This is a genomic window from Micromonospora sp. WMMD964, assembly GCF_029581455.1.
Taxonomy (GTDB): Bacteria; Actinomycetota; Actinomycetes; order Mycobacteriales; family Micromonosporaceae; genus Micromonospora.
This window is the reverse complement of the sequence record NZ_CP120860.1, coordinates 6,352,086-6,465,168: the sequence shown is the minus strand read 5'-3', so window position 1 is coordinate 6,465,168 and position 113,083 is coordinate 6,352,086. Positions and strand designations below refer to the sequence as shown.

Genomic DNA, 113,083 nt, shown 5'->3' with positions numbered 1-113,083 from the left:
GAGGCGGTGCCGAAGCACGTGGCGGTGGTGATGGACGGCAACGGTCGGTGGGCCAAGGAGCGCGGGCTGCCCCGCACCAAGGGGCACGAGGCGGGGGAGCACAGCCTCTTCGACACCATCGAGGGTGCCATCGAGATGGGCATCCCGTACCTGTCGGCGTACGCCTTCTCCACCGAGAACTGGCGGCGCTCGCCGGACGAGGTCCGGTTCCTGATGGGGTTCAACCGGGATGTCATCCGCCGCCGTCGCGACCAGTTGGTCGACCTCGGCGTCCGGGTGGTCTGGTCGGGTCGCCCCGGGCGGTTGTGGAAGAGCGTCATCTCCGAGTTGCAGACCGCCGAGGAGATGTCCCAGGGCAACTCGACGCTGACCCTGCAGTTCTGCGTCAACTACGGCGGGCAGGCCGAGATCGGTGACGCCGCCGCCGCGATCGCCCGGGACGTGGCGGCCGGTCGACTGGACCCGGCGAAGGTCACCGAGAAGACCGTCGCGAAGTACCTCTACCACCCGGAGATCCCCGAGGTGGACCTGTTCCTGCGCCCCTCCGGGGAGGAACGGATCTCCAACTTCCTGCTCTGGCAGACCGCGTACGCCGAGTTGGTCTTCCTGGACACCCTCTGGCCCGACTTCGACCGCCGCCACCTCTGGTACGCGTGCGAGCTGTTCGCGCAGCGGGACCGGCGCTTCGGCGGGGCGCTGCCCAACCCGGTCGCCCCGGTTCTGAGCTGACGCGCTTACCCGCACGTCACACTGGGTATCAGTGACGTCAGAAGCCACTGACGGAGGTGAACCCACATGATCCAGAAGCGCATTGCCCAGTGGGCGGTGATGGCGATCGCGGTGCCGGTAGCCGCGGCCGGCGCCCGTCGACTCAGCCACACCCTGGAGGCCCGACGTGGTCCCTCCGGGGCGACCCGGCTGCTGACCAAGGGCGCCGACCTGCTCCGCCCCCAGAAGGCCAAGCGCCGCCGCTTCTTCTGACCAATCTCACCTGCCCCCGGCGCCGCCCGCACCCGAGTGCGGGCGGCGCCGCGCTGTGCTGTGCTCGGGTGGGCGTGCGGCGCCGGGGCTTGTCTGCGGTCGGCGCCTTGATCCACTCCAGGTCGGCGATCTGGCGGCGTTGCCTCGCCGGGATGCCCCCACATCGCCGACGTTGTGTCGATCTTGGGCTGCTGCGCGGTTCCGGGGTGCCGGGTATGGGCGGCGGGTAGGGTCCGAAGGTGGCGGGACAGTGGCGCTCGGAGGTGAACATGCGGGATCTCCGGTTCAAGATGATCATGGCGTTGAACGCGGCCGATCTGGGTGACCCGATCTGCGAGCAGGTGGCCGACATCTGTGCCGAGATCGCCGAGCAGCACTGCGCCGAGTTCGGCCACACGCCGCAGCTGCGTACCGGCGAGATCGCCGAACTGGCCACCGGAGAGCCCGCCCTGACCTGGGCGCCGTCGATCCCCGACGCCGGGCAGCGTGCCTGGTGACCGCACCGGCCCCCGCGGTCGACGTCCGTCGCGCCGACGACCGCTTCGCCACCCGGATCTCCTGGTTGGACTCCAAGCACTCGTTCTCGTTCTCCCGGCACTACGACCCGGCCAACACCCACCATGGTCTGCTGCTGGTCAACAACGACGACGTGGTACGCCCGGGTGCCGGTTTCGAGACCCACCCCCACCAGGACATGGAGATCGTCACCTGGGTGCTGCGCGGCTCCCTGGTGCACCAGGACTCCACCGGGCACTCCGGCGTCATCTACCCGGGGCTGGCCCAGCGGATGAGCGCCGGAACCGGCATCCTGCACTCGGAGAAGAACGACGCCTGGCGGCTCGACAACCAGGAGCCGCACAGCGACCCGGTGCACTTCGTGCAGATGTGGGTGCTCCCCGACGAGCAGGGCGTCGACCCCGGCTACGAGCAGCTGGAGATCGAGGACGAGCTGCTGCGCGGTGGCCTCGTGCCGATCGCCTCCGGGATGGACCGTTACGACGGCGCGTCCGCGATCCGGATCCGCAACCGGTACGCGACGCTGCACGCCGCCCGACTCACCCCCGGCGACGAGGTCACCATCCCCGACGCGCCCTTCGTGCACCTGTACGTGCCCGACGGCTCAGTGACGCTGGAGGGCAGCGGGCCGCTCAACACCGGCGACGCCGCCCGGCTGACCATGACCGGCGGCCGACGGGTCACCGCCGACGAACCGGCCGAGATCCTCGTCTGGGAGATGCACGCCACGATCAACTGACCGGTGCTGCCCGCACAGCCGACGTCTCCCGTGGTCGGTGGTCTCCCGCGATCGGGGCGCCCTCCACGGCGCGGTCGTCTCCCGCGATCCGCGGCCAGCATGATCGTGCCCGAACATTGATGTAGTGGCCTCCCTGCGTCGCGGAGGCCACTACATCAAGGATCGAGCGATCTTGCCGTGGGCCGTGGGCCGTGGTTTGTCTTACGCTGGCGACTCGGTGCGGTCGGCGGCCCACGTGGTGTGGAACGAGCCGTCCCGGTCCACCCGCTGGTAGGTGTGCGCGCCGAAGTTGTCCCGCAGGCCCTGGATCAGCGCGGCGGGAAGCCGCTCGGCGCGTAGCGCGTCGAAGTACGCCAGCGACGACGAGAACGCGGGCGTCGGCACACCGGCCCGGGTCGCGTCGCCCACCACCCGTCGCCAGCTCGGCACACCGGCCGCGACCGCATCGGCGAAGTACGGCGCCACCAGCAGCGTCGGCAGGTCGGGCTGCTGGTCGTACGCCTCACGGATGCGGTCGAGGAAGCGGGCCCGGATGATGCAGCCGCCCCGCCAGATGGTCGCCGTGCCGCCGAGGTCGATGTCCCAGTCGTACTCCTGGCTGCCGGCCCGGATGTGGTCGAAGCCCTGCGCGTACGCGACGATCTTGGAAGCGAGCAGCGCCCGGCGGACGTCCTCGACGAACGCGTCCCGGTCGGTGACCTGCCACTTGTCACCCGCGTCGGGGAACGCGCGGCGGGCGGCCTCCCGCTGGTCGACGTGCCCGGACAGTGAGCGGGCGAAGGTCGCCTCGGCGATCCCGGTGATCGGGATGCCCAGGTCCAGGGCGCTCTGCACGGTCCACCGGCCGGTGCCCTTCTGCTCGGCCCGGTCCTGCACGATGTCCACGAACGGCCGGCCGGTCTCCGCGTCGGTGTGCGCGAGCACATCGGCGGTGATCTCGATGAGGAACGACCCCAGCTCGCCGTCGTTCCAGTCGCGGAAGATCTCCGCGATCTCCGCCGGCTTGGCGTCCAGACCGGAGCGGAGCAGGTCGTACGCCTCGGCGATGAGCTGCATGTCGGCGTACTCGATGCCGTTGTGGACCATCTTGACGAAGTGCCCGGCGCCGTCCGGCCCGACGTGCATGCAGCACGGCACACCGTCCACCTGCGCGGCGATCTTCTCGAACATCGGCCCGAGCTTGGCGTACGACTCGGCGGAGCCGCCCGGCATGATGCTCGGACCGAGCAGCGCGCCCTCCTCACCGCCGGAGACGCCGGTGCCGCTGAAGTGCAGCCCCTGCGCGCGCAGCGCCTCCTCGCGGCGGCGGGTGTCGGCGAAGTGGGCGTTGCCGCAGTCGACGATGATGTCGCCCTCTTCCAGCAGAGGCACCAACTCGTCGATCACCGCGTCGGTGGGCGCACCGGCCTTGACCATGACGATGACTGCGCGCGGCCGTTCCAGTGACGCCACGAAGTCGGCCATCGTCTCGCCGGGCACGAACGTGCCCTCGTCGCCGTGCTCCGCGACGAGGCTGCGGGTGCGCTCCGGCGAGCGGTTGTGCACTGCCACCGTGAAGCCGTTGCGGGCCAGGTTGCGGGCCACGTTGCGACCCATCACCGCCAACCCGGTCACACCGATTTGTGCCCTCGCCTGCTCAGCCATCCGTGCCGCCACCTCTCGTCACCACTATTGGCGTTCCGAACCTATCGTGATGTGGGCTGATCCGGGACCAGTGATCCACCCTCTGATACTCGGGGTGGTGGCGAGGCTGCTGTTGGTGGCGGCGAGGCTGTTGTTGGTGGCGGCGGTCGGCGCCACGGGGTACACCGTGCGGGACCGGTCAACCCTCGGCGAGGCGGGCTTCGATCCGGGCGACCTTTCCGGTGAGCGCGTCGGTCACCCCTGGGCGGACGTCGGCCTTGAGCACCACGCTCACCCGGGGTGCCCGGGCGGCGACCACGTCGACCGCGCGCTTCACCACCGCCATCACCTCGTCCCACTCGCCCTCGACGGTGGTGAACATGGCATCGGTCCGGTTGGGTAGGCCGGATGCCCGGACCACCCGTACCGCCTCGGCGACCAGGTCACCCACGGAGTCGTCACCGCCGAGCGGGGTGATCGAGAACGCGATCAGCATGTGCCGATCGTGCCAGTAAATCGGGTGCGCGTCCGCTCGGAGGGCGGTTAGGGTACGGCCATGCGTTACTGACGCCCCACCTTCCGAGCCGGCCCGCCGCCCCGCGTCGCGGTCCGTGCGCTCGCGGGCGTCCCGCATGTCCTCCCGCCGTTCGGCGGCGCTGGCTGTGTCCGACCCCGGCGAGCAGTTCCTTCCCTGTTCGACCGTCGCGTCGCGCGGCGGCCACCAGCCGATCCGACCGACCGCCGACGCGCGGGACCGGCCAGTCGGTCGGCACCGAAGGAGGCCCGGATGCCTGCCAGGCGCAATCCGAAGAAGTCCCGTAGAACCCCACTCGGCACCGACCAGACGGCCGCCCACGGCCGATCCCGCCCCGACCTCGCGATCGAGCAGGCGGTGCCGGTCGAGCGCACGGTGCCGGCTGAGTCGGCGTTGCCGCCGGTCCTGGTGGAGTCGGCGGTGCCGGCCGAGCCGGCGGTGCCGGTGTCGCTGTCCGAGCCGGCGGTGCCGGCGGTGCGGGTCGAGTCGACGGTGCCGGTGTCGCTGCCCGAGCCGGTGCTGCCAGCGGTGCGGGTCGAGTCGGCGGCGGTGCTCGGTGAGCTGACGCCGTCGATCGACGTGCCCGCGGCGGTCGACGCTCCGGCGGTGGCAGACCTGCCGAAGTCTGCCGGGCGACCGGCGGCACCGACGGCCGGACCGCCCCAGGGTGGCGGCGGTCGCTCGGGCGGCGGCCGTAGCCGACAGGCCGGCCAGACCCGCCGCTACGCCTTCCGCCGCAGCTGACCGGACGTCCTGGCGTCCTCGCCACGCGGGGGTGCTGGGACATGACAGCAATATCAGGGATGTAGTGGCCTCCTCCACCAACGAGGCCACTACATCCCTGTTGTTGTGCGGATCTTGGCGGCGGGCGGCCAGCGGCGGGCGGCCGACGGCGCGCGACCAGCGGGGGGTGACGAGCGCCGCAGCTCTCGGGGCGGGAGCGGCGGAAGGGCCGAGTCAGCCGATCAGTGGGCGGAAGGTGCCGAGGAGGACGCTCGTGGTCAGGGCCGCTCCGGCCAGGAGTGCCGCGCCGACGACGAGAAGCCCGTCGGCGGGGGTGAAGTGCTGGCGGCGGGCCACGGTCCGGGGCGTACCGGCGTCGAAGCCTCGCGCGTCCATCGCCACGGCCAGCCGGGTGCCTCGACGGATCGCACCGACCAGCAGCGCGAACGCGGTGGAGGCGAACAGTCTCAGCTTGGCCAGCGGGTTGCGTCCCGCGTCGACGCCCCGCGCCCGACGCGCCATGCTTATCATCTGCCACTCCTGTCCGAGGAGCGGCACCAGCCGGAACGCGGCCAGCGCCCCGATGGCGAACCGGGCCGGAGCCTTCGCATTCTGGATCAACGAGTCGGCCAGGTCGGTGGGGTCGGTGGTCGCGAAGACGATGACACCGGGCAGCGCCACCGCGAAGACCCGCAGCACCAGGCCGAGCGCGGTGAGCAGCACGCCGGTACTGACGAACACCGGCCCCGCGTCCAGCAGGACCCGGCCGGACCGGTCGGCGGCGAAGAGCACCAGGGTGACCAGGATGCCGGCGGCGCTGAGGAGCAGTGGCCAGGCCCGCCGCGCCAGCACCCGGTAGCGGATGCCGAACAGCGGCAGCACGGCGAGTTCGAGCGCGATGGCGATCGCCGGGGCCACCGGGTCCAGGGTGGCCAGCAGGGTGAACGAGAAGACCAGCGCGGCGGCGACCTTCGCCACCGGGTTGCGGCGGGCCAGTGGCGCACCGGGCGCGGCGACCGGCTCGATGCTGATCATCGGTCGTCACCGGAGGTCGGCCGCAGGGTGACGCTGCGGTCGGCGAGCGCGGCGACGAAATCCGCGTCGTGGGTGACCGCGACCACGCCGTGTCCGGCGTCGCGCAGGTCGGCGAAGAGGTCGACCAGCTCCCGCCAGGTCCGCCGGTCCTGCCCGAAGGTGGGTTCGTCGCAGATCAACAGGCGGGGCGCGGTGGCCAGGGCGGTCGCCACGCTCAGCCGCCGCGCCTCACCACCCGAGAGGGTGTACGGGTTGGCGGCGGCGAGTCGGGCCAGCCGCAACCGTTCCAGCAGTTCGGCCACGGTCTGCTTGACGGCTGACTCGGGTTGACCGGTCCGGCGCGGGCCGAGCGCCAGCTCGTCGAAGACGGTGCTGGTGACGAACTGGTGCTCCGGGTCCTGGAAGACCGACCCGATCCGCCGGGCCAGGGCGGGGGCGCGCCAGCGGTGCGGGGGAGTGCGGTGGTCCGCACCGGCCAACCCGGGGGAGGCGGTGACCCGCCCGCTGCCCGGCCGGAGCAGCCCGCCGAGCAGCAACGCCAGGGTGGACTTGCCGACGCCGTTGGGTCCGCGTACGGCGAGCGCCTCGCCGGCGCGTACCGCAAGGTCGGTGGAGGCCAGCCGGGGTGGCAGGCCGAGCCGGTCGGCGGTGAGCAACAGTTCCCCGGGCGCGGCGGTGGCCGGGCGGGGCGCGATGGGGTGACCCGGCACCCACACCCCCTCGGCGGCCAGGGCGGCACCGTGGGCGGCGAAGACGGCCTCGGGGGTGCCGTCCGCGCGGACGCCGCCGCCGGGTTCCAGGACGACCACCCGGTCGACAAGCGGCAGCGCCTCGGCGACCCGGTGCTCGACCAGGATCAGCGTGGTGTCGTCGTCCAGCGCGCCGGCCACCGCCCGCCGGATCAGCTCGGCCCCGGCCGGGTCGAGGTTGGCTGTGGGCTCGTCGAGCAGCAGCAGGTCGGGGCGGAGGGCGAGCGCGCCGGCCAGGGCGAGGCGTTGCTGCTCGCCGCCGGAGAGCGCGGCCGTGTTGCGGTTCCGGGGGTACGGGAAGCCGACCCGGTGCAGCGCCTCGTCCACCCGGGGCCAGATCTCGCCGGTCGGCACTCCCCGGTTCTCCAGCCCGAAGGCGACGTCGTCGCCGCAGCGTGCCATCACCAGTTGGGTTTCCGGGTCCTGGAAGACGATGCCGACGCGTTCCCGTCCCTTGCGGGGGTCGAGCCCGTCGATCTCGACGATGCCCTCCTGCTCGCCGGAGTCTTCGGGGAGCAGCCCGGCCAGCGCGCTGAGCAAGGTGCTCTTCCCGGCTCCCGAGGGCCCGAGCAGCAGAACCCGTTCTCCGACCTCGACCCGCAGGTCGACGCCGCGCAGAGCCCACGCGCGCCGCCCGGCGTGCCGCCACCCGAACCCCCGCAGAACGACCGCGCCCACCGAACCCCCTTCCGCACGGCTTCTCGTTGTTGATCAAGAGGTTTGCGTCAGGATTCCGCCTCCGGTTGACGCAAACCTCTTGATCAACGCATCCGGGCCCGGGATCAGATCAGGGCTCGGTCCCGGCCCGCCGGGAACCGGTCCAGGACGCCGGTGTTGGCCAGTGCCTTGGTCAGCAGCCAGCCTCCGGCACCGGCGATCACGGTGGCGCTGACGATGGTGATCAGCGCGTACGGGATGCGGTAGTCGGTCAGTTCGGTCTCGACGTTCCAGATGAAGAAGTCGAACAACGCGGCGCTGAGACCGGTCAGCGCGCCGGCCAGGACGGCGGTCGGCAGCCGGAAGGACCGGTACCGGAAGGCGGCGAACGCCAACTCCGCGCCGATGCCCTGCACGATGCCCTGCGGGATCACCGTGCCGGCCCACTGGCTGCCCAGCAGCGCGGAGAGGACCGCGGCGACCGTCTCGCAGTAGAGCGCGGCACCGGGCTTGCGGATGACCAGGCCGCCGATCACGGCCGGCATCAACCAGACGCCGTAGAGCAGCGTCTGCGCCGGTGGGAAGAAGGCGAACGCGCCCTCGGTGGCGCTCCACACCAGGCCCCACGCCCAGAAGATGACGCCGAAGGCGACCGCGATCACCGAGGCGACCACGATGTCGATGGTCCGCCAACGGTGGGTGTCGGTGGTGGATTTCATGTGTTGCTCCCAGTTCGTGAGTGCGAACCAGGAGAAGACGCACGCCGCGTCCGGTGGCACCGGACGACGGCGCGGCTGGAGGTCGACCGAACTCCCTGCGCTGGCATTACCCAGATCAGGTTCGAGGGTCTGCGGGCATGCCCGCACTCTCAGCGCTGTGCGCTCCCCTGTCGGATGTGAAGTTGTCTCGCTGACGCTAACACCGACCGGGGGCGTGGGCCCAGCAGGGCATCAGCCTGACCTGTGGGAGCGACCGGCCGACCCCCGGCTGGGTACGCTTCCGATCATGCGGGTCGACGCACGAGGCTTCACGTTCGAGGTAACCGTCGATGGTCCGCCGGACGGCGTACCCGTTCTGCTGCTGCACGGATTTCCGCAGCACAGCGGTGAGTGGGACGACGTCGTGCCGACACTGCACGCCGCCGGGCTGCGCACGTACGCGCTGGACCAGCGGGGTTACTCGCCGGGCGCGCGGCCCACGGCGGTGGCCGACTACCGGATCCCGGAGCTGGTCGCCGACGTGGTGGCGGTGCTCGACGCCCTCGGTCTGGACGCCGTCCACCTGGTCGGGCACGACTGGGGTGCGGTCGTGGCCTGGGCGGTCGCCGCCCGGCACGCCGAGCGGGTCCGCACCCTGACCGCGGTGTCCGTGCCTCACCCGGCGGCCATGGCGCACGCGCTGGCCGACGACAGTCGACAGAGGGCCCGGTCGTCGTACATCGCGCTGTTCCGTAAGCCGGGCAAGGCGGAGAAGGTGCTGCTGGCGTGGCACGCCACCGCGCTGCGCAAACTGCTCGGTGGGGTCGGTGACCGGCCCCGGGTGGACCGCTACGCCGACCCGATGCGCGAGCCCGGGGCGCTCACCGCGGCGCTGAACTGGTACCGGGCGATGTCCCGCGCCGACCTGGCCGCGGTCGGCCCGGTCGCGGTACCCAGCACGTACGTGTGGAGTGACCAGGACGTCGCCATCGGCCGGACCGCCGCCGACGCGTGTGCGGCGAACGTGACCGCGGACTACCGCTTCGTGCAGCTGACCGGCGTCAGCCACTGGATCCCGGACGAGGCACCGGGTCCGCTCGCCGAGGCGATCCTGGCCCGAGCCGGCGGAACAGCCTGAGCTGCTGGAACGCGGGGCACCCTGGTCGACCCGCTCGACTCGGGCACGGTTGACTAGATGGCCCGCAATCGGACGACGGAGGACGCATGACGGTGAGTGCCGAGGACTACCTGGCCGTGGTGACCGAGACGATCGGCCGGGTGGCCGCCAGCCAGCGGGAGGCGGTGGGCCGGGCCGCGGACCTGATCGCCGAGGCCGTACGCGCCGACGGTGTGGTGCACGCGTTCGGCACGGGGCACTCGGAGGCCCTGGCGATGGAGATCGCGGGACGGGCGGGTGGTCTGGTGCCGACCAACCGGATCGCGTTGCGTGACCTGGTGCTGCTCGGCGGTGAACCCGCCGACCGGCTCGGTCCGCTGCTGGAGCGCGATCCCGCTGTGGCGCACCGCCTCTACGAGCTGGCCCCGGTACGGCCCACCGACGTCTTCGTGCTCGCCTCCAACTCGGGGGTCAACGGCGCGATGGTGGAGTTCGCCACAGTGGTCAAGGAGCGCGGCCACGGGCTGGTGGCGATCACCTCGGCGCAGCACTCCGGCCGGATGACCTCCCGGCACCCGTCCGGGCGCAAGCTGGGTGATCTGGCCGACGTGGTGCTCGACAACGGCGCTCCGTACGGCGACGCGACCCTGCCCCTTCCCGGCGGTGGCGCGGTCGGCGCGGTCTCCTCGATCACCGCCGCCCTGCTGGCCCAGCAGGTCACCGTGGAGGTGGTGGCGCGGTTGCTGGCGGCGGGGGAGCGGCCCCCGGTCTACCTGTCGGCGAACATCCCGGACGGCGACGCGCACAACACGGAGTTGGAGGCGCGCTACGCGGGTCGGATCCGGCGCGGCTCCTGAGGCTGCCGGCGGTGGCTCGGCTGGTGCTTGTGGCCGACCTGCGTCCCCGAAGTGAACGGGAGATGTCGTGAACCTGTTTCGCGCTCGGCCGGGTGGGGCATTGGCGTTGCTGCCGGCGGCCGGGACCGCCGGCAGTAGCGTCGCACCGGAGGTAGCGCGTGTCCAAGGAGACCGAGAAGCAGCGTTGGCAGCGTAACTTCGCCGACCTGCTCCAGGAGTTGCGGGTCGCGCAGACCGGCGTGCAGATCCTCTTCGCCTTCCTGCTCACCCTGCCGTTCAGTAACGGCTTCACCCGGACCAGCGAGTTCCAGCGGGACGTCTACATCGTCGCGCTGCTCGCGGCGGCCGCCGCCACCGCGCTGATCATCTCGCCGGTGGCGTTCCACCGGGCGTTGTTCCGGCAGGGCCGCAAGCCGGAACTGGTGCGGTTCGCCCACCGGATGGCCACCGGTGGTCTCGCCTTCATGCTGATCGCCATGGTCAGCGCCGTACTGTTGATCACCGACTTCGTGCTGGACCGGCCGATCGCCTTCCTGCTCAGCGCCCTGACCGGCATCTGGTTCCTCGTGTTCTGGGTGATCCTGCCGTTCGTCCGCCGCAACTGGGGTGAGGACGACATCGACGACGATGACGACGACCCGGAGACTCTCAGCGTCGGCTGACCACACCGAGTTTCACGCAGCGCTACCCCTGGGTAACAACCGGGGGTAGCGTTGCGTTTGCGCGCACGTCGACGCAGCCGCACCGAGGTTCGAGGGGGCAGCCGTGACCACGACGCAGAACGGCCGACCGGCGCCGGACGGCCCTGATTCCGAGACCACCACCGGAGCCGCCGCGCCGTTGCCGGCGGAGGCCGGGCAGGTCTCCGAGAAGGAGGCCCGGCAGGTCGCCGAGGCCGCCCGCGAGTCCACCTGGGACCGACCCAGCTTCGGCAAGGAGTTGTTCCTGGGTCGGTTCCGGCTCGACCTGATCGACCCGTGGCCCCGGTCCGACCCGGGCGACGTGGCACGTGCCGAGGAGTTCCTCGGTCGGTTCCGCGCCTTCCTGACCTCCGAGGTGGACGGCGCGGCCATCGAACGTGACGGCTCCATTCCGGACTCGGTGTTCCACGGCCTGGCCGACCTCGGCGCGTTCGGCATGAAGATCGACCGGAAGTACGGCGGGCTCGGCCTGAGCAACCTGCACTACTGCCGGGCGCTGATGCTGGCCGGCTCGGTCAGCCCCGCCATCGGCGCGCTGCTCTCGGCGCACCAGTCGATCGGTGTGCCGCAGCCGCTGAAGATGTTCGGCACCGCCGAGCAGAAGCAGCGCTTCCTGCCCCGCCTCTCCGCCGGTGAGGTGTCCGCGTTCCTGCTCACCGAGCCCGACGTCGGCTCCGACCCGGCCCGGCTGGCCACCACCGCCGAGCCGACCGAGGACGGCACCGGCTACCGGCTCAACGGGGTGAAGCTGTGGGCCACCAACGGCATCGTGGCCACCCTGCTGGTGGTGATGGCCCGGGTGCCGGCCGGCGAGGGGCGTCGGGGCGGGATCACCGCGTTCGTGGTGGAGGGTGACAGCGAGGGCATCACCGTCGAGCGGCGCAACGAGTTCATCGGCCTGCGCGGCCTGGAGAACAGCCTCACCCGGTTCCACGACGTGTTCGTGCCCGCCGAGAACGTCATCGGCGGCGAGGGCAAGGGGCTGAAGATCGCCCTGACCACGCTGAACACCGGTCGGCTCTCGCTGCCGGCCATGTGCGTGGGCGCCGGCAAGTGGGCGCTGAACGTGGCCCGGGGCTGGGCCGCCGACCGGGTCCAGTGGGGTCGGCCGGTGGGCGAGCACGAGGCGGTCGCGCAGAAGCTCTCCTTCATCGCCGCCACCACGTACGGCATGGAGACAATGCTCGACCTCTGCTGCCTGCTCGCCGACGACGACCGTAACGACATCCGGATCGAGGCGGCGCTGGTCAAGCTGTACGCCAGCGAGATGGCCTGGAAGATCGCCGACGAGCTGATCCAGATCCGGGGCGGGCGGGGCTACGAGACGGCCGACTCGCTGGCCGCCCGGGGCGAACGCCCGGCCGCCGTCGAGCAGATGATGCGCGACCTGCGGATCAACCGGATCTTCGAGGGCTCCACCGAGATCATGCACCTGCTGATCGCCCGGGAGGCGGTCGACGCCCACCTGTCGGTGGCCGGCGACATCATCGACCCGGACGCGGGGTTGGGCCGCAAGGCCAGAGCGGGCGCCCGCGCGGGGGCCTTCTACGCGAAGTGGTTGCCGACGCTCGCCGTGGGCCGGGGGCAGAGCCCTTCGGCGTACGCCGAGTTCGGGCCACTCGCCGTACACCTGCGGCAGGTGGAGCGGTCGTCCCGCAAGCTGGCCCGGTCGACGTTCTACGCGATGTCGCGCTGGCAGGGAAAGATGGAGCGCAAGCAGGCGTTCCTCGGCCGTGTGGTGGACATCGGCGCCGAACTGTTCGCGATGTCCGCGGTCTGCGTCCGGGCCGCCGCCGAACGGGACACCCGACCGGAGAACGTCGAGCTGGCCGACCTGTTCTGCCGGCAGGCGCGGGTGCGGGTGGACGCCCTGTTCGCCGCACTGTGGGACAACACCGACTCGGTCGACACCGCCGCCGCTAAGCGCATCCTCGCCGGCCGCTACGCGGGCCTGGAGGAGGGTGTGATCACCCCGTCCGAGGAGTTGCCCTGGGTGGCCCGCTGGACGCCCGGCCCGTCCACCGCCGAGGACGTCCGCCGCCGCATCCCACCGAAGCCGTAACCCCGCCGCCTCGCACGCCGTCTGGCTTGATCGACTGCACATCCGCGAGGTGGTGGCATTCCCCGCCTCGATGCCCCTACGTCGCCGACCTGGAGTTGATCAACCGGCGTGCAGTGCAGGGGGCGGCGCGGCAGCGACGGTCAGCGGGCCACCGCCCAGGCCAGCACGCCTGCCAGGATCAGGCCGTTGAGCCCGGCCAGGGCCAGGTACGCCGCAGGCGGGATCTTCCTGCCCCGCCGCAGGAAGGAGACCAGGACGGCGGCGTAGCCGAGCAGCAGGACGGCGATGACGACGAGGAAGTAGAACACCCGAAGACCTTAGCGGCCCCAGCCGCGACGGCCCGACTCGGCGCGGCGAACGCGCACCACGGACCACCAGTGCTTCCCCTTGATCAAGTGATGAGAAGTAGCTCCCCACGCTGTCTCCGAGCTACTTCTCATCACTTGATCAAGATGGGCACGGCTGCCCGAGGCGGGCCGGGGTGGCGGCCCGAGGCTGGGCGCGGTCGCGGTTCGAGGCAGGGGCGGTGGACATGAGGTGGGCCGGTGGCGGCCCCATGGTGGGGGCGCGGTCGTGGCCGGTGTGCGCGAGACCTCAGCGGCCCCGGCCGCGGAGGCCGAGTTGGCGCAGCTCCAACGTGGCCAGGGCGTCGACTGTGGCGTCGTCGCCGCGCCGCCACGCCTCGGCGACGTCCGGCGCGATCCGGGTCAGCCGACCGAGCGGCTGGGTGGCCAGCGCGCGCAGCGCGAGCAGGTCCCGACCGGCCGGCCCGGCGGCCAGTTTCGCGGCCGACCCGGCCCGGCGCATCCAGCGCACCCGCAACGGCAGCCAACCGAAGAGCACCAGGCCGAGCGGGAAGATCAGCACGGCGACGGCGAGGGCGAGCGCGAGCTGGTCGACCAGGTGCTGCTGGTCCCGGCCCGCGTCGGCGAGCCCTCGGGCGGCGTCGGCGGCCTGCCGGAAGGGCGCGGTCAGCTCGTCACCGACCAGTGGGACCCGGCGCACCTTGCCGCCGGCGTCGGCGAGGTTGTCGGCGAGGCCACTGCCGGCGCCCTCCAGTTTCTGCCCCGGTACGGCGAGCTTCTGCACCAGGTCGTGCAGCCACAGCGCGCCCCGGATCGCCGCGTACACCCAGGCGACGACGAGCAGGTCGGTGAGCAACTGACGGGCGGCGGTCGGAAACCGATCGGCATAGATCTTCACGCCGGACAGCGTGCCACGAACGCCCCGGTTCTCACAGGTGCGGATTCACTGCGCGGGGCTGGTCAGCGTACGCAGGTCGGGCAGGTGCCGAAGATCTCCAGGGTGTGGCTGACGTCGGCGTAGCCGTGTTGCGCGGCGACCCGGTCGGCCCAGCTCTCCACCGCCGGCCCGGCCACCTCGACGGTGCGCCCGCAGGCTCGGCAGACCAGGTGGTGGTGGTGCCCCTCGCTGCACCGGCGGTAGAGGTGCTCACCCCCCGGCGGGCGCATCACGTCGATCTCGCCGGCGTCGGCGAGCCCTTGCAGGGTGCGGTAGACGGTGGTCAGGCCGACCCGCTCGCCGCGCTGCCGCAGCATGGCGTGCAGGTCCTGGGCGCTGTGGAAGCCCTCCATCTCACCCAGCAGCGCGCTCACCGCCGAGCGCTGCCGGGTGTTGCGCACCGCGGTGCTGCCCTCGCTCATGATCCCTCCCCGGCGTGGCTGACCGCGTCCGCCACGATGTGCGCGACGTGCTCGTCCACGAGGCTGTAGGCGATCTCCCGGCCACGGCGGGAGCCGCGGACCACTCCCGCGCCGCGCAGCACCCGCAGGTGCTGGGAGACCAACGGCTGCGCGGCGCCGAGCTTCTCCACCAGTTCGTGGACGCATCGTTCACCATCGGCCAGCTCGCTGACGATGGCCAGCCGGATCGGCGCGGACAGGGCGCGGAGCAACTCGCTGGCTCCGTCGAAACCCTCGTAACCCGTCGCGCTGGTCATCTTGCAACGGTAACCAATACCACCGACGCCCTGCTGATGAGGATCAACTCAGTACGACCTCGTGCGGTTCCGGTGCCGGTGCGGCGGCCGGTGTCGCCCGGCGGCGCAGCGCCCGCCAGACGCCGCCGGCCACGGCCACCACCAGGAACGACGCGATCGCCACCAGCACCACCGAGGCGCCCGGAGCGGTGTCCGCCGTAGCCGCCACCCAGACACCGGAGCCGGCGGCGAAGAACCCGAGCGCCATCGCGGCGGCCATCGTGCCGCGGAACCCCCGGGTGACCTGCTGGGCGGTGGCGACCGGGACCACCATCAGCGCGCTGATCAGGAGCACGCCGACGGCCCGCATCGCGATGGTCACGGTGACCGCGGTGGCGACGGCGATCAGCAGGTTGAGCGTGCGTACCGGGAGGCCGGAGACCCGGGCGTACTCCTCGTCGTGGCTGACCGCGAAGAGCGCCGGGCGCAGCGCGATCATGGTGACCAGGATCGCCGCGCCGAGCACCCCGATGGTGACCAGGTCGGCGGTCGAGATGGTGGTCAGCGACCCGAACAGGTAGGCGTTGAGGTTCGCGCTGGTCGCGTCCGAGAGGCCGACCAGCAGTACACCGCCCGCGATGCCGCCGTAGAAGAGCAGGGCCAGGGCAAGGTCACCGGAGGTACGCCCACGGGCGCGTACCACCTCGATGGCGACCGCGCCGATGGTGGCGGCGATCACGGCGACCAGCACCGGTGAGCGATTGAGCAGGAGACCGGCCCCGACGCCGGTCAACGCCACGTGCCCGACACCGTCACCGATCAACGCCAGCCGGCGCTGCACCAGGTAGATGCCGAGCGCCGGGGCGGCCAGGCCGATCACCAGAGCGCCGATCAGGGCGCGCTGCATGTAGGGGTACTGGAAGAGTTCCATGGGTCAGTTGCTCCACAGCCCGGCGGGCTCGTCGTAACAGTGCGGGTGCACGTGGTCGTGGTCGGGCGCCGCGTGGTGCCCGGCCGGGTCCGGCACCGCACCGTCGTGCGCGATGCGACCCTCGTGGACGACGACCGCCCGGCTGATCACCGGCCGCAGCGGGCCCAGCTCGTGCGCGACCAGCAGCACCGTTCCGCCGTCGCCCACGAAGTCGCGCAACGCGCCGGCGAACGCCTCCTGGCTGGCGGCGTCCACCCCGGCGGTGGGCTCGTCGAGGACCAGCAGCTCCGGCTTGCCGGCCAGGGCGCGGGCGATCAGGGTGCGCTGCTGCTGGCCACCGGAGAGCGTGGCGACCGGGTCACCGGCCCGGTAGGCGAGCCCGACCGCGAGCAGCGCGGCGTCGACGGCGGCGCGGTCGGCTCGACCGGGTGGGCGGAGCACCCCCCGGCGGGCCAGTCGGCCGGAGGCCACCACCTCGCGGACGGTGGCCGGTACGCCACCGCCGGCGCCCAGGCGCTGCGGGACGTACCCGATGCGGGCCCACTGTCGGAACCGGCGCAACGGCCGGTCGAAGAGGGTGACCGAGCCGGAGCTGAGCGGCACCAGGCCGAGCACGGCGCGGATCAGGGTGGACTTGCCGGAGCCGTTGGCGCCGAGCACCGCGACGACCTCTCCGGCGGTCACCGTGAACGAGATGTCGCGGAGCACGGGGCGGCCGTCGTAGCCGACCACCCCGTGCTCCACGGTGATGACAGGTGCGGTCACGAGCAGCCCAAGGCTGTCTGCAGGGTCCGCAGGTTGGTACGCATCACCGAAAGGTAGTCCCCGTCGCTGCCGGCGGCGAGCCCCTCGATCGGGTCCAGCACCGCGGTCTTCGCGCCGACCTGGCCGGCGATGGTCTCGGCGACCTTCGGGCTGACCAGGGTCTCGAAGAAGATCGTGGTGGCCTGGTGCTCCTTCGCCTCCTCGATCACGTGCGCGAGCCGCTGCGGGGAGGGCTCGACGTCCGGGCTCAGCCCGGTGATACCGACCTGGTCGAGCTGGTAGCGGTCGGCGAGGTAACCGAACGCGGCGTGACTGGTCACGATCTCCCGTCGCTGGCAGGTCGCCAGACCGGTCTTGAACTCGCTGTCCAGGGCCGTCAGGTCGGAGCGAAGCGTCGCGGCGCGGGCGGTGTAGTCGGCCGCGTGGTTCGGGTCGGCAGTGCCGAGTCGCTGCGCGAGTTGGTCGCCGATGCCGGCCAGCCGGGTCGGGTCGAGCCAGACATGCGGGTCCTTGCCACCGCTCTCCTCGGCGTGCCCCTCCTCGCCCTCGTGGTCGTGCCCGCCGGCCGAGGCGTCCAGCAGCGGCTGCACGCTCGTCACGTCGAAGGCCCGGTCGCCGCCGTTCTGGGCGACGGCGTCGTCCACGGCCGGCTGGAACCCCTTGAGGTAGACGATCAACTCCGCATCGCTGACCTGGCCGACCTGGCTCGGGTTGAGCTCCAGGTCGTGCGGTTCGGCACCGGGCTTGGCCAGGTTGGTCACCCGGGCCGCGTCGCCGCCGATCCGCTCGGCGAGGAACTGGAGGGGGTAGAACGCGGCCACCACGTCGACTCTCTTCGGGTCGGCGCCGGCGGAGTCACCGGTGGAGCAGCCGGCCCCGGCGCCCAGGGCGAGCAGGGCGGTCGCGGCGGCCAGGACACGGTACGTGGCGCGGTTGGTCATGTCGTCAACTGTCCGTGGCAACGATAATGATTGTCAAAAACGCATGATTGCATGTCAGAGCAGCTTCGCGAGGCCCACCGTCACGAGCAGGGTCAGCATCAGCAGCCGAATCAGGCGGGTCTGCGGTGCCTGAACCGCCCAGGTCGTCGCCAACAGGGCGATCAGACCCGCGGCGAGCGCCAGCGTCAGCAGCCCGCCGACCACCCCGGGCGTGAAGAACGCCACCAGCACCACCACCAGGGTGAGCAGGAACACCGACGTCGGGTTCGCCCCGGCCAACCGGGCGAGCAGAGGGCGCTGCGTACGCTGCATCCCACAGACTCTACGAGGAGGGACCCCCGTTGCTGGTGACCAACCGGTTCGTGGTCGACGTCGATGCCGCCGACGACTTCACCGAACGGGCGCACGCCGCCCTCACCGCCCTGGCCGCCCGCCCCGGCTACCTGCGCGGTCAACTGGTCCGGGCCCTCGACGACCCCCGGTACTGGTCGCTGGTCACCGAATGGGAGTCGGTCGGGACGTACCGGCGGGCGCTGGGCGCCTTCGACGTCAAGGTCAGCGCCGTGCCGCTGCTCGCCGAGTCGGTCGACGAGCCCTCCGCGTACGAGGCACTGGCCATCGCTGCGCCCGGCGGGGCGGTGGTCATCGCCGAGAGTGATCGGGCTGCGGGTCCTTACCGCTGAGCCCGCGGACACTACGCTGCTCCTATGACCGCACCCGCCCCGCCACCCGGACCAGGGGTGGCTCCGCCGTTCGCCGCGCCGCCCACCGAGGGCCGCCGCACACGGCTCTGGCTCGGCCTCGGCGTCGGCGCGCTCGCCGTGGTGCTCTGCTGTGGCGGAGGCGGCAGCGCCGTCGTCGGCCTGGCCGTCAGCGGCGTGCAGGCGATCCGCGAGCAGGCCCGCACCGTGACCGGCGACTACTACCAGGCGCTTGTCGAGCGGGACTACGGGCGGGCGTACGACCAGCTCTGCGACGACGCGCAACGGCGTGAGTCGCGGCCCGAGTTCGAGCGGCGTGCCGCCGCCGAGCCACAGGTCGCGGCGTTCCGGGTGGGTGAGGTGGACACCACCAGCCTGACCGTGCCGGTCGACGTGACGCTCGCCGGTGGCGACCGGGAGCAGCAGCAGGTCAGCCTCGGCCAGGACGGGCAGACCGGGGGCGTGGAGGTCTGCGGGGTCAGCTGACCCGCCCCCGGTATTCTGCTGGGCTCAGGGCTGCGGTTCTCGTACCGTGGTCCCGAACTGACCGTTCCATCCACATCTCGCCCCCGCCGACCGCCAGCCGGCGTAGGAGGAAACATGCCAGCCGACCGTATCGACGCCGTCGTCAGCCTCGCCAAGCGCCGAGGCTTCGTCTTCCCCTCCAGCGAGATCTACGGGGGCACCCGATCGGCGTGGGACTACGGTCCGCTCGGCGTGGAGCTCAAGGAGAACGTCCGCCGGCAGTGGTGGAAGACCATGGTCCAGCAGCGCGACGACGTGGTCGGCCTCGACTCCGCCGTCATCCTGGCCCGCAAGGTGTGGGAGGCGTCCGGCCACATCGCCGAGTTCGTCGACCCGCTCACCGAGTGCCAGTTCTGCCACAAGCGCTTCCGGGCGGACCACCTGGAGGAGGCGTACGCCGAGAAGCACGGCAAGCCGCTGACCTCCCTCGCCGAGCTGAACTGCCCCAACTGCGGCAACAAGGGCACCTTCACCGAGCCGAAGATGTTCAACGGCCTGATGAAGACCTACCTGGGCCCGGTGGAGAGCGACGAGGGTCTGCACTACCTGCGCCCGGAGACCGCGCAGGGCATCTTCGTCAACTACAAGAACGTCGAGACGGTCGCCCGCAAGAAGCCGCCGTTCGGCATCGCGCAGACCGGCAAGTCGTTCCGCAACGAGATCACCCCGGGCAACTTCATCTTCCGGACCCGCGAGTTCGAGCAGATGGAGATGGAGTTCTTCGTCGAGCCGGGCACCGACGAGCAGTGGCACGAGTACTGGCTCCAGGAGCGCTGGAACTGGTACCTCGACCTCGGTCTGTCGGCGGACAACCTGCGCCTCTACGAGCACCCCAAGGAGAAGCTCTCGCACTACTCGAAGCGGACGGTGGACATCGAGTACCGCTTCCAGTTCGGCGGCAGCGAGTTCGCCGAGCTGGAGGGTGTGGCCAACCGCACCGACTTCGACCTCTCCACGCACAGCAAGCACTCGGGCGTCGACCTGTCGTACTTCGACCAGACCAAGAGTGAGCGCTGGATGCCGTACGTCATCGAACCGGCCGCGGGTCTGACCCGCGCCGTGCTGGCGTTCCTGTTGGAGGCGTACGACGAGGACGAGGCCCCGAACACCAAGGGCGGCGTGGACAAGCGCACCGTGATGCGGTTCGACCCGCGGCTCGCCCCGGTCAAGGTGGCGGTGCTGCCGCTGTCCCGCAACGAGGCACTGTCGCCGAAGGCCAAGGACCTCGCGACGCTGCTGCGCAAGCGCTGGGTGGTGGAGTTCGACGACTCGCAGGCGATCGGCCGCCGTTACCGCCGGCAGGACGAGATCGGCACCCCGTTCTGCGTGACGGTCGACTTCGACACCCTGGACGACGACGCTGTGACGGTGCGCAACCGGGACACCATGGCTCAGGAGCGGGTCTCCCTGGACCAGGTCGAGCGCTACCTGATCGAGCGGCTTCCGGGCTGCTGAGACGCTGCGCACGGGGCCTCGGCCGACGCGATGAGCGCCGGTCGCGGCCCCGTACACTTGTGCGGTGACTGCCTCGACCATGCCCGTGCTGCGGCCGTTGACTCTCGGGCCGTACCAGGTGTGGCCGCCCGTGGTGCTCGCCCCGATGGCCGGGATCACCAACGTCGGGTTCCGCCGGCTGTGCCGGGAGCAGGGCGGCGGCATCTACGTCTGCGAGATGATCACCACTCGGGCGCTGGTCGAGCGCAACCCGAAGACGCTGCGCATGATCGCTTTCGGTGACGACGAGAAACCGCGCAGCCTCCAGCTCTACGGCACCGATCCGGAGATCACAGCGGCCGCCGTGCGGATCGTCGTCGAGCGCGACCTGGCCGATCACATCGACCTCAACTTCGGCTGCCCGGTCCCCAAGGTCACCCGGCGTGGTGGCGGCGCGGCCCTGCCGTGGCGGCGCCGGCTCTTCGCCCGCCTGGTGAAGGCTGCCGTCGACGCCGCGTCACCCTCCGGGGTGCCGGTCACGGTCAAGATGCGCAAGGGCATCGACGACGACCATCTGACGTACGTCGAAGCAGGGCTGGCCGCCCAGGAGGCCGGCGTGGCCGCGGTGGCCCTGCACGGGCGGACCGCGTCGCAGCGTTACTCGGGCACCGCCGACTGGGACGCGATCGCCACCCTGAAGCAGGCCCTCGACGTGCCGGTGCTCGGCAACGGCGACATCTGGGAGGCCGACGACGCGCTGCGGATGGTCGCGCACACCGGCGTGGACGGCGTGGTCGTCGGCCGCGGGTGCCTGGGCCGGCCGTGGCTCTTCGCCGACCTGGAGGCCGCCTTCAACGGCCGGTCGGAACGGCGACTGCCCAGCCTCGGCGAGGTGGCGGCGACCATGCGCCGGCACGCCGAGCTGCTGGTGGACCAGTTCGTCGCCGGTGCCCGCAACCCGGCCCGAGGTGAACGCGACGGCTGCACCGACTTCCGCAAGCACGTCGCCTGGTACCTCAAGGGTTTCCCGGTCGGCGGCGAACTGCGCCGCTCACTGGCGATGATCGAGAGCCTGGCCCAGCTCGACGATCTGCTCGGCAAGCTCGATGCGACGGAGCCGTTCCCGGTGGCCACGCTGGGCCAACCGCGTGGGCGCACCAACTCGCCGGGCAAGGTCGCCCTGCCGGACGGTTGGCTGGCCAGCCGGGACGACGACACCGTCCCCGAGGGCGCCGAGATGGACGACTCCGGCGGCTGAGCCCGTGGTCCGCGACGGGACGCCGTCGGCGGGTTCGTCTCTGCCCGGATGCCGACCCGGTTCCGCCGGGCGCAGGGGTCGGACGTGGGGGTGCGGCAGGCTGTCGAGCTGATGTCGTAAACGAGTCAAGACGTCAGCTCGGAATGCGCTACCCGCCGCTGCCACCGCGCGGCGCTGCCACCATGCGCTGCCACCAGGCGGGGCTGCCATCCTGCAGGGCTCTGGCGTCGTGCGGGGCTGCCATCGTGCAGGGCTGGCGTCGTGCGGGGCTCTGGCGTCGTGCGGGGCTCTGGCGTCGTGCGGGGCTCTGGCGTCGTGCGGGGCTCTGGCGTGGTGCGGGGCTGGCGTCGTGCGGGGCTCTGGCATCGTGCGGGGCCTGGCATCGTGCGGGGCTCTGGCGTGGTGCGGGGCTGGCGTCGTGCGGCGCGGCGGGTGCCGTTGCGACGCTGATTCGTCTGCGACATCAGCTCCAAAGGACCCGTGACACAACCGACGGGCCGCGCCCGGTGCGCGTCGCAAGATTCGCGCAACATCGGGGATGTTGCTGTGTCCCGCGTGTCTGAGGCAGCAACATCCCCGATGTTGTGAGGATCTTGGCGCGGGGCGCGGGGCGCGGGGCGCGGGGCGCGGGGCGCGGGGCGCGGGGCGCGGGGCGCGGGGCGCGGGGCGCGGGGCGCGGGGCGCGGGGCGCGGGGCGCGGGGCGCGGGGCGCGGGGCGCGGGGCGCGGGGCGCGGGGCGCGGGGCGCGGGGCGCGGGGCGCGGGGCGCGGGGCGCGGGGCGCGGGGCGCGGGGCGCGGGGCTCACAGGGCGGCAGTGGGACTGGACCTGGACATGCTGAAGGCCGGGCCCCGTGGTGGGGTCCGGCCCTTCAGCGTCGGGTGGTGCTCAGCTGGCGGCGTAGCCGCGGGTGGCGATCCAGTCGGCGAGGTGCTCGACGGTGACCTCGTACGAGGCGGTGTTCGGGTCGGCGGAGTCGGCGATGGTGACGATGTCGCCGTTGTCGCGGTAGCCGACCACGCTGATGTAGTGCCCACCCTCGAAGGAGTGGATGCCACCGTCGGTGTCAGTGGTGGTGCCGGCGATGTTGGCGACCACGGCCCGGCCGTCGTCGACGGTGCGGACGATGTCGGCGCGCAGCTTGTCGGTCTGCTTGTCGTCGGCCTTCGGGGTGCTGATCTCGACGGAGTGGTAGGCGTCGTTCTTGCCGGTCTCCTTGTTCAGCACCGGGGTGATGTCGTTGATGGAGTTGGTGCCGGCCTCGGTGGTGCCCATCTCCTTGGCCATGGCGTCCACGCTGATGTCCTTGCCCTGCACGCTCAGGGCGTTACGGGCGGCGGCGGGGCCGCAGTAGTAGAAGTTCGGCTGGGCCTCGTAGCGCACGCCCAGCTGACGCTCACCGTGACCCTTGCGGTCGGTCTGCGCCTGCGACGTCGGCTTGCTGGTGTTCGGGGCGGCGAAGGCGGTGGTGACGGGTCCGGCGATGGCGCCACCGGTGAACGCGAGACCGGCGGCGGTCAGGGCGGTCTTACGAATCAGATCGGTACGCATGATGGCGTGCTCCTCTGCTTCATCGGGGGATACCGCACGACGCACGGGGGACGGCCATGCGGGGGAAGTTCAGTGCCCGGCGGCCCGTGGGCCGGCGTCGGGACAGATCACAACGGTCCGGGGTGGCGGATCATTCCGCCGGGCTCCTCGGCCCGTGCTGCTCGGCTGTGCGGGGGATGTAACCGGGGTGGCCCGGCCGGTGTTCCCGGCGGCTACCCCGCGCCGACGACTCGACAGTCGCGGTGGCGTGCCAGGTATAACGACCCCGCCGGGGCCACGATTCCGCGATCCGGGTGGGCCCGATCACGGGACGATGCGGCTGATAACGGACATTCGGGGATGGTGGTCTCCGACGGATCGGCGATGTGGGGGTTCCCCTGGCTGGCGGACGCCCCACTATCGGCGATCTGGAGTCGATCACCGGATCGGGGCTTACGCCGGGTTGGCGCCCTCCCGGGTCGAGTCGCGCTGGGTGGGGATCGTGGGTCCGCTCGGCCAGGGGATCTCGGGCGCGCGGTGGAAGGCGATCTCGGCGGCGTCCCAGCGTGGGCCGTGGGCGGCCAGGCGGTCACGGAAGCCTGCCCAGTCGTGGGTCTCCCGGCGCGACCAGCCCAGCTCGGCGATGGCGGGGAGCCGGGGCAGGAGTAGGAACTCGATGTCGGTCAGCGAGGTGACCGACTCGGTCCAGAGCGGGGCCTCCACACCGATGACGGCCGTGGAGGGCACCCCGGCGACGTGCGTGGCCGGATCCCAGTCGTACGCCCGTCGCACGTCGATCAGACCGGCCCAGTCGTGCCCGATCGGGGTGTCCGGGGCGTACTTCATGTCCAGGTAGGCGTGGTTGCCGGGGGAGACGATCACTCGGGCGCCCCGGCGTACGGCCTCGACCGTGGTGGGGTCTTCGCCGTTCGTGCCCCACCACTGCAGGACCCGCCCGTCGACGTGGGCGGCCGGTGCGAGCTGGTGCCAGCCGACGACGGTCTTGCCCAGGCCGGCGACGATGCGTTGGACCCGCTCGACGAAACCGGTGTAGACCTCGCCCTTCACCTTGAACGCCTCGTCACCGCCGATGTGCAGCCACGGCCCGGGTGTGAGCGCGGCCAGTTCGCCCAGGACGTCGGCGATGAAGTCGTACGTCCGGTCGTCGGCCGGGTCGACGTAGCTGAAACCCACCTCGGTGCCGGTGTACGGCTGCGGCGCGGTCTTGTCCGGTGCCAGTTCGGGGTACGCGACGAGCGCCGAGTTGGTGTGCCCGGGGAGGTCGATCTCCGGGACGACGGTGATGTGCCGGGCGGCCGCGTAGGAGACGATCCGCGTGTAGTCGGCCTTGGTGTAGAACCCGCCGGGGCCGCCACCGACCTCGGTCGCCCCGCCGACGGTGGTCAGCTTCGGCCAGGAGTCGACGGCGATCCGCCAGCCCTGGTCGTCGGTGAGGTGCAGGTGCAGGTGATTGAGCTTGTAGCGGGCCAGGTGGTCGACCACCCGCAGGACGTCCTCGACGGTGAAGAAGTGTCGGGCGACGTCGAGCATCGCTCCCCGGTACGGGAACCGGGGTACGTCGGTGATGGTGCCCCCGGGCAGCGTCCACCGGTCGGTGACCGGGGTCCGGCTCTCGATCGTCGCCGGCAACAGTTGGCGCAGCGTCTGGACACCGTGGAAGAGGCCGGCGGCGGTGACGGCGGTGACGCGTACCCCGTTGGTGGTGACGTCGAGCCGGTAGCCCTCCGCGCCCAGGTCGGCGGCGGTCTCGTCGAGCATCAGCGCGATGCCGTCGACAGGTGCCGGCGCGGTGGCGTCGGTGACCGGCAGCGGGTAGCCGGTGGCCGGGCGCAGCAGGCCGGCGAGCTGCTCGGCGACCGCCAGCGCCGCCGGGTCGGAGCTGGCCACGATGACCGCTTCGGCGCTCAGTGTCCAGTCTTCGGCCGGGTCCGGCTGGACCTGCTGGGGGGCGGGAACGACATCGGCCAACCGGTGCGGGGCCGCCGGGGCGAGCAAGCTGCGGGCGGCCTGCTCGGCCGTGCGGGCCAGCGTTGCCGCGCCCGGCTCCTCCGCCGACAGCGGGGCGGGGGTGGCGGCGGGGCCGGGGGCGGGGGCGGTCGACACGGTGGCGACTCCGGGGTGTATTCGCGTCGGTTATGGCAAAAGTGAGGTTCACCGGCTGGCGTGTCATCCAGCGTACGACGCTCGGCCGGGGTGCGTGTTGGTGCGCATGGAAGCGTTCCCAGAAAACGGTACGAACACGGATAGTCGTGATGGCTGTGCCAATTGTCACCGAACGGTCCCAGGTCGCTCGATGTTCGCTTAACCTTCGCGCACCGATCGCGTCGACCCCGGGATTACCGGTGGTCCGCCTCGGGGTACAGAAAACTGAACCTTCGTTAAGTGTCAATCCGGCGCGTGTGTTGTGGAGGCTCTGGTGGCAGCGCAAGAGACCGTCGATCACAAGTACGTCTACGACTTCTCCGAGGGCAACAAGGATCTCAAGGACCTGCTCGGGGGCAAGGGCGCCAACCTCGCCGAGATGACGAACCTCGGCCTGCCCGTCCCGCCGGGCTTCACCATCACCACCGAGGCCTGCCAGGCGTACCTGGCGACGGGACGGGAGCCGGACGGGCTCGCCGGGCAGATCGAGGCGCACCTGGAGTCGCTGGAACGCGCGATGGGCAAGCGCCTCGGCGACCCGCAGGACCCCCTGCTGGTGTCGGTACGCTCCGGCGCCAAGTTCTCGATGCCCGGCATGATGGAGACCGTCCTCAACGTCGGTCTCAACGACCAGAGCGTGGTCGGCCTCTCCGCCCAGGCCGGACAGAACGACAGGTTCGCCTGGGACTCCTACCGCCGCCTCATCCAGATGTTCGGCAAGACCGTGTGCGAGGTGCCGGGCGAGGAGTTCGAGCACGCGCTGGACGAGGCCAAGAACGCCAAGGGCACCCACGACGACCTGGACCTGGACGCCGACGACCTGCGGAGGCTGGTCGACGCGTACAAGAAGATCTTTTTGAAGCACACCGGTCGGGAGTTCCCGCAGCAACCGCGTGAACAGCTCGACCTGGCCATCCGGGCGGTGTTCGAGTCGTGGAACGCCGAGCGCGCCGTGCTCTACCGCCGCCAGGAGCGGATCCCGGCCGATCTCGGCACCGCTGTCAACGTGGTGACGATGGTCTTCGGCAACCTCGGCCCGGACTCCGGCACCGGGGTCGCGTTCACCCGGGACCCGGCCAGTGGCGCGCAGGGCATCTACGGCGACTACCTGGCCAACGCCCAGGGTGAGGACGTCGTGGCGGGCATCCGCAACACCGTGCCGCTGAACGAGCTGGAGCGGCTGGACAAGAAGTCCTACGACGAGCTGCTCGGGTACATGGCTCGGCTGGAGGAGCACTACCGGGACCTCTGCGACATCGAGTTCACCATCGAGCGCGGCAAGCTGTGGATGTTGCAGACCCGGGTCGGCAAGCGCACCGCCGCCGCCGCGTTCGTCATCGCCGGGCAGCTCGTCGACGAGGGCCTGATCGACCTGGACGAGGCGTTGCACCGGGTCAACGGCGCGCAGCTCGCCCAGCTGATGTTCCCCCGCTTCCAGCTCGACCACGAGTTCGAGGCGGTCGCCAAGGGCATCGGCGCGTCACCGGGCGCGGCGTCCGGCACTGTCGTCTTCACCTCCGCGCGGGCCGTCGAACTGGCCGCCGAGGGGGAATCGGTGATCCTGGTCCGCCGGGAGACCAACCCGGACGACCTGAACGGCATGATCGCCGCGAAGGGCATCCTCACCTCGCGGGGCGGCAAGACCAGCCACGCCGCGGTGGTGGCCCGGGGCATGGGCAAGACCTGTGTCTCCGGCGCCGACGAGATCGACGTGAACGTCCCGGCGAAGCGGTTCGTCGTGGCCGGGCAGACCGTCAACGAGGGCGACGTGGTGTCCATCGACGGCACCACGGGCAAGGTCTACCTGGGCGAGGTCCCGGTCATGCCGTCGGAGGTGGTGCAGTACTTCGAGGGCAGCCTCGACGCCGAGCACGTCGACAACGCCCTGGTCCGGGCCGTACACCGGATCATGACGCACGCCGACGGCAGGCGGCGGCTCGCGGTCCGGACGAACGCCGACACCGGCGCGGACGCCGCCCGGGCCCGGCGCTTCGGCGCCGAGGGCATCGGCCTGTGCCGCACCGAGCACATGTTCCTCGGCGACCGTCGGGAGCTGGTCGAGCGGCTGATCCTGGCCCGTGCCGAGGGTGAACGGGACGAGGCGCTGGCGGCGCTACTGCCGTTGCAGCGGGCCGACTTCGAGGAGATCTTCCGCGAGATGGACGGGCTGCCGGTCACCGTCCGGCTGATCGACCCGCCGCTGCACGAGTTCCTGCCGCCGCTGGAGCAGCTCGCGGTGAACGTGGCGGTCGCCCAGGAGCGTGGCGAGGACGTCGCGAAGGAGGAGGCGCTGCTCGCCGCCGTCCGGCGGATGCACGAGGAGAACCCGATGCTCGGCCTGCGGGGCGTCCGCCTGGGCCTGGTCATCCCGGGCCTGTTCGCGATGCAGGTCCGGGCCATCGCCGAGGCCGCCGTCGCGGTCACCCGCGCGGGCGGCACCGCCTGCCCGGAGATCATGGTTCCGCTGGTCGGGGCCGTGCAGGAGTTGGAGACGGTACGCGCCGAGGCCGAAAAGATCATCGCGGAGGTGGTGGGTGACAGCGGCGTCGAGGTGCTGATCGGCACCATGATCGAGGTGCCCCGGGCGGCGCTGACCGCCGGGCAGATCGCCGAGGCCGCCGAGTTCTTCTCCTTCGGCACCAACGACCTCACCCAGATGGGCTGGGGCTTCTCCCGCGACGACGTCGAGGGTGCGTTCTTCTGGCGGTACCTGGAGCTGGGCATCTTCGGCATCTCGCCGTTCGAGTCGATCGACCGCGACGGTGTCGGTCGGCTGGTGCGCATCGCCGCCGAGGAGGGCCGGGTCGCCCGGCCCGGCCTGAAACTCGGCGTCTGCGGTGAGCACGGCGGCGACCCGGACTCGGTGCACTTCTTCCACGAGGTCGGCCTGGACTACGTGTCCTGCTCACCGTTCCGGGTGCCGGTGGCCCGGTTGGAGGCCGGCCGGGCGGTGGTGGAGACCGGCGGGTCGGACAGTCGTTGACGCCTGTCGGCGGCGGACCGGACGGCCGGTCCGCCGCCGACGCTCAGATCGGCGGGCGACGCCAGGTGGGCCGGGACGAGCGGCGCAACTGCGCCGGCAGGGTCGCCATCGGGGTACGCACGGCCAGCGGCCCGTGTGCCTCCGGCACGGCGGTGCCGCCGACGCCTCCGCCGCGCCGGTCGACGACGGTGCCCGCTCGACGGGCCACCGCTCGGGCCTCCTCGTGCAGCGCCTCCAGATCCGCCGCGGGCGACACGGTGACCAGGGTCAGCAGGGCGGTGCGCCCGGCCGGGTAGGTCACCACGCACCCGCTGGTCGTGCGGACCACCGACTCCCGGAACTCGCCACATCGGACCGTGTCGGCCACCCGGTGGCCGAGCCCGAAGCTGGCCGCGGCGAGGGCGGCGAGATGGGTGGCGTCGGTGCTGGGTAGGTCGCTGGAGATGAGTAGCCCGTCGGTGCCGGCCAGGACCGTGCCGGCGATCTCGGGTCGACGGCGGCGTAGCCCGCGTAGTTCCGTTCCCACCACCGGGTCTGCGTGCACGAGATTCTCCCCTTACCGGTCGGGATCCGCGTGTCGATCGGCTGGTCACGTTCCGCGCCGGGAACGCTACCGGCTGCCACCTCCGCCCGCGAGCCCATAACCCTCGGCGATCGGACGGCAACTGCGGACCGATCGGCGGTTGTGGGCCCATCGTCGATGCGTCGGGGGCGGGCCGAGAAGCTGCGGCGGGCGTAATCTTGGCTCGCTCGCACACGGCCGATTGTGGAGGCCGTCGAACGGGAAGGGTGACTGCATGACCAGTGTCTGGGAGAGCCTCACCGTCGATGCCCGCGATCCGGCTCGGCTGGCCCGCTGGTGGGCCGAGGCGCTCGGCTACCAGGTGATCGCCGAGAAGATGGACGAGGTGGAGATCCGGCAGTCCCCCGACCGGTTGCCCGGCCTGGTCTTCGTGCCGGTGGCCGACGGCAAGGAGCGCAAGAACCGACTGCACCTCGACCTGCGCCCCGCCGACCAGGAGGCCGAGGTCGAGCGGCTGGTCGACATGGGCGCCCGGCACGTCGACATCGGCCAGGGCGACGTCGAGTGGACGGTGCTCGCCGACCCGGAGGGCAACGAGTTCTGCGTCCTCCGTGAGCGCGAGGAGTGAGCCGGTTTTGCGAGCCCCGCAGTCGCGAACAACGGCGGCTGCGTGGGAAGTGAGCTTGCGGCGGCGGAGGCCCGGCTGGTCGAGGAGTCGCCCAAGGACACCGGACACCGCCGCTCACCGTACGAGCGTGACCGTGCCCGGGTGCTGCACTCCGCGGCGTTCCGACGGCTGGCCACCAAGACCCAGGTGCACACCGCCGGCACCGACGACTTCCTGCGTACGCGGCTGACCCACTCGCTGGAGGTGGCCCAGATCGCCCGGGAGATGGGTGCCCGGCTGGGGTGCGACCCGGACGTGGTGGACGTGGCCGGGCTGGCCCACGACCTCGGGCACCCGCCGTTCGGGCACAACGGTGAGGCGGCCCTGGACCTGCTGGCCACGCCGTGCGGCGGCTTCGAGGGCAACGCGCAGACCCTGCGGGTGTTGACCCGCCTGGAGGCGAAGGTGCTCGCCCCGGACGGCTCGTCCGCCGGGCTCAACCTGACCAGGGCGTCGCTCGACGCGATCGGCAAGTACCCCTGGCCGCGCCGCCCCGGCGAGCGCAAGTTCGGGGTGTACGCCGACGACGCGGTGGTCTTCGACTGGATCCGGGACGGTGCGCCGGGCGACCGCCGCTGCCTGGAGGCGCAGGTGATGGACTGGGCCGACGACGTCGCGTACTCGGTGCACGACGTGGAGGACGGCATCCACGGCGGGTACGTGACGCTGCGCCCGCTGCTGGCCGACGCCGACGAACGGGCGGCGCTCTGTGCCGACGTGGCCGGCGCGTACTCGGTGGAGTCCGCCGCAGACCTGGCCGAGGTGCTGGTCGAGTTGCTGGCCGACCCGCTGCTCGCCCCGCTGGCCGGGTACGACGGCAGTCATCGCGCGCAGGTCGCGTTGAAGGCGACCACCAGTGGGGTGACCGGGCGCTTCGTGTCCGCCGCGGTGGCCGCCACGGAGGAGCGGTTCGGGCCCGGGCCGCACCGCCGTTACGCCGCCGACCTGGTGGTGCCCCGGCTGGTGCGGGCGCAGTGCGCCCTGCTCAAGGGGATCGCGCTGCGGTACGTGATGCGTCGGTCCGGCTTCCGGGGCCGCTACGAGCGGCAGCGGACGATCCTGGCGGAGTTGGTCGCCGCGCTGGTCCGGCGGGCGCCGGACGGGCTCGACCCGACCTTCGCCGCGCTGTGGCGGGACGCCCCGGACGACGCGGCCCGCCTGCGGGTGGTCGTCGACCAGGTCGCCTCGCTCACCGACCCGGCGGCCGTGACCTGGCACACCCGTCTGGCGGGTGGGAGCGCACCGCCGACTCACCACGGGGCAGCTTAGGCTAGCCTAACCGGCATGACGGAACGCCCCAGGAACGTCACCTCGGCCCGGGTGCTGCGCACCGAGCGGCCCACCCCGCACCTGATCCGGCTCGTCCTCGGCGGGGACGAGCTGGCCGGTCTGCCGGTGGGCGAGTTCACCGACCACTACATCAAGGTGGTGTTCCCGCAGCCCGGCGTCGCGTACCCCGAGCCGTTGGACCTCGCCGCGATCCGCCGGGACCTGCCCCGGGAGCAGTGGCCCCGGCTGCGCGCGTACACGGTGCGGCGGTGGGACCCGCTGGCGCAGGAGTTGACCGTCGACGTCGTGTACCACGGCGACGAGGGGTTGGCCGGTCCCTGGGCCGCCGCGCTGCGCCCGGGTGACCCCGTGCACTTCGTCGGCCCCGGTGGGGCGTACGCCCCGAGCCCGGAGGCGGACTGGCACCTGCTGGTCGGCGACGAGAGCGCCCTGCCGGCGATCGCCGCCGCGTTGGAGCGGCTGCCAGTGGGTGCCCCGGCCCACGTCTTCGTGGAGATCGCCGACCCGGAGGAGGAGCAGAAGCTGCTCAGCCCGGGAGCGGTCGAGGTGACCTGGTTGCACCGCGGCGAACGCCCGGTGGGCGAGGCGCTTGTCGCGGCGGTGCGGGCGTTGGAGTTCCCGGCCGGTCAGGTGCACGCCTTCGTGCACGGCGAGGCGGCCTTCGTCCGGCACCTGCGCCGGCTGCTGCGCGGCGAGCGGGGTGTGCCGCTCGACCGGCTCTCCATCTCCGGTTACTGGCGGCGTGGCATGGACGACGAGGGTTGGCGGTCCACCAAGGCCGACTGGAACCGGCAGGTGGCGGCCGAGGAAAAGACCACCGTCGAGGCGGCCCGGGCCGCCTGAGGGCCGCTCATCCCTCGGGCGTGCGGTCGGCCTGGCCGGCTCGGGCGAGTCGACGGCTGAGCAGCACCGCGTACCCGACGACCGCGAGCGCGAGCAGCCACAGCATCAGCCTCGGCTGGTGCACCGTGGCGGTGATCAGGGAGACGGACACCACCCCGTAGGCGGCGATCGCCAACCGGGCGGCGCTCGGCCGGGTCCACAGCCAGTACAGCGCCAGACCGCAGAGCGTCCAGACCACCATCGACGCGCCCAGCAACAGCCGCAGCTCCAGTGGCAGGTGGTTCGCGTTGTCGTCGACCAGCCGGACCACCTGCCCCAGCGCCCATCCGAGCAGCAGCAGCGCCCCGCCGAGCGGGATGTGCAGATAGCTGTACGCCTGCCCGCCACGTAGCCGCCGCTGCAGCAGGCGGGTGGTGACGAACGTGGTGTACACCCACCAGACGGCCGCCGGGATCAGGAACGCCAGCGCGGCGGTGAGGATCATGTGCGGCGGGGGGTGGTCCGGCACGGCGAAGAGCAGGCTGGCCAGCGCGCTACCGAGCACGATGATGGTGAACTGCCCGATCCGTTCCGGCAGGTGCCTGTTGTCCACCGGCCAGTTGTTGAGCCAGCGCAGACCCACCCACGGCGTCGACAGTTCGATGACCATCGCGACGACCCACAGGACCGGGCGCAGCTCGCTGGGCGCCGCCAGCGACGCCAACCAGATCAGCCAGCCCGACCCGAAGCCGATCAGGTAGACGGTCGTCACCGTGCGGGCCATCGGACCGGTCGGGCGGGCCCGCAGGTACAGCAGCAGCAGCACTCCCCGCACGATCAGGTACCCGACCGGCAGGAGCACGCTCTCCGGAACCTCGTCGACGCCGAGCGTCATCGCGCCCGCGCCGATCAACGCGACGAGCACCAGCAGCCGGTGCGGCGCGTCGTCCGGATCGAACCGGGTGTCGTAGTAGACCTGCCCCATCCAGGCCCACTGGATCACCACGAAGAGCCCGATCACGGCCAGCACGGCCGTCGGCGACGGGCTCGGCTCGTCGCCCAGTCGGCGCACCACGGCCGCCAGCGCGTACACGAAGATGAGGTCGAGGAAGAGTTCCAGCCAGGTGGCGTGGCGGTGCCCGGCCTCGTCCGCCTGCGGGGCCCGTCCGCCCAACCCCATCCACGCGGCCACCCATCCGGGCAGGTGGGGGGCGGTCCTCCGTACCCTGCGCATCTGGTCATGGTCCCCGGCGGACCCGGCCTGCGGGCCGGAACCGCCCAGCCGGCAGCGGCGGTCGCCACACCGGCGTCCCCCGGGCGGCGTGTCGACGGTCGGGCAGGGCAGGATGTACGGCGAGGGGGTGGCGCATGGCTGGGCGGATCCGGGACGAGGACATCGCGCTGGTCCGGGAACGCACCTCGATCGCGGATGTGATCTCCGAGACCGTCACCCTGAAGTCCGCCGGCGGCGGCAACCTCAAGGGTCTGTGCCCGTTCCACGACGAGAAGAGCCCGTCGTTCAACGTCTCACCGGCCCGCAACGTGTGGTACTGCTTCGGCTGCGGGGCCGGCGGCGACGCGATCAAGTTCCTGATGGACGCCGACCACCTCAGCTTCGTGGAGTCCGTCGAACGGCTGGCCGGACGCGCCGGCATCCAACTGCGCTACGTCGAGGACGACCGGAGCACCCCGCGCCCCCGACCGCAGCAGGGCCAGCGTCAGCGCCTCGTCGCCGCGCACGCCGCGGCCGTCGAGTTCTACCGGGCGCAGCTCGGCACGGCGGGCGCCCGACCGGCACGGGAGTTCCTGGCCAAGCGGGGGTTCGACCGGGCCGCCGCCGAGCGCTACGGCTGCGGCTTCGCGCCGGACGGCTGGGACCTGCTCACCAAGCACCTGCGCCAGCAGGGTTTCACCCACCAGGAGCTGGTCACCGCCGGGCTGTCCCGGGAGGCCCGCTCCGGCAGCCTGATCGACAGGTTCCGCCGCCGGCTGCTCTGGCCGATCCGCGACCTGGCCGGTGACGTGATCGGCTTCGGCGCGCGCAAACTCTTCGACGACGACGACGGCCCGAAGTACCTGAACACCCCCGAGACGCCGATCTACAAGAAGTCGCAGGTGCTCTACGGCATCGACCAGGCCAAACGGGAGATCGCCAAGCAGGGTCGGGCGGTGATCGTCGAGGGGTACACCGACGTGATGGCCTGCCACCTGGCCGGGGTGACCACCGCTGTGGCGACCTGCGGCACCGCGTTCGCCGCGGACCACATCGCGGTTCTGCGCCGCCTCCTGTTCGACAGCGACGAGGTGGCCGGTGAGATCATCTTCACCTTCGACGGCGACGCCGCCGGTCAGAAGGCCGCGCTGCGCGCCTTCGAGGACGACCAACGGTTCGTCGGGCGCACGTTCATCGCCGTCAGCCCGGACAACATGGACCCGTGCGACCTGCGGCTGGCCAAGGGCGACCTGGCGGTACGGGACCTGGTCGCGCGCCGCGAGCCGCTCGTCGACTTCGCGCTGCGGCACGTGATCGGCCGCTTCGACCTGGACACCGTCGACGGCCGGGTCGAGGCCATGCGGCACGCCGCGCCGCTGGTCGCGCGCCTCAAGGACCGGGAGAAGCGCCCGGAGTACGTCCGCAAGCTCGCCATGGACCTCGGCATGGAGATCGAGCCGGTGCAGCGGGCGGTGCTCGCCGCCGCCAACACCCCGCAGCCCGGCACACGCGATGCCGCACCCGCCCGCCCCGCACCGGCCCGCCCCGAGCCGGAGGTGGACAGCCCGCAGTCGATGGTCGAGCGGGAGGCGCTCAAGCTCGCCCTCCAACAGCCGGTCCTGGCCGGGCCGATGTTCGACGCGGTCGAGGCGTCGGAATACCGCCACCCGGTGCACATCGCGGTGCGGACGGCCATCGCGGCGGCCGGTGGCGCCGCGTCGGCGACCGGCGGCGCGGTCTGGATCGAGTCGGTCCGGGACGCCTGTGACGACCTGGCGTCGGCGGCGCTGGTCGGCGAGTTGGCGGTGGAGCCGCTGCGCATCGACGGTGAGCCCGACCCGCGCTATGTGTCGATCACGATGGCGCGGGTGCAGTTCGGGTCGGTGACGGCGCGGATCCGTGATCTCAAGTCGCGCATCCAGCGGATCAACCCGGTCAACAACAAGGACGAGTACTTCGCGGCCTTCGGTGAGCTGCTGTCCCTGGAGCAGCACGCCCGGGCGCTTCGCGAGCAGGCTGCGGGAGGGCTCTAGATGGGACTGTTCAACCGCAAGCCGAAACTGCCAGCGGCCGACCGGCCTCCGCTGACCGCCGACGAACGGGTGCTGGCCTGGGCGGCGGTCGGCAACGGCGAGGGCGACGGCGTGGCGGTCGCCACCAACCTCGGGCTGTGGCTGCCCGGCCGGGGGCACCGGCTCGGTTGGCACGACATCCTCAAGGCCGTCTGGTCCGGCCGGGAGCTGACCGTCACCCCAGCCGAGACCGTCCTCGGCCGCGACGGCTACACGGTGGTCGCCGACGGCCCGGCCGAGACGTACTTCCTCCTCGACCCGCGGGAGCTGCCCCACCAGGTGCGGGCGCGGGTGACCCGCTCGGTCGCGTACACCCAGCACCAGCCGGTGCCCGGCGGCGCGGCGCGGGTCGCGGCCCGCCGCACGGCCGGGGCCGACGGTCTGACCTGGACGGTCCGACTCGACCCCGGCACACCGGCGGACGACGAGGCCGTGCTCGCCGAGACCGACCGTCTGGTCGGTGTGGCCCGCGCCGCCACCGCACCCGCCGACCTCTGACCCGTCGGGTCAGTTCGCGCCGAGGTCCGTCAACGCCTTGTCGGCGCCCCGGTGCAGCGGCACCGGCAGGGTCCTGCGGGCCCTCTCCAGCGAGATCCCCTTGGCCGCCGGGTTGGCCTGGGCCAGGGCGTCGCGCTTGTCGAACACCGTCCGCGTGATCGCGCAGGCGACGTTGGCGTCCAGGTCCTTGCGGACCAACAACACATTGGGTACGACGATCGTCGGGGTGTCGGCCGCCGTCTGGTACGCGTCCCGCCCGATCGTGCCCTCCTGGTAGCCGGGGCTCAGCGCGGCCATCTTCGGCAGCAGCGGCGCGAGGTCGACGAACCTCACCGTGTCGCCGGCCGTGGTGAACAGGTCGGTGAGGCCCCCGGTGGGCAGACCACCGGACCAGAAGAACCCGTCGACGCTTCCGTCCTTGATCCCCTCGACCGTCTTGGTCAGGTCCAGGCGCTGCGCCCGGATGTCCTTCGCCGGGTCGAGACCGGCGGCCTCCAACAGCCGGTTCGCGATCACCTCCGTGCCGGACTTCGGCGAGCCGGTGGAGATGCGCTTGCCGCGCATGTCGGCCACCGAGGAGATCCCGGAGTCGTTGCGGACCACCACCTGGGTGTAGTTGTCGTAGATGCGGGCCAGCGCCTGCACCGGCTGCGGCGAGGTGAAGCTGCCCTTGCCCTCGACCGCGTTCACGGCCGTGTCGAACAGCGAGAACGCCACGTCGTACTGGCCGGCGACGAGCTGTTCGACGTTCTGCACCGAGGCGCCGGTCTCGGCGGCGGTGCCGGTGAGCTTGCCACCGGTCGCCCCGGACAACTGCCCGGCCAGGGCGTTGCCGACCACGTAGTAGACGCCCGTCGCGTTGCCGGTGGCGATGCCGACGCGGGTCTCCTTGGTCACCTCGCAGGTGACCTCGCTGGCCGTGTCGTCGGTCGCCGCACCGCCCTGTTGACCCCCGCAACCCGCGACGAGGGCGAGCACGCTCAGGCCCGCGGCGAGCCGTACGTCGATTCGTCTCACAGTTTCTCCTCCACAGGATCGGACGGTTGTCGGTCGGCGGATCGGCGTCGCAGGAACACACCGGCCGCCGCGACGGCGGCCAATGCCGTGCCGACGGTGACCGGCACGGGTTCGAGCCAGAGCAGGGTGACCCCGGCGAGCGCGCCCAGCACCCGCTCCGGGGCGCCGACCGGGCCCACGCCGGGCAACCACCCACCGGCGGCGACGGCGAGCACCGCCACACTGAGCGCGGTGACCACGGCGGCGAACGCGATGCGCCGGACCCCGCCGACGCCGAGCAACCCCAGCCCGGCCGGCGTGATGACGAACGCGATCGGGGTCAGGTACGCGGGCAGCGCGTACCGGAGGGTCTGCCACATGGTCGGCACCAGACGGCCGCCGGTGACCGCGGCGGCGGCCACCGCGGCGAGCGCGGTCGGCGGCGACACCTCGGACAGGACCGCGAAGTAGAAGACGAACATCGCCGCGGCGGGCGCCGTCACACCCAGGTCGAGCAGGGCCGGGCCGACGATCACCCAACCGATCACGAACGAGGCGGTGACCGGCACGGCCAGGCCGAGCAGGCTGAGCGCCACGGCGGCGAGCAGCGCGGTGAGCACCAGGACCAGTGTCGGGTCCGAGGTGACCGCCTCCGCCCCGCCGATCAACAGCGCCGCCGCCTGCGGCCCGAGACCGGTCTTCGTGGTGGTCGCGGTGATGATTCCGGCGGCGGCGCAGACCGCCGTCACCGCGAGCACGCCGCGTACCCCGGTGACGAGCGCGGTCACCAGCCGGGCCGGGGTGAGCCGGTGCGCACGGTCTTGCCCGGGGGTGTTCGTCTGGCCTCGCGCGGGGGCCAGGAACGACAGCGCGACGGCCAGGATGGTGGCGAAGACGACGGCCCTCGTCGCGGACATGCCGACCGCGAGGAAGACGATGATGGCGATCAGCGAGGCGAAGTGGTAGCCGAAGCGGGCCAGCAGACGCCACGGCGACCCGACGTCGATCACGACCGGCCGCACGCCGGACCGGCGCGCGTCGATCTCCACCGAGAGCAGGATGCCGAGGTAGTAGAGCACCGTCGGGACCGTCGCCCAGCCCAGCACCTGGAGGTACGAGACGCCCAGGTACTCGGCGATGATGAACGCCGCAGCACCCAGGGTGGGCGGGGAGAGGATCGCGCCCACCCCGGCCGCCGCCAACATGCCACCGGCCCGTTCCGGCGGATAGCCCGCGCGGCGTAGCAGCGGCCAGGTGACCGCGCCGATGCTCACCGTCGTCGCCGCCCCGGAGCCGGAGACGGTGCCGAGCAGGAAACCGGAGGCCACCGCCGTCCGCCCGGCGGCGGTACGCGAGCGGCGGAACGCGGCGGCGGACAACTCGACGAAGAACCGCCCGGCCCCGGACAACTCCAGCACCGCGCCGTAGATGGTGAACAGCACGATGTACGAGGCGGCCACGTCCAGGGGAGTGCCGTAGAAACCGCTGTCGGAGTTGTAGAACGCGTCGACCAGTTGGCTGAAGTCGAGGCCGGCGTGGGCGACCGGCCAGGACTGCGGCAGCAGCCCGCCGTAGTAGCCGTAACCGAGGAACAGCAGGCACACCGCCGGCAGGATCCACCCGGTGGTGCGCCGGCATGCCTCCAGCAGCAGGAGCAGCAGGACGGTGCCCAGCACCAAATCCATCGGCGCCAGCAGGCCCTGCCGGTCGAGGAAGGCGTTGTAGCCGCCGCCACCCGTACCGATCGTCATCGGCAGGACGGGGTAGAGACAGGCTGCCGCGGCCAGCACGACCAGCACCCAGTCGGCGACGGTGGGCCGTGCCCGGGTGCTTTCGCTATCGCGGTCGGCGTTGTCGCGGTCGGTGCTGTCACGCCGCCGCCGGGCGCGGAGCCGGGCCGGCAGCCGCAGGTCGGCCGGGTAGGCAAGAAAGACAAGAGGGAGTACGCCGGCCAGGAAGATGATCAAGTAGTACTTGCTGCCCTGCGACAGTGGGCGGAACACCTGCCAGTGAGCCAGTGCGCCGACCGCCAGCGACACCCCGGTGAGGAGCAGACCCGCCAGCCCGGTCAACACCCGGCCAGGCTTCTCGTCCTCGAACTGGGCGGCGAGGTCACGGGTTGCCTGTTCGGCGACGGAGCCGCCGTCGGCGGAACGAGCCCGGTCGGCTGTGCTCAGGTGGACCGTACTCGGGTGTGGTCCGGTCGCGTCGTTGCCGATCGGGTCGGGCCTGGAGGTGTCGTTGCCGGTCGGGTCGGCCCTGGGGGTGTCGTTGCCGGTCGGGGCGGGCTTGGACGCTTCGTCACCGGTCGGGTCGGGCCTGGAGGTGTCGTTCTCGCTGTGGTCCGGCTCGGTCGGGTCGGTGGCCGGTTGGGTCGGGTGGACGCCGTCGGGCTCGGCCGTCGGACGTGGCCGGGGTACCGCACGGTCGGCGCTCGCCGTGGGCTCACCAGCGGGAGAGTTGGCTGGTCGGGCAGGGGACGACGATCCATCGGGCGTGCTGATGGGCGACACGAAGGGACGATACACGTCGATCGGTCGCCGGGTGGGGCATTGATCGGCGTTTCGGCCGCGCGGTCCGCCGAGGGCGGTGCGGCGGCGGTGGTGCGCGGTCGGCTGGTCGTGGGCGGATATTTGCGTGGAGGGCTGTCGGACCCGGCGGTTAGGGTCGGGCGGTGACTTCGAGGCGACCACTGATTCAGGCTCGTGGGCTGGTGAAGCGGTTCGGTGACTTCACCGCGGTGGACGGCATCGACGTCGAGGTGCTCTCGGGTGAGGCGTTCGGTTTCCTCGGGCCCAACGGCGCCGGCAAGTCCTCCACCATGCGGATGGTCGGCTGCGTCTCGCCGCCCACGGCCGGTGAGCTGCGCATCCTCGGCCTCGATCCGGTGGCTGACGGCCCGGCGATCCGGGCGCGTCTCGGTGTGTGCCCACAGTTGGACAATCTCGATCCGGAGCTGACCGTCCGGGAGAACCTGACCGTCTACGCCCGCTACTTCGGCATCTCCCGCCGGGCCGCCCGGGAGCGGGCGGCTGAGCTGCTCGACTTCGTCCAGCTCACCGAGCGGGCCGACAGCAAGGTCGAGCCGTTGTCCGGCGGGATGAAGCGGCGGCTGACCATCGCCCGTGCCCTGGTCAACGACCCGGAGATCGTGCTGCTGGACGAGCCGACCACCGGGCTCGACCCGCAGGCGCGGCATTTGGTGTGGGAGCGGCTGTTCCGGCTCAAGCAGCAGGGCGTGACGCTGGTGCTGACCACGCACTACATGGACGAGGCGGAGCAGCTCTGCGACCGGCTGGTGGTGATGGACGGCGGGCGCATCGTCGCGGAGGGCTCACCGCGCGCGCTGATCGAGCAGCACTCCACCCGTGAGGTGGTCGAGCTGCGTTTCGCCGCCGAGTCGCAGGAGCCGTTCGCGGGCAAGCTCGCCGGGCTGGGGGAGCGGGTGGAGGTGCTGCCCGACCGCGTCCTGCTCTACGTGTCCGACGGTGACTCGGCGGTCGCCGAGGTCACCGCGTTGGGGCTCAATCCGGCCAACGTGCTGGTGCGGCGCAGCGGCCTGGAGGACGTCTTCCTGCACCTGACCGGTCGCACCCTGGTCGACTGACCGTCCACAAGGGATTGGTGGCAGCTCAGCCGTACGTCCTCCGGTGTGTCACACCGCTGACCTGCCAACGATCACGCTCGGCTGGAAACACGAGCCGCAACCCGACCATGGGGGTTTCATGTCCGAACTGGTGATCGCCAACCGACGTCAGGCCGGGCTCACCGCTCTCTACCTGGGCGTCTTCGCGATGGTCTGGTTCAGTGTGCCGGCGGCCGAACAGCCGCTGCGGGCCCTGCTCGTGGTGGGCAGCATCGCCGCACTGCTCAGCGCCGTGCTGGGAGGTGTGCTGGCCGCCCGACTCCGCGGTGCCGGCAGCCCCCGGGACCGGGCAGCCGACCGCCCGTACCTGCTCATCGTCGTCACCGAGTTCGCCGCCGCCGGGCTGGGTGCCGCCGTGCTGGTCGCCGCCGGCTGGTCCGAGTACGTGCCGGTGCTGGTCTGCCTGGTGGTCGGCCTGCACTTCTTCCCGCTCGCCCCGCTCCTGCGGGATCCGCTGCTTCGTCCGCTCGGCGTCGCGCTGTGCCTGGTCGCGGCGGCGGGGCTCGTCACCGGCCTCGCCTCGGCGGTCTCCGCGGGTCTGGTGGTCGGCGTCGGCGCGGGACTGCTGCTGCTCGGCTACGCAGTGCAGGCGCTGGTCCGCGCGTACCGACCGGCCTGACCGAAGGCCGACGAGCACCGCTCAACGGGCTCTGGCCCAGGTGACGAATCGGTCGGTCAGCGGTTCGTGTCCAGGCAGATCCCCGGCCGCTTCGTCCAGCAACGCGGCGAGGTAGATGAGCAGGCCGGTGCGGTTGTCGCGATACTCACCGAGTAACGACAGGCGGGCGGGCGAGCACGGCCACGCGGCACCGCAGGCCCGGCACCGCCAGGACGGGCGTGCCGCCACGTGCGGGCGGTAGCGGGGCATCACTGCCCGCCACCGTCATGAGCCGACCAGGTGAGTCGCGCGAAGGAACCTCCATCGGTGGGTGGGAGCGCCCCGGACCGGGGGTCCCGGGGCGCTCCCGGCCTGGTTCCGCCCGCCGTCCGATCCCGTGAGCGGTTCCGCTGGGTGACAGTCTGGTGATCCCGCGACTACGGTGGGAGGTTCCGCATGTCGACGGCCAGCGCGTACGTCGGGCGGTCCGGCACGGTATGAAGATGTACGGAGGTTGTCCGTGGAGAGTTCGTCCATGCTGGAGCACTTCGCGGAGGAACTGCGGCTGGCCCGAGCCTCCAGCGGCATGTCGCAGGCAGGGCTCGCCGACGCGCTGAGCTACTCGGGTGCGCTGGTCGCCAAGGTGGAGACGTCCGAGCGTCGACCGAGTCTGGACTTCGCGCGACGGTGTGACGCCGTGTTCCAGGCCGACGGACGGTTCGAGCGCATCCAACGGCGGATCAGCCGCGAGACCGTCGTACCGTGGTTCCGCGACTGGGCCGGCATCGAACAGGAAACCACCGCCCTGCGCTCGTTCGAGCCGCTTTGTGTGCCAGGTTTGTTGCAGACCGAGGGCTACGCGCGCGCCCTACTGACCGGCGGCGGGCTGTTCGCGCCGGACGAGATCGAGCAACAGGTGACGACCAGGCTGGACCGGCAGGCGCTGCTCGCCCGTGACCGACCACCGCTGCTCACGGCCGTGATCGACGAGCACGTGCTGCGCCGAACCGTCGGCGGGCCGGAAGTCATGCGCGAGCAGATCCAACACCTCGTGAAACTTGGCTCGACGATCCCCCGGGTCCGAATCCAGGTAGTGCCGACCTCCGCTGGTGCTTACGCTGGGCTCGGAGGGCCTTTCGTGATCGCTAGCTCGGCGCAGGGAGAGGACCTTGTCTACCTCGCCGGCCAGCGTCACGGGCAGGTCATCGACCGATCCGATTACGTGCGTCAGATGGTCGAGGTATGGGAGTCGATCCGGGGTGAGGCACTATCGCACGGGCAGTCCCTTGATCTCATGGCAGAAGTGGCGGAGACATGGATTTGACCGGTGCCTGGTGGCGCAGGAGCACTCGTAGTGGCCCGGACGGCGGTAACTGTGTGGAGGTTGCCGACAATCTGTCTGGGCTGGTGGCCGTCCGGGATTCCAAGGACCCGGCCGGGCCGGTGCTGGTCTTCACGCCCGAGGCGTGGCGCACGTTCGTCGGGTCCGATTCCGTCCGCCGGGTGTGATCGACTCCAGGTCGGCGATATGGGGGTGTCCGGGCGCGGCGATACCGCCTGATCGCCGATGTGGAGTGGATCGTCACGACGACGCGCCGCGAGCAAGGTGTGGCGCCACCGAAGACCCGGCTGACATGTGGGCGAGCCCGACGACTGCGCGTCGGTCCGCTGATCGACTCGGATTTCAGGAGAACGGGGCATCCGGCGGCGATTGATACCCCGACTTCCGGCGAACCGAGTCGATCAAGGCTGCGGGCGCGTCGTGCGTCGTGCGTCGTGCGTTGAGCGTCGAGCACGGTCGGCGCGCCGGTCGAGGTCGGCGAAACCCGGGAGACGCGTCGACTGCGTAGCCGTAGGGTGACCGGCGGTCTGTCGTACCCCGGGGTAGACAGGTCGTGATGGCCGGCGCGGTGGGCGGGGTGGGTCGTGTGAGTGTGGCGGGGTCGACGCGGTTCCCGTGGGTGCCGGCGTACGCGGTGTTCGAGCACTACCTGGTCGGTCTGCGGCGCACCTGGCGGGCGGGGGTGTTCTCCTCCTTCCTGTTGCCGGTGCTGACGGTCCTCGGCTTCGGGCTGGGCGTCGGGGCCTACATCGACCAGGGTGTCGGCGGGGTGCGTTACGTCGACTGGTTGGTGCCCGGTCTGATCGCCTCGACCGCGCTCCAGGTGACCGTCGGCGATTCCACCTGGCCGGTGTTCAGCAACTTCCAGTGGGTCAAGACCTACTTCTCGCAGGCCGCCTCACCGCTGCGGGTGGGCGACATCGTGGCCGGGCACCTGGCCTTCGTGCTGTTCCGGGTGCTCACCACGATCGCGGCGTTCCTGCTGGTCACCGGGCTGTTCGGAGCGTTGCGGTCGCCGTGGGCGGTGGCCACCCTGCCGGTCGTGGCGGTGCTCGCGCTGGCCGTCGCCGCGCCGACCTTCGCGTACGCCGCGTCGGTGTCGAGCGACAGCTGGCTGGCGATGCTGTTCCGGTTCGCGGTCATCCCGATGACGCTCTTCGCCGGGGTGTTCTTCCCGGTCGAGTCGTTGCCTGACGCGCTGCGGTGGCTGGCGTACGTGACGCCGCTGTGGCACGCCGTGGACCTGTGCCGCGCGGCCACGTTGGGTGTCGCCCCGCAGTGGTCGATCGTCGGGCACGTGCTCTACCTGGGCGCCTGGGCCGGCGCCGGTTGGTTGTTGGCGGTGCGCGCGTTCCGTCGCAAGCTCGTCGTCTAGGAAGGTTTGTCGTGGTAACGCTGATCCTGCCCCGGCTGGTCGACGTCTCCGCCGCGTCCCGGCGGTCGGCGTCAGTGGTCGAGCGCAACGTCGCGGCGCTGAAGTCGGTCTACTGGCTGCTGCTGCTCTCCGGCTTCGTGGAGCCGTTGCTCTACCTGCTCTCCATCGGGGTGGGCGTCGGCGCGCTGGTCGGCGATCTGCCGCTGCCCGATGGGCGGCTGGTCTCGTACGCCGCGTTCGTGGCCCCGGCGATGCTCGCCTCCTCGGCGATGACCGGCGCGCTCGCGGAGACCACGTTCAACTTCTTCGGCAAGATGAAATACATGAAGCTGTACGACGGTATGATCGCCACCCCGGTACGGCCGTTCGAGATCGCCGTCGGCGAGTTGGGTTGGGCGATGCTGCGGGGCAGCGCCTACTCGGCCGCGTTCCTCGGGGTGATGGTCGCTCTGGATCTGACCAGCGTGACCCGGGCGCTGACCGCTCTGCCGGCGGCGGTGCTGGTCGGGTTCGCGTTCGGGGCGCTCGGCATGGCGATCTCCACGCTCATGCGGAGCTGGCAGGATTTCGACCTGGTCGGCTCCGCCCAGTTCACCCTCTTCCTGTTCTCCGGCACCTTCGTGCCGGCGCAGGCCTACCCGACGGTGCTGCGCTGGCTGGTCGAGATCACTCCGCTCTACCGCTCGGTGCACCTGATCCGTGGGGTCACGTTGGGCAGCGGCGGGTGGCTCTGGCTGCTCGACGTGCTCTACCTGCTGGTGGTGATGGCGGTCGGCCTGCTGGTGGCCTCGCGCCGGATGGGCAGGTCGCTCTACCGGTAGGGGTTACGGGCGACCGTCGACGGGGCATGTCCGGAGGTGAAACCGCCGACGATGAGGAGGGGCGATGGCCTCGAACGAGTCTCCCGCCCAGCGGGAGCGTGCTCCCGCCAGCGCGCCGGTCGGTCCCGACGCGGGCCCGGACAGCCCCACCGACCTGCCCGGCAGTGGATGGAAGGCGGCCCTGCGTCGGACGATCAGCGAGTTCCAGGACGACAGTCTGACCGACTGGGCGGCGGCGCTCACCTACTACGGGGTGTTGTCCATCTTCCCCGGCCTGCTGGTGCTGATCTCGATCCTCGGCCTGCTCGGCGAGAGCGCCACCCAGGGCGTCACGGACACTGTCAACCAGGCGGTGCCCGAAGACAGCATCCGGAAGATCATCACCGACGCGATCGGTGCCGCCGACAACGGTGGCCTGGCCAGCATCGCGGCGATCATCGGTCTGGTGGCGGCGTTCTGGTCCGCCTCCGGCTACGTCGGCGCGTTCATGCGCGCCTCGAACACGATCTACGACGTGCCGGAGGGGCGGCCGATCTGGAAGACGCTGCCGATCCGGCTCGGCGTGACGGCGGTGATCGGGGTGCTGCTGTTGGCCAGCGCGGTGATCGTGGTGTTCACCGGTCGCCTGGCCGAGTCGGTCGGCGACGTGATCGGGGTCGGCTCGACGGCGGTCGCGGTGTGGGACATCGCCAAGTGGCCGGTGCTGTTGGTCCTGGTCAGCCTGATGTTCGCGATCCTCTACTGGGCTTCGCCGAACGCGCGCCACGGTGGTTTCCGCTGGGTCAGCCCGGGCGGTGTGCTGGCGGTGGTGATCTGGCTGGTGATCTCCGGGCTGTTCGCGTTCTACGTGAGCAACTTCGGGTCGTACGACAAGACGTACGGGACGCTGGCCGGCGTGATCATCTTCTTGGTCTGGCTGTGGCTCAGCAACATCGCGATCCTGCTGGGCGCCGAGTTCGACGCCGAGTTGGAGCGCGGTCGAGCCATCGCGGCGGGGCACGCCGCCGACGACGAGCCGTACGTCGAACTGCGTGACGACCGCAAGCTCCGCAAGAAGCGCAACCAGCGAGGTTCGGTCGACTGACATGATGCTTCCCTGGCTGCCGGAACCATGCTGGAACCGGCAGCCAGGGAAGTGCATTGTGGAGCCGACCGTCAGCTACAGGCTGAGGTGAGGCACCAGCCGTTGAGGGTGACTTCCTGGAGGTCGTTCACCTTGTGCCAACCGGGGTAGTATTTGTTGCCCACGCTGTCGTAATAAATGTAGCCGCTGGGCACCTGGAAACCGTCGGTGTCACGGAAGTCGTAGTAATACGACGAGTCGGATGCGCTGCCCTGGCCAGCCGGCAACCACATCGTCTTGCTGTTGGTCGGCCAGTTGCCCGAGAGCTTCACGGATCGGCCCAGCCGGTTCTTCACCTCACCGCAGAAAATGCCGGCGGTGCAGTTTCCGAGCGGGGCGAAGTCCGAGCCAGCGGGGTTGGAAGCGGCCTGCTGGACGGGCGCGGCGGCCGCTGACGCGACGGCGGAGCCCGTCGATTCCGGCGCTGCCTGGGCCGCCGATGGCACCAGGAAAGCGAAGAAGGTCGCTGCGGACACGGCCGCGATAAATCGCGTCGGTCGATTCATTGGGGTCCTTCCCGTCGGGGTTTTCGGGCACGACAGAACGGCGTTTCATCGCGATAGGAGATTTGCGGTGCGCGATTCGACCCCGTGGGCTGTCGATGTCCAGGGACGCTATCGGTCACGTTGATGACTGTCAACGTCCTTTGCAATTGTTGTGGTGCTGGACACGGGCTGTTCAGCAGGCCCTCCGCTGGCGTATTAGCTGCTTGAGCAGGGTTTGGCGCCGACGCCGCGAGAGCGCCCGGCACCGCTGGAGTTCCGCCCGAGCTGACCCCATCGGATTCGCCCGACCCGCGCTGGGTTGAGACCTGCCCGCCCTGCCCGCGCCTGCGCCGACTGCTCGTCCTCAAGATCCGCGCAGTATCGGGGATGTTGCTGCCTCCACGCGCTGGGAGGCAGCACTTTCCCCGATCCTGCGCGGATCTTCCCGGCGGATTCTGCGCTCTCGGGTGGGGCCGGCGCTCATGATCGTGCAACATCCTGGATGTAGTGGTCTCCCGGCGCGTCGACACCCCTACTTCCAGGATGTTGCACGATCTTGGCGCGGGGCGCGGGGCGCGGGGCGCGGGGCGCGGGGCGCGGGGCGCGGGGCGCGGGGCGCGGGGCGCGGGGCGCGGGGCGCGGGGCGCGGGGCGCGGGGCGCGGGGCGCGGGGCGCGGGGCGCGGGGCGCGGGGCGCGGGGCGCGGGGCGCGGGGCGCGGGGCGCGGGGCGCGGGGCGCGGGGCGCGGGGCGCGGGGCGCGGGGCGCGGGGCGCGAGGGCGCGGGGCGCGAGGGCGCGGGGCGCGAGGGCGCGGGGCGGACAGGGCTGACGCACGGCGTCGTCGATCCGTCCTCCGCAAGCACGACCAAAACTTCTGTCCGTTTGAGCAAAAGTTAGCGCCGGAACAGCCGAAGCTCTGGACAGCTGATGCGAGCGCTTCTACTGTGTCGGACACAACACATCGGCATTGCGTCGATGTGAACGATGCCAATGCAGAGGCGGCTCTCGGTGCGAACGGTCGACCCCCTACACGTGCGACTGTTGCGGTTGCTCCGCGACGAGGGAGCCGTGTCGCGGGCCGAGCTGGGCGACCGACTGCAGATGCCGCGCCCGCGCATGCTCGCCGAGCTGGACCGTCTGGTCGCCCTGGGTTACGTCGCCGAGGCGGGGCTCGCCGCCTCCCGGGGTGGCCGTCGCTCGACGCTGGTCGAGCTGAACCCGAAGCTGCGCTTCGCCGCCGTCGACCTCGGTGCCAGCTCGATGGACATCGAGGTGGTCAACGGTCGCCTCGAACCGGTGGCTCACTACGGCGAGGCGGCCGACATCCGTAACGGTCCGAAGGTGACCCTGCAACGGGTCAACGAGTTGCTGCACAAGGCCCGGGTCGACGGGGCGTACGAGCGGTTGGACGCGGTCGGCATCGGCGTACCCGGTCCGGTCAGCTTCCGCGACGGCGTTCCGGTGTCGCCGCCGATCATGCCGGGCTGGGACCGGCACCCCGTTCGCGAGCTGCTCAGCCGGGAGCACGGCTGCCCGGCGGTGGTCGACAACGACGTCAACATCATGGCGATCGGTGAGCGCCACGGTGGAGTCGCCCACTCGGTGGACGACTTCCTCTTCGTGAAGATCGGCACCGGCATCGGGTGCGGCATCTACCTCACCGGCGACGTCTACCGGGGCACCGACGGTTGCGCCGGCGACATCGGCCACATTCAGGTCGACTCGCACGGTCCGATGTGTTCGTGCGGCAACGTCGGCTGCCTGGAGGCGCTGTTCAGCGGTGCCGCGTTGGCCAAGGAGGCCACGGCCGCGGCCCGCAGCGGGGCGTCACCGGCGTTGGCCGAGCGGATGGCCCTGCGTGGTGTGGTGACCGCCCTCGACGTCGCCGAGGGTGCCGTCGAGGGTGACGTGACCTGCATCCAGCTGATCCGTGACGGCGGACGGCGGGTCGGTGGTGTGCTCGCCGGCCTGGTCAGCTTCACCAATCCGTCGATGATCGTGATCGGCGGCGGGCTGGCCCAGCTCGGGCACATCCTGCTCGCCGAGATCCGCAGCGTGGTCTACCGCCGTTCGCTGCCGTTGGCCACCGGCAACCTGCCCGTCGTGCTGTCCGAGCTCGGTGGTCGAGCCGGCGTCGCCGGAGCGGCAGTGCTGGCCAGCGACGTCGCCTTCGCGGAAGCCGCATGAAGTTGACCGAGATCCTGTCGTGAGCGAGGAGGAGACTGTGGCTCTGCCCGAGGATGACCCCGCCACCGCGTCGGCCGAGGCCGCCGCAGCCGCCACCGCGTCGGCCGAGGCCGTCGCCGAGGCCCCGCTGGTCGAGGCTCCCGCCGACACCGTCGCGGGCGAGGTGGTCCTGCGCCTCACCGATCTGGTCAAGACCTTCCCCGGCGTACGCGCGCTCGACGGCGTGCAGCTGGAGGTGCGTGCCGGCGAGGTGCACTGCCTGCTCGGGCAGAACGGCGCGGGCAAATCCACCCTGATCAAGGTGCTCGCCGGGGTGCACCAACCGGATTCGGGGCAGGTGGAGTGGCGCGGGGAACCGGCGACGTTCGCCAACCCGCAGGCCGCCATGAAGGCCGGCATCGCCACCATCTACCAGGAGCTCGACCTCGTCGAGGACCTGTCGGTGGCGGAGAACGCCTTCCTCGGCCACGAGTACCGCAACCTCGGGTTCGTTCAGCGCGGCCGGATGGCCCGGCACACCAGGCAGATCCTCAGCCGGCTCGGTCACGCCGAGATCCCGCCGGGGCGGATGGTCCGGTCGTTGCCGGCGGCGGGCAAGCAGATCGTCAGCATGGCCCGGGCGCTGTCGCACGAGGCTCGACTGATCATCATGGACGAGCCGAGCGCGGTGCTGGCCCACGACGAGGTCGGCAACCTGTTCCGGATCATCCGGGAGCTGACCGCGCAGGGCATCGCCGTCATCTACATCTCGCACCGGCTGGAGGAGATCCGCGAGATCGGGGACCGGGTCACCGTACTCAAGGACGGCCGGACCACGGCGGCCAACCTGCCGGCCCGCGACACCCCGACCCGCGACCTGGTCAGCCGGATGACCGGGCGGACCATCGAGTACGTCTTCCCGGACCGGCCGACCGACGACACCGCGGGCGACGACCTGCTCCAGGTGGAGGGGTTGACCCGCACCGGTGAGTTCGCCGACGTCTCGCTGAACGTGCGGGCCGGGGAGATCGTCGGCATCGCGGGGCTGGTCGGCTCCGGTCGCTCCGAACTGCTGGAGACGATCTACGGTGCCCGCCTCCCGGATGCCGGTCAGGTCCGGATGAACGGGAAGGTGCTGCGCCCCGGCGTCGGCTCGGCGGTCCGAGCCGGCATGGGGATGGCCCCGGAGGAACGCAAGAGCCAGGCGTTGCTGCTCGGTGAACCGATCTACCGCAACGTCACGCTGGCCACCTTCGGCCGGTACGCGCGGCTCGGTTTCACCGACGCCGCCAAGGAACGCGCCGAGGCGGACCGGATCGCGGAGACCCTGGAGCTGCGGCCCCGGGACGTCGACCGGCCGGTACGCACGCTGTCCGGCGGTAACCAGCAGAAGGTGGTGGTCGGGCGGTGGCTGCTCGGCGGCACCAAGCTGTTGCTGCTGGACGAGCCCACCCGGGGCGTGGACGTGGGCGCCCGGGCTGAGCTCTACCAGGTCATCCGGTCGTTGGCCGCGCAGGGCGTCGGGGTGTTGCTGGTCTCCAGCGAGGTGCCCGAGGTGCTGGGTCTGGCCGACCGGGTGCTGGTGATGCGGGAGGGGCGGGTCGTCCGCGAAGCCGCGGCCGGCGAACTCGACGAGAACACTGTGCTCGACCTCGTGATGGCGGGGTCCTTGATGGAAGGCGCACCGGCATGAGCGACGCGACTCCCACTCCCACCGCGACACCGGAGCGCCCGCAGCTTCCGGCACAGTCGCCGCCGGTGGACCCGGCGGAGACGGCGGTGGCCAGCGACAAGGCAACCTCGGGCCGGCTCTCCTGGTGGCGCGGGGACGGCGGCGACGGCGCCAAGCGCAACCTCGGTCTGATCGGTGTGCTGGTCGCGCTCATCGTGGTCGGCGCGATCACGAAGCCGGACCTGTACGGCGACCCGAACTGGGTGTGGAACAACGTCCTGGCCATCCTCCAGCTCGCCTCGGTCGTCGGCGTGGTCACCGTCGGGATGACCTTCGTGATCATCGGCGGCGGCATCGACCTGTCGGTGGGTGCGATCGTCGCGCTGGCCGGCGTCTGGTGCACCACCGTCGCCACCCAGAACTTCGGCGCCGGCGGCATGATCTTCACCGCCCTGGTGGTCGGCCTCTGCGTCGGCCTCGTCAACGGTGTGCTCATCTCGTACGGCCGGTTGGTCCCCTTCATCGCGACGCTCGCGATGCTGGTGGCCGCGCGCGGGCTCGCGGCGTCGATCTCCAACAAGCAGACCCAGGTGTCGAGCAGCACCTTCATCAACGACATCGCGGCCCGCAAGGTGATCGGGATCCCGATCCTCGTCTACATCCTCGGCGCGGTGGTGCTGGCCGGGTGGGTCCTGCTCAACCGGACGACCTTCGGCCGGCGGACCATCGCCGTCGGCGGCAACCCGGAGGCGGCACGGCTGGCCGGCATCAACGTCCGGCGGCACACCATGCTGCTCTACGCGCTCTCCGGTCTCTGCTGCGGCATCGCCGCCATCATGCTCACCTCGCAGGCCACCTCGGCGCAGGCGGCGATGGCCAACCTGTACGAGCTGGACGCGATCGCCGCGGCGATCATCGGCGGGACGCTGCTCAGCGGGGGTCGCGGCACGATCGTCGGCTCGCTGCTCGGCGTCATCATCTTCGCCACGATCACGAACCTCTTCGCCATCAACGGCCTCTCCATCGAGGCGCAGAACATGGTCAAGGGCGGCATCATCGTCGCCGCCGTCCTGATCCAGCAGTTCCAGTACAAGTCAGTCACTCGGCTCCTCGCGCGGAACAGGGTCACCACCGCCTGACGCACCGCACCGCTGTCCCTGGCCACGTCGAAACTTTCGACGTGGGCAGGGCCCCGCACACCCTCAATCAGTCAGATACCGCTTCCAGGAGGTCGTTCATGACCCAGCACAGTCGCGACCTGTCGCGCCGCCGGTTGCTCTTCGGCGGAGCCGCAGTCGGCGCTGCCACCCTGCTGACCGCCTGCACCAGCAACGAGACTCCGGCCGCCAGCACCCAGACCAAGGCCGCGGGCGGCGGCGAGGGCAACAACGCCCCCGGCAAGAAGGTCGTCATCGGCTTCTCCGCGCCGGCCGCCGACCACGGCTGGATGGGCGCCATCCACGCCAACGCCAAGGCCCAGGCGGCGGCGTACTCGGACGTGGAGTTCAAGGAGGTCGACGGTGGGTCGAACTCCGAGGCCCAGCGCTCCACGCTCGGCACCCTGATCGCCCAGAAGCCGGACATCATCGTCGTGCTGCCGCACGACGGCAAGGAGGTCAACGCCGTTGCCCTCCAGGCCATGCAGGCCGGCATCCCGATCGTCAACCTCGACCGTGCCTTCCCCGACGCGCTCGCGTCGCGGCTGGTCATCAAGGGTGACAACTACGGCATGGGCGTCTCGGCCGGGCACTTCATCGGCAAGATGCTGAAGGACAAGGGCATCGCCAACCCGGTCATCGGTGAGATCGCCGGTCTGGAGATCCCGCTGACCGTCGAGCGCAGCGAAGGCTTCAAGGCCGCCCTGGCGACCTACGGCTTCACGGTGCGGAACCGCCGCTCGGCGGAGTTCACCTCGGACAGCGGTCAGCGCGAGGCGTCCCAGCTGCTCCAGGCGCTGCCGAAGATCGACGCGGTCTGGAACCACGACGACGACCAGGGCATCGGCGTGCTGGCGGCCATCAAGCAGGCCAACCGGTCCGAGTTCTTCATGGTCGGCGGTGCCGGCTCCAAGCTCGCGATCGACGCGATCAAGGCCGACAACACCGTGCTCAAGGCGACGGTCACCTACAACCCGTCGATGGCCTCCTCGGCGATCTCGCTCGCGCGGCTCATCGCGCAGGGCCGGGGCATGGGAGACCTGACGGAGCTCCAGGTGCCCAAGGAAGTGACCCTGGCCTCCGAGACGATCACCAAGGAGAACGCGAGCAGCTACGACAAGCTCGGGTTCTGACATACCGGGGGGAGACCCACCTTGTCCACGACAGACAAAGAACTGCGGGTCGGCATGGTCGGCTACGCGTTCATGGGCGCCGCGCACTCACAGGCGTGGCGCACCGTGAACCGCGTGTTCGACCTGCCGGCGCGGGCCCGGATGGCGCTGATCTGCGGTCGAGACACGTCGAAGGTGGCGGACGCCGCCGACCGACTCGGCTGGGAGGCGTACACCACGGACTGGCGTGACCTGATCAACCGGGACGACATCGACGTGATCGATGTGTGCACACCGGGCGACAGCCACGCCGAGATCGCCCTCGCCGCGTTGGCCGCCGGCAAGCACGTCCTGTGCGAGAAGCCGTTGGCCAACACGGTGGAGGAGGCGCGGGCGATGACCGCTGCGGCGGAGGTCGCCCGGGCCGCCGGAGTGCGGTCGATGTGCGGGTTCAACTACCGCCGGGTCCCCGCGGTCACGATGATGCGGCAGTTGGTCGCCGACGGACGGCTCGGGGTGATTCGACACGTCCGTGCGACGTACCTGCAGGACTGGATCGTGGACCCGCAGTTCCCGCTGGTCTGGCGGTTGCAGAAAGACAGGGCGGGCTCCGGCGCGCTCGGTGACATCGGTGCCCACATCATCGACCTGACCCAGTTCGTCACCGGTCAGCGGATCAGCGGGGTCAGCGCGGTCACCGAGACCTTCGTCAAGGAGCGGCCGTTGCCGGCCGAGTCGAGCGGTCTGGCGGCCACCGTGGACGGCGGCAGCGCGCCCACCGGGCCGGTCACCGTCGACGACGCCGCGGTGTTCGTGGCCCGCCTCGACGGTGGCGCACTGGCCACGTACGAGGCGAGCCGGTTCGCCACCGGCCGCAAGAACGCGCTGCGCGTCGAGATCAACGGTTCGCTGGGCAGCGTGGTCTTCGACCTGGAGCGGCTCAACGAGCTGGAGTTCTACGACGCCACCCGGCCCACCGCGGAACAGGGGTTCAGCCGCATCCTGGTGACCGAGGGCGAGCACCCGTACATGTCGGCGTGGTGGCCCCCGGGCCACATCATCGGCTACGAGCACTCGTTCACGCACGAGATGCGCGACTTCATCGAGGCGGTCGCCACCGGTGTCGACCCGACTCCCTCGTTCGCCGACGCGTTGCAGGTCCAGCTCGTGCTGGACGCGGTGGCCCGGTCGGCGGAACTCGGCTCCTCCTGGACCGAGGTGGAACCGGCGCTGACCGCGGCGACCGTCTGACCATCGACCATCCGCGACGGCGGTGTTCGCACCGCCGTCGCCCGACCGGCTTCCCGAAGCCGACCGGCGAGGACCGACCGCGGATTGCGCCCCGCGGCCGGAACGAGGTCGGCGTCGGAGAGCGTGCGGCCGGGCCTGACGGCCCGGTGGCGCACGAGCAGGACGGTCGTCCGGTGCGACCGGACCGGGATTCCCCGGCCGCACCGGAGGACCGCCACCATCGGTGGAATCCGTAGGACCTGACCAGACCGCCCGCCGTTGCCCCCACCCGTACCGCATGCACTCGCCGACGTCCGGCGGGTCGCGCGTCCGGTGACCTGGTGGGCGCGGCGGCCTGAGACGCCCGACCGGGGCATGCCAACGCCCCGATCGGTCGGATGCGGGGGAGACAGGGTCGAGACGCCGACCCGACCCTGTCTACCAAGCCCCGTCTGCCTGTACCCGGGCCGGAATCCGGTCCGGCGTCGTCGCCGCCGACGCCGACGTCGGAAACCGGTGCCGATCCGGTGCGGGGAGGGCGGACGGGGCCCCTCGACCAAGGCCGTATCTTTCCGAAAGATATTCTGATATTCCTATATTTAGTGGTACCGACGGTTCCTCGTGAACGGGGAAGGAGCACCATGCGAACAGGTGTCTGGCTGGTAGGAGCGCGCGGATCCGTCGCGACCACCAGCATCGTCGGAGGGCTCGCGCTGCGGGCCGGCCTGGCCGGACCGACCGGCTGCGTCACCGAGCTCCCCGAGCTGCGAGGCCCCGCTCTGCCGGGCTTCGCCGACCTCGTCTTCGGCGGTCACGACCTGGCCACCACCCCGCTGTGCAAGCGCGCCGAGACCCTCGCCGACGCCGGCGTCATCCCGTGGCGGCTGGTCGCCGCGCTCCGCGACGAGTTGGGCGTGGTCGAGCAGGAGCTGCGCCCCGCTCCGGTCGGCGACACCCAGGCCGACCGGGCCGAGGCGGTGGTCCGCGACCTGACTGGCTTCCGCGAGCGGCACGAGCTGGACCGGGTGGTGGTGGTCAACGTCTCCGCCACCGAGCCGGCCCCGCAGCCGCACCCCGGGCACGCCGACCCGGCCGCACTGCGAGCGGCCCTCGCCGGGCCGGACGACGTGCTGCCGGTCAGCTCCCTCTACGCGTACGCGGCGCTGCTGGCCGGTTGTCCGTACGTCGACTTCACCCCGTCCACCGGGCTGCGGCTGCCCGCCCTGGCGGCGCTGGCCGAAGAGGCCGGCCTGCCGTACGCGGGGCACGACGGCAAGACCGGGGAGACGCTGGTCAAGTCGGTGCTCGCGCCGATGTTCGCGATGCGCAACCTGGACGTGCGCTCCTGGTCCGGGTTCAACCTGCTCGGTGGTGGCGACGGCGCCACTCTGGCCGACCCGGCCGCGAACGCGGCGAAGGTGCAGAGCAAGCAGCGGGTGCTCGGCGAGACGCTGGGCTACGTCCCGCAGGGCGGCACGCGCATCGAGTACGTCGAGGAGTTGGGCGACTTCAAGACCGCCTGGGATCTGATCACCTTCGCCGGCTTCCTCGGCACCGGCATGCGGATGGAGTTCACCTGGCATGGCTGCGACTCCGCGCTGGCCGCGCCGCTGGTGCTGGACCTGGCCCGGCTCACCGCCGCCGCGCACGCCGCCGGGCGGGTGGGCCCGCTGGCCGAGCTGGGGTTCTTCTTCAAGGACCCGATCGGCGCGCCCACCCACTCGCTGGGCGAGCAGTGGGCCCGGTTGACCGACTTCACCAGACACCTGCACGCCGGTGGGAACGGTGACCATGACAACGTTGGCTGACCTCGCCGAGCTGGTCCGGGCACCGGCCGCGCTCTCGGTGCCCGGTGACGTGGTCGCCGGAGCGGCGGCGGCCGGGGCGTTGGGTCCGCGTACCCCTGCCCTGGCCGGCGCCTCGGTGCTGCTCTACTGGGCCGGGATGGCCGCCAACGACTGGGCCGACCGTGGCCTGGACGCCGAGGAACGCCCTGAGCGGCCCATCCCCAGCGGGCGGGTCACCCCGGCCGCCGCGGTCGGTCTCGCCGCGGGCCTCACGGCCGCGGGCGTGGGCCTGGCCGCCGCCGTGGGCGGTCGCCGCGCCGCCGCGCTCGCCGTGCCGCTGGCCGCCACCATCTGGGGGTACGACCTGCTGGCCAAGAACACCGCCGCCGGCCCGGCCGTGATGGCCGCCTGTCGAGGGTTGGACGTGCTGCTCGGCGCATCCGGCGGTCGGCTGACCCGGGCGTTACCGGCGGCGGCGACGGTCGCCGCGCACACCTGGACGGTGACCGCGCTGTCCCGCCGCGAGGTCAGCGGAGCCGAGGCCACCCTGCCCATGCGCACCCTCGCGGGCACGGCTGTGGTCGCCGCCAGTGCCGCCGTCCCGGCCACCCGACGCGCGATCATCCGACGACCGGACGACCCGTCCGCCGCGCACCCCGAGCGGTCCCGGCCGGCCGGTGTCGCGGCCGTGCTGCCCGCCGTGCTGCCCGCCGTGCTGGCCGGGTGGTACGCGGCCCGCTACGGGGCGGCCCAGGTCGAGGTGGTCCGTGACCCGTCGGCCGGTCGGATCCGCGCCGCCGTCGGCGCGGGGATCACCGGCCTGCCCGCCCTCCAGGGTGCGTTGACCGCTCGGGGTGGAGCCGGCCTGCTCGGGTTGGCCGTCGCGGCGGCCGCGCCGCTGGGCCGACGGTTGGCCCGGAAGGTCTCCCCGACATGACTGTTCCCCAGGCCCGGCCCGCCCCGCCGGCCGCGGGCGCCACCCCGCCGGGCCTGCCGGCCGGCGATGCCACCACGCTGCGGCTCGGGTACGGGACGAACGGCTTCAACAACCACCGCCTCGACGACGCGCTCGCCGTCATCGCCGATCTCGGCTACGTCGGGGTGGCGCTCACCCTGGACCACGACTACCTGGACCCGTTCGCGCCCGGCCTCCCCCGTCGGGTGGCCGCCGTCAGCCGCCGGTTGCACGAGCTGGGGCTCGCGGTGGTGATCGAGACCGGGGCCCGGTACCTGCTCGACCCGTGGCACAAGCACGCGCCGACGTTGCTGCACGACGACCCGACCCGGCGGATCGAGTTCCTGCGCCGGGCCGTCCGGATCGGCGCGGACCTGGGCGCCGAGGCGGTGTCGTTCTGGGCCGGTGTCCGGCCCGAGTCGGTGTCTCCGCAGTGCGCCTGGGACCGGCTGGTGGCCGGCTGCGCCACAGTCGTCGACGCGGCCGACACCGCTGGCGTCACCCTCGGCTTCGAGCCGGAGCCGGGCATGCTCGTGCAGGACATCGCCGACTGGCGTCGGCTGCGCGCCGCGCTCGGTGACCCGGCCCGGTTCGGCATCACCCTCGACATCGGCCACTGTCGCTGCCTGGAGCCGTGGCCGGTGCCGCAGTGCGTCACCGAGGTGGCCGCACACCTGGTCAACGTGCAGATCGACGACATGCGTCGGGGCGTGCACGAACACCTGGAATTCGGCGTCGGTGAGATCGACTTCCCGCCGGTGCTGGCGGCCCTGGCGGCGGCCGGCTATCGCGGGCTGGTCGCGGTGGAACTACCCCGCGACTCGCACGCCGCACCCGCCGTGGCCGCCCGGTCGATCGAGTTCCTGCGAGCCGCTGCCGAGGCGGCCGCCGGTCACAGTGCTCGCACCCTTTGCTCTGCACCCGCCGATGCGACACCTGCCACAGACACCCCGGTGCATATGTAGGTGCAGAGCAAAGGGCACCGGGGTGCTGGCGTAGCGACAAGGGGAGGAGACGGGATGACACCGGATTCACTGCGGGCCGCGCTGCGAGGCGTACCCGATCCCGACTGGTTGGACACGGCGCTGCGCCGGGTCGCGGCCGAGCCCACCGAGATCACCCGGCTCTTCCCCGCCGTGGGTCGGCGCTGCGGTCGAGGCGCGCTACCCGACGCGCCCGGCTGGACCGCCGACGACGCGGCCCGGGTGCTGCTGCTCACCGCGCTGCCGCGCGACCACGCCGGGTACGCCGAGAGCCTCTACCAGCACGGTGACGCGGCCGAACGGCGAGCGGTGCTGCGGGCGTTGCCACTGCTGCCGATCGACGACGCCGCCGTGCCGCTGCTGCACGACGCGATCCGCACCAACGACACCCGCCTGGTCGCCGCCGCGCTCGGCCCGTACGCCCGGCACCTCGACCCGGCCGCCTGGCGGCAGGCGGTGCTCAAGTGCGTGTTCAGCGGTGTGCCCCTGGCCGCGGTCGCCGACCTGGACGCGCGGGCCGACGGGGAGTTGGCCGCCATGCTGGCCGCGCTCGCCGCCGAACGACACGCCGCCGGTCGGGACCTGCCCGCCGACGCCACCGACCTGCTCGACCGGCTCACCGCCGCACTGCCCCGGGAGGCGTGAATGCGCATCTTCGACCCCCACATCCACATGACCTCGCGCACCACCGACGACTACGAACAGATGGCCGCCGCCGGGGTACGCGCGGTGGTGGAGCCGGCGTTCTGGTTGGGTCAGCCGCGCACCAGCGCCGCGTCGTTCGTCGACTACTTCGACTCGCTGATCGGCTGGGAGCCGTTCCGGGCCGGTCAGTTCGGAGTGCGCCACTTCGCCACGATCGCGCTCAACCCCAAGGAGGCCAACGACCCGCGGTGCCGCCCGGTCCTCGACCTGCTGCCCCGCTACCTGGACAAGGACGCGGTGGTGGCGGTCGGCGAGATCGGGTACGACTCGATGACGCCGGAGGAGGACGAGGCGTTCGCGGCGCAGCTCGCCCTCGCCGTGGCGTACGAGCTGCCGGCGCTGGTGCACACCCCGCACCGGGACAAGGCGCGCGGCTGCGAACGCACCCTGGCCGTGGTCGCCGAATCCGGCATCGACGCCGGTCGCGTGGTGGTCGACCACCTCAACGAGGTGACCGTCAAGCTGGTCCGGGACAGCGGCTGCTGGCTGGGCTTCTCCATCTACCCGGACACCAAGATGACCCCGTCGCGGATGGTCGAGCTGCTGCGCGAGTACGGCACGGACCGCATGCTGGTCAACTCGGCCGCCGACTGGGGGCGCTCGGACCCGTTGCTGACCCGGGCCACCGGCGAGGCGATGCTGGGGGCCGGGTTCAGCGACGACGACGTCGACAAGGTGCTGTGGCGCAACCCGGTGGAGTTCTACGGGCAGTCCGGGCGGCTCGACCTCAGCGACCTGGAGGACCCCGCCGCCGTGGACCCGGAGACCGGCAACTCGATCCTGCGCGGCGGAAGCTGATGCGGCTGCGGCATGCCGGCGGTGAGACGGTCCACCTGGGCTACTGCACGAACGTGCACCCCGCCGAGGACCTCGCCGGCATCCTCGGTCAACTGGACACCTACGCCGTGCCGGTGCGCGAGGCGCTCGGCAGCGACCTGCTCGGGCTCGGCCTGTGGCTGGCCGCCCCGGTCGCCGCCGAGCTGGCCGCCGACCCGGGACTCCGTCGTCGGCTGCGCGCCGCACTGGACGCGCGCGGCCTGGAGGTGGTCACCCTCAACGGCTTCCCGTACGCGGCCTTCCAGGCGCCCGTGGTCAAGCAGGACGTGTACCACCCCGACTGGACCACCGAGCAGCGCCTGACGTACACGCTGAACCTGGCCCGGGTGCTCGCCGACCTGCTACCCGACGACGCCGCCCGGGGGTCGATCTCCACCCTGCCGCTGGCCTGGCGACAGCCGTGGGACGCCGGGCGGGCCGACGCGGCTCGACGGCGGCTGGACCAGCTCGCCGCCGGCCTGGCCGAGGTGCAGCGCGACACCGGCCGGGAGGTGCGGGTCGCCTTCGAGCCGGAGCCGGGCTGCGTGGTGGAGAGCAGCGGCCAGGCCGCCGCGCTGCTGTCCGGGATGGACACCGACCGGCTGGGCGTGTGTCTCGACCTGGCCCACCTGGCGTGCGCCTGGGAGGAGCCGGCCGAGGCGCTCGGGCGACTGCGGGCGGCCGGGCTGCCGGTGGTGAAGGTGCAGGTCTCCGCCGCCGTCGAGGCGGCCGACCCGGCGGGCGGGGCGGACGCGTTGCGCCGCTGGGTGGAGCCGCGCTTCCTGCACCAGACCCGGGGCGCCGGTTGCGCCGGCCTACCCGACCCGGCCGATGAGTCGTACGCGGCGGACGACCTGGACGAGGCGTTGGACCGGGCGCTGCCCGGACCGTGGCGGGTGCACTACCACGTGCCCCTGCACGCCCCACCCGAGGAACCGCTCGGCTCGACGCTGCCGGTTCTGCGCGCAGCCCTGAGAGCGCTCTTCGACGGCCCGGTCGCCGGCTGCGACCACCTCGACGTCGAGACGTACACCTGGGGGGTGCTGCCCGCCGCACGGCGGCCCGGCACCGACGCGGAGCTGGCCGCCGGCATCGCCGCCGAGCTGGCCTTCGCCCGGGACGAACTGGTCGGCCTTGGTCTGACCACGGAGCGAACAGTGACGATGGGAGGGACGCGATGAGCCGCCGACTGGTGGTGCTCGACGTGGTGGGGCTGACCCCCCGCCTGCTGGCGCACATGCCCCGACTGCGGGGGGTCGCCGACGGCGGCTTCCGGGCCGAGCTGGGCACCGTGCTGCCCGCGGTGACCTGCTCGGTGCAGTCGACCTTCCTCACCGGCGAACCGCCCAGCGGGCACGGGATCGTCGGCAACGGATGGTATTTCCGGGAGCTGGGTGAGGTGCTGCTGTGGCGGCAGCACAACGCGCTGGTCGGCGGGGAGAAGCTCTGGCAGGCGGCCCGTCGGGCCGAGCCCGGCTACACCGTCGCCAACGTCTGCTGGTGGTACGCCATGGGCGCGGACGTCGACTGGACGGTCACCCCGCGTCCGGTGTACTACGCCGACGGGCGCAAGGAACCCGACTGCTACACCGACCCGCCGGAGCTGCACGACGCGCTCACCGGCCGGTTGGGCACCTTCCCGCTGTTCACCTACTGGGGCCCGACGGCGGGCCTGCCGTCGTCGAAGTGGATCTGCCAGGCGGCCGAGCAGATCCTGGCCGACGTGTCACCCGACCTGACCCTGGTCTACGTGCCGCACCTGGACTACGACCTGCAACGGTTCGGCCCGTCGTCGGCCCAGGCCGCCGCCGCGGCGGCCGAGCTGGACGCGGTGCTCGGCCCACTGCTGGACGCCGCCCGGGCCCGGGACGCGACAGTGGTGGTGCTGTCCGAGTACGGCATCACCGACGTGTCCCGGCCGGTGGACGTCAACCGGTTGCTGCGCAGCGAGGGCCTGCTGCGGGTGCACACCCAGGCGGGCATGGAGTACCTCGACCCGTGGACGTCGAAGGCGTTCGCGGTCGCCGATCACCAGGTCGCCCACGTCTACGTCAAGGACCCGGCCGACGTGCCGGCGGTGGCGAAGCTCTGCGCGAACCTGCCCGGGGTGGCCGAGGTGCTCGACGCCGACGGCAAGGCCGCGCACGGGCTGGACCATCCGCGTGCGGGTGAGTTGGTGCTGGTGGCCGAGCCGGACGCCTGGTTCACGTACTACTACTGGCTGGACGACGACCGGGCACCGGACTTCGCCCGGCTCGTGGAGATCCATCGGAAGCCGGGGTACGACCCCGCCGAGCTGTTCTTCGACCCCGCGGATCCTGGTGCGGCGAAGCGCCGGGCGGGGGTGGCGCTGGCCCGCAAGAAGCTCGGCATGCGCTACCTGATGAGCGCGGTCGGCCTGGACGCCGGTGCCCGGGCGGTACGCGGCTCCCACGGGCGGCTGCCGGACGACCCGGCGGACGCCCCGGTGCTGCTCTGCTCCGACCCGACGGCGGCCCGGGACCGGATCGCGGCCACCGAGGTCAAGGGGTTGCTGCTGGAGCTGGCCGGATTAGGCGTCGACGGCACGAGCGGTTCGGGGAAGCGGACATGACGGTCACCGTCGCGCCCACCGACACGAGTGGATTGCGGGCGCGGTTCGACGCGGAGCTGGCCGGGTTCCTGGAGCGGCAGGGCCCGGACTGGCCCGACGGCGCGCCGCGCGGCGTGTTCACCGCGCTGCAACGGTTCGTGCTCGCCGGTGGGAAGCGACTGCGTCCGCTCTTCTGCTACTGGGGCTGGCGGGGCGCGGGCGCGGCCGACGGCACCCCGATCGTCGTGGCCGCGGCGGCCCTGGAGTTGTTCCACGCCTTCGCGTTGATCCACGACGACATCCTGGACGGCAGCGACCGCCGCCGGGGTGAGCCGTCGGTGCACCGCCTCTTCGCCGACCTGCACGCCCGGTCGTCGTGGCGGGGCGACCCGGAGGCGTACGGTCGCAACACCGCGCTGCTCTGCGGGGACCTCTGCGCGGCCTGGTCGGACCAGATGTTCCACGAGTGCGGGTTGAGCACCGAGCAGGTGCACCGGGGGTACGGCGTGTTCGCGCTGATGCGTACCGAGGTGATCGCGGGGGAGTACCTGGACCTGGTCTCGGGCGTGGGTGACGGTTCGGTGGCCAGCGCGCTCACCGTGATCCGGATGAAGGCCGCCCGGTACACGGTCACCCGGCCGTTGCAGATCGGCGCTGCCCTGGCCGGCGCGGGTCCCGAGTTGATCGCCGCGCTGGAGGAGTTCGGTGACCCGCTGGGCGACGCTTTCCAGCTCCGCGACGACGTGTTGGGGGTCTTCGGGGACCCGGCGGTGACCGGCAAGTCCGTCCTGGACGACCTGCGTGAGGGCAAGCCCACGGTGATGATGGCGCTGGCCCGCAGCGCCGCGGACCGGTCACAGACCGCCCGGCTGCGGGAGCTGTTCGGCAATCCGGCGTTGGACGCCGACGGTGCCGCGGAGCTTCGCGGGATCATCGAGGCGACCGGCGCCCGGGAGCGGATCGAGCAGATGATCCGGGTTCGGACCGAGGCCGCGCTCGTGGCCCTGCGGGCCGCGGCGGTGGCCGACGAGGCGCGCTCGGCGCTCGTCGCGCTGGCCGGCCAGGCGATCGACCGCCACGCCTGACCCGCGACTTTCGATCAGATTGACAAAAGTTGATGCTGAACTACCGGAAGGTATGGACACATCGACACCTTCAACTTAGTGTCGTGACCAACACGACAATGTTTCGTCGAGGTGAACCGGCGGCGCGGTAACCCACGACCCCCACCACCGCTACGGCATCCGGCGCGACGGCGCGCGCCCGGCCTGGCAGTCACTCGTCAGGAAGGGGCAGCACCCATGTCCATGCAGGACACTCCACGACAACGGTCCCGACGATGGTTCTCCGCCGGATCGGCGCTGCTGCTGGCGGCCACCACCGGCGCCGTCTCCCTCGCCGTCGGCACGGCCCCCGCGCAGGCGCACACGATCGTCGCCACCGACTTCCAGCAGGTCGAACTCGCCCGCGGGGTGAGCGACATGGGTGAGCCGATGTCACTGGCGGTGCTGCCGGACCGTTCCGTCCTGCACACCGCCCGCAACGGCACCCTGCGCCGCACCGACGCGGCCGGCACCACCTCGGTGATCGGCACGCTGTCGGTCTACACCCACGACGAGGAGGGGTTGCAGGGCGTCGGCGTCGACCCGGGCTTCGCCAGCAACCGGCAGATCTACCTTTACTACGCCCCGCCGCTCTCCACCCCCGCCGGTGACGCGCCGGCCACCGGCACCGACTTCTCCGCCTGGAACGGGGTGAACCGCCTCTCCCGGTTCACGCTCAACTCCGACTTCACGCTCAACCAGTCCAGCAAGGTCGACGTGCTCGACGTGCCGGCCAACCGGGGCATGTGCTGCCACGTCGGTGGGGACATCGACTTCGACGCGGCCGGCAACCTCTACCTGTCGACGGGTGACGACACCAACCCGTTCGAGTCCGCCGGCTACTCGCCGCTGGACGAGCGGACCAACCGCAACCCGGCGTACGACGCGCAGCGCAGCGCGGGCAACACCAACGACCTGCGGGGCAAGATCCTGCGGATCAAGGTGAACGCGAACGGGACGTACTCCATCCCGTCGGGCAACCTGTTCGCGCCCGGCACGGCCCAGACGCGCCCGGAGATCTACGCGATGGGCTTCCGTAACCCGTTCCGGATCAGCGTGGACAAGGCCACCGGGGTCGTCTACGTGGGTGACTACGGGCCGGACGCCGGCTCCACTAGCTCCACCCGTGGGCCCTCCGGCCAGGTGGAGTTCAACCGGGTCGCCGCGCCGGGCAACTACGGCTGGCCGTACTGCACCGGCACCAACACCACGACCGAGACGTACAACGAGTGGGACTTCGCCACCAACGCCAGCGGGGCGAAGTACAACTGCACCGGCGGGCCGACCAACAACTCGTTCCGCAACACCGGCCGGACCACCCTGCCGCCCGCGCAACCGGCCTGGATCCGGTACGCCGGTGACGCCGGCACCCCGACCGAGTTCGGCGGCGGCTCCGAGTCGCCGATGGGCGGCCCGGTCTACCGGTACAACGCGTCGTCGACCTCCACCACGAAGTTCCCGCAGTCCTTCGACGGGCAGTTCTTCGCCACCGAGTTCGGCCGGGGCTGGATCAAGCCGATCCACGTCAACTCCGACGGCTCCCGGGGCACCATCGACACCTTCCCCTGGGTCGGCAAGCAGGTGATGGACTCGGCGTTCGGCCCGGACGGCGCGTACTACGTGCTCGACTACGGCACCGGTTACTTCAACGGTGACGCCAACTCGGCGCTCTACCGCTTCGACTACGTCGGCGGCGGCAACCGGGCGCCCACCGCCGTGGCCGGTGCCAACCGCACCTCCGGCGCGGCGCCGCTCGCGGTGACCTTCTCCTCGGCCGGCTCGTCCGACCCCGAGGGCGGCACCCTGACCTACTCGTGGGCCTTCGGTGACGGCACCACCTCGACCGCGGCCAACCCCACCAAGACGTACACCACCAACGGCACCTACACCGCCACGCTGACGGTCCGCGACCCGCAGGGCGCCACCGGCAGCAGCAGCGTGCGGATCAACGTCGGCAACACCGCCCCGACGGTGACCATCAACAGCCCGGGCAACGGCCAGCTGTTCGGCTTCGGTGACACGGTGCCGTTCAGCATCACGGTCACCGACCCGGAGGACGGCACGATCGACTGCACGAAGGTCAAGATGACCTACGTGCTCGGCCACGACCAGCACGGGCACCAGATCACCTCGCAGAACGGCTGCTCGGGCTCGATCACCATCCCGGTCGACGGTGAGCACGACGACGCGGCGAACATCTTCGCGATCTTCGACGCCGAGTACACCGACGCCGGTGGGCTGACCACGCACACCCAGCACACGCTGCCGCCACGGCACCGGCAGGCCGAGTTCTACGCCACCTCGTCCGGGATCAACGTGTTCAGCAAGACCCCGGCCGAGGGCGGCAAGACCGTCGGCGACATCAACAACGGCGACTGGATCGCGTTCCAGCCGTACCGACTGGGCAACGTGACCTCGTTCAACGCCCGGGTCTCCTCGGCGGGCGCCGGTGGCACCCTCCAGGTCCGGGCCGGCTCGGCCACCGGCACGGTGCTCGGCTCGGCCACGGTCCCGGTGACCGGCGGCTGGGACACGTTCACCACGGTGACCGGGACGATCACCAACCCGCCGACCGGCACGACCACGCTCTACCTGACCTTCGCCGGATCGGGCACCGGGGCGCTCTACGACCTGGACGCCTTCACCTTCGTCACCGGCACGCCGCCGGCCGGCGGGGCCGGGGCGATCAAGGGACTGGGCGGCAAGTGTCTGGACGTGCGCAACGCCGCCACCGCCGACGGCACGCAGATCCAGATCTACACCTGCAACGGCAGCGCGGCGCAGACCTGGGCGGTCACCCCGAACTCGACGATCAAGTCGTTGGGTAAGTGCCTGGACGTCTCGGGTGCCGGCACCGCGGACGGCACCAAGATCCAGCTCTGGACCTGCAACGGGACCGCCGCGCAGAACTGGTCCGCGCAGGCCGACGGAACGCTGCGCAACCCGGCGTCCGGCAAGTGCCTCGACGTCTCCGGCAACAACTCCGCCGACAGCACCGTGGTCCACCTGTGGACCTGCGTCAGCGGTGCCGCCAACCAAAAGTGGACCCTGCCCTGAGCTGGCAGGAGGGGCCCCGGTCAACGACTAGTCTCGGGGTTTGGGGCCCCTCCTAACCGCGATTAGGAGAGCGATATGCGCAGACGCCTGCGACCCGTCCTCGGTGCGGCCATGGCCGCACTCGCCGTCCTCGCCTGTACGACACCGGCCACCCCGGCCAGCGCCGCCGACGCCCCCTACGACGTCCTGGTGTTCTCCAAGACCGCCGGTTTCCGGCACGACGCGATCCCGGTCGGCATCCAGACCATCCGCGACCTGGGTGCGGCGAACAACTTCACCGTCACCGCCACCGAGGACGCCGCCGCGTTCACCACCAGCAACCTGAACCAGTACGAGGCGGTCGTCTTCCTCAACACCACCGGCGACGTGCTCAACGCCAGCCAACAGACCGCCTTCGAGTCGTACATCGCCTCCGGGCGCGGCTACGTCGGTGTGCACGCGGCCGCGGACACCGAGTACGACTGGCCGTTCTACGGCAACCTGGTGGGCGCGTGGTTCGCCTCGCACCCGGCCATCCAGCAGGCCAACATCAAGGTGGAGGACCGGGGCCACGCGGCGACCGGACACCTGCCGCAGACCTGGACCCGCACCGACGAGTGGTACAACTACCGGACCAACCCCCGGTCGACCGCGCACGTGCTCGCCACGCTCGACGAGTCGTCGTACTCCGGCGGCGGGATGGGTGCCGACCACCCGCTGAGCTGGTGCAAGAGCTACAACGGCGGCCGGTCCTTCTACACCGGCGCCGGGCACACCCAGGCGTCGTACGCGGAGTCGGGTTTCCGTAACCACCTGCTCGGCGGCATCCGGTACGCCTCCGGCCGGAGCAAGGCCGACTGCCGGCCCGAGACCGGCTACACCCCGATCTTCAACGGCTCGACGACCGGCTGGTCGCAGGCCGGCCCGGGTAGCTTCACCAACTCCGACGCCACCCTGACCTCGGTCGGCGGCATGGGGTTGTTCTGGTACAACGCCAAGCAGTTCACCAACTACTCGTTGAAGCTGGACTGGAAGCTGGCCGGGGACGACAACTCCGGCATCTTCATCGGGTTCCCGCCGTCCAGTGACCCCTGGTCGGCCGTCGACAACGGCTACGAGATCCAGATCGACGCGACCGACGCGGCCGACCGCACCACCGGGGCGGTCTACACGTTCAAGTCGGCCGACATCGCCGCCCGTGACGCGGCGCTGAACGCACCGGGGGAATGGAACACCTACGAGCTGCTGGTCGAAGGTGAGCGGCTGCAGATCTTCCTCAACGGCGTGAAGATCAACGACTTCACCAACACCAATCCGGTCCGGTCACTGGCCGGTCACATCGGCATCCAGAACCACGGCACCGGTGACGACGCCTACTTCCGCAACATCCGGATCAAGGAGTTGGGCACCACGCCGCCGCCGACGGGGAACACCACGATCCAGGCCGAGGCGTTCAGCTCGGCGAACGGGGTCTCCGCCTTCACCAAGGCGGGCGCCAACGGTGGGCAGACGCTCGGCTACATCGAGCCGGGCGACTGGGCCGCGTACAACGGCGTCAACCTGACCGGTGTCACCTCGTTCACGACCCGGGTCGTCTCCGGCGGCGCGGGCGGCAGCATCCAGGTGCGCACCGGCTCGGCCACCGGCCCCGTGCTCGGCACCGTCGCGGTGCCGAACACCGGCAGCTGGGACACGTACGCCAACGTGAGCACCACGCTGTCCAACGTCCCGTCCAGCACCCAGAACCTCTACCTCACCTTCACCGGTAGCGGCACCGGGCTCTTCGACGTCGACGACTTCACACTGGTCAAGGGCAGCGGTGGCAGCACCGGGGTCGGCCCGATCAAGGGCCTGGCCGGCAAGTGCCTGGACGTGCGCAACGGCGGCACCGCCGACGGCACCCAGGTCCAGATCTACACCTGCAACGGCAGCGCGGCGCAGACCTGGACCGTGACGCCGACGCCGACGATCAAGGCGCTCGGCAAGTGCCTGGACGTCAACGGCAGCGGCACCGCCAACGGCACCAAGATCCAGCTCTGGACCTGCAACGGCAGCGGCGCCCAGAACTGGGCGGCGCAGTCCGACGGCACCCTGCGCAACCCGTCGTCGGGCAAGTGCCTGGACGTCTCCGGCAACAACTCGGCGGACAGCACCGTCGTGCACCTCTGGACCTGCCTGAACGCGGCCAACCAGAAGTGGACCCTGCCCTGACCCACTGAGCCGGGAGGAGCCGCCGTCACGACCCGACCTGGCGGCGGCCCTTCCCGAGGCAGTGCCCCGGTGAGCGTCATACCTGCGCGTCGTGCACAGGTATGACGCTCACGCCGGTCACGGCCCCGCGCCGGGCGCCGCCCGGGGCCCGGCTCACAGGCCACTGCCGTACCTTGACCAGCATGGGGCGTATGGCGCAGTGGCGCCGGATGGTGCAGGCGCACGGGCACCGGCTGCTGCACGGGGCCGAGGAGCCCGATCCGTCGACCGGGCCGGCTCCCAGCCTGAACCGCCTCGACGCGCTGGTGGAGGGCTTCGCCGCAGGCCAGCCGGTGCGCTGGAGCCTGGCCGGTTACCCTCGGCCGCTGCCCGGGCCGGTCGACGTCGTGGCGTACCGGATCATCGAGGAGGCCCTGACCAACGCGTGCCGGCACGCCCCGGGCGCGCCGGTCGCGGTCCGCCTGCGCTACGACGCCACCGGCATCACCATCGAGGTACGCGACGACGGCGCCGGTCCAGCGCCGTCGGGCGGGATCGCCCACCACACCGGGCAGGGTCTACTCGGGGTACGCAGACGCGCCGAGCGGCTCGGCGGCACGTTCTCCGCCGGCCCGCGTGCCGGTGGCGGCTTCACCGTGACGGTCACGCTGCCCGCGCCCGAGGAGGTGGCCGAGTGATGATCGGCCCGTGGGGCTTTCGCGATGGGGTGCCACGGAAATAGGGTGGGGTCGGCGACCGTGCTGGTGGCCGGTGACCCGGTGGGAGGCGCAACCCGCCGGGCTCAGGTGTGTTCCGCACCCACCGGTGCCCGCCCGGCGTCGCGTACGTCCGGTCACCCTCGCCCCGGTCCGCACCTGGAATCCCCATGACAACAGGGGAGAAGAACAATGGCGCGACCCATCACGCTCTTCACCGGCCAGTGGGCCGACCTTCCGTTCGAGGAGGTTTGCCGGCTCGCCTCCGAGTGGGGCTACGACGGTCTGGAGATCGCCTGCTGGGGCGACCACTTCGAGGTCGACAAGGCACTCGCCGACGACTCCTACGTCGAGCGTAAGAAGGAGACCCTCGCCAAGCACAACCTTCAGGTCTTCACGATCTCCAACCACCTGGTCGGTCAGGCGGTCTGTGACCACCCGATCGACGAGCGGCACCAGGACATCCTGCCCGCCCGGATCTGGGGCGACGGTGAGCCCGAGGGGGTCCGTCAGCGGGCCGCCGAGGAGATCAAGGACACCGCGCGGGCGGCCGCGAAGCTCGGGGTGAAGACGGTCGTCGGCTTCACCGGTTCGTCGATCTGGCACACCCTGGCGATGTTCCCGCCGGTGCCGCCGTCGATGATCGAGCGCGGCTACCAGGACTTCGCCGACCGGTGGAACCCGATCCTCGACGTGTTCGACGAGGTCGGCGTGCGGTTCGCCCACGAGGTGCACCCGAGCGAGATCGCGTACGACTACTGGACGACGAAGCGGACGCTGGAGGCGATCGGCAACCGGCCCGCGTTCGGGCTGAACTGGGACCCGTCGCACTTCGTGTGGCAGGAACTGGACCCGGTGAACTTCATCTTCGACTTCGCCGACCGCATCTACCACGTGGACTGCAAGGACGCCAAGGTGCGTACCGGGGACGGCCGGCGTGGCCGGCTCGCCTCGCACCTGCCCTGGGCCGACCTGCGCCGCGGCTGGGACTTCGTCTCCACCGGGCACGGTGACGTCCCCTGGGAGGACTGCTTCCGTGCGTTGAACGCGATCGGCTACGAGGGCCCGATCTCGGTCGAGTGGGAGGACGCCGGGATGGACCGGCTCGTCGGCGCCCCGGAGGCGTTGCAGTTCGTCCGCCGGCTCGCCTTCGACGCTCCGAGCGCCGCCTTCGACGCGGCGTTCAGCAGCAAGGACTGACCGCACCTCGGACAGACCACGGGCCGGTCGCCGTGTGGCGACCGGCCCGTCGAGGTGCGATGGGTCAGAGCGTGCTGGCGTTCGTGCCCGAGCCGGACGGCTTGGTGCGGGGGTTCATGGACGACGGCGACCCGGAGGTCGTGCCGACCGTGTTGGTGCCCGCCTTCGCGCCCACGGTGGCGGGCGTGCCGGCGAACGCGTCGTCGGCGGCGGTCAACTCCTGCTTGCCGGTGCTGCCGTTGCCGGTGCCCAGCTTCTCGCCCAGCTTGGTCTGGCCGAGCTTGTCCTTGCCCTCGCTGTAGAGCTTGTTCGCCTGGGCCTGCGCGACCCCGGCCGCCTCCTGGACGGTCGGGTGGTCGAGCACCTTGCGGCCCCGGACCACGAGCTCCTCGTACTTCTCCCGGCCGGCACGGGCGCCCAGGACGAAGCCCGCAGCCAGCCCGCCAAGAAACATGATCTTTCCGCGCATGGCGGCTCCTTCCGTACCTGACGCGCCATCGCCCCGGCGAGTCGCCCCGTCGGACGGCGACATGTTCGCGCCTGCGTCCTCTGTCCGCAGCTAACTACCCATCCTGCTCCCCGCTCAAGCATGTCTGGGCCGGGATGGCGATTTACCCCGTATGTCGATGTGTCGTGGCACCTGACCTGCGAGTGTCGATCATCAGGTGCCCGGGTGGAACCCACTGGACCGCCACCGGGGGAAGTCCTGTACTCTTGTCCCGTCGCACGGCGTCGGCGAGATCCGATTCCGGGCGGTGCACGATCCCCTGTAGCTCAATTGGCAGAGCAGCCGGCTGTTAACCGGCAGGTTATTGGTTCGAGTCCAATCGGGGGAGCTTCTTCACCCAACGCCCGTCGGCCCGATGCCGACGGGCGTTTCCGCATGTGCCGCCCGGCGTCCGTGCCGCCCGGCGTTTGCGCGCGTCCGGCGTCCGTGCCGCCCGGCGTCCGTGGCAGCAACATCCGGGATGTTGCTGTCTCCCGCGTGCCTGAGGCAGCAACATCCCCGAAGTTGCTGCTTCCCGCGTGCCTGAGGCAGCAACATCCCCGATGTTGTGACGATCTTGGCGCGGGGCGCGGGGCGCGGGGCGCGGGGCGCGGGGCGCGGGGCGCGGGGCGCGGGGGGCGGGGCGCGGGGCGCGGGGCGCGGGGCGCGGGGCGCGGGGCGCGGGGCGCGGGGCGCGGGGCGCGGGGCGCGAGGCGTGAGGGCGTGAGGGCGTGAGGGCGCGAGGCGCGAGGCGCGAGGCGTGAGGGCGTGAGGGCGTGAGGGCGCGAGGGCGCGAGGGTGCGAGGGCGGGCGTGGAATGGGAGGTTTGGGCCGCTTCGGGCTTGCCTGCCCGGCAGGATGGTCGATGTCGAGCCTCCGCTGCGTCGATCGACGCGCCGATCTCCTTGGGGTGGGTACGCATGTCCGGACGAGGCGGCCGGGCCACACTTGTCGCGGTGGCGGTCGTGCTGGCCTGGCTGGTGATCGGTGGCGTGGCCGGCCCGTACGCCGGACGCCTCAGCGAGGTCGCCACCAACGACAACGCGGCCTTCCTGCCCACCGACGCCGAGGCGACCCGGGCTCAGGACCTCGCCGGTCAGTTCGTCGACCGGGAGACCATCCCGGCTCTGGTCGTCTACGAGCGGCCCTCCGGCATCACCGACGCGGACCGGCAGCGGGTGAGCGCCGACGCCGCCCGGTTCGCCCAGGTGCCCGGCGTGGTCACGCCGCTGCCGCCGCCGATACCGAGCGAGGACGGCCAGGCCCTCCAGGTCGTCGTGCCGGTGGACGACGCCGAGGGTGAGGAGATCGGCACTGTCGTCGATCGACTGCGCGACATCACCGGCAGGGACCGGGACGGCCTCACCGTGGACGTCGCCGGGCCGGCCGGCCTGCTCGCCGACCTGATCAAGGTGTTCTCCGCCATCGACGGGCCACTGCTGCTGGTCACCCTGGTCGTGGTGCTGATCATCCTGCTGGTCGTCTACCGCAGCCCGGTGCTGTGGATCTTCCCGCTGCTGGCCGCCGGTACGTCGTTCGCCCTCGCCTCGGTCTTCGTCTACCTGCTGGCCGACGCGGACGTGCTCAAGCTCAACGGGCAGGCCCAGGGCATCCTCACCGTGCTGGTCTTCGGCGCCGGCACCGACTACGCGTTGCTGCTGATCGCCCGCTACCGCGAGGAGTTGCACCGCCACGACCGGCCCTGGTCCGCCATGCGCGCCGCCTGGAAGGGCGCCGCCCCGGCCATCATCGCGTCCGGCGGCACGGTCATCGTCAGCCTGCTCTGCCTGCTGCTGTCCAGCCTCAACTCCAACCGGGCACTCGGCCCGGTCGCCGCCATCGGCATCGCCGCCACTCTGCTGGTGATGCTCACCTTCCTACCCGCGCTGCTGGTGCTCGGCGGTCGCTGGGCGTTCTGGCCGCGACGGCCCCGCGAGGACCAGGCCGACCCGCGCCTGGAGCACGGCATCTGGAGTCGCATCGCCGGCTTCGTGGCCCGCCACGCCCGACCGATCTGGCTGAGCACCGCCGTCGTGCTGGCCCTGCTCACGCTCGGGCTCACCCAGCTCGGTGCGACCACCCTCGGCCAGTCCGACCTGTTCACCCAACGCGTCGACTCGGTGGACGGCCAGGAGGTGATCTCCCGGCACTACCCGGCCGGCACGGGCAGCCCGGCCACCATCTTCACCACCGAACAGACCGCCCGGCAGGTCGCCCAGGTGGCGCAGGGCGTACGCGGCGTCGCCGACGTCCGCCCCCTGTCCACCGGCCCACAGACCGGCCCACCCGACCCCGGCGCCGCACCGAAGGTCATCGACGGGCGGGTCCAACTGGAGGCCACCCTCACCGACCCACCCGACAGCGACGGCGCCGAGCGGACCATTCGTGAGCTGCGCGTCGCCGTACACCAGGTGCCCGACGCCGACGCCGTGGTCGGTGGCTTCACCGCGATCAACGTGGACACCTCGGACGCGGCGAAGCGCGACCAGAACGTCATCATCCCGGTGGTGCTGGTGGTCATCGCGGTGATCCTGGCCCTGCTGCTGCGGGCGTTGCTCGCCCCGGTGCTGCTGATCGCCACAGTGCTGCTCAGCTTCGCCGCGACCCTCGGCCTCTGCGCGCTGCTGTTCCGCCACGTCCTCGGCTTCCCCGGTGTGGACTCGTCGTTCCCGCTGTTCGCGTTCGTGTTCCTGGTCGCGCTCGGGATCGACTACAACATCTTCCTGATGAGCCGGGTCCGCGAGGAGTCGGTCCGGCGGGGTACCCGCGCCGGTGTGCTCGCCGGCCTCGCCGTCACCGGTGGGGTGATCACCTCGGCCGGCATCGTGCTCGCCGCGACGTTCTCCGCCCTCGCCGTCCTGCCGCTCGTGGTGTTGGTCGAGTTGGGTACGGCCGTCGCGATCGGGGTACTGATCGACACCATCGTCGTCCGGTCGTTGCTGGTGCCCGCACTGGCGTACGACATCGGGGCGAAGATCTGGTGGCCGGGCCGGTTGTCCCGGGCGAACGGTCAGCGGGAGGCGCGCGATGCCGGCTGAGACCGACGTGGTCGTCGTCGGCGGTGGCCTGGCCGGCCTCGCCGCCGCCCGCCGACTGCACCGCGCCGGGGTGCCCTGGCGGCTGTTGGAGGCCGGCGCTCGCCTCGGCGGCCGAGTCGCCACCGACGTGGTCGACGGCTACCTCGTCGACCGGGGCTTCCAGGTGCTCAACACCGCGTACCCGCGGCTCGGCACGCTGCTCGACACGGACCGCCTCAACCTCGGGTACTTCACCTCCGGTGTGCTGGTCCGCAAGGGCGACACCCTGTCGCGGCTGGTCAACCCGGTGCGCGAACCGACCGGCGGGCCGGGCACCGCGCTCGCCGGTGTCGGCTCGCTGCGCGACCGGCTGCGCTTCGCCGCGCTCGCCGCCGGCTGCGCCACGCTGCCCGCGGCCCGGCTGCTCGCCGCGCCGGAGACCACCGCCGAGACGGCGTTACGCCGGGCGGGCCTGTCCGACGCGATCATCGAGGAGCTGCTGCGGCCCTTCCTGTCCGGCGTGTTCATCGACCGGGAGCTGGCCACCTCCAGCCACGTGCTCGCGATGGTGCTGCGCTCCTTCGCCCGTGGCCGCATCGGCCTGCCCGCCGAGGGGATGGCCGCGCTGCCCCGGGCCGTCGCCGCCCCGTTGCCCGCCGACCTGCTCGACCTGGACACCCCGGTCGCCGAGGTCGCCCCGGGCCGGGTCCGCACCCAGGCCGGCGACGTCCGCTGCCGGGCCGTCGTGGTCGCCGTCGACCCGCCCGCCGCGTCCGCCCTGCTTCCGGCGGTGACGACGGTACGCATGCACAGCTACACCACCTACTACCACAGCGCCCCCGAGCCGCCGCTCACCGAACCGATCCTGCTGGTCGACGGGGACCGGCGGGAGATCGTGGCGAACACGGTGGTGCTCAGCAACGCGGCACCCACCTACGCCCCGGCCGGACGGCACCTGATCGCCACGTCGGTGGTCGGCCCGACCGCCCCACCCGAGCCGACCATCCGGGCCGAGTTGACCCGGCTGTACGGTCAGTCCACAGCCGACTGGACACACCTCACCACAGTCGCCGTGCCGCAGGCGCTACCCGCCGCGCCACCACCGCAGGGGCGGCTGCGCAAACCCGTGTCACTGGGGGAGGGGCTGTTCGTGGCCGGTGACCACCGGGACAGCCCGTCCATCCAGGGCGCTCTCGCCAGCGGCTGGCGGGCCGCCGGGGCGGTGCTGGAGGAGCTGCGCGCCGGCTGAACCCGGCCCGAAACGGGGCCTACGCGGCCCTTGTTGATCACTTATGATCCCCGCCATGCCCGCCCCTCTGCCAGCCCCCACCTTCGATGCTGGTGCCGCGTACCCCGAGGTCAACGACCTCCGCAAGGCGCTCGACGCCGCCGACTGGCCCGCCGTGCGGGCGCTGTTCGCCGACCGCGACCCCGCCTTCCGCACACTGCTCGTCGCCGCCGCCGGGGAACAGGAGGGAACCGAGCCGTTCCTCCGGCGGGTGTACGACGAGGACCCCTCCGACGCCCTCGCCGGGACGCTGCTCGGAAACTGCCTCATCCGTACCGGCTGGCGGATCCGCAGCGCCGCCCGGGCCCAGCACGTCAGCCGGAGCCAGTTCGACCAGTTCCACGACCACCTGCGACGAGCTGAGCAAGTGCTCATCGACGTCACCGCCCGGCACGAGGACGACGCGGCGGCCTGGACACAGCGGATCACCATCGCCCGGGGCCTGCAACTCGGCCAGAACGAGGCTCGTCGGCGCTACGACCGGCTCGCCCGAAGCCACCCCCACCACCTGCCCGCGCAGGCCAGCCTGCTCCAACAGCTCTGCCCGAAGTGGAGCGGCGACTGGGACCGGACCTTCGGCTTCGCCCGGGAGTGCGCCGAGGCCGCGCCCGACGGGGCACCCAACGGCGCGCTCGTCGCCGAGGCGCACCTGGAACGCTGGCTGGACTTCGACACCGAACGGGAACGCACGGAGTACCTGCGCAGCACGCCGGTCGTGGACGAGATCATGCGGTGCGGGCGACGGTCGGTGCTGCACCCCGACTACGTCGACCGAGGGGACTGGGTCTGGGTCCGTTCGACGTTCGCGTTGATGTTCAGCCTGACCGGGCAGTGGTCCGCCGCCGCCGGCCAGTTCACCGTCCTCGGCAACCTCGGCAGCGAATACCCCTGGGCCTACGTGGACGGGACCGAGGGCTTCACCAAGTTCCGCGCCGAGGCGTACGCGAAGGGTGGTCGGTCGTGATCCAGCACCTGGACGTGGACGGGGTGCCCACGCTGCTCGCCCCCACCGGCGGGCCCATGCACGCCGGGCTGACCTTCCGGGTCGGCACCGCCGACGAGACACTCGCCCGTTCCGGCATCACCCACCTCATCGAACACCTCGCGCTCGCCCCGCTCGGCCTGGCCGACTACCACGTGAACGGTGCGACCGCCCCCGCGTACACCACGTTCCACACCCAGGGCTCCGAGGCGGACATCGCGGCGTTCCTCACCGCCGTCTGCGCGCACCTCTCCGACCTGCCGGCCGCGCGGCTCGACGTCGAGAAGGAGATCCTGCGCACCGAATGGAGCAGCCGAGGCTCCGCCGCCGTCGACGACATTCCGCTGTGGCGCTACGGCGCCCGCGACTTCGGCCTGAGCAGCTACCCGGAATGGGGCCTGGGCGCGCTCACCGCCGACGACCTGCGGCAGTGGGCGGCGCGCTGGTTCACCAGGGAGAACGCCGTGCTCTGGATCGCCGGTGACCGGGTGCCCGCCGGGCTGCGGCTCACCCTGCCCAGCGGGGCCCGGCAGCCGGTGCCGGTGGCGTCGTCGGCGCTGCCGACCACCCCGGCGTACTTCGTCAGCGGCGCCCGCGCCGTGGTACTCGACTCGGTGGTACGCCGCACCACCGCCGCCAGCACCTTCGCCGGGGTGCTGGAACGTGAGCTGTACCGGTCACTGCGCCAGGACGCCGGTCTCTCCTACACCACCACCACCGCGTACGAGCCGCGCGGCGACGGGTACGCCACACTGCGGGCACTCGCCGACGCGCTGGCGGAGAAGCAGGACGCCGTGCTCGGCGGCTTCATCGACGTACTCGCGAAGATGCGGGTCGGCCGGATCGAACAGGCGGACCTCGACGCCACGATCGCCAAGCGTGAGGATGTCCTCGCCACCACCGAGGTGGACGCCGCGCGGCTCCCCGGGTACGCCCTCAACCTGCTGACCGGGCAGCCGAACCTCACCGTCGACGAGTACCGGGCCGAACTGAAGGCCGTCACCGTCGCCGACCTGCACGATGTGGCCGGCGAGGTGATGACCTCGGCGCTGCTGATGGTGCCCGGCGGCCACAGCGCCGACTGGGCCGGCTTCACCGCCGCACCCACCCACTCCGCCGACACCGTCGACGGCCCCACGTACCGTGCCCGGGAAGGCGCCGGTGGAGTCCGCCTCGGCGTCGACGGTGTGACCTACCTGCGGCCGGACGGGCACCTGACCGTCCGCTACGCCGACTGCGCCGCCATGCTCGCCTGGCCCGACGGCGCGCGGCAACTCATCGGCACGGACGCCATCGTGCTGCACATCGAGCCGACCATGCTCGGGTTGCCCCCGGGAACGATCCAGGCCATCGACGCCGGTGTGCCGGCCGACCGGCAGGTCACCATGCCGGCCCGCAGCGCGGACCAGATCCCGCAGCCCAGGCCCATCGAGCGTCAACCCGAACCCGCCAGGCGAGCCTGGTGGGAGGTCCCGGTGATGGTGCTCAGCGGGCTCGGCACCCTGCTCATGGGCGGCTTCTGCCTGCTGCTCACCATCGGTATGTTCGCCGCCGAGGAGAGTTCGGAGGACGACGCGTGGTTCTGGGGCGTCATCGCGGTCGGCTGGGTGCTCACTGTTATCCTCGCGTTGCCCATCGTGCTGCTGAAGCGACGACGGCGGTGATGAGGTGGGGCCGGATCGCTGCTGGCCCGTGATCCACCGGCCGGGATAAGATCCGGCGCGGTGTGAGGGGCGGTAGCTCAGCCGGTTAGAGCAGGGGACTCATAATCCCTCGGTCGCGGGTTCGAGTCCCGCCCGCCCCACCAGCACAAACGCAGATCGTCCTGACCAGCGAATCCCTTGGGGCGGGCGATCGGGGGCCCGAGCCCGCGAATCGCTCCCTAGTCCGGGCACGTCGCGATGGGCGGCAAACGCCCGGCCGCGGGTGCAGCGGACGGACGGTGCTGATGCGGACCTCCAGCCCCTTGTCCGTCCGCGCCGACACCCGACCGCCTGCCCGTACCGTCATCAGCTCGGACCGACTGATGACCACCTCGCGCCGTTCATCGGCCTCGCCCTTCTGGTGCGCCACCCTGCCGGTCAGCGTCGCTTGCCGAACAGCTCGGTACGGCTGGAGTCGGCCTTCGGCTCAGGTCGTCGGCGTCAGGCTGCGTTTCGGCACGGCGCTGGGGCGGTGGCGCCCCGGCGGCGTGCTGCTCTCAGCGTGGTCGGCGCGGACGAACAGCAGCAACGAGAGCAGCAGCCACAGTACGGTGGCGACCCGGTTGGCGGTCGTGCCGGGCAGTCCGAAGGATGTACCGATCGCGACCGCGACCAGTCCGAAGGCCAGGGCGAGGTCGGCGGCGTTCCCGGTTCGCCGCAGCCGTGAGCAGCCGGCGATCAGCGCGGCGAACACCGCCGTGTACGCGATCGCCCCAAGCAGCCCGCCGGTGACGGCCGCCTCCAACCAACCGTTGTCGTAGGGGATCGACAGGCCGGCGGCCCCGAAACCCACGATCGGTGAGTAGGTGATGACGAGTTCCCATCCGGTGGCGACGGTCGCCGGACCGGCGCCGCCGAACCGTCCGCCCGTGAACAGGTTGAGGTCGCCGCCGCCCTCGGTGAACTGGGTCGGCAGGGTGATGCCCAGCCGGTCCAGGTGCTCCCATGTCGCGGCGACCGCCGCCAGATAGCAGGCGGCGGCCATGATCGAGTAGCGGAGGCCGCGCCGACCGGGCATCACGAAGAACTGCACGACTGCGACGGGCGCACCCACGAACAGGAAGACCTTGGACACGCTGAGCAGCCCGCCGATGGTGATGGCGGCGATCGCGGCGATCAGGAGTACCGGTCGGTACCGCAGCCGGTACACGGCGGCGAGGGCGGCGACGCTGTAGAACTCTCCGGCCTCGGCAGGCTGCACGAACATGCCGGTGTATCGACCCGTCTCGACCTGCTCCACCCACACGCTGTCGGTGAGGCCGCCGGCGTGCGACCACCACAGCGACAGCCACGCCGATACGTCGGTGGTCGTGGACAACCACGCCAGTGCCGCATTGGCGCAGGCCGCGATCACCACGACCGTGCACACCGTCTTCAGCGTCGCGTGTCGCCGTGCTGGACCGACGAGGGTGAGAACGCTGATGATCACCGCGAGCGGCAGCAGCAGGTTGTCGAACCCGGAGACGGCCGAGCCGGGGGCTTTGACGTACTGCACCTGCCCGGCGCCGATCACCCCCACGCAGAGCGCCGTGGCCTGCACCACCATCAACGACATCGCGGCCTGGGCCGCGCCGGTGGCCTGCGGTAGGCGGGTGACCCACGCTGTCGACAGCAACACCAGTAGCGCGGCCCCGTACACGGCCACCTGCTCGGTGCGCACACCGGGGGCCAGGTACGGTCCGAACGCGGCACAGGCCAGCAGCAGGCAGACCAGAGACGGCCGCGTTGATGATTCACTCACGACAGACATAACAGCACGTACCGTTGGCGCTCTGACGGAACGTGCATATTTGGTTGCAGAGCGTAGGGGAATCTCACTCGAATGCAGTACCTCGGCCAGGTGCCGCCTGGCCGAACAGCTCCTGCGGCCCGCCCCACCTGGCGCTCACGGCCACCGCTCGAGAGGGTCCGGGTGGGAGTGTGGATCTAACAGTGTTTCCGGCCTGACCTGCCGGGCGTTGTGCCTGGTGAGCTGGGTGCCGTGAGGACCGCGACGCTGAACCCAAGGTCAACGCCCAGCCTCAGCTCGTGCTTGCCGATCGCCATCACCACGGTTGTCGTCCGCCATCAGGTCATTGTCCCGGCATCGCAGTACGTCGCTGTGCAGCCATCCGTACAGCCAAGTCGGCCGACGACTACGGTTCGGAGCCGACGCGCGGCGACATGGCGAGCAGGCCAGCGGCAGTCATCGACGCCGGCCGACAGGCTGCTTGATCTTTGCAAGGCAGGGGCTGGGGACGCGGCTCCAGGCAGAATGCGTGCGGATCGGCGAGCCACCACACATCGTGTGTGGTCCATGCCTGTGCGGTTCCGGAGACACGCAAAGTCTGCCCACCGTAGAAATCGAGGATGAGGCTCGCGTCGTCGGCCAGGCCCACCGATGAGCCATGGTTGGAAGTAGGTGGAGCTGGAAGTCAGCGATGTGGTCAAGAGGGACGCGGGTTGCCCGGTGGCCACGAGGTCCAGGACGTCCTCGAAGAGGCCCGTTCCACGATGTGCGGACTCACGGTGCAATCGGCTTCGGGCAGAGGAGCGGTACGTGGTGCGGCGGTGGCGTGGGTTCGTCATGGGTGCGAAAATTCCCCATATGAAGCCGGCCAAGAACCCGTGGTGGCAGACAGCACAGACTCCGCGACAGGGTTTCATCACCGGGAGCGTCTGGCTCTTCGTGGCCGCCGGATGGCTGGTCCTGGCCCTCGGAGACCCCTCGCCCTGGCGTTGGGCGTTCGCCGCAGCGTGGGCGGTCGTCGGTGTGGGCTATCTGGTGTCCGCCGTGGTGCTGCGGCGACGGCAGCGCGACTCGGGTTAGGGCAGGTCAGAAGCCGCTGTCCCGGGGCGATCCGGCCGCGGAAGCCACGTCACATCTTGAGGACATCCACGTCGTACAACGCTATCGACGCGTCGCGGGAGGCTAAGGCCATCCCCTCGACGGACGCCTGTGCCACCAGCATGCGGTCGAAGGGATCGCGGTGATGCAGTGGTAGGCGGCCCGCGACGATGGCGTGGGCGTGGGTCACCGGAAGTTCGCGAAAGCCGATGTTCCGTACGCGCTCGGCCAGGTCAGGAGGGCCGATGAGCTTTCCCGCGCTCTGCTTGATCGTGATCTCCCACAGGCTGACCGGGGAGAGGAAGATGTCCGGGTCGTGGCGTAACCGATCGAGGAACTCGTCGCCGAGAGTCTTATCGCCCGTGATGGCCCACAATGCGACATGAGTGTCCAGTAACAGGGTCATGCGCCGATGCCGAAGTCGCCCGCGATTTCGGCATTGGTCTGAGGTGAATCCCAGTCACCGGAGAGATCCACTTGGCCGGCCAGAGAGCCGACTGCGGTGCGGTTGGCTCGCCGCACCAACGGCACGACCTTCGCCACCGGAGTGCCTGCCCGGTCGATGATGATCTCTTCGCCGCGTTCCACCCGCTCGATGATGCGCGACAGGTGTGTCTTGGCATCGTGCATGTTGTAGTGCACGGCCTCAGCCGACATGACACAACCTCCTCGGTTAGCTAACAGCTTAGCTCGCCTTCTTCGAGGTGGCCCCGGATCTGTGGGCGACGATCTGGCGAGTCGTTCCGGAACCGCCGGGGCGAGGACGCATGCATAATGAATGCATCGTTGCACTTCAGATCAGGGACGTGCCGGAAGAGGTACGAGACGCCTTAGCTGCCCAAGCCAAGGCACGCGGCCAGTCGCTCCAGGCGTACTTGCTGGAGTTGGTGGAGACCCAGGCTCGACGTCTACGGAACACGGCAACCCTTGAGCGCTTCGCCGGGCGGTCTGATGGTGCCCGCGCCCTTCCGGGGGAGAGTGCCGCCGAGTTGAGCGAGCAGCGGGAGCAGCGGGGACCCTGGGGCAGTGCCGCATGATCGTCGCGGATGCGTCAGTCCTGGCCGATGCTCTGGTCGACGACGGGCCGCTGGGTGACGCGGCGCGCGCGGAACTGACCGGAGATCCCCCACTGGGCGGCGCCGGGGCATCTTCTGGTGGAAGTCATGTCGGTGATCAGGGGCAAGGTCCTTGGCGGCAAGCTCGGCCCTGCCCGCGCTCAAGAGGCTGTCGACACTCTGCCTTCACTCGTCATCGACGAGGTTGGCGTCTCGACGTTGCTCCACCGAATGTGGGAGTTACGGGGCAACGTCTCGGCCTACGACGCAGCGTATGTCGCGGCGGCCGAGTTGATGGCCTGTCCACTGGTCACCGGTGATGGCCCGCTCGCCAAGGCCAGCGGGGCCCGCTGCGAGGTCCGACTGCTCGCGCCGAACTGACGGTGCTGCGGCACCTACGGGTGATCCACGTACTCGCCGAACGGCTCGATGGACCCATCCCAACCGTTCCAGCCCTGTTGGGTGATCTGCCCGGCCGCGTAGGTGTAGGACCAGCGAGCGCCGTCCTCGCCTTCGATGTCGACGACCCCGGAGCGGACGAACGGCGCGATCGCGACGTAGAAGGCCGTGGCCCGGTTCGACCACTTGGGGTCGCCCTCGTCGTCGTGACCGAACTCGATCCAGTCACCGTCGCGGCTGATCGATGCTCTGGCGACTTCCGCGATGTCGGTGAGCGTCTCACTCGACGAGGACGCATCGGGCCGGTGCCAACTATTGCGCTCGGTCAGGGCGGCTTTGACAGCGGCGACCGCCGCGATGTCGTCCGACTCCGGTAGGTACAGACGGCCGGAAGGCCACACCGAATATCCCACGCCGAATAACCTACGGCTTTCGATGTCCGGTGCGCCGAAGGCGTCGGTCATCGGGTCGGGCTGAATGGCCCGGTGTCGAGTGGCAGGGCCGGGCGATGATCAGCCCGAAAGCCCGTGGCGGGAGGAAGAGTGTGAGCAATCCGCAGCACGGCTCCGGACTGCGGGCACCGGTCTGGCAACGTCCGTCGGGAACAGGCTGACCGCCTCACACTGCTCGATCGGTGGCATCACTTCGTCCTGGACCAACCGGTCCTCGTGCACCCTGGCGAGATCATCTGGGTCGAGGGCGACAACCTCCTGGTGCAGAGGGCCAGCGGGGTGGTCGATGCCCATCCCGGCTTCACCAACCGCTGAGCAGCCGGTCCGCCACGGGCGTAGGCGGTGCGCTCGTCAGCCCATGGCGCTGTGCTGCGGCGGGAGCCGCAGTTCCAGTTCGATAGTCCGCACGGCCTTCTCGGGGCTGATGTCAAGCGGTTCGGGTCGTCCGGTCTTGTAGCCCTGTGCGAAGTCGACTCCACAGCTCTTCAGAAAGTCCAGCGTCTCCTCGTCCTGGACGTATTCGGCGGCAACGCGGATGCCGAGCGTCTGGCAGAGTTTCACCAGCATCGAGACGACGGCCTGGTCGGCCGGCGACCGGCAAAGATCGACGATGAACACGCCGTCGATCTTCACCAGGTCCACCGGAAGGTACTTCAGGTGAGCGAGCGCGCCGTAGCCCGTACCGAAGTCGTCAAGGGCGAGGTGGCAGCCGATCTCTCTGATTCCGGTCGCGAAGGCGAGGGCTTCGTTGCCGTTCTCGATGAGGGCGGTTTCGGTGATCTCGAAGGTCAGGCATTCCGGCTTCACCCCGTGTCGGCGGATCGCCTCGGTCACGTAAGTGAGCAGGCCCGGGTCGGCGAGCGACTTGCCGGAGATGTTGACCTGGTAGTGGGAGGTCTGCGCCCCTCGGCCGATCAGTTCGAGGGCGTGGTCGATGACCCACTTGTCCACGGTGAGGATCTCGCCGACGCGCTCGGCCATGTCGAGGAAGGCCCACGGTGCCACGGACTCGCCCGTGTCGCTGCGGACTCGCAGCAGGATCTCGTGGCGGGTGACCTCGTTGAGTCGCAGGTCGACGATGGGCTGGGCGTAGAGGGCGAACCTGTTGGTGGACACCGCCTGCCGTACCTGCGAACGGCATCTGTCTGTCCGGTCGTCGGTCGCCGAGGGTTCGGTCAGGACGCGGGTCGGGACACCGTTGCGTCGCGCGTCGCGCGCCGCGTGTTCGCCGTCGATGAGCAGGTCGAACCCGGTCGCCGCGATGTCGCTTCCGAAGAGTACGAGGCCCGCCCACGTGTTGAGCCGCACTGTCCGCTGCTGAACGCTGAACAGGTGGCGTCGGAAGGTGTCGACGATCCGGGCCGCCAGGGTCTCGTGAGGCTCGGCGTGCTCTGCGGTCGGAGCGAGGAGTACGCCCCACAGGCCGGAGCCGACCACGCCACAGGTCACCTCGTGGCCCACGATCGTTCGCAGGAGCCGTGCGACGTCTGCCGTCAGTCGGTCGTGGTTCTCGTCCGTGAGCGCGTCGGGTAGCCGGGTGGCGGGTTCGGTTGCGACGACGATGAGTGCCCCTCCGGTGGTGCGGCGCGCGCGGTCGACCTTGTCGGTCAGGTAGCTGCGGGTCGGAAGCCCGCTGACGATGTCCAGCGCGCCCAGGTCGGCACACAGCATGTCGGTACGGGTGGCGAGCCGGCGACGTTCCTGCCGGGCGAGTTCGAGCGCAGTGACGTCCGCGCCGGTGGCGATGATCCCCGACGGTGCGCCGTCGGTGGTGAGGATTTCGATGTGGCAGTGCACGTGGCGCACGGCGCCGCTCGGCTGGATCACCCTGAAGGTGACCTCGTCGGGGCGGCGGCGTCGCCATGCCGTTCGCACGACCTCACGAACGTGGTCCACGTCCGCGTGGTGGACGAGGTGGGCAAGTGTTCCGGGGGTGAGGCGCAGTGTCCCGGGCGCGTGCCCGAATATCATCGCCATCTCGTCCGACCAGGAGAGACGCCCGGCATCGTCGATCGTCCAGGTGATCGTGCCGAGCTGTGCGAGCTGCGCGGCACGAGCGACTCTGGTCGCCTCGTCGACGACCGAGGTCAGCGGATCGACGAGGTCAGAATCGACGATGATCTCGTATCCGCCGGCGACGGCCAGGTCGTACTCGCTCTGCGCGGCCCGTGCCACGCGGCGGGCACGGGCGAGTTCCAGCGGACTGGGTTGGCTGATCTCGGCCAACGCCAGAATGTCATCGAGGTCCACGGCTGCCTCCCTGGCGCCGTCGGCCTTCCGAGTTCGTGTAGCCGGCCTCCTCGGCCAGCTCTTGCAGGCGTTTGCGAGCAGCGAGCTTGTAGGAGCGGACGCTGTTCTCGGCCAGTCCGAGGATGCGTGCGATGTCCTGGTTGGAGAATCCCTTGCGAGACATCTGGAACACCTCGGCCTGCCGCGACGGAAGGCGGTGCAGCCAGGTGCGCAGCGTCTCCTGGGCTTCCCACGCGTCGGCGATGTCCGTGTGGGGTGCCGGCGGCAGGTCCTCCGGCGCGAACGCGGCTTCACGCTGGCGGCGTTGCAGCTCTTTACGGATCTTGTTGCGGGCCGTGATGATCACCCAGCCGATCGGCTCGGCGTAGGCGCGGATCTTGGGCCACTGGACGCGCCCGTGCAGGTATGCCTCGTTGAGCGCGTCCTGGACCACCTCGCGGTTCCAGCACGCCGCTCGGAGAATCCCCTCCACAGTGTGGTAGCTGCCCTCGGCGAAGGTGGCGAACTCCCTGTCGTGCTCGGCCTTGAGGCGCGCGGCCTCCGCTCTGCGCGCCACTTCGCTGTCGACCGGCTCCGGGGTCAGGGCGGCGGTGCCCTCCACCCCGGTCACGCGGCCTCCCTGGTCGCGTCGCGTCGCGCCGAGTCGAGGCTGCCCAGCTCCACCTCGCGGTGCCCGTCCCGGTCGCGCTCCACGATCCGCACCACGTCGTGGTCGGCCTCCGCCAGCCTGGTCAGCCAGGTGGCCCGGGCGGCGGTTCGTGCCGACGCCTCACGTTCCTCGTGCAGGCGTGTTCGGTGCGAGACGTATGCGCGTACCAACCCTGCCGTCGTCCCGGCGATGGCCAGCACCAAGGCCAACGCTCCGTGATCGGAGATGGCCGTCGCCAACGTTTCGTTCATCGTTTCCCCTCGTCGTCCCGGTTAGCTAATTACTATCCGTGGGGAGGGGCGAATGTAGATATCTGACCGTCCACATTATTAGGTCTTGATCAGCGATCAAGCATTTTGCCTGGGAACACTCCCCAAAGTCATGCTACCGGCACGTCGAGCGAGGGGCGGGCGCGCCAGCCGTCGAGGTCCATGACACGCCCGTCCGACTACTCTCGGTGAAAATTCGACCACATGTGGCGGATGGATCCAACCGACTGGGTCCGCGACTGAGAGCTACCGGCGGCGGTTCCATGGCCGGAGCGTACGTCAAGGGTGGACCTTGGCTTCCGATTCGTCCAGCCAGCGCCGATACCACCGGGTGAAGTCGAGCGGCGTCCCGTCGTCATCGCGCAGCGGCGAGAAGCCGCCATCGTCGGCGGTGTCGTCGGCCCACATCTGCCCCCGTGCGGGGCCGCTGACGACGAGAGCCTCCCCTCCCCGCCTTCAACAGGAAGGACCGGTAGTCGTCGGGTAGCTCCACCTGAAGTTGCGTCTCGGCCTCGGCCAGTTCCTCGGCCAGCAGTGGCGGCTCAAGCTGCCAACCGTGACTGGAGGAGCCGAAGACGTCATCGGCACCGGGAGCGGCGGCCACTCGTGCGAGCCGTTTGCGGACGTCTGACCAGTCGGAGGGTGTCACGGACGGCACGATACAAGTCCGGGGTGACGTCATTCAGCCGAGTGGATCACGCAGCCGGGGTCCGTCCCGTGCGCGGTCAGGCCCCCGTCGGGGGCAGCACGCGGTAGGTCACGTGCTGGACCGTGCTCGCCGACCGTGAGGTCAGTTGTTCGAGGTCCAGCGGCGGAACGCCGTCGAACAACCGCACGCCGGCACCGAGGGTGAACGGCACGATGTGCAGTCGCAGCTCGTCGACCAGCCCCGCGGCGAGGTACTGGTTGATGGTCGTCGCACCTCCGTGAATCGAGATGTCGCCGTCGCCGGCCACCGCCTGCGCCTGCGCGAGCGCCGACTCGATCCCGTCGCTGACGAAGTGGAATGTGGTGCCGCCCTCCATCGGCTGCGGCTCCCGCGCGTGGTGGGTGAGCACGAAGACCGGCACGTGGAACGGGGGGTTGTCACCCCACCAGCCGTTCCACTGCCGGTCCCACTCGCCCCGCACCGGGCCGAACATGTTGCGGCCCATGATGACCGCCGCGACGGCGTCGATCTGGTCGACCTCGGCCCGGTTCTCCTCGCCCGCGTCGAACATCCAGGCGTGCAGCCGCCCACCCCAGCCGTCGCCGCCATCGTCACCGAACGGACGGTCCTCGCTCTGGTTGAGCCCGGCCGAGTACCCGTCCACCGAGATCGTCTGGTTGACGATCACCTTGCCGGTCCGTCTGGTCACTGTTCGCCCTCGTTTCTGCATTGACGAAAACCGCGTCATGTGGAGTTCACCGACTCAGCCTGCGGAGGCGACGACAAACGCGATGCCGACGCCGAGGTCGACGATCGCGCCGAACTGCGCCCACGAACGACTCACCACCAGGTCCACGCGATAGTGGTACACCTCCCAGGGGCCGTGCGCAGGCCGGCCACGCGGTCCACGGCCGGCGGAGCGCGTACGCCATGAGGTAGATGCCCGCCATCGTGGCCACCGTCGGGCCGAGCACCTCGGCGTGCTCGTCGACCAGCGTGATCACGCCGGCGACGACGGCAAGCGCCACCGCGACGGGCCATCGATCGACAAGGAGCGGCCAGCACCGCGAGGTCTGCCCGGTCATGCCCCGATCCTGGAGCCGGTGGCCGCGCGGGGCGGCGTGCGGAGAGCGGCGGTGTCCGAATAGTGGGGACGCCTGGCCGAGGCCCTGGGATCAGGCCGTGCGCGCTGCCGTCTGGGTCGTCCGGTAGCGGGAGGGCGGCACGCCGTACCGATCGACGAATGCCTGCCGCAGCGACTCCGCCGAGCCGAATCCGCATCGTCGTGCCACGGCACCGAGTGGCAGGTCGGTCGATGTCAGCAGGTGCGCCGCCGCTTCGGTGCGTGCCCGACGCACGTAGCGCCCGGGGGTCTGCCCGAGGTGTTCGGCGAACAGGCGCGACAGGTGACGGTCGCTGACCCCGGTCAGTCGCGCCAGCGCCGTCGTGCCCAGGTCGTCGGCGAGGTGGCTGACGATGTGGTCGCTGACTCGGCGGACCAGGTCGTCGTCGCTGACCCGGCGAGCCAGGAAGATGCTCATCTGGGCCTGCCCGCCGGGTCGTTGCAGGTACGCCACCGTGCCCATCGCCACTCCCCGGGCCAGCGCCGGCCCGTGGTCCTCCTCGATGAAGGCGAGAGTCAGGTCCAGTGCGCTCGTCACGCCACCCGAGGTCGCGATGTTGCCGTCCCGGATGTAGATCGGCTCGGCGTCGACCCGCACGTCGGGGAACCGGGCCGCCAGTTGGTCGGCGTACATCCAGTGGGTGGTGGCCCGTCGGCCGTTGAGCAGGCCGGCCTCGGCGAGCACCGTCGACCCGGTGCAGACCGACGCGACCCGCTCCGCAAGCCCGGCCAGCCGTCGAACGTGGCCGACCAGGTGTGGGCTCGCCGCCGCGCATTCGTGGCCGCGGCCACCGCTGACCAACAGCGTGTGCACCGGCCCGGTGAACCGTTCCAGGGCCGCCTCACCCGCCAGTCGCAAGCCGGAGTCGCACCTGATTTCCCGCTGCCCGGGGGTGGCCAGGACGGCCCGGTAGGGAGGCGTGGCGCCGATCCGGTTGGCGATGTCGAGACTGGACGTGACGCAGGCGATGTCGAGCAGTTCTGCCCCGTCGTAGCCGACGACGAGGAACACCCGTTCCCGCATCCGTACAGCCTATGCTACCCCTGGGGGGTATTGGTAGCGTCGACGGTCCCGCACAGCTCGCCTCGCGTCCGCGCCGGTACACCGATCGACGACATCGCCTCCACGTAGCGCCGATACGCCTGGGCGGCCTCGCCGTGCCGACCCGCCGCCGTCAGCGTCCGGACGAACTCGCCGTGCACACCCTCGTCGTAGGGCTCCAGTTCCAGAGCACGGCCGAGGTGGCGGACGGTCTCGTCGACGGCGTATGCCAGCGAGGCCAGCCTGCGCACGACGCGTAGGTAGACCCGGCGTGCCTCCTCGCGGGTCGCACGGGACCAGTCGTCGTACGGCTCGTCCTCCAGGAAGTCGCCCCGGTAGCGCTGCTCGGCGAGGAGGAGCGTGGCGCGGGCGCTATCGGTCTCACCCTGCTCCGCCAGCCGGAAGCCGTGTGCGGCTTCGGTGAGGAACTCCTCGACATCCAGCTCGACGTGCCCGACGTCGAGCGCCAGACTGGGATGAGCGGCGATGACGAAGTGGTCCGTCGGCGTACGACGCCGGGGGTCGAGGACACCGCGGAGCGTGGACAGGGCCACGGACAGTCGGTGGCCGACCCGGTCCGGGTCCTGGTTGGGCCAGAGCATCTCGCCGAGCTGTTCCCGGGGCACCGCGCGACCGCGTCGGGCGGCGAGGATCCGGAGCAGGTCCCGGGCCTTGCGGGACTGCCAGGCGGTGGCCGGCACCTGCGCGCCGTCCACGAACACCTCGAAACGGCCGAGGGTGCGGACGGTGACCTGTGCGACGCCGCACGGACCCTGCCGGCTGAGCGTCGGTGGCGGTACGCCGGCGGCGGTCAGCCGTTCGGCGGCGAGTCGCGCGTTGACGCGTTCCTGGGGATCCGCGCCGGGCAGCCGGCTGAGCAGCACCGCGAGTCGGTCCGCGGCCACCGCGGACCTGATGTCGTGCAGGGTGGCCTCCGCTTCCCGCCAGGCCTGCCGGGTGTCGTCGGGGTCGACGGCGGCAGCCCCGCGAAGCTCCAACGCCTCGGCGAGCGCCGCCCGGTCACGATGCAGCCGGGCGGCGGTGGACGCCGTCCGCGCCACCTCGGCGGCCCGTTCGTGGTCGCCGGTCTCCAGCGCCACCCAGCCGAGCGCGAGCCGGGCGGTCGCCGAGTCCGGGCCACGTTCCAGTTCGACGGCGCGTTGTGCCAGGGCGTACGCCGTGACGCCGTCCTCGGTGGCCAGCACCCGGGCCAGTCCGGCGAGGGCCGGCACCTGGATCTGGTGGTCGTTGACGGGTTCGCTCGCGCGCAGCGCCTCCTCGTACGCCGCGCGAGCCAGGTTGGCCCGGCCCCGCAGCGCGTGCACGTCACCGATCCCCACCAGGGGGTACGCGACCTTCCGGGAACCCATGCGCTGAAGGAGCGGTACGGCCCGCTCGTAGCAGGCGGCGGCCTCCGCGAGTCGACCCAGGTGGAAGTAGGCCGAGCCCTCGTTGCAGAGCGCCAGCGCGAGCATCGCGGCGTGCCCGTTGGCTTGGGCCGACTCCACCGCCGGTCGCACCTCGGCCAGCGCTTCCAGGTACCGACCCTCGCCGACCAGTGCGGACGCGCGGTTGGCGCGGATGCGGGTCACCTGGACGGTGTCGCCGGCCGCCTCGGCGGCTCGCAGCGCCTTCTCGTGGTGCTCGTCGGCCGCCGATCGATCACCGCGCAGCTTGGCGTCGAGAGCGAGCGCGGTGTGCGCGGCGGCGAGTGCGGCGTCGCCGCCGACGGCTGTCGCCGCCGCGAGGGCGCGTGCGGCGTTGTCCCGGCACGCCTCGGCGTCCCCGGTCGTCCACTGCGCCGAGGCGGTCCAGGCGAGCAGTCGGGCGTTGTCGGTGGACGGGTGCGGGTCGAGCACGCCGCGCTGGAAGACCTCCAGCGCGGCCCGCGGTTCGCCACGCAGGTAGTGCACGAGGCCGTACTGCCAGGCCAGCCCGGCCGGCAGGACCTCCCGGTGATCGTCCAGTGCGGCGTACACGGCGATCGCGGCGTCGAAGTCGCCGCGCATCTGAAGCGCCTCGCCGTAGAGCAGCCGCAGCCCGTCGGACCGGGCGTGCTCGGGCAGGGCCTGGTAGGCGTCGACAACGGCCTCGGCGCCGCCCGACGCGATCAGCTCCGCGCCGTGGCCGGCGAGGATCGGCGCCGCCGCCTCGGCGGCACCTGATGTGCGGTACGACCGAAGGGCCGGGACGAGGTACCCGTTCTCGGCGTACCAGGTCGCGGCTTTCGTGTGCAGGCACTCCGCCGCCGCCGGGTCCAGCGGGAGATGGCGGCGGGCGACGGTGGCGACGACCGGCACCATCCGGTAGGTGTGCCCGACCTCGGTCGCCGGGACGAGAATGCCGGCGCGAGCCAGTTGGTCGAGCCGACGAACCCCGTGCCGGTGCCCGAGGAAGTCGGCCAGATCGGGGTGGACCAGGTCGAGGTGCGCCGCGTCCCGCAGCAGTGGGTGGACCTCGGGCGGCAGATCCGCGAACACCTCTCGCATCAGATAGGACTCCAGAGGAGTTCCCGGCTCGGCCGGGTCGTTCCAGCTCCGGCCGAGGGCAGCAGCCGTTCGGGCGGCGAGGGTGACCAGCGCCGGCCAGCCACCGGTCGCGGTGTGGATCCGGGCCGCGAGCGTCGGGTCGGTCAGGTCGTGGTCGGCGGCGAGTACGGACGCCACCTGGTCGGGGGAGAGCCGGAGATCCGTCGTCAGAGAGGCCACGTCCGGGCCGTCGCCCCATCGCACCGAACGGCCGCCCAGCCGGCCCCGCACGGCGACGGTCTTGCCGTACCCGGCTGCGGCGACGACGACGGTGCACCGCCGGCTCCATTCGCGATCCGTCGTGGCGTCCATCCGAGACCTTCCAGTCGACGCTGGTCCATGTCTCATTGGGCGCCGTCCGGGCGGCCACGCGTACTCCAGCGTCGCCGTTACGACACCGAAACCCGGCGTCTTTGACGCCACCTTGACGAGGCTCTGAACCTCGCCTCGAAGGATGTCCCGGCAAGGACCGTAGACGCGCGAACCGTCCGGGTCGGCGTCTCGCAATCGATCGGATGAGGAGTGGTCATGGCACGGAAGCTGTCGGGACGGGTGCTGCTCGCACTGCTGGTCGTCCTGCCGACGCTGGCCGCGTGGGATGCCGCGCCGGCCGGCGCCGCCGGTGGGTCGTCGACCCCAGCGGTGTACGACGACGAGCCGGTGGACCGTGAGGTCGAGGTGGCGCGGCTGGGCTACCGCAACGGCGTGCGGTTGGTGTTCTCCCGCGACGAGGGGTCCGGCGACTGGGGCCTGCGGCAGGACGGGGAGATGGGCCGCAACGCGCCCCTGGCGTACGACGACACGCAGAGCATGTTGCAGACGTACCTGACCCTCACGCCGCGGTCCGTGCCGGTGCCGCGGGTGCTGCTGTCGGAGCCGCCGGCCGGTGCGCCGACCCCACCGGAGTTGGCGTACCGGAGCATCGTGGCGTCCCCGGTCGTCGCCGACGACCTCGCCGTGCCGACGTCGAGCGGTATGTCCACAGCGGCGACGATGACCTGCTGGGACCTGTACTGGAACTCGTACAACTGGGCCGAGCTGCCGGGATACCCGAATCCGTCGACGGTGTGGCACCCGGCCAGGACGTACTACGCGTCCGACTTCGGCGGGATGAAGATGTACTCCTACAGCTACCTCGCCAACTGCGGCGGGTACGCCCGGCACCGGATCTACTACAAGTCGTTCGGTGAGTACTACAAGCACCACGACTACGAGGTGGCGTACGCCCACTGGCAGGCGGTCAAGAAGGGTTCGGTGCACCGTTACCGCAAGGTGCACTACGACGGGACCTGGGGGGACACCCGCAACGGCAAGTACACCGGTTGACGGAGCAGGTCAGCCGTCGATCGTGTCCAGTGCGCGACGAACAGATCGAGCGGGCCGGGCTCCGGAACTAGCCTGATTCGGTGATCTCGATGGCTGGCACGGGCGTACGGGTCCGGCTGCTCGGGCCGGTGGAGGTGGTCGTCGCCGACGGTCCGCAGGCGGTCAACGGCCTACGCCGCAGGGCGGTGCTGGCCACGTTGGCGCTGCAGCCGGGCCGGGTGGTGAGCGTCGACCGCCTCCTCGACGTGGTCTGGGGTGACGACCTGCCGGCCACCGCGGCGAACACGTTGCAGCGCCACGTCTCCTACCTGCGCGGAGTGCTCGGCGAGCCTGGATCGATAGTGGCACGCCAGCCCGGTTACGTTCTCGACACCGGGCCGGGGTCCACCGACGTCCAGGCCGCCGAGCGTCTCCTCGACCTGGCCCGCCGGACGACGGACCGCAACGAGCAGGTGCGGCATCTGACGGATGCGGTGGCGCTCTGGCGCGGCCCGCCGCTGGCCGACGTGACCGGGTCACCGTGGCTCGAGGAGCAGGCCGAACACCTCGTACGCCTGCGGTTGGAGGCCGAACGAGCGCTCGCCGAGGCCCGGTTGTCCGTCGGTGAGCACGCCCGGCTCGTCCCCGGGTTGGAGCGGCTCGTCCGGGAGCACCCGTTCGACGAGCACCTGCACGCGCAGCTGATGCTCGCCCTCTACCGCGACGGCCGCCAGGGCGAGGCGGTCGCCACGTACCGGCGACTGCGCGACGCGCTGCGGGAGAACCTCGGCATCGACCCGAGCCTGCGGCTGCGGGACCTGGAGTGCGCCATCCTGCGTCAGGACGCCGCGATCGCCGCTCCCGCCCCGGCGGTGGCGGCGCAGGAGCCGGTGGCGGCACAACTGCCTCCTTCCGTGCCGACGTTCACCGGGCGCGACGCGGAGCTGGCCGCCCTCGACGCGCTCGTCGACCGGGGCGGCGCCGTCGTGATCTCCGGAACGGCGGGCGTGGGCAAGACCGCGCTCGCCGTGCACTGGGCGCACCGGGCCGCCGAGCGTTTTCCGGACGGGCAGCTCTACGTGAACCTGCGCGGCTTCGACCCGGGAGCCGCACCGACCGAACCGGCGCGGGCCCTGCACGGATTCCTGGAGGCGCTCGGCGTTCCGGCGGCCCGGATGCCGAGCGACCCGGACGCGATGGTGAGCCTGTACCGCACGATGGTGGCGGGCCGGCGTCTGCTGGTCGTGCTGGACAACGCACGCGACGCGGAACAGGTCCGGCCGCTGCTGCCCGGCTCACCCGACTGCCTCGCGATCGTCACCAGCCGCGACCAACTCGTCCCGCTCGTCGTCACCGAGAGCGCCCAACCGGTGCCCCTCGGCCTGCTGAGCCCCGGCGAGGCCCGCGACCTGCTGGTCCGTCGACTCGGGGAGCGCCAGGTCGCCGCCGAACCCGGCGCGGCCGACGAGATCGCCGACCGGTGCGCCGGGCTGCCCATCGCGCTGGCCGTCGTCGCGGCCAGGGCCGCCACCAACCGGCACTTCTCGTTGGCGGCCGTCGCCGGAGAACTGAGCAACCTGGACGCCGTCGCCGGCGAGCTGAGCGACCTGGACGCCTTCCACGGGGGAGACGAGGCCACCGATGTCCGGGCCGTCTTCTCCTGGTCGTGCCGGACGCTCAGCCCACCGGCGGCCCGGCTGTTCCGGCTGTTGAGCCTGCATCCGGGGCCGGACGTCTCCGCTCCGGCGGTGGCCAGCCTGGCCGGCATCACCCCGCAGGCGAGTGGTCCGGTGCTCACCGAGCTGACCCGCGCGAATCTCTTCACCGAGCACACCTACGGGCGGTACGCGTTCCACGACCTGCTGCGCGCGTACGCCGCCGGCCTCGCCGACGAGGCCGAACCACCGGCCGAACGGGAGGCCGCCGTCCACCGGCTGCTCGACCACTGCCTGCACACCGCTCACGCCGCCGACCTCGTGCTGCACCCCCACTTCAGCGAGATCAGCCTCGCGCCGTCGAGGGCGGGCGTGACGGCGGAACGTCCGCGGAGCAAGGCGGCCGCCACGGCGTGGTTCACCGCCGAACTCCCGGTCCTGCTCGCCGCCGTGCCGCTCGCCGCGCGGTCCGGGTTCGAGGGGCACGCCTGGCGGCTCGCCTGGGCCATGGCCGGCTTCCTGCACCGGCAGGGGCACTGGCAGGACTGGCTCGGCACCCAGCGGATCGCCCTCGCCGCCGCGTCCCGCATCGGGGACCAGGCCGGGCAGGGCCACGCGCACCGCAGCCTCGGTCTCGCCTGCTCCCGGCTCCGCCGCCACGACGAGGCCGACGACCACCTGCGGCGCGCGTTCGACCTGTTCACCGCCGTCGGCGACGACGCGGGGCGGGCGCACACCTGCCTGAATCTCGGTCAGCTGGCCGAGCGCCAGGGGCGGTACCAGCAGGCGCTCAGCCACTCCCGGCGGGCGCTGGCCCTGTTCCGGGGCATCGAGAACCGGGCCGGGCAGGGGTACACCCTCAACGCGGTCGGTTGGCAGGAGGCGCTGCTCGGCAACTACCAGCGTGCCCTGGAGTCGTGCGGCGCGGCGCTGGGGATGTTGCGGGAGGTGGACGACGTCCAGGGGCAGGCCGACACCTGGGACAGCCTCGGCCACGCCCATCACCAGCTCGGGGACGACCGGCGGGCGATCGCCTGCTACGAGCAGGCCCTCGACCTCTTCGCGCAGGTCCGGGACCGGTACGCCGAGGCCGGCACGTACGCCAATCTCGGCCGCAGCCACCGGGCGCTCTCCGACGTCGACGCCGCCCGCGCGGCGTGGCGTCGGGCCCTGACCATCCTCGACGACCTCGGCGACGCCGACGCGGAAGCGATCCGCGTCGAACTCGACCAGCTCGACGCCGCCCGACTCCACTGACGCTCCCGCTTTCAGCGGGCTTTCCGGGCCGTTTCAGCGCGGCCCGGCACTCTTCGGACACCAGTCTCCTCCTCAGGAATGGAGTGTTCGATGAGTCGCTCGGCACACCGCCTCGCGGTGATCGGGGTGGTCAGCGGGACGGTGCTGGCCATGTCCTCCGCTGCCGTGGCCCAGACCGGAAGGCCGCCGCACAAGGGCACCGACTGTGTGGTCCAGTACGTCGACGAACGCGGTGGGGTCGACCGCACCGAGACCGAACCCGAAGGCCGGGCGCACGGCGCGTTCCGCTGCCTGGGCGGGCGGTGGACGTTCGCCTGGGACCCGTTCGGGCCGGACGACATGATCACGGCCGCCGAGATCCAGATCGACCCGTCCGGTGCCGTGTCGGTCCGACGGATCACCGGTCCCGCACTCGGCAACGACCTCACGCTGGGCGAGATCGCCGGCATCGTCCGAGCCGTCAGCGGCAGCCGGGAGGCGCTGATCGACCGCGCGGTCGTGGCCGTCGACGACGGCAAGGAGCGGACCCCGGAGCAGGTCGCGGCGTTGTTGGCCGGCAAGGACGACACCGGTGTACGGGTGCTGGGCACCCTCGACAAGCCGGATCCCGCCATGTCGACGAAGGACGTGGTCGACGAGGTCGGCGGCACACCGGAGACGACGGTCGTCTACTTCAGCCTCTGGGGCGCGATCAAGTCGGTGTTCGCCTGGATCGTCGACACGATCAGTGACATCGGCGAGTGGATCGACGACCACTGCGAGTGGGGCTCCCCGAACACCTTCGGCGACCTGGTCACGTGTCGCTGGTAGCCCGGCCGACAGCGACCACCGAGACAGTGGAATGAGGACCGATGACAACTCTGCGGACCATCACCAGGCGTACCACCATCGTCGCGACCGCCCTGATCGTCGGGCTGACCGCTTCGTACGCACCGTCGCACGCGGCCGAGGACGAGGCCCGGACGACTGTCACCGACCACCCCGGTGCTCCGGCGACGATGCTTCGGCAGCTCGAGGACCTGACCGGCCGACCCGTCGGCGACCTGGACAGGGTGCTGGCCGTCGACACCGGCGGCCGGACCCTCACCGGCGATCAACTCGAGGCGCTCGTCGCCGGTGGTGAGGTCGACGGCGTCAAGGTCGTCGGCACGATGCCGGGCGGCCGGGACGTCCTCGGCACGACGATGGCCGACCTCGCCGACGGCACGTTCGACGGCACCGGCGGCGGGGGGACGGCGACGTCGCTGATCTTCGCCTCGTCGGTGCCCGGCGGTCGGGAATGGTGCCTGACCATGTGCGTCGCCAGCGGCAAGTCCGTCTGGGAATGTCTCCTGGCGAGCCGAGGAGGCGAACGGACCTTCACCCTCGACCTGCTCGGCGAGACCACAGTGGGTGGCACGAAGGCGGCCTTCGAGAAGCTCAACGGCGTGGCGGTCGACGGCCCGTCCACCGTGGAGACCCTCACCGGTGACGGTGAGCCCTCGGCGGACGAGATCCAGACCCTCCTCGACGGCGGGGACATCCCTTCGCTGCGCCGGGTGGCGACGCTGGACGCGCCGGACCCGGGGTGGGCGTTGGCCGACATCGCCGATGAGTCCGGCGTGCCGTACGCGAGGACGAAGGCCCACATCTTCACCTTCACCCTTCCCTTCCTCGGGAAGTTCCTCGCGGTCTGCATCTCGCAGGACGACGGGAAGACCTGGAAGTGCTCCGCCCGCCAGTGGGGTGGGTTCTAGCCTCAGCCCCGCTGAACCGTCCGGGCCCCCGCCGTGCCGGGTCCGGACGGTGTCGGGTCGGCGCCACCCGGGAAAGGCAGATCCGGGTAAGAATTCTTCCGGCACACCGTCGAATCCGCGACGAGCCGTTCGTAGCTCAGACGGAAGGCGGCCGGAGGGTGGTCGCCGGGACAAGGGAGTCATGCGATGGCGCGGTATCTGATCTCGTTCAACGACGGCGCGATGGACCACATCCCCGCCGAGGACTTCCCCGACGTGGGCAAGGCGGCGCACGCGGTGACCCAGGAGGCCATGAACGCCGGCGTGTGGGTGTACGGCGGTGGCCTCGAACGGCAGCAGGCGAGCATCGTGGCCACCGACGGGACGGTCACCGACGGCCTCTTCCCGGAGACCAAGGAGGTCATCGGCGGTCTGACCGTCGTCGACGTGGCCACCCGTGAGGAGGCCCTGGAGTGGGCTGCCAAGATGGCAGCCGCGTGCCGGTGCCCACAGGAGGTCCGCGAGATCATGGCGGACCCCGAGCTCGACGTGATGCTCAGCGAGGCGGCCGGCCGGGGCTGACGACACCGGCACCGTCCGGGCGGGCCGGTGTCTCGGGGGGACCCCGGCCCGCCCCACCCCGACCGGACGGCGGGTCACGACCTGGCGGTGACGCTCTCCGACCGGTTCGCGGTGATGCGGTGGCGGCGCACCGGGTACAGCATCGGGTGGGAGATGCTCCAGGCCCCGCCCTTGCAGACGAACTCCTTGTAGCGGGCCGCCAGCTTCCCCGTGAGGAGGGACGGCTTGGCCCGGTCGTCGGCGGTCACGTACTGGATGATGCCATCGCGGCGGCCCAGGCTGATGCACTGGTTGAAGTAGCGCAGCGGAGCCGTCGGGAACTTCGACCGGCCGGTCAGCCGGGCGGCGATGGCATCGGCGGCCTGCCACGCCATCGGGATTCCCGAGGCGCAGGACATCCGCAGCGGCTTGCCGCCCGGTCCGGCGGCGAGGGCGGCGTCGCCGACCGCGTACACGTCGGGGTGCGAGACCGACCGCATGGTGGCGTCGACGACGATCTGCCCGGTCGCCGCGACGGTGAGGGTCGTGGCGGCGGCGATCGGGTGGACGGCGAAGCCGGTCGTCCACACCGTCACCTCGGCCGGGACCTCCCGGCCGTCGCCGGTGACCGCGCCGGTCGGGTCGACCCGGGCGATGTCGGTGTGCTCGTGCACGGTGATGCCGAGCCGGTCGCAGACGCCGCGCAGGTGCCGCTGCGCCTTGTCGTTGAGCCAGTCGCCGAGACCGCCCCGGGTCGCGAGCGCGACGTCGAGGTCCGGCCGGGCCTCGGCGATCTCGGTGACCGCTTCCAGGCCGGTGAGGCCCCCGCCGACGACGAGCACGGTCCCGCCGGCTGCGAGGTGGGCGAGGCGGTCACGCAGCCGCAGCGCCGACGATCTGCCCCCGATGTCGTACGCGTGCTCCGCGACGCCGGGGACGCCGTGGTCGGCGGCGGTGCTGCCGAGGGCGTAGACGAGCGTGTCGTACGCGATCTCGCCGGTGCCGTGCTCGTCGGCGAGCGCGACGGTCCGCCGGTCGACGTCGACGGCGGTGACCCGCGCCTGTCGGAGTGTGACGCCGGTGCCGGCGTAGACATCGCGGAGCGGGTGGTGGTCGAGGTCCTGCCCGGTGGCGAGCTGGTGCAGACGGACCCGCTCGACGAAGTCGGCGTCGGCGTTGACGACGGTGATCTCGGTGTCGTCGGGGTGCAGTCGCCGGGCGAGGCGTCCCGCGGTGATGGCTCCGGAGTAGCCGGCTCCGAGGACGACGATGCGGTGTCTCATGGTGGCGCTCCTGTCTCGGCGGTGGTCGCTTCCTGAACCGGGCAGCGACGCGTTTCCTGACAGGAGCCGGCTATGAGCTGGGTCACCAGACGCGGAAGAGGGCCTCCCCGTGCGCGGTCGCGGACCACTGACGACTCGCGCGGGCGAGCTTGTCCGGGTTGACCTGGTTGTGGATGGCCGCGACGCCGTCGGGAGTCACCTCCAGGGACATCACGCCGATCACCCGGTCGTCGATCACCACCACCACGGCCGGAGCGCCGTTCGCGGCGGCGACGTGCACGGCGGGGCTGCCTCCGACCAGGTCCCGCTTCACGTCCGCGGGTTTGAACAGGCCGCGCAGGAACTTCGCCACCGCCATCGCGCCGGTGATCGAGGCGCGGGCCGGGATCTTGCCGCCGCCGTCGGCGGTGCTCCGCACGTCGTCGGTCAGCAGCTCGACCAGCCGGTGGATCTCGCCGTTGTTGGCCGCCGTGAGGAACTCCGCAATGATCTTCTGAGCGGTGGCACGGTCGACCTCCGCGCGGGCCCGCTCCGCGGCGACGTGCTGTTTGGCCCGTCGGTAGGTCTGCTGGCAGTTCGACTCGGTGCGGCCGAGGATCTCGGCGATCTCGGCGTGCGCGTAGCCGAAGGCCTCGCGCAGCACGTACACCGCGCGCTCGTTGGGGGAGAGCCGCTCCAGCAGGGTGAGCACCGCCATCGAGACCGACTCGCGCTGCTCGGCGGTGTCGAGCGGGCCGAGCATCCGGTCGCCGGCGAGGACCGGTTCGGGCAGCCAGCTGCCCACGTACGTCTCCCGCCTGGCCCGCGCCGAGGTGAGCTGGTTGAGGCACACGTTGGTGAGCACCTTCGTCAGCCACGCCTCGGGCGTCTCGACGTGCCCCCGGTCGGCGGCCTGCCAGCGCAGGAACGTGTCCTGCACGGCGTCCTCGGCGTCGCTCGCCGAGCCCAGCAGTCGATAGGCGATCGCCTCCAGGCGAGCCCGGGAGCGCTCGAACAGCTCGACCTGTTCCGGACTCAGCGGCATGACTAGACAGTATCCAGCGACGCCGAGCGCCAGACCCTCCGCACCAACGCCGGCTTCGTCGCGGTTGCCGCCGTCAGACAGATCACCGTTGCGGCGACCAGCGGCGGGCGGGCACCGAGGTGCACGGCCGCCGAGCCGAGGGGGATCGCGGCGACGAGGGGCCCGAACATCGCGGTGTTCGCCGTCGCGGAGACCCGGCCCAGCAGAGCCGGTGGCGTGTGCGTCTGCACGGCGGTCACCGCCGCGACCAGCGTCCACGGCAGGCCCACTCCGGCGGCCGCCGCACCCGCGACGGTGGCCGGCCACCACGGCAGGCAGCGGGCCAGACAACCGACGGCGAACAGCACCGTCCCGGCGACGCCGACGGCGACGGGACCGAGCCGGCTGATGATCCGGCCGACGAACAGCCCACCGACGATGGAACCGGCTCCCTGCGCGCTGGCCAGCACTCCCAGGAACGTCGACGGAAGGCGCAGTTCCGTGACGACCATCGCGTAGACCGCCGCGGTCGTGAAGCCGGACATGGCGATCGACACGGCCGCGAGCACGACCGGCAGACGCGTCGCGCGCTGTCCGAACAGGACCACCAGTCCGGTACGCGGACCGCCACCGTGCCGCGCGGGCCGGCCGGGAGGTGTCCGGCGCAGGCGGAGCACCGCGTACAGGAGGGCGACCAGGACGGGCATGACCGCGCTGAGGACGACGACGGCGTGACCGCCGCGCCAGGCGTAGAGGCCGGCGCCGACCAGGGGAGCGACGAGCTTCATGCCCTCCTGCGCGCTGGAACGCCACCCGTTGACGTCGCCGAGTTCCGTCGGCGACAGCGCGGACGGCAGCAGCGCCGTCTCACCCGCGTCGATCAGCACGTAGCTGATGCCGTACGCGCACGAGACGGCGAAGATCAGCCAGGTCTGGTCCGGCCCCCGTACGGCGAGGAGGGCCAGCAGCGCGGCGGCCAGCAGCAGGTTGACGGCGATGACCAGGGGCCGCCGGGGCGCCCGGTCGAGCAGACCGCCCAGCCACGGGCCGGCCAGCACCGGGGCGTACACGCAGAGCCCGGCGAGGGCCGCGAGGCTCGTCGAGCCGGTCAGGTCGAGGATCCATACGCCGGCCACCAGGGACATGGCGCTGCTACCGAAGCCGGACAGCAGCGAGATCCCCACGAACAGTCCGGCGTTGCGCCGCATCGGGCCTCCAGGATTGAGTCGAGACGACTCACATCCTGATTCTTGAGCCGGGCCGGGGCAATGCTAGGGGGCAACGTCAAGCTTCTGTTGACAGGGCGGTGTCGATCTTCGCTGCGGCGGTGCGAACGGGTGGCGGCAGCGAGGCGCCCGCCTCGGCGAGGTCCGTGGTGAGATGCACTGCCAACGCGTACAGCGAGCCGGGAGTGGCGTCGAGGGCGACCTCCACGGTGCGCCGGACGAGCGCCGCTCGGCCGAATCGGGTGTCCCAGCGGCGGTCGGCGGCGATCCACCGCCCGAGGTCGACCATGGCGTCACGCAGCGCCACGATCTGCGGCGAGACGTCGAGGTCGTGCCGCTGCCGTCGGGACCGCCGTGCGGTCGCCAGGCGCTGGCGACGCTGCTCGGCGGCCTGCCGACTGCCGAGGCCCAGGGCGGTGGCGATCTGCGCCCACGTCGCGCCCCCGTGGTGCGCCCGGTCGATGAGGTCCAACTCCTCCTCGTCCAGCCGCGCACGGGTGGTCCGGACGTCCGCCAGGCGGGCCAGCTCCGATGACACGTGTCAACGTTACATTGACATGGTGGGTCCTGTGGGTGGGCGCGCACCGCATGAACCACCGCGTCCTCGGTGCTGCTGCCTCCGTCACACCGGTTGGCATACGGAACGGCGTTCCGTATGGTGGTTAGCGGAACATCGTTCCACTTGATCGCACACGGCCACGCCACTCTCCCGTTCGATGGAGGAAAGACATGCAGTACCGCACCTTGGGTCGCACCGGCGTCCAGGTCAGCACCCTTTCGCTGGGCGCGATGAACTTCGGCAAACTGGGACGTACGACCCAGGAGGACGCGACGGCGATCGTCGACGCCGCCCTCGATGCCGGAATCAACCTGATCGACACCGCCGACATGTACAGCCAGGGCGAGTCGGAGGAGATGGTGGGCAGGGCCATCGCCGGTCGTCGCGACGACATCGTGCTGGCCACGAAGGCCGGTATGCCGATGGGCGACGAGCGCAACCACCGCGGCAGCTCGCGCCGCTGGCTGATCACCGAGTTGGACGACAGCCTGCGCCGCCTCGGGGTCGACCACGTCGATCTCTACCAGGTCCACCGATGGGACCCGACCACCAGCGACGAGGAGACCCTGTCGGCGCTGACCGATCTGCAACGGGCCGGGAAGATCCGCTACTTCGGGGCGTCGACCTTCCCCGCGTATCGGCTCGTGCAGGCCGAGTGGGCCGCGCGGGAGCACCACCTGAGCCGGTACGTCACGGAGCAGCCCAGCTACTCGATCCTGCAACGCGGCATCGAGGCCCACGTCCTGCCCGTGACCGAGCAGTACGGGCTCGGCGTGCTCGCCTGGAGCCCTCTCGCCTCGGGTTGGCTCTCGGGCGCGATCCGCGCCGGCCGGGAGATCACCACCAGTCGCTCGGCGATCCTGCCCCAGCGCTTCGACCTGACCATCCCCGCGAACCAGGCCCGACTCGACGCCGTCGAGCGGTTGGCCACGGTCGCCGACGAGGCCGGGCTCACCATGATCCAGCTCGCCCTCGGGTTCGTCACCGCGCACCCCGCCGTGACCAGCGCGATCATCGGTCCGCGCACCATCGAGCACCTGCACTCCCAGCTCGCCGCCGCCGACACGGTGCTCTCCGCCGACGTGCTCGACGCGATCGACGCGATCGTGGCGCCCGGCGTCGACCTCGCCGCACACGAGAAGTTCGACGCTCCGCCGGCCCTGCTCGACCCGGCACTCCGACGTCGCTGACTCACCGGGTGCTGCGTCGGCCGACACCCGCCCCGCGCCCATCGGATGCGCTGATCAGAGCCGGAGGTCGCCGAGGATGAGGTCCATGGGCGCGGAGGCTGTCGGCACGCACATGCCCGCTGTTGTGACGCTCGACGACGTGGCGGCGATGAACGCTGCCGATTCGAATGGTCACCGCTACGAGACCAGCCCCGAGGGCGTTCTGTCGGTCATGCCTCCGCCCGATTCGGAACACGCCATGATCGCCAGTCGCCTCTTCGCCTGGTCGATCATGGCCGGATGGCTCGCCGAGCAGGTGCTCCAGGCGGCCGGCGTCCGCATCTCCGGCCGGGACGGTGACGGCGGCCGTATTCCCGACCTCAGCGTGTGGCGTCGGCCGTCCAGAGCGACGATCGACTCGGTGTTGCTGATGTCGGGGTGTCCTGGTGCTGCGGACGCCCCGACATCGGGTGCCGAATAGTCCCGCCAGTGCCCTTGTCACAAACCGGACAAGACGGTAAAGCCCCTGGTAGAGCACCCTTGGGGTAGGTGGAGGTGGACGGGTGGCGGGCCACATCCCGATCCTCCGGCCCGTTGGGGACAGCATCGTCCGCACCGGTGCCGCCCTCACCCAGCCCGGCCGCGACGCCGCGGCGGTCACGGCACAGATGCCGTGCCGGTCGCGCGTACGACAGGCCGCGGCTGCCACTGACACCCCTGCGGGCGCCCGCAGCGGTGCCTCCGCCCACCGGGACAAGGACGTCAGCACCCGCCGGTAGTCAGGCGACGCCTCCCACCGGTCGTGCCTGCCGTCCCCGTGCCCCGCCGGCCTTTCGCACTGTGGACCCTCGCCGGTCCGGTGTCGCTCGACCGCGCGCCGGCCCGGACGACCGAGCCAGAAGGGGCCCGACATGGCCGCTCCCACCGTTACCGCAGCCCTGAACGCCACCGTCTTCGCGCCGGGCGCCCAGATGCTGCTGACCGTCACCTACTCGGACGCCGACACCAAGCCACTGACCGTCACCATCGTGGTCACCGACGCGCAGGGCAACAGCAGCGCGCCGGTCAAGGTCACGGCCGTCATCGACCCGCTCACCGTGACCGTGACCGACAACTCGGGGCGTACCTGGACCCGGGTGTCCGACAACGGCTCGGTGGCCGTCTACCGGGCGGTGGCGTGATGCCCCGGGTCACCGTCCAGGTCCGCGACGCCGGCGGGAACACCGCGACGGCCGGCGTCGACTACAGCCTGGTCCCACAACAACCCGTACTCGGGGGCTACTACCTGTCCGGGGGCGCGGACCCCACCGCTGACATGACCGGCGGCAACTTCCGGTCGCTCACCCAGTACCGCAGCTTCGCCGACGGCTTCACCTTCCCCGGCTACAACCGGCCCTGGCTGGTCAACCTGGGCAAGGCCGGTGTGCAGATGAACATGGTCCTGGAGTTGAAGCACTACGGCGCGCCCAACCAGGGGCCGCAGAGCTTCACTGTGGACGGCGTCAGCTACACCGTCCCGGCGCCGTCGATGACCATCCAGCAGCGACCCGGCACGACCTTCCCGAAAGCGTACGGCTACGGACAGGTGCTCAAGGGCCAGTGCGACGGGTTGTTCGCCCGTGCCCTGTCGCAGTACCGGACGCTCGGCTTCGGGGTGAACATCCAGCTCGCCTCGGAGTTGGACACCGACCACGAGTTCGGCACCACCGAGGACGGCAAGGCGTACACCTGGGCCGAGTCGGACGCCCGGGCGGTGCAGGCGGTCAACTACATCATCACCTGGTTCAAGGCGCGGTCCCTGCCCGCCAACACCACGTTCTCGGTCGGGCTGGGCGGCTTCGACCGGGCCTGCTTCCAGCGCACCCACCCCGAGTCGCTGATGGCCCGCCTCGACTTCCTCCAGTGGAACGCGTACGGCACCGACGCCAGCCACACCGCGCTGGCCCGGTTCCGCCGTACCAAGGACTGGGCGGTGGCCGATCTCGGCCCGGTGGCGCTGTCCCGGCCCGTGATCATCGCGGAGTGGGGGGTGCGGGTGGCCGAGATCCCCAACCAGGCCGCCTGGATCGCCACCGTGCCGGCGGCGATCGCCCAGCTCAACGCCGAGCGGGGGCCACGGATCGTGCGCACCAACTACTTCAACTCGGGGTGGGGCACGCTGACCCCGAAGGCGACCGGGTTGGCCGCGCTGCGCGAGGCGTACGCCAAGCGACCGTACGTCTGACCGGTCCCGGCGGCTCCGGGTGCCCGGGGCCGCCGGGGCGACACCGTCAGCCCTCACCGAGCCGTTCGGCGTACGCGTCGCGCAGCTCGGACCACCCGAAGTCCTTGGCCTCCGCGCCACGGATCGGGCCGATCGGGTCACCGTCGAGCAGCCGGTCGGCGACGTCGAGGCAGAGGTGCCAGCCGGCCGTGACCATCGGCAGCATGCCCTGGTCGGCGACGGTGTGTCGCAGGGTGAGACGGGTGCCGTCGCCCAACGGGCTCAGTTCCCAGCGGAGCAGGTCGTCGCCCCAGGTGTACTCCAACAGGTGTGGCGGCTCGGCCCGGCGTACCGTCGTCGGGTCCTCCTGGGTGGTCTCGCCGTCGACGAGGGTGAGCACGGCGGCGCCGGTGTGGCCGAGATCGCGGTCGGCGAGGAACGGCGCCCACTGCGCGAGCTGGCTCGGGTCGGTCAGTGCCGCCCAGACGGTGGTCGGCGGATGCCGCAGGTCGCGGACGAAGACCAGGGTCACGGCGTCGCCGGTCGGCTCGGTGCGTACCTCGGCGGGTGGGCTCGGGCGGAACGTATCGCGGTCCATTCACTGCTCCTGACTGTCGAGGTGCCGTTCCAGGGCGTCCAGGTGTCGGGCCCACAGTCGGCGGTACGGGTCCAGCCAGCCGTCGACGGCCCGCAGCGGGCCCGGATCGAGGCGGTAGATCCGCTGTCGGGCGGCCGTCCGGCAGGTGACGAAGCCGGCGTCACGAAGCACCCGCAGGTGTTTGGAGACGGCCGGCTGGCTGACCCCCAGGCCGTCGACCAGCTCGCCGACGCTGCGTTCGGCGTCGCGAAGCTGATCGAGGATCCGGCGCCGGGTGGGCTCGGCGAGGATGGTGAAGGCGTCGGTGGACACGCCCCCTAATATGCCTCTTCAGTCATATGTTCGTCAAAGCATATGGGCGGGGGTCCCCGTCCCGACGTGGGCACCACCGTTCGCTCCCTATGCTCGGATCATGGAACTGCGGATCTTCACCGAACCCCAGCAGGGCGCCGACTACGACCAGTTGCTCGCCGTCGCCCGCTGCGCCGAGGACGCCGGCTACGCTGCGTTCTTCCGGTCCGACCACTACCTCAGGATGGGCGAGGGGACCGGCGAGCCCGGCCCGACCGACGCGTGGACCACGCTGGCCGGGCTGGCCCGGGACACCAGCCGGATCCGGCTCGGCACGTTGATGACCGCCGCGACCTTCCGGCTGCCCGGCCCGCTGGCGATCACCGTGGCGCAGGTGGACCAGATGAGCGGCGGTCGGGTGGAGCTGGGCATCGGCACCGGCTGGTTCGCCGAGGAGCACACCGCGTACGGCATCCCGTTCCCGCCGTTGGCCGAGCGGTTCGACAGGCTGGAGGAGCAGCTCGCGGTCATCACCGGTCTCTGGTCCACGCCGGTCGGCGAACGGTTCGACCACTCCGGCCGGTACTACCCGGTGAGCGGCTCGCCCGCGTTGCCGAAGCCCGTGCAGCCACGCCCACCGATCCTGCTCGGCGGGATGGGCCCGAAGCGCACCCCTCGGCTGGCCGCCCGCTACGCCGACGAGTTCAACCTGCCGTTCGCCTCGGTGCCGGACAGTGCCGCGCAGTTCGACCGGGTCCGCGCGGCCTGCGCCGAGATCGGCCGGCAACCGAACGAGTTGGTCTGGTCCAACGCCCTGGTGCTCTGCTGCGGGCGTGACGACGCCGAGGTGGCCCGTCGGGCCGCCGCGATCGGCCGTGAGCCCGACGAGCTGCGGGCCAACGGCCTGGCCGGAACCCCCGGTGAGGTCCTGGACACCATCGGCCGGTACGCGGAGATCGGCAGCGAGCGCATCTACCTCCAGGTGCTCGACCTCGGCGACCTGGACCACCTGGAGTTGGTCGCCGGTGAGGTGATGGCGAAGCTCTGACCCGGTCAGGCGCGGTGGGCGCCCGTACCGACCCCGTTCGCGTCGCCCAGCACGGTGTCCAGGCGACCGTCCCGATCGCTGTCCACATAGGTGATGTCCGGGATCCCGTCGCCGTCCACGTCGATCTGGACGACGTCGGCGACGCCGTCACCGTCGAGGTCGGTGACCACCTCCACCGAGCCGTCCAGGTGTCGGGTCACGATCGACTGGGCGCCCGGCGCACGTGGCGGTGGCCCGGGCGCCGGCACCGGCGTCGGGGCCGGCGCGGGTGCCGGTGTGGGTCGGGGGCCGGGCGTGGGCGACGGGTGGCTCGACACCCCGCCCGCCGGTGGCGCACTGGCCTGCTCGACGCCGGTGCCGGTCGGGTCCAGCTCCTCCTCGGAGGGGAAGACGTCACCTCGTGCGGCCGGATCGCGGTAGCTGCTCATGGGCGTAGGGTTCCCCGACGACGACGAGAACAACCGTGCCCGATCGACCGGTGTCCCTGGTGCCCGGTCTGGCGGAAGATGTCGGGACCGACGCCACGGTCATGAACGGGGGGTCCGAGCGTGGAACTGCGCCGGAATCGGGGGGCCCGTGCGCTCGCCCTGGTGTGCGTACTCGGTGGTGTGCTCCTGTTGGTCTATCCCAGCGACGGCCAGCTGCTCCGGACGATCATCGCGGTGGGTGCGATCGGGCTGGGCGCGGTCGCGCTGGTCAGCGCGCTGCGGCCGTTCCGGTTCGGGATCCACGCGGAGGGGCTCAGCATTCGGCGGCCCGGCCTGCGCCGGGAGATCCGGTGGGACGAGGTCGACACACTGGTCCTCGACGAGCCGCCCCGACGCGACGGCTACGCGGGACCACCGCGACTGTTGCTGGTTCCTGTGCAGGCTGTGCCGCGTGAGCTGGTCACCGCCCGGCACCCGGTCGACGGCCGTCCGGCCATCGAGCTGCTCGTCCTCGACCAGGTGCGCGAGCAGCCCGAGCAGGTGTCCGCCGCGCTCGCCCGCCACGCCGGGGACCGTTTCGTCGACCTGCTCGCGCTGCGTCGTGACGCCTTCGCCACCCCGGATCTCACGGTCGGGCTGCGCGGCTACCAGATGGACCGGGTCGACCGGTTGATCCGACGCGGGCAGGACGCCCTGATGTCCGGCGACGCGTCGGCCCGGCAGGCGGCCCGGGGAGAGATCGAACGCGCCACCGCCGCCGGTCTGCCGATCGCCCAACGTGGCTACCACACGTACCAGACGGATACGGTTCTGGACGCCCTCGTCACCGCGTTGGCCGACCACCAGCCCACCGATCGGGAGACCGCTACATGACCGAGCAGGGACCGCAGGCCGCAGCTCCCGAGGTGCCGCGCCGCAACTGGGCCGGCAACGTGCGGTACGCCGCCCGGGCGTTCCACCGACCGACCTCCATCGACGAACTGCGCCGACTGGTCGCCGGCAGCACCCGGCTCCGCGCCGTGGGCAGCGGGCACTCCTTCAACCGCTTCGGCGACACCGACGGCGACCTGGTCAGCCTCGCCGGGCTGCCCCAGACCGTCGAGGTGGACCACGAGCGCGGGCAGGTCACAGTGAGCGGCGCGATGCGCTACGGCGACCTCGCCGGACAGTTGCAGACCCAGGGGTACGCGTTGGCGAACCTCGCCTCGCTGCCGCACATCTCGGTCGCCGGCGCGGTGGCCACCGCCACCCACGGCTCCGGTCAGACCCACGCCAACCTGGCCGGCGCGGTCGCCGCCCTGGAGTTGGTCACCGCCGACGGCGACCTGCTGCGGGTCGACCGCGACACCGACAGGTTCGCCGGCATGGTCGTCGGGCTCGGCGCGCTCGGCCTGGTCACCCGGGTCACCCTGGACGTGGTGCCGACGTTCCAGTTGCGCCAGTACGTGCGGCTCGACCTCGACCGGGCGGCGCTGGACGAGGCGCTCGGCTCGGCGTACAGCGTGAGTGTCTTCACCGACTGGCGTACGCCCCGACTGCGTGAGGTGTGGCGCAAGCAGGCAGTCGACCAGCCGCCGCCCCCGGCGGACTGGCTCGGCACCACAGCCGCCGACCAACCACGGCACCCGGTGCTCGGGATGCCACCGGAGAACTGCACACCCCAACTCGGTGAGCCCGGCCCGTGGCACGAGCGGCTGCCGCACTTCAAGCTCGGCTTCACCCCGAGCAGCGGCGACGAGTTGCAGTCCGAGTACCACGTGCCGCGTACGTCGGCGGCCGACGTGCTGGCCGCCCTGGACGACGTGGCGCACCTGATCGCCCCGGTGCTGCTGGTGTGCGAGCTGCGGACGGTGGCGGCGGACGAGCTGTGGCTCAGCCCGAACCACCGGCGGGACAGCTTCGTCGTGCACTTCACCTGGATCGGCGACACCGCCGCCGTGCTGCCCGTGGTGGCCGCCGTGGAGGAGCGCCTGGCACCCTTCGCGCCCCGCCCGCACTGGGGCAAGGTCTTCGTCACCGACCCAGCGGAGCTGGCCAACCGCTACCCGAGGTACGCCGACTTCGCCGCGCTCCTGGCCGACCTGGACCCGAAGAACAAGTTCCAGACCGACGAGCTGAACCGCTACTTCCCCCGCTGAGTTCCCCGCGCCCCCACCCTCGCCCGGTCGATCATGGAGTTGTGGTGACCGGTTTAGGGGCTTGGAAGGTGTTTTGTTCCCACCACAACTCCATGATCGACGAGAGGCGGAAGGCCGTCAGCGGGAGGGGGTGGAGCCGGTGAGGGTGTTGCGTTGGACCGCGCGGGCGATGTCGCTGGGGGAGACGATGCCGGTCAGGCGGCCGTCGTCGCCGACCACCAGGGCTCGACCATCGGCGCACTCGCTGAGGCGGGGGAGCAGGTCGTTGAGCTGTTCACCCGGCTGGGCGAGCACCAGGTCGTCGGCCCGGCAGGCCACCTCCGCGAGGGTGGTCGACGCCCGCCGGTCGGCCGGTACACCCCGTACCCGGTCGACGGTGACCAGGCCGATCGGTCGGCCGTCCTCGGTCAGCGGCAACGCCGAATGCCGGTACGCGAAGAGGTAGTGGTCGACGAAGTCGGCGACGGTCACCTCCGCCGAGACGGTCTGCGGCTGCGGGGTCATCACGTCGCCCACCCGGATGCCGCGTAGCGCGTTTCCGGTGCGGGCCTGCCGCTCCTCCATCCCGGCGGCACCGATCAGGAACCAGCCGATCAGGGCCAGCCACAGGCCACCGAAACCGACCCCGGACAGGAACTGCCACAACCCGAGGCCGATCAGCAGCACACCCAGCACCCAGCCCGCGCGGGCGGCGACCACCGAAGCCCTGGTCCGGTCACCGGTGGCCTTCCACACTGCGGCGCGCAGCAGTCGACCGCCGTCCAGGGGTGCGGCGGGCAGCACGTTGAAGACGGCCAGCAGCACGTTGATGCCGGCCAGCCACGCCACCGCCCCGAGCACCAGCCCACCCACCCCGGCCAGCGCGAGCAGCGCGGCCACGGCACCGAAGAACGCTCCGATCAGGAGGCTGACCAGCGGGCCGACGCCCGCGATCCGCAGCTCCGCGCCCGGGTCGCGGGGCTCACCCCGCAACTCGGCCACCCCGCCGAACAGCCACAGCGTGATGCCGTCGACGGTGAGCCCGTTGCGCTTGGCCACCACCGCGTGCGACACCTCGTGGGCGAGCAGACCGACGAAGAAGACCACCGCCGCGGCCAGGCCGGCGAGGGTGTACGCCACCGGCGAGCGGTCCGGGTACGAACGCGGGAACTGGTTGGCGGCCAATCCCCACGCGATCAACGCGAAGATGACCAGAACACTCCAGTTGACGCCGACCGGCACTCCCGCGACCCGACCGATCCGGAAACTCGCCCTCATCCCGTCGGGATACCCCCGCCGGTCGCCGACATGCCGCTTCGCCAGAGGCATCCGTTGATCAGCGAGCGTCGTCTCCGATGATCAAGTGATGAAAAGTAGGTCACGGACGTCTCTGACAGCTATTTCTCATCACATGATCATGGCAGCCGCAGCCGCAGCCGCAGCCGCAGCCGCAGCCGCAGCCGCAGCCGCAGCCGCAGCCGCAGCCGCAGCCGCAGCCGCAGCCGCAGCCGCAGCCGCAGCCGCAGCCGCAGCCCGGCCGGGGCCCGGGCCAGGGGCCGCCGGTTCAGCGGCGGGGGGTTTCGCTGGCGATGGTCGCCTCGCGGGGGAGCGCCGCCGCGCGCAGCGCCCAGTCGAGCGCGTAGTCGGCGATCTCCTCCCAGCCGTCCTGCCCCACGGTGAAGTGGGTTCGGCCGGGGAACTCCTGGTACGCGGTCAGTGCCCGGGACTTCTGGTAGAGCCCCGCGTTGGCGCGGACCACCGACGCCGGTACGACGTGGTCGTTGTCGCCGGCCATCAGCAGCAGCGGAGGTCGGTCGTTGCGGCCGACGTCGACCCGGGCGGGTGAGCGCGGGTCGACGTTGGCGAAGGCGCCTTCGAAGAACACCCGACCGGCGCCGGGTACGGCATAGCGCTGCCAGGCCCGGTCGGAGTCCTCGCGACTCATGGCGTTGCCGAACGTGTAGGCGAAGTCGTCCGGGGTGAACGGGACGGCCTTGCCCCGGTTGGCGGGGCTGCGCAGGATCGGGAAGCCGGAGCGCAGCTGGCTCAGCGGCACCTTGAGCACGCCCTTCACCGCCGCCGGGTGCACCCCCACCACCGCCGCGCCGAGACCCCGGTCGGCGAGGACCTGGGCGAACAGGCCGCCGAACGAGTGTCCCATGATGATCGGCGGCCGGGGCAGGGCCCGGATGATCTTGTCGTAGTGCGCCACGATCGTGGCCATGCTCTGCTCGGCGATCGGGCCGGGATCGTCCCGCAACTGCTCCACGGACCGGTCCATCCCGGGCCACGCGGGGGTGATGACGTGCATGCCGCGCGCGGTGTACCGCTCGGCCCACCTCTCCCAACTACGCGAGGTCATCCAGAGACCGTGGATCAGCACGACCGTGTCGACCTGGCCCTGCGGCGTGGCACCCATCGAGTCCTCCCGGTTCGGCGGCGTCCGGCCCGGCGGTTACCCGCTGCCGCGCCCGCGATGCCTGCCCAGGCTGTTCCGCCGGGACGCCGCGAACGGCCCTGACAAATGTCACGGCCGGGACGTGACGGCCGTTCCAGGCACCGGGGTACGCGCCACCGGAGCATTACCGGCATGACCAGTACGCATCCGGCTGTCGATTTGGACGGCCTCACCAAGTCCTTCGGCGCGGTCACCGCTGTCGACGGGTTGAGCCTGCGGGTGCAGCCCGGCGAGGTGGTGGCCTTCCTCGGCCCGAACGGCGCGGGCAAGACCACCACGATCGACATGCTGCTCGGGTTGGCCCGCCCGGACGCGGGGACCGTCCGCCTCCTCGGCGGCACGCCGGACAGCGCGGTGGCCCAGGGTCGGGTCGCCGCCGTCCTGCAGACCGGCGGGTTGCTCAAGGACCTGACCGTGGGCGAGACGGTCGAGATGACCGCCCACTTCTACCGACACACCCGCCCGGCGGCCGAGGTGTTGGAGCGGGCCGGCATCGCCGACATCGCCGGGCGGGTGGTCGGGCGCTGCTCCGGCGGGCAGCAGCAGCGGCTGCGCTTCGCGCTGGCCCTGCTGCCCGACCCGGACCTGATGGTGCTCGACGAACCGACCACCGGCATGGACGTGGAGGGTCGCCGGGACTTCTGGCAGGCGCTGCGCCGCGACGCCCGGGCCGGACGGACCGTCATCTTCGCCACCCACTACCTGGACGAGGCGGACGCGTACGCCGACCGGATCGTGCTGGTCCGGCAGGGGCGCGTGGTCGCCGACGGCACCACCGCGCAGATCAAGAACCTGGCCGCCGGCCGCACCGTGCGGGCCACCCTGCCCGGTGCCGACCAGGCCGCACTCGCCGCGCTGCCCGACGTGGACGCCGTGGAGGTACGCGGCGACAGTGTGCTGGTGCGCACCGGCGACTCGGACGCCGTCGCCCGGCACCTGCTCACCCGGACCGCCGCCCGGGACGTGGAGATCACCTCCCGCAACCTCGAGGACGCCTTCCTCGCCCTGACCACCGCGCAGACCGGAGCCTGAGATGACCACTCTGTCGGCCACCCCGAACCGCACCGCCGAGCCGGACCGTCGGCTGCCCGCCCTGGGCGGGTTCTCCCCGGGAGTCCTGCGCATCGAGCTGCGCCGGGTGCTGCGCAACCGCCGTACCCTCGCCTTCACGCTGATCATGCCGGGCGTCTTCTTCCTCATCTTCGGCCTGCCGCAGGGCGGGCAGCACCTGGACAACGGTCGCCCGGTGACGGCGTACGTCATGATCAGCCTGGCCGTGTACGCGGCCATGGTGGCGACCACCAGCGCCGGTGGCGCGGTGGCCACCGAGCGGGCGCTGGGCTGGAGCCGTCAGTTGCGGCTCACCCCGCTGCGTCCGAGCGCGTACGTGGCCACCAAGCTGGCCACGGCGATGGCCCTCGGTCTGCTCGCTGTCGTCGTCGAGTTCCTGGTGGGCGCGGCGGCCGGCGTCCGCGTTCCGGCGTCCGTCTGGCTGCTGTCCGGGCTCGCCGCCTGGATCGGTTCGCTGGTCTTCGCCGCGTTCGGGCTGTTCGTCGGCTACCTGGCGCCGGCCGAGAACGTCATGCAGTTCATCGGCCCGATCCTGGCCGTGCTGGCCATGTTCGGCGGGCTGTTCGTGCCGGTCGAGGTGCTGCCGGAGGTGCTGCAGCACGTCGCGACGTTCACACCGGTGTACGGCGTGGGGGTGCTGGCCCGCGCCCCACTGACCGGCGACGGGGTGAGCATGGCGGCGGTCGCCAACATCGTGGTCTGGGCGCTGGTCTTCGGCGTCGGTGCGGCTCGGCTGTTCCGCCGGGACACCGCGCGGGTCTGACCGGCCGGGCCGATAGCGTGGACCCGATGGACCTCTCGACGGGGCAGCCCTGGCCGGTGAACCGCCACTGGCGGTTCACCGGTTGGCTGCTGGCCGCGGTCTGGCTGTTCTTCCTCAACGTGCCGCTCGCCACCGCGCTGCGCCAACCGGAGCCGTGGCGACGGATCCTCGGTGTGGTCGCCCTGGTCGTGTTCAGTGTCGGCTACGTGCTGCTGTTCCAGTGGGCCCGCAGGCGGCGTCAGTCGCTGCTGCCGATCCCGGCGGGCCGGGCGCGGGTCGCGTTGGCGCTGCTGTTCGCGGTGGGCTTGGCCAGTCTCCCGGGCACCGGCGGGGACTGGCTGGCCACCGTGGTCTACGTGGCCGCGGCGGCGGTGTTCCTGTTGCCGCGGTGGGAGGCGTTGGCCACCGTGCTGCTCTGCGCGGTGACCCCGGTGCTGGCGTCCTGGCTGGTGCCGGGGTGGGAGGCGGAGAAGGGCATCGTCTTCGCCGTGCTGCTCGCCTCGTTCGCCATGTTCGGGTTCTCCCAGTTGGCTCAGCGCAACAGCGAACTCCGGGCCGCCCAGCAGGAGATCGGCCGGCTCGCGGTCGCCGAGGAGCGGGCCCGCGCCGCCCGCGACCTGCA

At 71.4% G+C, this 113,083-nt stretch carries 106 protein-coding genes, 2 tRNA genes, 2 pseudogenes and 1 riboswitch (2 of these 111 only partly in view); of the genes and pseudogenes, 67 read left to right on the top strand and 43 right to left on the bottom strand.

The window, feature by feature from the left end; translation table 11 throughout:
* The 4 genes from O7616_RS29410 to O7616_RS29395 form a co-directional block, all read left to right on the top strand.
* Positions 1–729, top strand: the 3' portion of a protein-coding gene (locus O7616_RS29410; protein WP_282304927.1) for an isoprenyl transferase. It extends 87 nt beyond the left edge of the window; the window shows 729 of its 816 coding nt (coding positions 88–816); its start codon lies off the left edge, out of view; the stop codon is at positions 727–729.
* 66 nt (positions 730–795) lie between these two features.
* Positions 796–981 carry a hypothetical protein gene (locus O7616_RS29405; RefSeq protein ID WP_282257141.1) on the top strand — a complete coding sequence of 62 codons (186 nt, stop codon included), beginning with the start codon at positions 796–798 and terminating at the stop codon, positions 979–981.
* Between the two features lie 239 nt (positions 982–1,220).
* Positions 1,221–1,478 (top strand): thioredoxin reductase, encoded by a 258-nt coding sequence (locus tag O7616_RS29400; protein WP_282304926.1) that lies wholly within the window; start codon positions 1,221–1,223, stop codon positions 1,476–1,478.
* Entirely contained in the window at positions 1,475–2,236 is a 762-nt protein-coding gene (locus tag O7616_RS29395) for a pirin-like bicupin family protein (protein ID WP_282304925.1), read from the top strand. The genes O7616_RS29400 and O7616_RS29395 overlap by 4 nt, the downstream gene beginning before the upstream one ends.
* A gap of 201 nt (positions 2,237–2,437) precedes the next feature.
* Here the strand turns inward: O7616_RS29395 and gndA are convergent, their stop codons facing one another.
* Both gndA and O7616_RS29385 read right to left on the bottom strand, forming a co-directional pair.
* Complete coding sequence (gene gndA, locus O7616_RS29390; protein ID WP_282304924.1) at positions 2,438–3,880, bottom strand: NADP-dependent phosphogluconate dehydrogenase; 1,443 nt, start codon at positions 3,878–3,880, stop codon at positions 2,438–2,440.
* Between the two features lie 178 nt (positions 3,881–4,058).
* Entirely contained in the window at positions 4,059–4,355 is a 297-nt protein-coding gene (locus tag O7616_RS29385) for a thiamine-binding protein (protein ID WP_145779424.1), read from the bottom strand.
* A gap of 291 nt (positions 4,356–4,646) precedes the next feature.
* Between O7616_RS29385 and O7616_RS29380 the strand changes: the two genes are divergently transcribed.
* Entirely contained in the window at positions 4,647–5,138 is a 492-nt protein-coding gene (locus O7616_RS29380) for a hypothetical protein (protein ID WP_282304923.1), read from the top strand.
* A 213-nt stretch (positions 5,139–5,351) separates the two neighbouring features.
* Here the strand turns inward: O7616_RS29380 and O7616_RS29375 are convergent, their stop codons facing one another.
* The 3 genes from O7616_RS29375 to O7616_RS29365 form a co-directional block, all read right to left on the bottom strand.
* Complete coding sequence (locus O7616_RS29375) at positions 5,352–6,152, bottom strand: energy-coupling factor transporter transmembrane component T (RefSeq protein WP_282257147.1); 801 nt, start codon at positions 6,150–6,152, stop codon at positions 5,352–5,354.
* Positions 6,149–7,579 carry an ABC transporter ATP-binding protein gene (locus tag O7616_RS29370; RefSeq protein WP_282304922.1) on the bottom strand — a complete coding sequence of 477 codons (1,431 nt, stop codon included), beginning with the start codon at positions 7,577–7,579 and terminating at the stop codon, positions 6,149–6,151. Before O7616_RS29370 ends, O7616_RS29375 begins: the two co-directional genes overlap by 4 nt.
* Before the next feature lie 104 nt (positions 7,580–7,683).
* Complete coding sequence (locus tag O7616_RS29365; RefSeq protein WP_282304921.1) at positions 7,684–8,277, bottom strand: ECF transporter S component; 594 nt, start codon at positions 8,275–8,277, stop codon at positions 7,684–7,686.
* A 74-nt stretch (positions 8,278–8,351) separates the two neighbouring features.
* Positions 8,352–8,456: riboswitch (TPP riboswitch) on the bottom strand.
* Positions 8,457–8,563: 107 nt separating this feature from the next.
* Between O7616_RS29365 and O7616_RS29360 the strand changes: the two genes are divergently transcribed.
* The 4 genes from O7616_RS29360 (at position 8,564) to O7616_RS29345 (ending at position 12,993) form a co-directional block, all read left to right on the top strand.
* Positions 8,564–9,394 carry an alpha/beta fold hydrolase gene (locus O7616_RS29360; protein ID WP_282304919.1) on the top strand — a complete coding sequence of 277 codons (831 nt, stop codon included), beginning with the start codon at positions 8,564–8,566 and terminating at the stop codon, positions 9,392–9,394.
* A gap of 86 nt (positions 9,395–9,480) precedes the next feature.
* Entirely contained in the window at positions 9,481–10,230 is a 750-nt protein-coding gene (locus O7616_RS29355; RefSeq protein ID WP_282304918.1) for an SIS domain-containing protein, read from the top strand.
* A 158-nt stretch (positions 10,231–10,388) separates the two neighbouring features.
* Positions 10,389–10,892 carry a DUF6328 family protein gene (locus O7616_RS29350; protein WP_282304917.1) on the top strand — a complete coding sequence of 168 codons (504 nt, stop codon included), beginning with the start codon at positions 10,389–10,391 and terminating at the stop codon, positions 10,890–10,892.
* Between the two features lie 103 nt (positions 10,893–10,995).
* Complete coding sequence (locus O7616_RS29345) at positions 10,996–12,993, top strand: acyl-CoA dehydrogenase family protein (protein WP_282304916.1); 1,998 nt, start codon at positions 10,996–10,998, stop codon at positions 12,991–12,993.
* A gap of 140 nt (positions 12,994–13,133) precedes the next feature.
* Here the strand turns inward: O7616_RS29345 and O7616_RS29340 are convergent, their stop codons facing one another.
* The 8 genes from O7616_RS29340 to O7616_RS29305 all read right to left on the bottom strand — a co-directional run bounded on the left by O7616_RS29340 (position 13,134) and on the right by O7616_RS29305 (position 17,881).
* Positions 13,134–13,301, bottom strand: coding sequence for a hypothetical protein (locus tag O7616_RS29340; protein WP_282257153.1), 168 nt, complete (start codon positions 13,299–13,301; stop codon positions 13,134–13,136).
* Positions 13,302–13,587: 286 nt separating this feature from the next.
* Positions 13,588–14,196 (bottom strand): hypothetical protein, encoded by a 609-nt coding sequence (locus O7616_RS29335; protein ID WP_282304915.1) that lies wholly within the window; start codon positions 14,194–14,196, stop codon positions 13,588–13,590.
* Positions 14,197–14,258: 62 nt separating this feature from the next.
* A complete protein-coding gene (locus tag O7616_RS29330) occupies positions 14,259–14,657 on the bottom strand; it encodes a Fur family transcriptional regulator (protein WP_282304914.1) in 399 nt (132 codons plus the stop codon).
* Positions 14,654–14,953, bottom strand: coding sequence for a metalloregulator ArsR/SmtB family transcription factor (locus O7616_RS29325; protein ID WP_282257156.1), 300 nt, complete (start codon positions 14,951–14,953; stop codon positions 14,654–14,656). The genes O7616_RS29330 and O7616_RS29325 overlap by 4 nt, the downstream gene beginning before the upstream one ends.
* 43 nt (positions 14,954–14,996) lie before the next feature.
* Positions 14,997–15,863: a metal ABC transporter permease gene (locus tag O7616_RS29320; RefSeq protein ID WP_282304913.1), complete on the bottom strand. Its 867-nt coding sequence runs from the start codon at positions 15,861–15,863 to the stop codon at positions 14,997–14,999.
* Between the two features lie 3 nt (positions 15,864–15,866).
* Positions 15,867–16,628 carry a metal ABC transporter ATP-binding protein gene (locus O7616_RS29315; protein ID WP_282304911.1) on the bottom strand — a complete coding sequence of 254 codons (762 nt, stop codon included), beginning with the start codon at positions 16,626–16,628 and terminating at the stop codon, positions 15,867–15,869.
* The gene (locus O7616_RS29310) at positions 16,625–17,569 is read right to left on the bottom strand and encodes a metal ABC transporter substrate-binding protein (protein WP_282304910.1); all 945 of its coding nucleotides are present in this window, start codon (positions 17,567–17,569) and stop codon (positions 16,625–16,627) included. The genes O7616_RS29315 and O7616_RS29310 overlap by 4 nt, the downstream gene beginning before the upstream one ends.
* Positions 17,570–17,623: 54 nt before the next feature.
* Positions 17,624–17,881 carry a hypothetical protein gene (locus O7616_RS29305; RefSeq protein ID WP_282257162.1) on the bottom strand — a complete coding sequence of 86 codons (258 nt, stop codon included), beginning with the start codon at positions 17,879–17,881 and terminating at the stop codon, positions 17,624–17,626.
* A 29-nt stretch (positions 17,882–17,910) separates the two neighbouring features.
* Between O7616_RS29305 and O7616_RS29300 the strand changes: the two genes are divergently transcribed.
* The 4 genes from O7616_RS29300 to dusB all read left to right on the top strand — a co-directional run bounded on the left by O7616_RS29300 (position 17,911) and on the right by dusB (position 21,487).
* The gene (locus tag O7616_RS29300; RefSeq protein ID WP_282304909.1) at positions 17,911–18,252 is read left to right on the top strand and encodes an antibiotic biosynthesis monooxygenase; all 342 of its coding nucleotides are present in this window, start codon (positions 17,911–17,913) and stop codon (positions 18,250–18,252) included.
* 24 nt (positions 18,253–18,276) lie between these two features.
* The gene (locus O7616_RS29295) at positions 18,277–18,756 is read left to right on the top strand and encodes a hypothetical protein (RefSeq protein WP_282257165.1); all 480 of its coding nucleotides are present in this window, start codon (positions 18,277–18,279) and stop codon (positions 18,754–18,756) included.
* Between the two features lie 114 nt (positions 18,757–18,870).
* Positions 18,871–20,250: a glycine--tRNA ligase gene (locus tag O7616_RS29290; protein WP_282304908.1), complete on the top strand. Its 1,380-nt coding sequence runs from the start codon at positions 18,871–18,873 to the stop codon at positions 20,248–20,250.
* Positions 20,251–20,329: 79 nt separating this feature from the next.
* Positions 20,330–21,487 (top strand): tRNA dihydrouridine synthase DusB, encoded by a 1,158-nt coding sequence (dusB, locus tag O7616_RS29285; protein WP_282307767.1) that lies wholly within the window; start codon positions 20,330–20,332, stop codon positions 21,485–21,487.
* Positions 21,488–22,373: 886 nt separating this feature from the next.
* Here dusB and O7616_RS29280 read toward each other — a convergent pair.
* Entirely contained in the window at positions 22,374–23,036 is a 663-nt protein-coding gene (locus O7616_RS29280) for a C39 family peptidase (protein WP_282303980.1), read from the bottom strand.
* Positions 23,037–23,468: 432 nt separating this feature from the next.
* A complete protein-coding gene (locus O7616_RS29275) occupies positions 23,469–25,094 on the bottom strand; it encodes a beta-N-acetylhexosaminidase (protein ID WP_282307766.1) in 1,626 nt (541 codons plus the stop codon).
* Positions 25,095–25,452: 358 nt separating this feature from the next.
* Here O7616_RS29275 and ppdK point away from each other — a divergent pair, with 358 nt between their 5' ends.
* On the top strand, positions 25,453–28,161 hold the full coding sequence (gene ppdK, locus O7616_RS29270; protein WP_282304907.1) for a pyruvate, phosphate dikinase: 2,709 nt from the start codon (positions 25,453–25,455) through the stop codon (positions 28,159–28,161).
* A gap of 43 nt (positions 28,162–28,204) precedes the next feature.
* Here the strand turns inward: ppdK and O7616_RS29265 are convergent, their stop codons facing one another.
* On the bottom strand, positions 28,205–28,705 hold the full coding sequence (locus O7616_RS29265) for a roadblock/LC7 domain-containing protein (RefSeq protein WP_282257178.1): 501 nt from the start codon (positions 28,703–28,705) through the stop codon (positions 28,205–28,207).
* Positions 28,706–28,958: 253 nt separating this feature from the next.
* Between O7616_RS29265 and O7616_RS29260 the strand changes: the two genes are divergently transcribed.
* From O7616_RS29260 to O7616_RS29250, 3 genes are read left to right on the top strand one after another with little or no spacing between them, the layout of a single operon-like run.
* Complete coding sequence (locus O7616_RS29260; RefSeq protein WP_282304906.1) at positions 28,959–29,312, top strand: VOC family protein; 354 nt, start codon at positions 28,959–28,961, stop codon at positions 29,310–29,312.
* A gap of 42 nt (positions 29,313–29,354) precedes the next feature.
* A complete protein-coding gene (locus O7616_RS29255; protein ID WP_282304905.1) occupies positions 29,355–30,620 on the top strand; it encodes a deoxyguanosinetriphosphate triphosphohydrolase in 1,266 nt (421 codons plus the stop codon).
* 15 nt (positions 30,621–30,635) lie between these two features.
* A complete protein-coding gene (locus O7616_RS29250; RefSeq protein WP_282304904.1) occupies positions 30,636–31,484 on the top strand; it encodes a siderophore-interacting protein in 849 nt (282 codons plus the stop codon).
* Positions 31,485–31,491: 7 nt separating this feature from the next.
* Here O7616_RS29250 and O7616_RS29245 read toward each other — a convergent pair whose 3' ends face one another.
* Entirely contained in the window at positions 31,492–32,697 is a 1,206-nt protein-coding gene (locus tag O7616_RS29245) for a low temperature requirement protein A (RefSeq protein WP_282304903.1), read from the bottom strand.
* A gap of 112 nt (positions 32,698–32,809) precedes the next feature.
* Here O7616_RS29245 and dnaG point away from each other — a divergent pair.
* A pseudogene (gene dnaG / locus O7616_RS29240) lies at positions 32,810–34,709 on the top strand (DNA primase).
* A complete protein-coding gene (locus O7616_RS29235; protein WP_282304902.1) occupies positions 34,710–35,246 on the top strand; it encodes a hypothetical protein in 537 nt (178 codons plus the stop codon).
* 9 nt (positions 35,247–35,255) lie between these two features.
* Here the strand turns inward: O7616_RS29235 and O7616_RS29230 are convergent, their stop codons facing one another.
* Positions 35,256–36,263 (bottom strand): TAXI family TRAP transporter solute-binding subunit, encoded by a 1,008-nt coding sequence (locus O7616_RS29230; RefSeq protein WP_282304901.1) that lies wholly within the window; start codon positions 36,261–36,263, stop codon positions 35,256–35,258.
* Positions 36,260–38,755, bottom strand: a complete 2,496-nt coding sequence (locus tag O7616_RS29225; protein WP_282304900.1) for a TRAP transporter fused permease subunit — start codon at positions 38,753–38,755, stop codon at positions 36,260–36,262. The genes O7616_RS29230 and O7616_RS29225 overlap by 4 nt, the downstream gene beginning before the upstream one ends.
* 161 nt (positions 38,756–38,916) lie before the next feature.
* On the opposite strand from O7616_RS29225, the gene O7616_RS29220 reads away from it, so the two are divergent.
* Positions 38,917–39,849: an ATP-binding cassette domain-containing protein gene (locus tag O7616_RS29220; RefSeq protein WP_282304899.1), complete on the top strand. Its 933-nt coding sequence runs from the start codon at positions 38,917–38,919 to the stop codon at positions 39,847–39,849.
* Positions 39,850–39,967: 118 nt separating this feature from the next.
* The gene (locus O7616_RS29215; RefSeq protein ID WP_282304898.1) at positions 39,968–40,507 is read left to right on the top strand and encodes a hypothetical protein; all 540 of its coding nucleotides are present in this window, start codon (positions 39,968–39,970) and stop codon (positions 40,505–40,507) included.
* 21 nt (positions 40,508–40,528) lie between these two features.
* Here O7616_RS29215 and O7616_RS29210 read toward each other — a convergent pair whose 3' ends face one another.
* A complete protein-coding gene (locus O7616_RS29210) occupies positions 40,529–40,756 on the bottom strand; it encodes a flavin reductase (RefSeq protein WP_282304897.1) in 228 nt (75 codons plus the stop codon).
* A 265-nt stretch (positions 40,757–41,021) separates the two neighbouring features.
* On the opposite strand from O7616_RS29210, the gene O7616_RS29205 reads away from it, so the two are divergent.
* The 5 genes from O7616_RS29205 (at position 41,022) to O7616_RS29185 (ending at position 45,108) form a co-directional block, all read left to right on the top strand.
* Positions 41,022–41,810, top strand: a complete 789-nt coding sequence (locus tag O7616_RS29205; protein ID WP_282257191.1) for a helix-turn-helix transcriptional regulator — start codon at positions 41,022–41,024, stop codon at positions 41,808–41,810.
* On the top strand, positions 41,801–41,995 hold the full coding sequence (locus O7616_RS29200; RefSeq protein WP_282304896.1) for a DUF397 domain-containing protein: 195 nt from the start codon (positions 41,801–41,803) through the stop codon (positions 41,993–41,995). The genes O7616_RS29205 and O7616_RS29200 overlap by 10 nt, the downstream gene beginning before the upstream one ends.
* 410 nt (positions 41,996–42,405) lie before the next feature.
* Entirely contained in the window at positions 42,406–43,203 is a 798-nt protein-coding gene (locus O7616_RS29195) for an ABC transporter permease (RefSeq protein WP_282304895.1), read from the top strand.
* A gap of 11 nt (positions 43,204–43,214) precedes the next feature.
* Positions 43,215–44,024, top strand: a complete 810-nt coding sequence (locus tag O7616_RS29190; RefSeq protein ID WP_282304894.1) for an ABC transporter permease — start codon at positions 43,215–43,217, stop codon at positions 44,022–44,024.
* A gap of 64 nt (positions 44,025–44,088) precedes the next feature.
* A complete protein-coding gene (locus tag O7616_RS29185) occupies positions 44,089–45,108 on the top strand; it encodes a YihY/virulence factor BrkB family protein (protein ID WP_282304893.1) in 1,020 nt (339 codons plus the stop codon).
* Positions 45,109–45,179: 71 nt separating this feature from the next.
* On the opposite strand, the gene O7616_RS29180 is transcribed toward O7616_RS29185, so the two are convergent.
* Positions 45,180–45,653, bottom strand: coding sequence for a hypothetical protein (locus O7616_RS29180; protein WP_282257196.1), 474 nt, complete (start codon positions 45,651–45,653; stop codon positions 45,180–45,182).
* 986 nt (positions 45,654–46,639) lie between these two features.
* Between O7616_RS29180 and O7616_RS29175 the strand changes: the two genes are divergently transcribed.
* The 17 genes from O7616_RS29175 to O7616_RS29095 all read left to right on the top strand — a co-directional run bounded on the left by O7616_RS29175 (position 46,640) and on the right by O7616_RS29095 (position 69,031).
* A complete protein-coding gene (locus tag O7616_RS29175) occupies positions 46,640–47,818 on the top strand; it encodes an ROK family protein (RefSeq protein ID WP_282304892.1) in 1,179 nt (392 codons plus the stop codon).
* Between the two features lie 163 nt (positions 47,819–47,981).
* Complete coding sequence (locus O7616_RS29170; RefSeq protein WP_282307765.1) at positions 47,982–49,490, top strand: sugar ABC transporter ATP-binding protein; 1,509 nt, start codon at positions 47,982–47,984, stop codon at positions 49,488–49,490.
* Entirely contained in the window at positions 49,487–50,608 is a 1,122-nt protein-coding gene (locus tag O7616_RS29165; protein ID WP_282304891.1) for an ABC transporter permease, read from the top strand. The genes O7616_RS29170 and O7616_RS29165 overlap by 4 nt, the downstream gene beginning before the upstream one ends.
* Before the next feature lie 98 nt (positions 50,609–50,706).
* Positions 50,707–51,759: a substrate-binding domain-containing protein gene (locus O7616_RS29160; RefSeq protein ID WP_282304889.1), complete on the top strand. Its 1,053-nt coding sequence runs from the start codon at positions 50,707–50,709 to the stop codon at positions 51,757–51,759.
* Positions 51,760–51,780: 21 nt separating this feature from the next.
* Positions 51,781–52,989, top strand: coding sequence for a Gfo/Idh/MocA family oxidoreductase (locus O7616_RS29155; protein ID WP_282304888.1), 1,209 nt, complete (start codon positions 51,781–51,783; stop codon positions 52,987–52,989).
* 620 nt (positions 52,990–53,609) lie between these two features.
* On the top strand, positions 53,610–54,776 hold the full coding sequence (locus O7616_RS29150; protein ID WP_282304887.1) for an inositol-3-phosphate synthase: 1,167 nt from the start codon (positions 53,610–53,612) through the stop codon (positions 54,774–54,776).
* Positions 54,760–55,692 carry an SCO3242 family prenyltransferase gene (locus O7616_RS29145; protein WP_282304886.1) on the top strand — a complete coding sequence of 311 codons (933 nt, stop codon included), beginning with the start codon at positions 54,760–54,762 and terminating at the stop codon, positions 55,690–55,692. Before O7616_RS29150 ends, O7616_RS29145 begins: the two co-directional genes overlap by 17 nt.
* Positions 55,689–56,675: a sugar phosphate isomerase/epimerase family protein gene (locus tag O7616_RS29140; RefSeq protein WP_282304885.1), complete on the top strand. Its 987-nt coding sequence runs from the start codon at positions 55,689–55,691 to the stop codon at positions 56,673–56,675. The genes O7616_RS29145 and O7616_RS29140 overlap by 4 nt, the downstream gene beginning before the upstream one ends.
* A 54-nt stretch (positions 56,676–56,729) precedes the next feature.
* Positions 56,730–57,338: an EboA domain-containing protein gene (locus O7616_RS29135; RefSeq protein WP_282257210.1), complete on the top strand. Its 609-nt coding sequence runs from the start codon at positions 56,730–56,732 to the stop codon at positions 57,336–57,338.
* Positions 57,339–58,196, top strand: a complete 858-nt coding sequence (locus O7616_RS29130; RefSeq protein ID WP_282304884.1) for a TatD family hydrolase — start codon at positions 57,339–57,341, stop codon at positions 58,194–58,196.
* The gene (gene eboE, locus O7616_RS29125) at positions 58,196–59,395 is read left to right on the top strand and encodes a metabolite traffic protein EboE (protein WP_282304883.1); all 1,200 of its coding nucleotides are present in this window, start codon (positions 58,196–58,198) and stop codon (positions 59,393–59,395) included. Before O7616_RS29130 ends, eboE begins: the two co-directional genes overlap by 1 nt.
* Entirely contained in the window at positions 59,392–60,807 is a 1,416-nt protein-coding gene (locus O7616_RS29120) for a nucleotide pyrophosphatase/phosphodiesterase family protein (RefSeq protein ID WP_282304882.1), read from the top strand. Before eboE ends, O7616_RS29120 begins: the two co-directional genes overlap by 4 nt.
* On the top strand, positions 60,804–61,871 hold the full coding sequence (locus tag O7616_RS29115; RefSeq protein ID WP_282304881.1) for a polyprenyl synthetase family protein: 1,068 nt from the start codon (positions 60,804–60,806) through the stop codon (positions 61,869–61,871). The genes O7616_RS29120 and O7616_RS29115 overlap by 4 nt, the downstream gene beginning before the upstream one ends.
* 216 nt (positions 61,872–62,087) lie before the next feature.
* The gene (locus O7616_RS29110) at positions 62,088–64,946 is read left to right on the top strand and encodes a PQQ-dependent sugar dehydrogenase (protein WP_282304880.1); all 2,859 of its coding nucleotides are present in this window, start codon (positions 62,088–62,090) and stop codon (positions 64,944–64,946) included.
* A 75-nt stretch (positions 64,947–65,021) separates the two neighbouring features.
* Complete coding sequence (locus O7616_RS29105) at positions 65,022–67,136, top strand: ThuA domain-containing protein (RefSeq protein ID WP_282304879.1); 2,115 nt, start codon at positions 65,022–65,024, stop codon at positions 67,134–67,136.
* A gap of 191 nt (positions 67,137–67,327) precedes the next feature.
* The gene (locus O7616_RS29100; RefSeq protein WP_282304878.1) at positions 67,328–67,813 is read left to right on the top strand and encodes an ATP-binding protein; all 486 of its coding nucleotides are present in this window, start codon (positions 67,328–67,330) and stop codon (positions 67,811–67,813) included.
* Positions 67,814–68,023: 210 nt separating this feature from the next.
* On the top strand, positions 68,024–69,031 hold the full coding sequence (locus O7616_RS29095) for a sugar phosphate isomerase/epimerase family protein (protein WP_282257226.1): 1,008 nt from the start codon (positions 68,024–68,026) through the stop codon (positions 69,029–69,031).
* Between the two features lie 64 nt (positions 69,032–69,095).
* Here the strand turns inward: O7616_RS29095 and O7616_RS29090 are convergent, their stop codons facing one another.
* Complete coding sequence (locus O7616_RS29090; RefSeq protein WP_282257228.1) at positions 69,096–69,500, bottom strand: hypothetical protein; 405 nt, start codon at positions 69,498–69,500, stop codon at positions 69,096–69,098.
* 294 nt (positions 69,501–69,794) lie between these two features.
* Here O7616_RS29090 and O7616_RS29085 point away from each other — a divergent pair.
* From O7616_RS29085 to O7616_RS29060, 6 genes are all read left to right on the top strand, one after another.
* A tRNA-Asn gene (locus O7616_RS29085) sits at positions 69,795–69,867 on the top strand.
* A 571-nt stretch (positions 69,868–70,438) separates the two neighbouring features.
* Positions 70,439–72,556, top strand: coding sequence for an MMPL family transporter (locus tag O7616_RS29080; RefSeq protein WP_282304877.1), 2,118 nt, complete (start codon positions 70,439–70,441; stop codon positions 72,554–72,556).
* Entirely contained in the window at positions 72,546–73,784 is a 1,239-nt protein-coding gene (locus O7616_RS29075) for an FAD-dependent oxidoreductase (RefSeq protein WP_282304876.1), read from the top strand. Before O7616_RS29080 ends, O7616_RS29075 begins: the two co-directional genes overlap by 11 nt.
* Positions 73,785–73,839: 55 nt before the next feature.
* Entirely contained in the window at positions 73,840–74,787 is a 948-nt protein-coding gene (locus tag O7616_RS29070; RefSeq protein WP_282304873.1) for a hypothetical protein, read from the top strand.
* Positions 74,784–76,469 (top strand): insulinase family protein, encoded by a 1,686-nt coding sequence (locus O7616_RS29065; RefSeq protein WP_282304872.1) that lies wholly within the window; start codon positions 74,784–74,786, stop codon positions 76,467–76,469. The genes O7616_RS29070 and O7616_RS29065 overlap by 4 nt, the downstream gene beginning before the upstream one ends.
* Positions 76,470–76,535: 66 nt before the next feature.
* A tRNA-Ile gene (locus O7616_RS29060) sits at positions 76,536–76,612 on the top strand.
* A gap of 323 nt (positions 76,613–76,935) precedes the next feature.
* Here the strand turns inward: O7616_RS29060 and O7616_RS29055 are convergent.
* Entirely contained in the window at positions 76,936–78,249 is a 1,314-nt protein-coding gene (locus O7616_RS29055) for a hypothetical protein (protein WP_282304871.1), read from the bottom strand.
* An 846-nt stretch (positions 78,250–79,095) separates the two neighbouring features.
* Between O7616_RS29055 and O7616_RS29050 the strand changes: the two genes are divergently transcribed.
* A complete protein-coding gene (locus O7616_RS29050; RefSeq protein WP_282304870.1) occupies positions 79,096–79,317 on the top strand; it encodes a hypothetical protein in 222 nt (73 codons plus the stop codon).
* A 49-nt stretch (positions 79,318–79,366) separates the two neighbouring features.
* Here the strand turns inward: O7616_RS29050 and O7616_RS29045 are convergent, their stop codons facing one another.
* Together O7616_RS29045 and O7616_RS29040 are read right to left on the bottom strand one after the other, a co-directional pair.
* Positions 79,367–79,741: a type II toxin-antitoxin system VapC family toxin gene (locus tag O7616_RS29045; RefSeq protein ID WP_282304869.1), complete on the bottom strand. Its 375-nt coding sequence runs from the start codon at positions 79,739–79,741 to the stop codon at positions 79,367–79,369.
* Positions 79,738–79,992, bottom strand: a complete 255-nt coding sequence (locus O7616_RS29040) for a type II toxin-antitoxin system prevent-host-death family antitoxin (protein ID WP_282304868.1) — start codon at positions 79,990–79,992, stop codon at positions 79,738–79,740. Before O7616_RS29040 ends, O7616_RS29045 begins: the two co-directional genes overlap by 4 nt.
* Positions 79,993–80,117: 125 nt before the next feature.
* Between O7616_RS29040 and O7616_RS29035 the strand changes: the two genes are divergently transcribed.
* Positions 80,118–80,372 (top strand): hypothetical protein, encoded by a 255-nt coding sequence (locus O7616_RS29035; RefSeq protein ID WP_282307764.1) that lies wholly within the window; start codon positions 80,118–80,120, stop codon positions 80,370–80,372.
* A pseudogene (locus O7616_RS29030) lies at positions 80,354–80,771 on the top strand (type II toxin-antitoxin system VapC family toxin). Before O7616_RS29035 ends, O7616_RS29030 begins: the two are co-directional and overlap by 19 nt.
* Before the next feature lie 14 nt (positions 80,772–80,785).
* Here the strand turns inward: O7616_RS29030 and O7616_RS29025 are convergent.
* From O7616_RS29025 to O7616_RS28985, 9 genes are all read right to left on the bottom strand, one after another.
* A complete protein-coding gene (locus O7616_RS29025; RefSeq protein ID WP_282304867.1) occupies positions 80,786–81,253 on the bottom strand; it encodes a hypothetical protein in 468 nt (155 codons plus the stop codon).
* 339 nt (positions 81,254–81,592) lie between these two features.
* The gene (locus tag O7616_RS29020) at positions 81,593–83,491 is read right to left on the bottom strand and encodes a GGDEF domain-containing phosphodiesterase (RefSeq protein ID WP_282304866.1); all 1,899 of its coding nucleotides are present in this window, start codon (positions 83,489–83,491) and stop codon (positions 81,593–81,595) included.
* On the bottom strand, positions 83,478–84,101 hold the full coding sequence (locus O7616_RS29015; RefSeq protein WP_282304865.1) for an RNA polymerase sigma factor: 624 nt from the start codon (positions 84,099–84,101) through the stop codon (positions 83,478–83,480). The genes O7616_RS29020 and O7616_RS29015 overlap by 14 nt, the downstream gene beginning before the upstream one ends.
* On the bottom strand, positions 84,098–84,391 hold the full coding sequence (locus O7616_RS29010) for a hypothetical protein (protein ID WP_282304864.1): 294 nt from the start codon (positions 84,389–84,391) through the stop codon (positions 84,098–84,100). Before O7616_RS29010 ends, O7616_RS29015 begins: the two co-directional genes overlap by 4 nt.
* A gap of 297 nt (positions 84,392–84,688) precedes the next feature.
* The gene (locus O7616_RS29005; protein WP_282307814.1) at positions 84,689–84,817 is read right to left on the bottom strand and encodes a hypothetical protein; all 129 of its coding nucleotides are present in this window, start codon (positions 84,815–84,817) and stop codon (positions 84,689–84,691) included.
* Complete coding sequence (locus O7616_RS29000; protein WP_282304863.1) at positions 84,765–85,091, bottom strand: SMI1/KNR4 family protein; 327 nt, start codon at positions 85,089–85,091, stop codon at positions 84,765–84,767. The genes O7616_RS29005 and O7616_RS29000 overlap by 53 nt, the downstream gene beginning before the upstream one ends.
* 43 nt (positions 85,092–85,134) lie before the next feature.
* Complete coding sequence (locus O7616_RS28995; RefSeq protein WP_282304862.1) at positions 85,135–85,767, bottom strand: dihydrofolate reductase family protein; 633 nt, start codon at positions 85,765–85,767, stop codon at positions 85,135–85,137.
* Between the two features lie 466 nt (positions 85,768–86,233).
* Positions 86,234–87,205, bottom strand: a complete 972-nt coding sequence (locus tag O7616_RS28990) for a helix-turn-helix domain-containing protein (protein WP_282304861.1) — start codon at positions 87,203–87,205, stop codon at positions 86,234–86,236.
* A gap of 14 nt (positions 87,206–87,219) precedes the next feature.
* Positions 87,220–90,063: a BTAD domain-containing putative transcriptional regulator gene (locus O7616_RS28985; RefSeq protein WP_282304860.1), complete on the bottom strand. Its 2,844-nt coding sequence runs from the start codon at positions 90,061–90,063 to the stop codon at positions 87,220–87,222.
* Between the two features lie 216 nt (positions 90,064–90,279).
* On the opposite strand from O7616_RS28985, the gene O7616_RS28980 reads away from it, so the two are divergent.
* The 5 genes from O7616_RS28980 (at position 90,280) to O7616_RS28960 (ending at position 96,265) form a co-directional block, all read left to right on the top strand.
* Positions 90,280–91,077 carry a hypothetical protein gene (locus O7616_RS28980; RefSeq protein ID WP_282304859.1) on the top strand — a complete coding sequence of 266 codons (798 nt, stop codon included), beginning with the start codon at positions 90,280–90,282 and terminating at the stop codon, positions 91,075–91,077.
* 89 nt (positions 91,078–91,166) lie between these two features.
* On the top strand, positions 91,167–93,968 hold the full coding sequence (locus tag O7616_RS28975; RefSeq protein WP_282307763.1) for a BTAD domain-containing putative transcriptional regulator: 2,802 nt from the start codon (positions 91,167–91,169) through the stop codon (positions 93,966–93,968).
* 90 nt (positions 93,969–94,058) lie between these two features.
* A complete protein-coding gene (locus O7616_RS28970; RefSeq protein ID WP_282304858.1) occupies positions 94,059–94,778 on the top strand; it encodes a hypothetical protein in 720 nt (239 codons plus the stop codon).
* Between the two features lie 41 nt (positions 94,779–94,819).
* A complete protein-coding gene (locus tag O7616_RS28965; RefSeq protein ID WP_282304857.1) occupies positions 94,820–95,704 on the top strand; it encodes a hypothetical protein in 885 nt (294 codons plus the stop codon).
* Between the two features lie 186 nt (positions 95,705–95,890).
* On the top strand, positions 95,891–96,265 hold the full coding sequence (locus O7616_RS28960; RefSeq protein ID WP_282304856.1) for a YciI family protein: 375 nt from the start codon (positions 95,891–95,893) through the stop codon (positions 96,263–96,265).
* A gap of 74 nt (positions 96,266–96,339) precedes the next feature.
* Here O7616_RS28960 and O7616_RS28955 read toward each other — a convergent pair whose 3' ends face one another.
* From O7616_RS28955 to O7616_RS28940, 4 genes are all read right to left on the bottom strand, one after another.
* Positions 96,340–97,527 (bottom strand): FAD-dependent oxidoreductase, encoded by a 1,188-nt coding sequence (locus O7616_RS28955; protein WP_282304855.1) that lies wholly within the window; start codon positions 97,525–97,527, stop codon positions 96,340–96,342.
* An 82-nt stretch (positions 97,528–97,609) separates the two neighbouring features.
* The gene (locus tag O7616_RS28950) at positions 97,610–98,551 is read right to left on the bottom strand and encodes an RNA polymerase sigma-70 factor (RefSeq protein WP_282304854.1); all 942 of its coding nucleotides are present in this window, start codon (positions 98,549–98,551) and stop codon (positions 97,610–97,612) included.
* Between the two features lie 2 nt (positions 98,552–98,553).
* A complete protein-coding gene (locus O7616_RS28945) occupies positions 98,554–99,738 on the bottom strand; it encodes an MFS transporter (RefSeq protein ID WP_282304853.1) in 1,185 nt (394 codons plus the stop codon).
* Positions 99,739–99,814: 76 nt separating this feature from the next.
* Complete coding sequence (locus O7616_RS28940; protein ID WP_282304852.1) at positions 99,815–100,294, bottom strand: hypothetical protein; 480 nt, start codon at positions 100,292–100,294, stop codon at positions 99,815–99,817.
* A gap of 191 nt (positions 100,295–100,485) precedes the next feature.
* Here O7616_RS28940 and O7616_RS28935 point away from each other — a divergent pair, with 191 nt between their 5' ends.
* The 4 genes from O7616_RS28935 (at position 100,486) to O7616_RS28920 (ending at position 103,708) form a co-directional block, all read left to right on the top strand.
* Positions 100,486–101,505, top strand: a complete 1,020-nt coding sequence (locus O7616_RS28935) for an aldo/keto reductase (protein ID WP_282304851.1) — start codon at positions 100,486–100,488, stop codon at positions 101,503–101,505.
* An 85-nt stretch (positions 101,506–101,590) separates the two neighbouring features.
* The gene (locus tag O7616_RS28930) at positions 101,591–101,965 is read left to right on the top strand and encodes a Uma2 family endonuclease (RefSeq protein ID WP_282304850.1); all 375 of its coding nucleotides are present in this window, start codon (positions 101,591–101,593) and stop codon (positions 101,963–101,965) included.
* Between the two features lie 430 nt (positions 101,966–102,395).
* On the top strand, positions 102,396–102,665 hold the full coding sequence (locus O7616_RS28925) for a hypothetical protein (RefSeq protein ID WP_282304849.1): 270 nt from the start codon (positions 102,396–102,398) through the stop codon (positions 102,663–102,665).
* Positions 102,665–103,708 carry a hypothetical protein gene (locus tag O7616_RS28920; RefSeq protein ID WP_282304848.1) on the top strand — a complete coding sequence of 348 codons (1,044 nt, stop codon included), beginning with the start codon at positions 102,665–102,667 and terminating at the stop codon, positions 103,706–103,708. Before O7616_RS28925 ends, O7616_RS28920 begins: the two co-directional genes overlap by 1 nt.
* Positions 103,709–103,754: 46 nt before the next feature.
* On the opposite strand, the gene O7616_RS28915 is transcribed toward O7616_RS28920, so the two are convergent.
* Complete coding sequence (locus O7616_RS28915) at positions 103,755–104,285, bottom strand: SRPBCC family protein (RefSeq protein WP_282304847.1); 531 nt, start codon at positions 104,283–104,285, stop codon at positions 103,755–103,757.
* Positions 104,286–104,597 (bottom strand): metalloregulator ArsR/SmtB family transcription factor, encoded by a 312-nt coding sequence (locus O7616_RS28910; protein WP_282304846.1) that lies wholly within the window; start codon positions 104,595–104,597, stop codon positions 104,286–104,288.
* A gap of 100 nt (positions 104,598–104,697) precedes the next feature.
* On the opposite strand from O7616_RS28910, the gene O7616_RS28905 reads away from it, so the two are divergent.
* Entirely contained in the window at positions 104,698–105,624 is a 927-nt protein-coding gene (locus tag O7616_RS28905) for an LLM class F420-dependent oxidoreductase (RefSeq protein WP_282304845.1), read from the top strand.
* A 5-nt stretch (positions 105,625–105,629) separates the two neighbouring features.
* On the opposite strand, the gene O7616_RS28900 is transcribed toward O7616_RS28905, so the two are convergent.
* Entirely contained in the window at positions 105,630–106,052 is a 423-nt protein-coding gene (locus O7616_RS28900) for a hypothetical protein (protein ID WP_282304844.1), read from the bottom strand.
* A gap of 120 nt (positions 106,053–106,172) precedes the next feature.
* Between O7616_RS28900 and O7616_RS28895 the strand changes: the two genes are divergently transcribed.
* Positions 106,173–106,925, top strand: a complete 753-nt coding sequence (locus tag O7616_RS28895; RefSeq protein ID WP_282304843.1) for a hypothetical protein — start codon at positions 106,173–106,175, stop codon at positions 106,923–106,925.
* Entirely contained in the window at positions 106,922–108,190 is a 1,269-nt protein-coding gene (locus O7616_RS28890) for an FAD-binding protein (protein ID WP_282304842.1), read from the top strand. Before O7616_RS28895 ends, O7616_RS28890 begins: the two co-directional genes overlap by 4 nt.
* Before the next feature lie 117 nt (positions 108,191–108,307).
* On the opposite strand, the gene O7616_RS28885 is transcribed toward O7616_RS28890, so the two are convergent.
* Positions 108,308–109,447: a site-2 protease family protein gene (locus tag O7616_RS28885; RefSeq protein WP_282304841.1), complete on the bottom strand. Its 1,140-nt coding sequence runs from the start codon at positions 109,445–109,447 to the stop codon at positions 108,308–108,310.
* 286 nt (positions 109,448–109,733) lie between these two features.
* Complete coding sequence (locus O7616_RS28880; RefSeq protein WP_282304839.1) at positions 109,734–110,588, bottom strand: alpha/beta fold hydrolase; 855 nt, start codon at positions 110,586–110,588, stop codon at positions 109,734–109,736.
* Positions 110,589–110,759: 171 nt separating this feature from the next.
* On the opposite strand from O7616_RS28880, the gene O7616_RS28875 reads away from it, so the two are divergent.
* The 3 genes in view from O7616_RS28875 to O7616_RS28865 are tightly spaced (at most 26 nt apart) and all read left to right on the top strand, a layout consistent with a single transcriptional unit that may run on beyond the window.
* Positions 110,760–111,659, top strand: coding sequence for an ABC transporter ATP-binding protein (locus O7616_RS28875; protein ID WP_282304838.1), 900 nt, complete (start codon positions 110,760–110,762; stop codon positions 111,657–111,659).
* A 1-nt stretch (position 111,660) separates the two neighbouring features.
* Positions 111,661–112,461: an ABC transporter permease gene (locus O7616_RS28870; RefSeq protein WP_282304836.1), complete on the top strand. Its 801-nt coding sequence runs from the start codon at positions 111,661–111,663 to the stop codon at positions 112,459–112,461.
* A 26-nt stretch (positions 112,462–112,487) separates the two neighbouring features.
* Positions 112,488–113,083: the 5' portion of a histidine kinase gene (locus O7616_RS28865; RefSeq protein WP_282304834.1), read on the top strand. Its footprint extends 535 nt past the window's final position; the window shows 596 of its 1,131 coding nt (coding positions 1–596); the start codon lies at positions 112,488–112,490; its stop codon lies off the right edge, out of view.

Excerpts from the sequence above, each read along its gene's own strand:
- O7616_RS29405 (WP_282257141.1), top strand. The coding sequence starts at position 796 with ATGATCCAGAAGCGCATTGCCCAGTGGGCGGTGATGGCGATCGCGGTG.
- gndA (WP_282304924.1), bottom strand. The coding sequence starts at position 3,880 with ATGGCTGAGCAGGCGAGGGCACAAATCGGTGTGACCGGGTTGGCGGTG.
- O7616_RS29385 (WP_145779424.1), bottom strand. The coding sequence starts at position 4,355 with ATGCTGATCGCGTTCTCGATCACCCCGCTCGGCGGTGACGACTCCGTG.
- O7616_RS29380 (WP_282304923.1), top strand. The coding sequence starts at position 4,647 with ATGCCTGCCAGGCGCAATCCGAAGAAGTCCCGTAGAACCCCACTCGGC.
- O7616_RS29375 (WP_282257147.1), bottom strand. The coding sequence starts at position 6,152 with ATGATCAGCATCGAGCCGGTCGCCGCGCCCGGTGCGCCACTGGCCCGC.
- O7616_RS29365 (WP_282304921.1), bottom strand. The coding sequence starts at position 8,277 with ATGAAATCCACCACCGACACCCACCGTTGGCGGACCATCGACATCGTG.
- O7616_RS29360 (WP_282304919.1), top strand. The coding sequence starts at position 8,564 with ATGCGGGTCGACGCACGAGGCTTCACGTTCGAGGTAACCGTCGATGGT.
- O7616_RS29355 (WP_282304918.1), top strand. The coding sequence starts at position 9,481 with ATGACGGTGAGTGCCGAGGACTACCTGGCCGTGGTGACCGAGACGATC.
- O7616_RS29330 (WP_282304914.1), bottom strand. The coding sequence starts at position 14,657 with ATGAGCGAGGGCAGCACCGCGGTGCGCAACACCCGGCAGCGCTCGGCG.
- O7616_RS29325 (WP_282257156.1), bottom strand. The coding sequence starts at position 14,953 with ATGACCAGCGCGACGGGTTACGAGGGTTTCGACGGAGCCAGCGAGTTG.
- O7616_RS29320 (WP_282304913.1), bottom strand. The coding sequence starts at position 15,863 with ATGGAACTCTTCCAGTACCCCTACATGCAGCGCGCCCTGATCGGCGCT.
- O7616_RS29310 (WP_282304910.1), bottom strand. The coding sequence starts at position 17,569 with ATGACCAACCGCGCCACGTACCGTGTCCTGGCCGCCGCGACCGCCCTG.
- O7616_RS29305 (WP_282257162.1), bottom strand. The coding sequence starts at position 17,881 with ATGCAGCGTACGCAGCGCCCTCTGCTCGCCCGGTTGGCCGGGGCGAAC.
- O7616_RS29295 (WP_282257165.1), top strand. The coding sequence starts at position 18,277 with ATGACCGCACCCGCCCCGCCACCCGGACCAGGGGTGGCTCCGCCGTTC.
- O7616_RS29290 (WP_282304908.1), top strand. The coding sequence starts at position 18,871 with ATGCCAGCCGACCGTATCGACGCCGTCGTCAGCCTCGCCAAGCGCCGA.
- dusB (WP_282307767.1), top strand. The coding sequence starts at position 20,330 with ATGCCCGTGCTGCGGCCGTTGACTCTCGGGCCGTACCAGGTGTGGCCG.
- O7616_RS29280 (WP_282303980.1), bottom strand. The coding sequence starts at position 23,036 with ATGCGTACCGATCTGATTCGTAAGACCGCCCTGACCGCCGCCGGTCTC.
- O7616_RS29260 (WP_282304906.1), top strand. The coding sequence starts at position 28,959 with ATGACCAGTGTCTGGGAGAGCCTCACCGTCGATGCCCGCGATCCGGCT.
- O7616_RS29250 (WP_282304904.1), top strand. The coding sequence starts at position 30,636 with ATGACGGAACGCCCCAGGAACGTCACCTCGGCCCGGGTGCTGCGCACC.
- O7616_RS29245 (WP_282304903.1), bottom strand. The coding sequence starts at position 32,697 with ATGCGCAGGGTACGGAGGACCGCCCCCCACCTGCCCGGATGGGTGGCC.
- O7616_RS29235 (WP_282304902.1), top strand. The coding sequence starts at position 34,710 with ATGGGACTGTTCAACCGCAAGCCGAAACTGCCAGCGGCCGACCGGCCT.
- O7616_RS29215 (WP_282304898.1), top strand. The coding sequence starts at position 39,968 with ATGTCCGAACTGGTGATCGCCAACCGACGTCAGGCCGGGCTCACCGCT.
- O7616_RS29210 (WP_282304897.1), bottom strand. The coding sequence starts at position 40,756 with ATGCCCCGCTACCGCCCGCACGTGGCGGCACGCCCGTCCTGGCGGTGC.
- O7616_RS29205 (WP_282257191.1), top strand. The coding sequence starts at position 41,022 with ATGCTGGAGCACTTCGCGGAGGAACTGCGGCTGGCCCGAGCCTCCAGC.
- O7616_RS29200 (WP_282304896.1), top strand. The coding sequence starts at position 41,801 with ATGGATTTGACCGGTGCCTGGTGGCGCAGGAGCACTCGTAGTGGCCCG.
- O7616_RS29185 (WP_282304893.1), top strand. The coding sequence starts at position 44,089 with ATGGCCTCGAACGAGTCTCCCGCCCAGCGGGAGCGTGCTCCCGCCAGC.
- O7616_RS29180 (WP_282257196.1), bottom strand. The coding sequence starts at position 45,653 with ATGAATCGACCGACGCGATTTATCGCGGCCGTGTCCGCAGCGACCTTC.
- O7616_RS29165 (WP_282304891.1), top strand. The coding sequence starts at position 49,487 with ATGAGCGACGCGACTCCCACTCCCACCGCGACACCGGAGCGCCCGCAG.
- O7616_RS29160 (WP_282304889.1), top strand. The coding sequence starts at position 50,707 with ATGACCCAGCACAGTCGCGACCTGTCGCGCCGCCGGTTGCTCTTCGGC.
- O7616_RS29150 (WP_282304887.1), top strand. The coding sequence starts at position 53,610 with ATGCGAACAGGTGTCTGGCTGGTAGGAGCGCGCGGATCCGTCGCGACC.
- O7616_RS29145 (WP_282304886.1), top strand. The coding sequence starts at position 54,760 with ATGACAACGTTGGCTGACCTCGCCGAGCTGGTCCGGGCACCGGCCGCG.
- O7616_RS29140 (WP_282304885.1), top strand. The coding sequence starts at position 55,689 with ATGACTGTTCCCCAGGCCCGGCCCGCCCCGCCGGCCGCGGGCGCCACC.
- O7616_RS29135 (WP_282257210.1), top strand. The coding sequence starts at position 56,730 with ATGACACCGGATTCACTGCGGGCCGCGCTGCGAGGCGTACCCGATCCC.
- O7616_RS29130 (WP_282304884.1), top strand. The coding sequence starts at position 57,339 with ATGCGCATCTTCGACCCCCACATCCACATGACCTCGCGCACCACCGAC.
- eboE (WP_282304883.1), top strand. The coding sequence starts at position 58,196 with ATGCGGCTGCGGCATGCCGGCGGTGAGACGGTCCACCTGGGCTACTGC.
- O7616_RS29120 (WP_282304882.1), top strand. The coding sequence starts at position 59,392 with ATGAGCCGCCGACTGGTGGTGCTCGACGTGGTGGGGCTGACCCCCCGC.
- O7616_RS29115 (WP_282304881.1), top strand. The coding sequence starts at position 60,804 with ATGACGGTCACCGTCGCGCCCACCGACACGAGTGGATTGCGGGCGCGG.
- O7616_RS29110 (WP_282304880.1), top strand. The coding sequence starts at position 62,088 with ATGTCCATGCAGGACACTCCACGACAACGGTCCCGACGATGGTTCTCC.
- O7616_RS29105 (WP_282304879.1), top strand. The coding sequence starts at position 65,022 with ATGCGCAGACGCCTGCGACCCGTCCTCGGTGCGGCCATGGCCGCACTC.
- O7616_RS29100 (WP_282304878.1), top strand. The coding sequence starts at position 67,328 with ATGGCGCAGTGGCGCCGGATGGTGCAGGCGCACGGGCACCGGCTGCTG.
- O7616_RS29095 (WP_282257226.1), top strand. The coding sequence starts at position 68,024 with ATGGCGCGACCCATCACGCTCTTCACCGGCCAGTGGGCCGACCTTCCG.
- O7616_RS29090 (WP_282257228.1), bottom strand. The coding sequence starts at position 69,500 with ATGCGCGGAAAGATCATGTTTCTTGGCGGGCTGGCTGCGGGCTTCGTC.
- O7616_RS29080 (WP_282304877.1), top strand. The coding sequence starts at position 70,439 with ATGTCCGGACGAGGCGGCCGGGCCACACTTGTCGCGGTGGCGGTCGTG.
- O7616_RS29075 (WP_282304876.1), top strand. The coding sequence starts at position 72,546 with ATGCCGGCTGAGACCGACGTGGTCGTCGTCGGCGGTGGCCTGGCCGGC.
- O7616_RS29070 (WP_282304873.1), top strand. The coding sequence starts at position 73,840 with ATGCCCGCCCCTCTGCCAGCCCCCACCTTCGATGCTGGTGCCGCGTAC.
- O7616_RS29050 (WP_282304870.1), top strand. The coding sequence starts at position 79,096 with ATGAAGCCGGCCAAGAACCCGTGGTGGCAGACAGCACAGACTCCGCGA.
- O7616_RS29045 (WP_282304869.1), bottom strand. The coding sequence starts at position 79,741 with ATGACCCTGTTACTGGACACTCATGTCGCATTGTGGGCCATCACGGGC.
- O7616_RS29040 (WP_282304868.1), bottom strand. The coding sequence starts at position 79,992 with ATGTCGGCTGAGGCCGTGCACTACAACATGCACGATGCCAAGACACAC.
- O7616_RS29025 (WP_282304867.1), bottom strand. The coding sequence starts at position 81,253 with ATGACCGACGCCTTCGGCGCACCGGACATCGAAAGCCGTAGGTTATTC.
- O7616_RS29010 (WP_282304864.1), bottom strand. The coding sequence starts at position 84,391 with ATGAACGAAACGTTGGCGACGGCCATCTCCGATCACGGAGCGTTGGCC.
- O7616_RS29005 (WP_282307814.1), bottom strand. The coding sequence starts at position 84,817 with ATGTGGGCCGACGACACCGCCGACGATGGCGGCTTCTCGCCGCTGCGC.
- O7616_RS29000 (WP_282304863.1), bottom strand. The coding sequence starts at position 85,091 with ATGACGTCACCCCGGACTTGTATCGTGCCGTCCGTGACACCCTCCGAC.
- O7616_RS28990 (WP_282304861.1), bottom strand. The coding sequence starts at position 87,205 with ATGCGGGAACGGGTGTTCCTCGTCGTCGGCTACGACGGGGCAGAACTG.
- O7616_RS28985 (WP_282304860.1), bottom strand. The coding sequence starts at position 90,063 with ATGGACGCCACGACGGATCGCGAATGGAGCCGGCGGTGCACCGTCGTC.
- O7616_RS28980 (WP_282304859.1), top strand. The coding sequence starts at position 90,280 with ATGGCACGGAAGCTGTCGGGACGGGTGCTGCTCGCACTGCTGGTCGTC.
- O7616_RS28975 (WP_282307763.1), top strand. The coding sequence starts at position 91,167 with ATGGCTGGCACGGGCGTACGGGTCCGGCTGCTCGGGCCGGTGGAGGTG.
- O7616_RS28970 (WP_282304858.1), top strand. The coding sequence starts at position 94,059 with ATGAGTCGCTCGGCACACCGCCTCGCGGTGATCGGGGTGGTCAGCGGG.
- O7616_RS28965 (WP_282304857.1), top strand. The coding sequence starts at position 94,820 with ATGACAACTCTGCGGACCATCACCAGGCGTACCACCATCGTCGCGACC.
- O7616_RS28960 (WP_282304856.1), top strand. The coding sequence starts at position 95,891 with ATGGCGCGGTATCTGATCTCGTTCAACGACGGCGCGATGGACCACATC.
- O7616_RS28955 (WP_282304855.1), bottom strand. The coding sequence starts at position 97,527 with ATGAGACACCGCATCGTCGTCCTCGGAGCCGGCTACTCCGGAGCCATC.
- O7616_RS28950 (WP_282304854.1), bottom strand. The coding sequence starts at position 98,551 with ATGCCGCTGAGTCCGGAACAGGTCGAGCTGTTCGAGCGCTCCCGGGCT.
- O7616_RS28945 (WP_282304853.1), bottom strand. The coding sequence starts at position 99,738 with ATGCGGCGCAACGCCGGACTGTTCGTGGGGATCTCGCTGCTGTCCGGC.
- O7616_RS28935 (WP_282304851.1), top strand. The coding sequence starts at position 100,486 with ATGCAGTACCGCACCTTGGGTCGCACCGGCGTCCAGGTCAGCACCCTT.
- O7616_RS28930 (WP_282304850.1), top strand. The coding sequence starts at position 101,591 with ATGGGCGCGGAGGCTGTCGGCACGCACATGCCCGCTGTTGTGACGCTC.
- O7616_RS28925 (WP_282304849.1), top strand. The coding sequence starts at position 102,396 with ATGGCCGCTCCCACCGTTACCGCAGCCCTGAACGCCACCGTCTTCGCG.
- O7616_RS28920 (WP_282304848.1), top strand. The coding sequence starts at position 102,665 with ATGCCCCGGGTCACCGTCCAGGTCCGCGACGCCGGCGGGAACACCGCG.
- O7616_RS28915 (WP_282304847.1), bottom strand. The coding sequence starts at position 104,285 with ATGGACCGCGATACGTTCCGCCCGAGCCCACCCGCCGAGGTACGCACC.
- O7616_RS28905 (WP_282304845.1), top strand. The coding sequence starts at position 104,698 with ATGGAACTGCGGATCTTCACCGAACCCCAGCAGGGCGCCGACTACGAC.
- O7616_RS28900 (WP_282304844.1), bottom strand. The coding sequence starts at position 106,052 with ATGAGCAGCTACCGCGATCCGGCCGCACGAGGTGACGTCTTCCCCTCC.
- O7616_RS28890 (WP_282304842.1), top strand. The coding sequence starts at position 106,922 with ATGACCGAGCAGGGACCGCAGGCCGCAGCTCCCGAGGTGCCGCGCCGC.
- O7616_RS28885 (WP_282304841.1), bottom strand. The coding sequence starts at position 109,447 with ATGAGGGCGAGTTTCCGGATCGGTCGGGTCGCGGGAGTGCCGGTCGGC.
- O7616_RS28880 (WP_282304839.1), bottom strand. The coding sequence starts at position 110,588 with ATGGGTGCCACGCCGCAGGGCCAGGTCGACACGGTCGTGCTGATCCAC.
- O7616_RS28875 (WP_282304838.1), top strand. The coding sequence starts at position 110,760 with ATGACCAGTACGCATCCGGCTGTCGATTTGGACGGCCTCACCAAGTCC.
- O7616_RS28870 (WP_282304836.1), top strand. The coding sequence starts at position 111,661 with ATGACCACTCTGTCGGCCACCCCGAACCGCACCGCCGAGCCGGACCGT.